This window comes from Aeromonas veronii bv. veronii (assembly GCF_000820225.1).
GTDB lineage: Bacteria > Pseudomonadota > Gammaproteobacteria > Enterobacterales > Aeromonadaceae > Aeromonas > Aeromonas veronii.
The window spans coordinates 57,427-168,596 of the sequence record NZ_CDDK01000043.1 but is presented as its reverse complement, the minus strand read 5'-3'; the positions used below and the strand labels follow the sequence as shown (position 1 = coordinate 168,596).

The window sequence follows — 111,170 nt, the reverse complement described above, 5'->3', positions numbered from 1 at the left end:
AGACGCAAGCATGTGGCCGGGATTGGCATGGGAGTGCGAGATGACTGGGCAGGTAAGGGGGTGGGCTCTACCCTGATGGCCGCGGCGCTGGATCTGGCCGATAACTGGCTCAACCTGCACCGGATTGAGCTGACCGTCTATACCGACAATGAGGCCGCACAGGCGCTTTATCGCAAGTTCGGTTTTACCGAGGAGGGGCGAGCCCGTGACTATGCCTTCCGCCAAGGGCGTTATGTGGATGCGCTCTATATGGCCAGAGTTGCGGGGAGCGTCAGTCGCTAACGGCATGGTCGACTATCAGGCCAGATTGCGCCCGGTGATCCGGGCGCTGGAGCAGAATCCCGATCTCTCCATTGAAACGCTGGCAAGCAGTGCCTGCTTGTCTTTCTACCATTTTCACCGGGTGTTTACGGCTGTGGCGGGGGAGACGCCCGGGGAGATGTGTCGTCGTCTGCGCATCCAGCGGGCTGCTTGGCAGCTCTGCTATTCCGATGCCAGTGTCACGGCCATTGCGTTGGGGGCGGGGCTCGCCAGCTCCCAGGCGTTTGCCAAGGTATTTCGCCGTTACTATGGTTGCACGCCGGGAGAGTTTCGCCGCGACAAGAGCAAGAATGGACACTTGATGAGCAAGGATGGACACGCACTTGTGCTGCCTAATCCTTATGCTGAGGGTCACTCATCAGCAAGGAGCAATACCATGAAAACCACCGAGATGGACGCCCGTACTCTGGCCTATATGCGTGTCACCGGCCCCTATGGCGAGGGGTATGATCCCGTCAGCCGCCAGCTGCATCAGTGGGCCAGCGCCCGCGGTCTGGAAGGTGGGGAGTGGATCTTCATCTATCACGATAACCCCGAGGTGACTCCGCCAGCCCAGTGTCGCACTGACATCGGGGTCACGGTGCCTGCGGGGACGGTGGGGATGGGAGCGGTCGAGATCCAGCTTATTCCCGCCGGTCGTTACGCCCAGTCCCGTTATCTTATTACCGACCGCAGTCAGTATGGCCCGCGTTGGCAGGAACATATCGGCGACATCGTTGCTGCCGGGCTGGAGTTTGGCAATGGTCCCTGCTTCGAGCTTTATCACAGCATGAGCGATGATCCTGTGCAGGACGATGTCAGCTTTTGCTCCAGCCTAAAGGGGTAGGACGCAGCAAGACGGAAGGGATGGTACAGAACGTCGCGCAGAAACGAGAGAGCCGGACAGTGTCCGGCTCTTTTGCATCTGGCGGTTGGGCGGCGGTTAGCGCTGGAACCCCTTCTGGGCGAACTTGGGTCTGGCATTCATGATCTGCTCCACCTGTTCGTCGCTCATCTTGCCGCGCGACAGTCCCAGCACCTTGTAGGTGAGCAGCGGTCGGGCGGGCAGGGCGATCATCAGGGCGCGGATCTGGTTCTCGTCATCCTTCTCCCGGGTCGGCTTGCCGTAGGCGTAGGTGAGGACGCCGGCATCCATCAGGTTTTTGACGGCGGGCTCGGTGATCGGCAAGTTTATGACGCTTTTACGCTGCAGCACGAATTCGCGCAGCACCGCCTTCTCGTTGAAGTCGAGGAAGCCGATCATCTGGGCCAGCTGGTCCTGCTGACGGCGCGCCTGCCACTCTTCGCACGCCCACTCCCAGGCGATCAGGAAGCCCTGACTGCAGAAGTAGGAGATGGCGATCAGCATGCCGACCCCCAGCCAGGCCGCATGATCCGCAGCCCACTGGCTGACGGCCCCTTTCATCAGCCCGGCCGGAAACAGCAGAATGATGCTGCAGCAGAGCAACAACCAGACCATCAGCCAATTGAGGCGGTTCAGTTGATAGAAATGTTGGATCCACCGTTTCATTGTTCATCCTTCCCAAACTGTTGTGGATAGTGAACTACCTACAGCAATCGGTGTGCCAACAGCGCAATGGCGGCGGGGAGGGGGCGCTGGCGAGGTTACATTCCCTTACAACTTATTGAATGAGTTGTCATTAATTTGCCTTGTGAGGCGGCGGTCGAGTTGCTAAAACGTCCCCTCAGTCATTGGGGAGTAGCAACCCGCCCGCATTCCGGGCCGGGCCCATGTCAACACTCTTGGATCCTCGTATCCATGGCATGGGCGGCGATAGGCACTATCGCTCTGCAAGACCTTTGGCCTCGATATGCACGCCAGCCGGGCGAGCCATGTCGGGTCCATCGGTTATTCTGCTCGCCTGGCGGTATCTATTATGTTGATTACCTTGCTGTTATTTCTCGTCTCTGCGGTCACCATCTACCTTGCCTGCGAATATTTCGTCAATGGCATCGAGTGGACCGGCCACCACTTCAAACTCTCCCAAAGCGCCACCGGCTCCCTGCTGGCGGCGCTGGGTACTGCCCTGCCCGAGTGCATCGTCACCCTGACCGCTCTGCTGATGGGCAACACGACCGCCCAGCAGGAGATCGGCATCGGTGCCGCCCTTGGCGGGCCGCTGGTGTTGGCCACCATCGGCTATGCAGCGGTCGGTCTTACCCTGCTGCTTTGCATGGGGCGTACCGAACGGGCCATCGATGGCGAGGTGCAGCGCGAGATTGGCCGGGATCAGCGCTGGTTTATGGGCATCTTTCTGGTGGCGACCGCGCTGGGGCTGGTCGCCTTCACCGGCAAGAGCTGGCTGGCTCTGCTGTTCGTGCTGGTCTACCTCGTTTATGTAAGGCGCGAGCTGAAACAGAGTGACAGCCACGAAGTCGAATTGCCGGAGCCCCTCAAGCTGGCCCCAGATGCCGGGATCCCGCCCCTTGGCAAGGTGTTGCTGCAGACGTTGGCTGCACTGGTGGTGGTGGCGCTGGCGGCCCAGCTGTTTGTCCATCAGCTGGAGAGCATGGGCGAGCTGTTTGGCCTCTCGCCGGTGCTGGCGGCCCTGCTGCTGAGTCCGGTGGCGACCGAAATGCCGGAGCTGATGAACGTGCTGATCTGGGTGCGGCAGGGCAAGAACCGGCTGGCGCTGGCCAATATCTCCGGGGCCATGATGATCCAGGGCTCCATCCCCAAGGCCTTCTGTCTGCTGTTTACCCCCTGGTTGCTGGATGGCGCCATGATGGCCTCCTCGCTGGTGACGCTGCTGGCAGTGGGCTTGCTCTGGTGGGGGTTCAGAAAGGGAACCATGACCGCCGGGCGGTTGGCGTTGGTCGGTCTGCTCTATCTCGGTTTTTGCAGCTGGTTGCTGGTGAGCTGAAGCGGGAATCGCGGATATGAAAAAGCCCCCTTGGCAGGGGGCTTTGTTGTATCGGTTGGGGCGGTGCTTACAGCGCGGCGATCTCGGCCTGCTGGGCTTCCAGCTTGGTCAGCTGGAGACGGTAATCTTCCAGCTTCTCGCGCTCTTTGGCGATGACCGCTTCCGGCGCCTTGGCGACGAAGGCTTCGTTGCCAAGCTTGCCTTCGATACGGCCGCACTCGCCCACCAGACGGGCAACCTCTTTGGCCAGACGGGCCAGTTCGGCGTCCTTGTCGATGAGACCGGCCATCGGGATCATCAGTTCGGTAGCACCGATCAGCTTCTTCACTGACAGCGGGGCGGTTTCACCGTCCGCCAGTACGCGAATGGATTCCAGACGGGCCAGGGACTTGAGGAAGGCCTCGTTGTCAGCGGCGCGCTGGGCATCCTTGGCATCGCACTGGAGCAGCACGTTGAGAGGCACGCTCGGCGCCACGTTCATCTCGGCACGGATGTTGCGGATACTGACGATGAACTCCTTCACCCACTCCTGATCCGCCATCGCGGCTTCGTCCACCTTGGCGGCGTCGAATTCCGGGAAGGCCTGAATCATGATGGTATCGGCGTGTACGCCAGCCAGCGGGGCGACCGATTTCCAGATGGTCTCGGTGATGAACGGGATGATCGGGTGCGCCAGACGCAGCAGGGTTTCCAGCACGGTCACGAGGGTGTGGCGGGCAGCGCGCTGCTCGGCCTCGGAGCCCTTGGTCAGCACCGGCTTGGTCAGCTCCAGATACCAGTCACAGAACTGGTTCCAGATAAATTCGTACAACACACCGGCTGCGATGTCGAAGCGGTAGGTATCGAGGGCGGTACGGAAGTCACGGATGGCCACTTGCAGCTGGGACTGGATCCAGCGATCCGCCAGACTGAACTGCATCTCGCCGCCGTTGAAGCCACAATCCTGATCTTCGGTGTTCATCAGCACATAGCGGGAGGCGTTCCACAACTTGTTGCAGAAGTTGTTGTAGCCATCCAGGCGCTTCATGTCCCAGTTGATGTCACGACCGGTAGAGGCCAGCGCTGCCAGAGTGAAGCGCAGGGCGTCGGTACCGTGGGCATCGATCCCTTCCGGGAACTGCTTGGCGGTACGCTTGGCGATCTTCTCGGCCATCTGCGGCTGCATCATGTTGCCGGTGCGCTTCTCCAGCAGATCTTCCAGCGAGATGCCGTCGATCATGTCGAGCGGGTCCAGCACGTTGCCCTTGGACTTGGACATTTTCTGGCCCTCTTCGTCACGGATAAGGCCGGTGATGTAGACGGTCTTGAACGGGACTTGCGGCTGGCCGTTTTCGTCCTTGATGAAGTGCATGGTCATCATGATCATCCGGGCAATCCAGAAGAAGATGATGTCGAAGCCGCTCATCAGCACGTCGGTCGGGTGGAAGGTCTTGAGTGCCTCGGTGTTGTTCGGCCAGCCCAGGGTGGAGAAGGTCCACAGGGCGGAGCTGAACCAGGTGTCGAGCACGTCTTCGTCCTGACGCAGGGTAGTCACGGACGGGATGCTGTGCTTGGCGCGCACTTCATCTTCGCTGCGGCCAACGTAGACGTTGCCGGCATCGTCATACCATGCCGGGATGCGGTGACCCCACCACAGCTGACGGGAGACGCACCAGTCCTGAATGTCGCGCATCCAGGAGAAGTACATGTTTTCGTACTGCTTCGGCACGAACTGGATGCGGCCATCTTCCACCGCCGCGATGGCGGTCTTGGCCATCGGTGCCACGCGCACGTACCACTGGTCGGTCAGCATCGGCTCGATGGGCACGCCACCGCGATCGCCGTAAGGCTGTTGCAGCACGTGATCCTTGATCTCGTCCAGCAGACCCAGCTCTTCCAGCTTGGCCAGAATCGCTTTACGGGCGGCGAAGCGCTCCAGACCGGCGAACTCGGCCGGCAGGGCCGCGTCATAGGCGGTGCTCGGGTTGCCGTTGGTATCGACCACTTCGGCCTCGGCACGCACGTGGGCGTCCAGAGTGAAGATGTTGATCATCGGCAGGCTGTGGCGCTTGCCCACTTCGTTATCGTTGAAGTCGTGGGCCGGGGTGATCTTCACGCAACCGGTGCCCTTCTCCATGTCGGCGTGTTCGTCGGCGACGATGGGGATCAGACGGTTCACCAGCGGCAGCAGGATGTGCTGGCCGATCAGCGCCTTGTAACGCGGGTCTTCCGGGTTCACGGCCACGGCGGTATCGCCCAGCATGGTCTCCGGACGGGTGGTGGCGACGATCAGGTAATCCTTGCCTTCGGCGGTCTTGGCGCCGTTGGCCAGCGGGTAGCGCAGGTGCCACATGTGGCCCTTGATCTCGCGGTTTTCAACTTCCAGATCGGAGATGGCGGTGTTGAGTTTCGGATCCCAGTTCACCAGACGCTTGCCGCGGTACATCAGGCCATCTTCGTAAAGACGAACGAACACTTCCTGCACGGCGGCGGAGAGACCCTCATCCATGGTGAAGCGCTCGCGCTCCCAATCCACGGAGTCGCCCAGACGGCGCATCTGGCGGGTGATGGTACCACCGGACTCTTCCTTCCACTGCCAAATCTTGTCGATGAAGGCATCACGGCCGTAATCGTGGCGAGTTTTGCCCTCTTCTGCGGCGATCTTGCGCTCAACTACCATCTGGGTGGCGATACCGGCGTGGTCGGTACCAGCCTGCCACAGGGTGTTCTTGCCCTGCATGCGGTTGTAGCGGATCAGGGTATCCATCAGGGTCTGCTGGAAGGCATGACCCATGTGCAGGCTGCCGGTGACGTTCGGCGGCGGGATCATGATGCAGAAGGAGTCTTTGCTGGTGTCGCCGTGGGGCTTGAAGTAGCCCTGAGCTTCCCAGTGCTGGTAGAGCGCCTGCTCGATGGCGTTGTGATTAAAAGTCTTTTCCATGGTCTCGCCGTAATCTGGATGGATGGATTCTGGTGTTTATTCGTCGTGGATCACTGGCGGCGCAGTCAGGGCTGCGCCGGATCCGGGGCGGCAAGGACGGGCTGATCCCTCATCTCGAGGGCATGGCCTGCCTGGCGATAGTGCTTGTAGCGCTCGCGGGCTTGCTGCTTTTGTGTTTCGTCAGTGGGGACAAAATCTACCACTTGAGCGAAGTGTCCTGCAAACAAAGGTGTCTGTTTGGCCAGATTGATGAGGCGGGCATAGCGCCGGCGTGGCGGCTGGTGGCCGATCTCCACCGGTGCCTGACCGCTTTCGCCCTGCAGCTGGTGCGGCACGAAGCGCTCCGGCGGCAGTTGCCACAACAACTCGTCCAGGCGCAGGGCCTGGGCCTCATCGTTGCAGAACAGGTAGATATGGCCCGCCCCCCACGACTCGGCAGCAAGAGTGCAGGCCAGTCGCTCGACCGCAGAGGCCTGCGCGTCATCCTGTTCGCTCATCAGGTAAAAGGTCACTTGGCTCATCAGGTTGATCCCGTTTTGCGGTGACGGACTGTTGACCGCCTCATGAGGCTGACGGGGCGTTTCCCGTCCGCAGCTCACTGATTCAAGAATGAAACAAGGAAGAGGCGGGCCTCTTCCTTGTGGTTCAGGGTAACGCCAACCCTTCCGATGCTGTCATCGGCAGGGGCCGGAGAGTTACTCTTTCTCTTCGATATCCACGCCAGCCCGGTTCAGCAGGAACTGGGTCAGCAGGGGCACCGGACGACCGGTGGAGCCTTTATCCTTGCCACTCTTCCAGGCGGTCCCGGCGATATCCAGGTGGGCCCAGTTGTACTTCTTGGTGAAGCGTGACAGGAAGGCGGCTGCGGTGATGGTGCCGGCCGGACGACCGCCGATGTTGGCCATGTCGGCGAACGGGCTGTCGATCTGTTCCTGATACTCGTCAAACAGCGGCAGACGCCAGGCACGATCACCCGCCTGCTCGGAGGCGTTGAGCAGCTCGTGGGCCAGCGGGTTGTGGTTGGCCAGCAGACCCGAGGTGTGGTGACCCAGCGCGATGACGCAGGCACCGGTCAGGGTCGCCACGTCGATCACGGTTTCCGGATCGAAGCGGTCCACATAGGTCAGCGCATCACACAGCACCAGACGACCTTCCGCATCGGTGTTGAGCACTTCGATGGTCTGGCCGGACATGGAGGTGAGGATGTCACCCGGGCGATAGGCGTTGCCACCAGGCATGTTTTCGCAGCCAGCCAGTACGCCGATGACGTTGATCGGCAGTTGCAGCTGGGCCAGCGCATGCATGGTACCGAGCACGGAGGCGGCGCCACCCATGTCGTACTTCATCTCGTCCATGCCGTCAGCAGGCTTGATGGAGATGCCGCCGGAGTCAAAGGTCAGCCCCTTGCCGACCAGCACGATGGGCTTGGCATCCGGATGACCCTTGTATTCGATGATGGCCATCATGGCTTCGTTGTCGGAGCCGCGGGCCACCGCCAGATAGGAGTTCATGCCGAGTTCGGCCATCTCCTGCTCGCCCACCACCTTGGTGGTGATGTTGTCGTAGGCATCGGCCAGACGACGGGCCTGGGAGGCCAGATAGGCCGGGTTGCAGACATTGGGCGGCATGTTCGCCACGTCGCGGCAGACCCGCACACCCTTGGCCACGGCCAGACCGTGAGCGATGGCTTTTTCACCAATGGTCAGTTCCCGACGCGTCGGCACGTTGAATACCAGCTTGCGCAGCGGGCGACGTGGCTCGGCCTTGTTGGTTTTGAACTGATCGAAGCTGTAGAGGCCCGCCTTGGTGGTTTCTACCGCCTGGCGCACCTTCCAATAGGTATCCCGACCCTTGACGTGCAGCTCGGTGAGGAAGCAGACCGCTTCCATGGAGCCGGTTTCGTTCAGGGTGGTGATGGTCTTGTTGATGATCTGCTTGTACTGGCGTTCGTCGAGTTCCCGCTCCTTGCCGCATCCGACCAGCAGTACGCGCTCGCTGAGCACGCCCGGTACTTGATGCAGCAGCAGCATCTGGCCTGGTTTCCCTTCCAGGTCGCCACGGCGCAGCAGCGAACTGATATAGCCATCGCTGATCTTGTCCAGTTGTTCGGCAACCGGAGAGAGGCGACGAGGCTCAAATACGCCGACTACGACGCAGGCGCTCCGTTGCTTCTCTGGACTGCCACTCTTTACACTGAACTCCATGGAATCTCCTACATCCTAAAGACAAAAGGCACCTTTTATTGAATAATGCGGTGCTTGTTGGGGTATCAGAGGCGGAGCGAACAGCCACAGGCTCCGCAGTTCAAACTGGTAAAAATCCAATATACGGCCCTATTTTTCAGGCATTCGACTAAAAACACAAGTTTACTTGGGAATGACTGTGATCGTTTTCCGATATTTGTTCAGGGAAACCCTGAAAACCCAGCTGGCAGTGTTATTCGTATTGCTGCTTATCTTTGTCAGCCAACAATTTATCAAGATCATCGGTGACGCCGCCGATGGCGAGGTGCCGACACGTCTGGTCTCCACCCTGCTGCTGCTCAACTTGCCCAATATGGCGCTGTTGATGCTGCCTATCAGCCTCTTTTTAGCCATTTTGTTTGCCCATGGTCGCCTCTACGCCGAAAGCGAGATGACGGTGATGCATGCGGTCGGCTTCAGCCACCGTTTCGTGATGCGCAGCGCCATGTTGCTGGCCTTGCTGACGGCGGTGGTCGCGGCGTTCAACACCGGCTGGATCGCCCCGCAAGCCAAGGAGCGCGAGTATCAGGTGATCGACGAGTTCAAGGCGGACCCGGGTATTTCCTTCCTGCAGGCGGGCCGCTTTATGGATCTCGATAAGGGGCGTCTGGTTGCCTATATCCAGGATTTGAACGACAACGGCTCAAAACTGCAAAAGATCTTCGTACTGCAGCGGGCGGAGGGGAACAATCCTCCCTCGGTGGTAGTGGCGACCGAAGGGGTGGTGACGGTCGACGAGAACGGTCTGCAGTGGCTGACCCTGATGGATGGTTCCCGCTACGAAGGGAACTTCTCCGGCAAGCAGTTCCAGATCTCCGATTTTCGCGAATATGGTCTGGTGATCCGCCAGCAAGAGATGGAGCGTTCCAACCGCAAGGCGGCGGCCAAGCCGACCATGGAACTGTTCGGTACCCAGGACAACGCCATGATGGCGGAATTGCAGTGGCGTATCTCGCTGCCCCTCTCCATTCCGGTGCTCACCCTGCTGGTGGTACCGCTGGCGCGGGTCAACCCCCGTCAGGGGCGCTACGCCAAGCTGTTGCCGGCCATCATGCTCTATCTCTCCTACTTCCTGCTGCTCAGCGCCGCCCGTTCGGCCATCGACAGCGGTCGGCTGCCCTACTGGCCGGGGATGTTCCTGGTGCCGCTCGGTTACCTGCTGTTTATCGGCCTGCCCCTCAATCTGCAGGGCACCAGCTGGTGGAACGGGGTGAAAGGGCGCTATTTCAACAGAAAATCAGCATGATGCTGCAACATAGGAACTTCTGCTGATGTTTGGCATTCTCGATAGATATATCGGTAGGGTCATCTTTATGTCGATCCTGCTGTGTGAAATCACGCTGGTTGGTCTGGCGGGGCTCATCAAATATGTGGAGCAGCTCAAGTCGGTCGGTGACGGCAACTACGACATGATCAATGCCCTCTACTATGTGCTGCTCTCCATGCCCAAGGAGGCGGTGCTCTTCTTCCCGCTGGCCGCGTTGCTGGGTGGCCTGATTGGTCTGGGTCAGCTGGCGACCAGCTCCGAGCTGGTGGTGATGCAGGCGGCGGGTCGCTCCAAGATCAGTATCGTGATGGCTGCGCTCAAGACGGCGATCCCGCTGATGATCATGGTGGGGTTGATGGGGGAATATGTGGCCCCCATCGCCAAGCGGATGGCAGATGACATCAAGGCGGGCGCGCTCTCCGAAGGTCGTCTGACTGTTTCCGCCTACGGGGTGTGGGCTCGCGATGGCAACAACTTCGTCAATATCAACGGGGTGCGTAACGATGGCGCCCTCACCGGCATCACCCTCTATCGCTTCACCCCCGAGCGCAAGCTGATCGACGTGGTGCAGGCGCAGGAGGGGGTGTTCGAGCGTCACCACTGGCTGCTCAAGCAGACCCAGGTTACCCGCTTCGACGACCCGGCGCAGATCCGCAGCGAACAGCATGACAAGATGGAGTGGAGCTCGGAGCTGACGCCCAAGCAGCTGGGGGTGGTGAGTATCGACCCCGAGAACCTCTCGGTCTCCGGTCTGCTCGACTACATCGGCTATCTCGATGCCAACAAGCAGGATGCCGGTCGCTACAAGCTGGAGATGTGGCGCAAACTGCTGTCACCGCTCTCGGTGGTGGCGATGATCCTGCTGGCCTCCTCCTTCATCTTTGGCCCGCTACGCTCGGTGAGCATGGGGGCTCGGATGCTGATGGGGATCATGACCGGCTTCGCCGTCTACGTGAGTGATCGGGTGTTTGGCCCCATCAGTCTGGTCTATGCGGTACCGCCCATTCTGGCGGCTATCGCGCCCAGCCTGCTGTTTGGCGGTATCTCCTTCTACATCCTCAGCCGCAAGCAGTAATCCGCACGAGGTTATGAGGAAATGCAAAGAGGGCACCTGTTGGTGCCCTCTTTCGTTATTGCATTGATCCGGGATTACTTGTTCAACAATTCCAGATTTGCCTCTTTGCTCAGCACGATCACTTCGCACTCGGCCCAGATATCCTGAAACGCCCGCGGGCGCTGGCGGTTGAACAGGCACATCAGGTTGCCCAGACCAAAGGCGGCAGTGGCGAGACGGATCAGCGCCTGGGTAACGCGGATGTGGCTGCCATCTTCGTTCTGAATGCGCAGCCGCCAGGCGCGCATGCCGACGGTCTGGCCAGCGCGGGTCCAGAACCAGGCGTAGAAACCACAGATGACGAAGGCGAGCCACAGGGTGTAGATCAGGCTCAGGTGGTGGCGGGTCAGCAACCAGACGGTATCTTCACCCGCCGGTACGCTGGCCATGCCGGTGACCAGCAACAGCTTGGCGACACCCATGCCGATAAAGCCGGCGATGATCAGCAGCGAAGTCACCACCAGCGCATCATAGATCAGGGCGCCGAGGCGACGCAGCAGACCCGCTGACGGGTATGGCTGAGTGGCGGGAGAGGGGGATTTTTGTTGGACTTTTTTAGGCTTGGCCATCGTTTTTATTCCATTAAGATGATGGCGGCATTCTATGTAACTGGCCCCGCATCGGCAAGACGTTGAATAAATGAACAAACGGGAGTGTTCAATCGAAAAACACCTTGCATGGCATCGCGCCATTCGTATAATCCCTCGCAGTTGCCCGGGTGGCGAAATCGGTAGACGCAGCGGATTCAAAATCCGCCGGTGAATAACCGTGTCGGTTCGAGTCCGACCCCGGGCACCATCAAATTCATGACAAAAGGCCATCAGCAATGATGGCCTTTTGTTTTTTGGCGTTCCTGCACATTGGAGCGTTACTATTGAGCTGGCAGTACTTCCCGTTACCTCTTGGTATCCCTTCTCTTTTCCCGCTCTCCGTTATTTCCTTTTCTTGATATAGCCGCTGACGGCATCACCGCCAGCGGTCTGTTTCTATTGCGGTTTTTTCCAAACCTTGCTGCATCAGAACATGGTTGCCGTGCTATCCCAGCAGGGCAAACAGCAGGGTACCGAGGCTGCCAGCGAGTGTCAGCGCGATGATGGCTCTGGGTGTGCCGTGCAGCTTGGTCCACATAAACAGGCTGGTGAGGGCGAGCAGCAACAGGGCCAGGGCGGCGATATCGCCAAACAGCTGCCAGCCGAGGCCGGTACCCATGCCGCGGTGCAGCCGGTTGAGGCTGGCGGCAAAGTTGGCCAGTTGCAGATCGGTACGTACCAGCAGGGTACCCTCAACATAGCTGGCGGCCACGCTCTGGCTGAGGGTAACGCCGCGCATTTCCCACTTGGCGGGCAGGGTGAGCGGGCCGTTCGGGGTGGGCAGGGTCTGGGCCGGGGTGATCATGGTTCGCCCGTCGGCAAAGGTATCGGGATAGCGCTGTTGCAGCAGGATTTTCAGCTGCTCCGGGCTGGCGAGCGGCGCCTTGAGCACTATCTCTTCACTCGATTTGTCGGTGTGGGGGCCGGGGATGGGCAACACGGCACGGTGTTGCAGCCAGAGACCGGTGATGCCGTACATCAGCATCAGGGCGAGGGTAAAAAAACCGGCCCAGGCATGGAGGCGGCGTACCCATTTGTTGTTGTGAAGGGGAACTCTTCTGCGTTTCATCGTGGTTGCTTCATAAAAAAACTGGCCAGCAAGGGCTGGCCAGTCGGGGTGGTTGTCACAGAGATCAGAAGCGGTAGGTTCCGGTCAGGCTCAGCTGACGGGGCGTACCCGGCATGATCTGGGTGGCACTGGTGGCGCTGACAAAGTACTCGTGGTCGGTCAGGTTTTCGGCGCTCAGCTCGGCTTCCCACTGCTGCCAGCGATAACCGGCGCGCGCATCGAAGCGAGCGTAACCGGGCAGAGTGGTGGTGTTGGCGTTGTCGGCAAAGCGATCGCCCACTGCCGTCACGCCGGTTTCGCCGAACCAGCCCTGCTCGCCACTCTTGTAGCCGAGATAGAGCTGGCCATTCTGACGGGAGACGTTCATCGGGCGCTTGCCCTGCAGATCCGTATCCGCCTTGACCTGCTCCGCATCCTGAATGGCGAAGCCACCACGCAGGTAGATCTCGTCGGTCAGCTCGGCGCGGGCGCTCAGCTCGACACCCTCGGTGCGCTGCAGGCCGGTGAGGATCACCTTGGTGGGATCCAGCGGATCCTTGGTGCGCTTGTTGTACATCTCCAGTCGATAGAGGGAGAGAGTGGTCGCCAGCTTGCCGTTCAGCCAGTCACTCTTCACGCCACCTTCGTAGAGGCGGGTGTGCTGGGGTTCCAGCCCGTTGTTTTTGTCGCCCGGGGTGATGCCGATCAGTTCGCCGCCCACCGGAGTGAAGGTCTTGCTGTAGGAGGTGTAGAAGGCGTGATCCTCGAGGGGATTCCACACCAGACCGAGGCGCGGGCTCAGGCTGTTGACCGAGACGCTTTCCTCCTTGTTGAGGTCGTAGCGGCGACTGGTGACGGTGAAGTCGTCACGGCGCAGCCCGCCCACCAGATGCCAGTCACCCAGGCTGAGCTGATCCTGCAGATAGAGGCCATTGCCGCGCACCTTGTGTTTGGCGTCGCTGGAGAGCTTCATGGCGCCATTGTAGGTAGGCAGTGAGCCCGGGTCGTAGAGGTTGCCGGACGGGATGGCGGTGGCGTTCTGGTAGAGCTTGGGTGTGCGCTCCTGCCAGTTCTGCTCGAAGCCGGCCAGCAGGCGATGTTCCACCGGGCCGGTCTGGAACAGACCCTCGGCCTCGGTGTTGCTGATCAGGTTCTTCGCTTTCAGATCCTGCTGCCAGCGGGAGCGGGTCACCTTATCCCCTTTGACGCTGGTGACATAGGTGTTGTCAAACTGGCTGTCGAGGGTGGAGTAACCGAGCTGCTGGCGCAACTGCCACTGATCGTTGATATCCCAGGAGAGGCGGGAGCGGGTGGATTGCGCCACGTCATCGATGAAGTCGCGGCTGGTATCGCTGTAGACATACTCTCGCGGCACATCGGCCGGACGGCCATTGACCCCGGGAATGCCGCGATCCGGGGTGCGGTCATGTTCGTTGCGCTCGTACTGTACCAGCCAGTTTAGGTTGTCGCTGATCTCCCAGTTGGCGGAAGGCGCCAGCAGGGTGCGCTTGCTCTTCACGCCGTTGCGGAAGCTATCTTTGTCCTCTTGCGCCATGTTGAGGCGCAGTTGCACCTGCTCACTCGCCTCACCATTGAGGTCGGCGGCCAGTCGCTGACTGTCAAAGCTGCCGACCCGGGCGGTGACGCTGGACTCCTGCCCTTTTTGCGGCTTCTTGCTGACCCGGTTGACGATGCCCCCCGTGCTACCGCGGCCGTAGAGCACGGCAGCCGGGCCCTTGAGCACTTCCACCCGCTCGATGTTGCCGAGATCCCGGGTGTACTGCATGTCGTCGCGGAATCCGTCGAGATAGAAGTCGTTGCTGGCGCTGAAGCCGCGGATATTGACCCCGTCGAAGCGGGTATCACCGCTGGCGTTGACCCCGGGAATGCCGCTCAGGGCTTCACTCAGCGTCGGTTGGCCGAAGGCGGTCAGCTCGCTGACCTTGACGCTGTCGATGGTCTGGGGCACCAGCTTGGCTGGCGTATTGGTCCGGGTAGCGGTGGCAACTTCCTGATGCTGGGAGCGCTTGCCAACCACAGTCATGGTTTCATCGGTGGCCTGGGCAGTGAAGCCGGTGCCCAGCAGTGCCAGCGAGACCAGCGTTCTGCGAAAGTGAGGGTGCTGCATATTCAATATTGACTCTTTGGATGTCGACCTGACGGCTCGAACATATTGATTTAATTATAATTAGCCTGACCCGCCAAAGCGGGATGCCAATGATATTGATTTTCATTTGTCTGGCAAGGTGAAAATGGATAGGGGCATTGGAGGAGGGTTGTGCGGTCGGGGGAGCTCGGCTGAAAAGCAGAGCCATTGCAGCAAACCGCGCGAACGAAGCAAGGGAAAAAGGGCGTAGCGGAAGAGAAAGGGACAAAACGTGAAGAGGCATCCGGCCCGATAGGACGGGCCGGATGGAGGGTTCAGTGGGTACGCAGCAGTCGATGGGCGAGTGGCAGGGCCGCCATCAGGCGATAGGCCAGCAGAGATGATCCCAGCAGCAGCGGCACCTTGGCGATCTCCCACAGGATGGATGCGCCCTGCGGGCCGAACACGAAGAGCCAGACCACCAGCATCATGTGCAGGCAGTAGATCCCGAGCACTTTGGGGGCCTGACGTTCAAGCCAGCTGCCCTTGCCCCACTCGGGGTTGGCCAGCAGCAGGCCAAACAGGCCGATAGTCCAGGGAAGGGAACCGAGCAGGAAGTCGTGGCGGGTGAGTGGCACCCCGGCGAAGTGCTGCAGCGCCCAGGCTTCACAGCCATAGAGCGCCACGCCCACCAGCAGCAGTTGCCAGCCGGTGCGGGCATCGGGTTGCCACTGACGCTGGCGCAGCAGGGCACCAAGCGCCACAAACAGCAGGGAGAAGAAGGGGCCGTTACGGGTGAGCAGTGGCCACTCGGCACCCAGCAGCGGCTTGGCATAGGAGCCCCCCAGCAGCGCCAGCAAGTAGAGGCCAAGACCCAGCCAGATGGCGAGCGATGGTCTGCCAAGCCGGTAACAGAGTGCCAGCAGGGCCACCGCCATGATCAGGGCAGGCAGGAACCAGAGGTGGATCATGCCGCCCACCAGCCAGCCATTGAGGGGGTCGCCGAGCTGGAATTGCCACTGCCCGCGCAGGGAGGCCAGATAGCCTTGCTGCACGGCATCCAGTGGATTGAACGGCACCAGCAGGTAGACCAGACTCCACACCAGCCAGAGCAGCAGCAAGGGGCGGCAGTAGCGCCAGGCCACGGTCAGCGGCGCCTCGCGACTCAGTCTCGGCTGCAGAAAATAACCGGCACAGAGGAAAAACAGCGGCACGGCAAAGCGGCATAACTGGTTGATGGTGCCGCTCAGCCAGAGCCAGGATCCACTTCCCCACAGGGCGGGATTGAACGGATTGGCGAAGGGGGATACGTGAATGGTCATCACGGCCAGAATAGCCAGTACCCGCCCGCACTCGATACTGGAAATACGCATGGTGGCTCGTCGTTACAGGGGTTGTGATGGCACGCTAAAATTCTCGCTGCCAGGTTACAACCAATTGATTCTATTAGTGTGAATCACGCTGTTGAGTAGTTACATTTTGTAACGGGATGGTGGAAGGTGTTACCTGTAACGGGAGCGGGCTCCCGTTTTTTGGGCGCGCTCATGCAGATAAAAAAAGCGAGGCGGGCGCCTCGCTTGGTTGGGGATCTCGAGCTTACTGGTGAGTCAGCATGCTGCTCTGGTTGGCGGCCAGGGTGGTTCTGCCCGAGCTCTCCAGCCATGTTTTGATCCGCTTGGCATCGGCGACCCGATCGTTGGTGGTTTCGGCATTGAGCAGCACCATGATCACCGGCTCACGATTGACCTTGGTACCCAGCACCAGACAGCGGCCCGCTTCGCGGATATAGCCGGTCTTGGAGAGGGTGAACTCCCATTGCCCTTCGCGGATCAGCCGGTTGGAGTTGAGGTAGTGCAGCTGACGCTTGTTGGTGCGCACATAACTCTGCTCGTCGGTGGAGTACTGGCGGATCAGCGGATAGGAGGCAGCTGCGGCGGCGAGTTTGGCGAGATCCTGCGCGGTGGAAACATTGCGCGGGTTGAGCCCGGTGCTGTCGGCGTAGCGGGTATTCCACATCCCCAGCATGCGGGCTTTGGCGTTCATCGCCTCGACAAAGGCACGCTGGCCGCCGGGATAGTGGCGGGCCAGCGCCGAGGCGGCGCGGTTTTCAGAGGACATCAGGGCGATATGGAGCATTTCGGCGCGACTGAGCCTGGAACCTATGGCCAGGCGCGAGCCGGTTCCCTTGATGCGGTCGATGTCGGCATTGGTCACCGTGAGCATTTCGTTGAGGCGCAGGTTGGCATCCAGCACCACCAGCGCCGTCATCAGCTTGGTGAGGGAGGCGATGGGCATTACCCGGTTGCCGTTGCGCTCGGAGATCACCTCGCCGGTTCTGTGGTTGGCCACCACGAAGGCAGCCGAGCTGAGGTTGGGCACATCCCGTCGCTCGAGAAAGCCGCTGCTGCTCTTGCTGCTGGCGGAAAAGGGGTTGGCATGGGCACTGTCCATAGTGGCCGGCAACATTACTGCGCCAAGCAACAGGGGAAGGAGGGAACGCATCATCATGATCAGCTCTACCGGACGAAATACAGGGATATCTCGCTAAGTTATATGTCGTGAACTGGCGCTTCACAATCATTCTCACCTTGATATTGATAATTTACGGCGTTGAGCGCGCTCTGACGGCGAGGAGAGCGTAAAAATGGTCTCTATAGAGTCTTTTTTGTGTTCAAACTATGGGCTGGCCGTGATGGTGAGCGGAAGCCGGCGCTAAAAAAATCGGGACCAGAACAGTCCCGATTGGCATGGAGCATTGCTTATCGTTTAGTGGGCATCTTCCTGCTTGATCTTGAAGCGCATGGCGATCACCACGAACAGCAGCGGGCCAATGATGGTCCAGACGCCGGTGGAGATATCGCCGGAGATAAAGGGGGCCACCACGGTAAAGACGTTGCCGAAGGCGACCAGGATCAGGCTGATGATGGTAGCCAGCAGCACCGAGCTCGAGCTCTTGAAGAAGATCAGATCCTTGCCCAGCGCCGGGTTGTTGCGATAGCGATACCAGGCGTAGATGAGGAACATGTAGGGCAGGGTCATGCCGACGTTGGTCATGGTGATGATCAGCTCATAGAGGGCGGCGGCCCCTTCCGGGTTGATCAGGGTAAAGATGGACTTGGCGGCAATGAACAGACAGACCACCCAAGCTTGCACCTTGAGGGCTTCAATGCGCACGCCATTCTCGTTCTCGCGCTGGAAACGCTCCGGCCAGAAGTAGCTCGGGGTGCCGGTGATGAACTGGCGCAGTGGCGCGTATGAGAGGGCGATAAAGGCGCCCAGATAGCTCAGGAACATGCCAAGGCCAGCAAAGCGCATGAACACCTGTCCCAGCCACTCGCCACCGAGATGGCGCCCCAGCTCCAGCATGATGATGAAGAGGGCGGAGAGAGAGGTGATCCCCTCGGCCGGGAAGTCGCTCCAGCGCATGATGGAGCCGACCGCCAGAAAGCCGATGATGTAACAGAGCACGATGAAGGCGCCGGAGAGGAAGATGCCGCGCTTGAGGTCGCGCTCGGGATCTTCCAGCTCGTCAGCCACCCCGGCCATCGCCTCGACCCCGCCGTAGGCGAAGATGGCGAACACCATAAAGCCGAGGAAGGGGATGATGTCGTTGAACGCGGCATTGGGAGACGCCGTCAGCGATGCCTGGGTGAAGGGCTCCTGCAGAGTCATGCCGCTCACCGCGAAGGTGAAGACGCCACCGACCAGCAGCAACACGTTGAGTGCCACCACGGAGAGACCGCCGATGGCCGCCACTTTAGCGAAGCGGGCGCTACCCAGGGTGATGAGCTTGGTGACGGTGGCAACCAGCGCTATGGCGACTACGCCCAGAATAAAGGGGCCGAAGTCGATGCCGGTGCCCAGGGTGACCGGGATGACGGTGATGTCGCGGCCAAACAGCATGAAGGAGAGGGGCACCCACATAGAGAGCGCCTTGCCAAACATCCAGATGACGTAGGAGGCGAACCACATGGTCAGACCGATAAAGGCGAATCGGGTCGAGACCGAGTGGCGCATCCAGGTAAAGATACCGCCCGCCTCTTTGCGAAAGCCGGTACCAAACTCAATCATCATCAAAATGAACGGGATGAAGAAAAACAGACCGCCGATCACGAACATCGGAATGGCGGCATATCCCATTCGGTAAAAACCGATCCCGATATTAGTGACGCCAAATACCGATGTTAATATCATCAATATAAAGGCGCCCAACTTCAGCTTTTTTGCCGACATATTAAAAACTCCCTGATGGTGCTGGATTTAAAATAATCAAAAATTAAACAGACGAAACCGGACCCATTAATAACGCGGTAGCGCCATTCCATCCTGCTGTGGCGGGCGCGATCAGGTCATCTCTGACCGGGCTGGCTTACCCGTCAGGCGGTCAATGAATGTATGGGCGGAGCGGCATGGTCTGTGCCATGCGCGGTATTGGTCAGCGTTGCCGAAAATTAACTGTGAACGATTTTATCATTAATGCTGCTGGGCAGGTAAGTTTCCCGAATGAAGCTGTGGTTGAAATAAACAGACCTGCCAGTTAATTGATACGTTGCGGATGTAAACATTTACGCCCGGGCCGACACTTATTTCCATTATTGGTATTCGGTATATTTGGCGGAGTGAATTACGCCATCCTGCCTGATAAATACGCACCAATGGCGACAGCGTTTATCCTCCCAGCCGGGTCAGCAGCACGCCGCCAGTGATAATGGCCGCCGCCGTCAGCCGCATGCGCCCGAGCGGCTCTTTCAGCAGCCAGACCGAGAGCAGCATGGCAAACAGCACACTGCTTTCGCGCAGAGCCGCGACCACGCCAATGGGGGCTTGGGTCATGGCCCAGATAACAATCCCGTAGGCGAGTAGTGACATGGCACCTCCGGTTGCGCCAACCAGTGCATATTGGCGGATCTGGCGCCATGCGTTGCGCTTTTGGTGGACGAGCAACACCAGCAGCATCGCCAGCCCGGTACAGGTAAAGAGCCAGAGGGTGTAGCGTACCGGTTCACCCCCTGCGCGGGCGCCGGCCCCATCCGAGAGGGTATAGGTCGCCGTGAACATGGCCGTGATCAGTGCCGCCCGAACCGCTTTGCTGTCAAGGCGCTGCTGCCCGCCTCGCCAGGCCATCAGCAAGACCCCCATGATCAGCACGCAGGCGCCGATGATGCCGCCGTAACCTGGGTAGTCCCCCAGCAGCAGGGCACTTAACACCATGGCAAGCAGCGGGGCACTGCCACGGGCCAGCGGATAGATCTGGCCAAAATCGCCCTGATTGTAGGCATGGCTGAGAAACAGGCAGTAACCGATATGGAGCAGGACTGAGAGGCCGAGCCAGGGCAGCTCGGCAGCAGAGGGAAGCCCCATGGGCAGCAGCGCCACGGCGGCGATAAGTCCTGAGAAGATCGCCACCAGTGACACGCCCACCAGCCGCTCTTCGCCAATCTTGACCAGCGCATTCCAGCTGGCGTGAAGCAGGGCGGCCAGCAGGACGGCAAAAAAGACGGTGGTGCTCATGGGAAAGGGCTCTCGGGAGATGGGGGTCAACAGCATACCCGCCCGGAGCCTGATTGGCCGAGATCTTTATCAAGGCTTCGGCTTTTCGGGGGTCGACTCCTGCGTGATGGCGTTACCCAGTTGCCCCAGTACCAGTTTGGGATGGGGATCGGTCTGCAGCGGTATATCTTGCAGCTCGGTTCCCTGCTGATGGCGATGGATGATCCCGGCGGCCATCTTGCCCAGCGCTTCGTAGCTGCTGATGGTGCCAACGCTGCAGCCGTGTTCGACGAACAGCTCGGCACTGCAGATGGTAGGGATGGCAGCTGCGTTGAGTGCATTCAGCAAACGGGGGGCGATGGAGAGCAGATAGCTGTCTGCGGCCAGAAAGACGATGTCGTTTTTGGCATCCTGTTGCAGCCGCTTCAGTTCGTTGTCCAGCCGCCGTGGGTCAGGGGCCATTCGCCAGGTGACCATCTGCCACTGATAGCGTTTCGCTTCATTGAGCAGCATATCGGCCACCAGCAGGGTGTTCTGCTCACGGGGGTTGAAGGGTAGCAGCAGCCGTTTTCCGGTGGCCAGATGCTCGCTGGCGTTGGCCAGTTGCAGTGCCATCGGCACCATGTTGCTTACCCCGGCTACCATGCTGTTCTGGGTTTTGTCTTCCGAGAGAATGTCTGCCCCGACCGGATCGGAGACCACATTGAAAATCAGAGGTTTGCGGTTGGCCACCAGACTCTTGGTCATGGTGGTGGCGGTGGTGCCAAAGGTGTAGATGTAGTCGTATTCGGCCAGTTTCGGCAGCATCTGCTGGCGCAGCATGGTTGCCAGCGCCGTACGATCCTGATCGGCGTTATAGGTGGTGATGGTGGCCTGATAGCCAAGGCGGGTCAGCTCTGCCCGAAAGCCCGCTTCGGCTGCGGTTTCACCGCGCCACAGCACCATGGCGATAGAGAGGGCGTGAGCGGGAAGAGCCAGCAGCAACAGCAGGACGAAAAGCAGCCTGACCATGATCATCTCTCCGGCGATACATCTACTGTTGAGCCTAGGCCACTTTCTCCGGTCGTGAGCGACGCCCAGCAAAAAGCGCGATGGCAAGCCATCGCGCTTTGGGGATCCGCAAAACCTCGATTAGAAGTCGTAGCGGGCAGCCAGCTGGAAGTCATCCTTGTTGGCAGTCGCTTTGCCGGCAACGCTGTCCAGATTGTTGATGCGGTACTCGCCAATCACCCGCAGGTTCTTGTTGAATTTGTACTGGGCACCCAGGGTGTAGTAGTCAATGGCATCGGTTTTCTTGCCGCCAGTGACTTCCTGCTCCTGTTTGTTCCACAGGGCCATCAGACCGAAGCCGTTTTCGAAGTTGTAGCCCAGCGCGGCTTCCCAGCCGGTATGGTCGGTGCCACTTTGGACAAAGTCAGAGCCATCGGCATAGCTCAGAGCCGCATAGGCCGCCTTGTTGTCGAACTTGGCAGAGATCAGCCACAGTTTGGCGTCTTCGGTATTCTTTTCCTGACGTTGGCCAACGTTGTAGGCGGTACCCAAAGACAGATTGAACGGGAAGGTGTAAGCCACGGCTGCACCATAGGCTGGGTCAGCTGCGGAGGTCTTGTTGCTGCTCTTGTCTTCTTCTTGGCCGCCATCAAATTTGTAGCTGGCATCAAACTGGAAGCCATTGAACAGGCCGGAATACTTCAACACGGAACCAGCGCGGTTGGTGGCGAAGGTGTCAGTCTTGGCGCCCAGCGCTTCGTTGCCGTAGCCGTCGGAGAGGGAAACATCAGTCCAGTCGGCCAGGAAGCCCGGGGCCCCTTTCTGGCGACCGAAAGTCACGGTGCCCCAGTCAGCGCCGACACCGGCAAAGGCCAGACGGGTGCGCAGGTTGTCTGTGCTTCCATCTTTACCCAAGGTCTTTTCGCTGTCGTTGATGTACATCTGCACTTCGTACTGGGCCAGCGCCTTCAGACCGCTCTGGATCTGGGTCTCGGCCTTGGCACCGAAGCGGACAAACTGGTTTGCCCCTTGCTTGGCGCTGTAATCCTTGGTGCCATTCGGATTGGCAGTATCGACGTTTTCTTTCTTGTCGCCGAAGAATTGGCCAGCGTAGATACGGCCATAGAGATCCAGCATGGAGGTGTCATTTTTGTACACTTCAACGGCTTGAGCCTGGAAGGCTGCGGTGAGAGCCAGTGCCACTACAGTCAGCTTTTTCATCTTAATCCCTTGTGGTGTTGCAAGCTTTTGTTTTGAAAACGGGGTCATGCTAGGCAGCAGGGATGACAGCGGGGTGACAGTTGGATGAAGAGTCGATGGCAATTGGGTTGCAATTGGATGAATTGGCTACATTCTTGCTCGCAGCGGCTACTTTTGTGCGCAAAGGTTTGCCCTTGTGGTAGAATGCCGCCCGTTTTCGAGCTCCATAGGTTGGATATGCGATGAGACGTGAACTGGCAATCGAGTTTTCCCGAGTGACGGAAGCGGCTGCACTGGCTGGCTACAAGTGGCTCGGACGTGGTGACAAGAATATCGCTGATGGGGCGGCCGTAGCGGCCATGCGCCACATTCTCAACCAGATCGAGATCGATGGTGAGATTGTGATCGGCGAAGGTGAAATTGATGAAGCGCCGATGCTCTATATCGGCGAGAAGGTTGGTACCGGACACGGCGACGCGGTGGATATCGCGGTCGATCCCATCGAGGGTACCCGCATGACCGCCATGGGTCAGGCCAACGCGCTGGCCGTGCTGGCGGTGGGCGACAAGGGTTCTTTCCTGAAAGCGCCCGACATGTACATGGAAAAGCTGATCGTCGGGCCCAAGGCCAAAGGCGCCATCGACCTGGATCAGGCTCTCGAGCTGAACCTGAAGTCCGTGGCCAAGGCGCTGGGCAAGCCGCTCTCCCGTCTGACCGTCATTACCCTGGCCAAGCCGCGTCATGACAAGGCAATCAAGGAGATGCAGGGTCTGGGCGTGCGGGTGTTCGCCATTCCTGATGGTGACGTTGCCGCCTCCATCCTCACCTGTCTGCCGGACAGCGAAGTCGACATGCTGTATGGCATCGGCGGCGCACCGGAAGGGGTGATCTCCGCGGCGGTGATCCGCGCGCTGGATGGTGACATGCAGGCCCGTTTGGTGCCGCGTCACCGCGTCAAGGGCGACAGCCCGGAAGTGCGTGCGCTGGGCGAGCAGGAAATTGCCCGCTGCGAAGCGCTGGGCATCGATGTCAACAAGGTGCTCAAGCTGGAAGACATGGCGAAGAATGACAACGTCATCTTCTCCGCCACCGGCATCACCAAGGGTGATCTGCTGGATGGCATCACCAGCGATGGCGTGATGGCGACCACCGAGACTCTGTTGATCCGTGGCAAGTCGCGCACCATTCGCCGTATCAAGTCGATCCATTACCTTGAACGCAAAGACAGCGTGGTACGCGATATCATCCTGTGATGATGGCTCGCTGAACCGGCTGTGTTGTCTGAAGCCCGATCGCCCGTGCGGTCGGGCTTTTTGTTGTGTGCCAGCTACGTTTGTGCCGCCGCTTCGGCTATGGTGGCTCAGACCATCCCAAAGGAGTGGAGTCTATGGAGTGTCGTAGCGGCTGCGCTGCCTGTTGCATCGCCCCCAGTATCAGCAGTGCCATTCCCGGTATGCCAGATGGCAAACCGGCTGGCGTCCCCTGTATCCAGCTCGATAGCGCCCTTGGCTGCAAGATCTTCGGTCAACCGGAGCGGCCGGCGGTGTGCGGCGGTTTTCGCCCCATGATGGATGTGTGCGGCAGCCACCGTGCCGAGGCCATCTGGCTGATCGGCGAGCTGGAGCGGCTCACCACCTGACGAGGGCAGGGCGAAGAGATAAAAAAAGAGGCCGCATAATGCGGCCTCTCGCGTTTCTGTTTGCCGGGGATCAGATCCCTGCCAGTTCCAGTGCCTGACGATAGTACTCGTTGGCCTTGTTGGTGAGGCGGCGTTTGTCCATCAGCTGGCCGAGAGCGTGATAGGCGGCGGCGCTCGGCGCCCGCTCCACCTCCTGCTCCAGCAGCTTCTGGGCATCGTCCAGCTGACCTGCCAGCAGATAGAGCTGGGCCAGTGCGGTGTCCACATCCGGTTGCCCCTGCTGTTTTTGCAGCAGCGCCAGCAGCGGCTGGTAGCTGTCGAGTTTCAGCTTGGGCAGACGAGCCAGCAACTGGGGCATCGGCTGTTTGCGCAGCGCCTCCTGCCACAGGGTGGCAGCCTCGCTGTCAGCACCCAGCTGGCGCAGCAGATCGCCGTAGCAGGCCAGTAGTTCTGGCTCAAGGCGCAGCTTGCGCGGCAGATCCTGCCATACCGCCTTGAGGGTCTCGAGGCTGCCGGCAGCCTGTTGCAGACGACCACACCAAGCCTGTTGCAGCAGATCTTCTTCCTGTTTCGGGGTCAGCTTGCCCACTTTGTGCAGCGCCGGGATCAGGTCGCACAGGGCGCTCCAGTCCTGACGGGCCAGATGTACCTGACGCAGCTGATCCAGCACCATGGGGTGGCGCGGGTTGAGGGCGTAGACCGACTCCAGCATCGCCAGCGCGGTATCGTACTGGCCCTGCTCGATCTGCAACTGGGTCTGGGTCAGGGTGAGCGCCAGCTCGGCTTTGGGATTCTCCTCCTGCGCTTTTTGCAGGTATTGATCCCGGCGGGCGTCGTCACCACGGGCCTGTGCCGCCTTGGCGGCGCTCAGGTAGTTGAGCAGCGGGGTGTCGCTGTTGCTGGCCCCCTTGATCATCAGCTTTTCAGCCTGACTGTAGTGCCCTTCGGCCATTGCCAGGGTGGCGGCGACGGTCTGTTGATTGGCCTTGCGGCGGCGGCGCGAGCCGTACCAGCCGAGGGTCTTGCGGCGCAGGCCGAATACCCGTCCCAGCAGCCACTCGACGATCAGCAGGGCGCCGTAGAACAGCACGGCCAGGATCACCGCGCTGGTGACGGAAGATTCGATGGTGTAATTGCCAAGGGCAATCAGCACATAGCCCTTGTTGCCGGAGGCTTGCGGGCCAAAGATCAGCCCTGCGACCATCACGGCGACCAGAATGATTATACGGATCATGGTGCCCTCCTCAGCTGCTGGCCAGAATGCGTTGCAGGCGTTCGGTCAGCACCTGCTCCAGCATCGCCTGGGTCTTGAACTGGGCCGGATAGTCGATCTGGATCTGCTCACCCTTGAGCTTGTCGATCTCGCCCTGCATGTAGCGGGTGGCGCTGTTGTCGGTGTCGAAATACTGGGTCAGCCAGCGCTGGGCCTTGTCCAGGCTGTCTTCGTAGAGCGCCTGCTGCTCGCGATAGACGGAGAGCTGGGCCTGCAACAGCTTGGTCTTGAGGTTTTCACGCAGGAAGATCTCCTGCTGCGGCGAGAGCAGCGCCTCGACCGCGCCATCGCGGCGACGGATGGTGACGAAGTTCTCGGTGAACTTGACCCAGTTCTTCTTCAGGTTGCTCTCCCACTCGTCGGGATTGGTGCTGACCGCCTGATCCGGCTCGGCCTTGGCTTCCGGCATGCTGACGGTGGAGAGGGGCAGCAGCTCGATCTGGTCGGACAGTGCAGCCAGCTTGAGGGTCAGCCCCTCGCGGTCGATGCGCGGCATCCCCTTGAGCTTGGCGATATCCTCGGCCAGCGCCTTGCGGATCGGCATCAGGCTGGGGTCGTTGAGGGCGGCGATCCGCTCGTCGGCATTGCCGAGCAGGGTGATGGCGGAGACGAGGTCATGCTCCAGCCACAGTTTGCGGCCCGCCATCCGTACCAGATACTCGGATTCGGCCAGCATCCAGTCGTTGGGGCGCTTGTCGTTGAGATCCAGTACCCGGTTCTGCAGACCCTGCATCTCCCCCTGCAGCCGCTGCTGGGTTTGATCCAGTGCGGCCAGCTGCTCGGCATCCTTGCTGCTGGTCTGGTCGATCTTGCTCAGGGCGCTCGCCAGCTGTTGCTTGAGCTGGGCCAGTTCGGCCTGCTGGGCTACCGCATTCTTGTGACCGTGCAGATAGAGACCGCCGGTCAGGCCAAGGGCCAGCAGGATGGCGACCCCTCCCAGTACGGCACCGGAGCGGCTCTTGCTGCCATTGACCGCAGCGGTCGGCTGGGGTTTGACCTGGGATTCTTGTTGTTCTGTCATTCCATCTTCCTCAGTTCCAGTGCGGCCGTCAGGGCCTGGTTGGATGCACCTTGGGCAATCGTGATATGGATAAAGCCCGCTGCGCTGGCCATCTCGGCCACGCGCGGGCTGGGGACCACCAGCAGGCGGTCAAAAAGCCAGGGCTGCTGGCTGGTGGGAACCAGCTCCAGCAGGCGTTGCAACAGTTCACCACTGGTAATGAGCAGGCTGTCCAGCCCCGCTGCCTGCCAGTGGCGGGTTAATGTGTCCCCGTCCAGCTCGGGGTAGTGGCGCTCATAGGCCGCACAATAGTGCACCAGAGCACCGCGTGAGGCCAGCGTGCTGGCGATGAGATCCCGCCCGCCATTGCCCCGCAGGATCAGTACCCGTTTGCCTGCTACCTGCTGCAGGGCGGGCAGGGCGAGCAGCCCTTCGCTGCGCGGGTCATCCGGGCAGCTTGCCGTGATGCCGATGGCGGCAAACGCATCTGCGCTGGCCTGACCCACCGCAAAGTACTCAATATGTGGCCAGGTCTGACCAGTTTGCAACAGAAAATCGTGTGCAAAATGAACGGCATGAATGCTGACGGCGATAACCGCGTCAGCACTGCGCAGCAGGTCGGGCAGGAGAGGGAGTTCGCTGCCCGCCACGGTTTCCAGCAGCGGGCAGCAGAGTGGTGCATGACCGTGCCGGCGCAGCAACTGCACCAGCTCGGTGGCCTGGGCGGCCGGACGCACCACCAGCGGTGTCATGCGCGGTAGACCTCGGCCAGGATCTCGTCGGCACCGGCGGCCAGCAGGCGCTGGGCCAACTGCTCGCCGAGGGCCTCACCATCGGCCAGCGGACCGCGGATCTCGTCGCGGATTACCTGGGTGCCATCCGGGCTACCCACCAGACCGCGCAGCCAGATCTGCTCGCCTTCGACCAGTGCGTAGGCACCGATAGGCACCTGACATCCCCCTTGCAGGGCGCGATTCATGGCGCGTTCGGTCAGCACCCGGGCGCGGGTCTCGGTGTGCTCCAGCGGCGCCAGCAGGGCGTGTAGCTCAACATCGTCGAGGCGGCATTCGATGCCGACAGCCCCCTGACCGTTGGCCGGCAGGCTCTGCTCCGGCTCGATAAAGGCGGTGATGCGGTGCGCCATCTCCAGTCGTTTCAGACCGGCGGCGGCGAGGATGATGGCGTCGTACTCACCGGCATCCAGCTTGGCGAGGCGGGTGTTGACGTTGCCACGCAGGTCGCGGATCACCAGATCCGGGCGGGCGGCGCGCAGCTGGCACTGGCGGCGCAGGCTGGAGGTGCCGACCACGGCCCCTTGCGGCAGTTCGGCAATGGCCTTGAAACGATTGGAGACGAAGGCATCGCGGGGATCTTCCCGCTCGCAGATGGTGTGCAGGCCGAGCCCCTCGGGGAACTCCACCGGCACATCTTTCATGGAGTGAACGGCGATATCGGCCCGCCCTTCCAGCATGGCGGTCTCCAGCTCCTTGACGAACAATCCCTTGCCGCCCACTTTGGCCAGCGGGGTATCGAGGATCTTGTCACCCTGAGTGCTCATGGGCACCAGTTCGACCTGCAACTGCGGGTGCAGGGCTTCGAGCCGGTCTTTGACAAAGTTGGCCTGCCACAGGGCCAGCGGGCTCTTGCGAGTGGCAATTTTCAGGGTTCGGGCTGCCATATCAATCAGTTGTTTCATTTTTAGAAGGAAATCGATATTACCACCCTTTGCCCGGGCTTTCATGGCGGAGCCGGCAAAAGCGGGGTCAAGCTCAAAAATGCATGCTGAAAATGATTTTCATTAAGCAAGTAGTGTTGATTAATTCATTGAATGTATTGGAATTTAATGATTTCCCCTGATACTTGATGTGGTCATACCAGAAATAATCTGACGTTTAGCTGAAGGCTTGTTTACCACCGCTGTTTGCATTGTTAACATGATCACACTTTTTTGACGTATCCCCCTTTTGGTGCGTCATTTTCACTTAGGTGATAGGCAGGGCATTGCAGGAACACATCGATACGCTGGTTGCGCGTTATGACGACATTACCCGTCTCAAGACGCAACGGGCGTTAGGCCTCATGAGTCGCTATGGGCAGCAGGTATTCCAACTGCTGCCTGTCATGCTGCACTTCAATCATCCCCTGCTGCCCGGTTATGTCTCCGGTGATGTCCCTCATGGCATCTGGAGCTTCAGCGCCACCGCCGAGCAGCAAGCCTTTATCGATGACCTCTGCCGCAACGCCAACTGTCAGAGCGGTCTGGCAACCCATGATCGAGCCATTCAGGGGCTCTACTCCATGGGCAGCACCTCCTCCATCGGTCAATGCTGTCACTCCGATCTCGATATCTGGGTCTGCCACGTGGCCGGTTTGTCGCAGGAACGGCTCGATCTGCTGGAGCTGAAATGCCAGCAACTCTCCAAGTGGGCCGAACAGCGCGGGGTCGATCTCAACTTCTTCCTGATCCCGGAAGACAAGTTCCGCCAGACCAACGATGCCCAGATGCAGGGGGAGAGCTGCGGCAGTGCCCAGCACCTGCTGCTGCTCGACGAGTTCTACCGCAGTGCCATGCGTATCGCGGGCAAACGCTTGATCTGGTATCTGGTGCCCACCGAATGTGATGATCACTACGATGCGTATGTGAACGAGCTGTTCGAGAGCGGCAAGCTCAGGCAGGATGACTGGCTCGATCTCGGCAGTTTTGACCGTATTCCGGCCGAAGAGTATTTCGGCTCCGCCCTGTGGCAGCTCTACAAGGGGATCGACTCCCCCTACAAGGCGGTGCTCAAGTCGGTGCTGATGGAAGCCTACTCCCACGAGTATCCCAATACCCGCCTGCTGTCGATGATTGGTCGCGACTGGTTCCAGCACAACGAGGGGATGCACTACCGGCTCGACAACTACTGTCTGATGCTGGACAAGGTGACCAACTACCTCAAGTCCATCGGCGACATGGCGCGGCTCGATCTGGTGCGCCGCTGCTTCTACCTCAAGGTGTGCGACGGTCTCAGCCATCCCAAGGATGACCACTCCCCCGAGTGGCGCCGTGAGCAGATGAGCCAGCTGGTCTCCTACTGGGGCTGGAGTCAGGACAAGCTCTATCAGCTCGATCATCGCCACGAGTGGAAGATCGAAGAGGTGAAGATCGCCCACGCCGAGCTGCTGGAAGCTCTGATGCAGAGCTACCGCAACCTGATCCAGTTCGCCCGTCGCAACAACATCAGCGAGTCGATCAACCCGGAAGATATCGGCATTCTGTCGCGCAAGCTCTACGCCGCGTTCGAGAGCCTGCCGGGCAAGGTGCAGCGCATCAACCTCAAGATCGCGCCGGATCTCAGCGAGCCGGATCTCAGCTTTGTGCAGGTGCCCCACGGTCGCCTCAACCGCGCCGGCTGGTATCTCTACAAACATTCGCTGGAGCCGGTGGACATCATTGGTCGCGCGCCGCTGGAGTTCAACGGCTACATCAGCAAGCTGGTCTCCTGGGCCTACTTCAACGATCTGCTGACACCCCAGTCGCGGGTGCACCTGTTCAATCAGGGGTCGGATCTGCACATCGACAATCTGCACCAGTTCTGCCGTGATCTCTCCGGCTGCTTCCCCGAGAAGTATCCGCTGGCCACCAACCTGGCCCTCAGCCGGCCGTGCGAGATCCGTCAGCTCTCCATCTTCCTCAATCTGGAGATGGACCCGACCAGCCACTGGGTCGGTCAGGTGATCGAGTTTGACGCCAACACCGTGGATGTCTTCTCGTTTGGTCGCAATCAGGAGTGTCTGGTGGGATCTGTGGATCTGGTCTACCGCAACTCCTGGAGCGAGATCCGCACCCTGCACTTCCAGGGGGATGAAGCCGTGGTCGATGCCCTCACCACTATCCTCGGCAAGATGCATCAGGATGCTGCCGCCCCCGAGATGATCGAGGTGTTCTGCTACAGCCAGCACTTCCGCTCTCTGGTGCGCTCCCGCTTTCAGACGCTGGTGGCGGAGTGTATCGACCTGCGCCTTGCCCGCGACAAGCAGCAGTTGGTCAAGACCATGGCCCTTGGCCGCGAGAAGTACGGCATCTTCTTCGAGCGGCGCGGTGTGTCGGTGAAGAAGCTGGAAAACGCCATCGATTTTTACCGTCACATCTCCCACAACAAGCTGGATCACCTGCCGCTGCGGCTCGACAAGACCCACAGCCAGCATCTGCCGAGCATCGTCGATGCCTACGCCAGCGAAGGATTGGTGCAGTTCTTCTTCGATACTCGGGATGCGGGCACCAACATCTATATCCTCGATGAGGCGAACCGGGTGGAGATCTACCAGCACTTTGCCGGCAACAAGGATGAGCTGGTGGCGGGGGTCAACCGCTTCTACACCTCCAATCACGAGCGGTTCAGCGATGATGGGCAGTTCATCAACTTCAACCTGCCGCAGTACTACGAGATAGTACAAGTGAATGGTGAGCTGGATGTGATCCCCTATCGCAGTCAGGGCACTCTACGCGAACAGGTGCCGCCCGCTCGAGAAGTGGGCTGACCCGTCAGTTGGTATCGCCATAAAAAACGGCCTGCAGATGCAGGCCGTTTGCTTTGCCGGAAGGGCTCACGCGCCGAGGCGGGCCAGCAGCCAGCTGCGAATGTCGCCGAGCTGCGGGCGGCAGATCTCGTGGCGCATCGGGTACTCGTGCCACTCGGGGGCGAGCCCGGCAGCTTCAAGCCGGTTCTTGGCATCCCAACCGAGCGACAGGCTCACCACATCGTCATAGATGCCGTGCATGTAGCAGATGGGCAGGGTGCGAGCAGCCTCGCTCATCTCGCCGAGCAGCTTGTCTGGGGCTGCCAGATAGGTGGACATGCAGAGCAGGCCCGCCAGCGTTGCCTGATAGCGCAGCGCGGTGAAGGAGGCAATCACCCCGCCCTGAGAGAAACCTGCCAGCACGATATGCTCGGGGGCAAACCCGTCGGCCACCAGCTGATCGAGCAATACGGCAATCTGGTTGGCTGATTCACGGACATGGGACTCCACGGCCCGCTCGGTGGGATCCTCGAAGCTCCTGATGTCGTACCAGCCGCGCATCTTGTAGCCCATGTTGATGGTGATGGGGCGCTCGGGGGCATCCGGCAGCAGGTGACGCACCGGTAGCTCGGCGGGTAGGTCCAGCGCATCCACCAGCGGGGCGAGACCGGCGCCGGAATCACCCAGCCCGTGCAGCCAGATCACCGCGTGACGGGCGCCCTGCGGGTGCAGGTCAATCATGGGAACACCACCTCTTCGCCCGCCTGGGCGGTGCAGGATTGGCTCAGCAGCGCCTTGAGCTCGTGGCCGAATCGGTTGTCGATCCAGGTGTCATCCTGCAGTTCGAAGTGGAAGCCGTTCTCGCGGGTGGCGACCCAAATCTGGTGCAGTGGCTCCTGCTTGTTGATGATGACCTTGGTCTTGTTCTCGAAAGAGAGGGTCAATACGCCGCCGTTGCGTTCGCAGTCGATATCCGGATACCCCTCGTCGAGCGTGTCTTCCACATATTGGAAAAAGGCGTCGGTCAGGGCGTGATACTCGTGATCCTTCATCGGTTTATCCTGTTGCTTTTAACAATGTGAGTGCGATTATAGAGGGCCAAAAATTTTTTCGCAGCGAACCATTATGATCACTCAGTTCACCAAGTGTCTGCTTGCCACTCTTCTGTCCCTCGGGTTGGCCGCGTGCGGTCTGAAGGGGCCGCTCTATATGCCGCCCCCCGAGCAGCCACAGAGCCAGAGTACACCGCAAGCAGCACCGCCTGCGACCTCCGAGGCTGCCACCGAGGCCGCGCCGCACTAATGCCGCACCCATTCTAGGAAGGAACCGCCCCCTTGGATCACTTTAACTACGACGCCGACGGCCAGCTTCAGGCCGAGCAAACCTCGCTGCAACAGCTTGCCGAGCAGTACGGTACCCCGCTTTACGTCTACTCCCGTGCGACCCTCGAGCGCCACTGGCACGCCTTCGACAAGGCCGCTGGCGATATTCCCCATCTGATTTGCTATGCGGTGAAGGCCAACTCGAACCTGGCGCTGCTCAACCTGCTGGCCCGTCTGGGCTCGGGGTTTGACATCGTCTCCGGTGGCGAGCTGTCGCGGGTACTGGCGGCGGGGGGGGATCCGGCCAAGGTGGTCTTCTCCGGGGTGGCCAAGAGCGAGGCCGAGATGCGCCTCGCGCTGGAAAAAGAGATCCTCTGTTTCAATCTGGAGTCGGAAGCCGAGCTGGAGCGCCTCAATCGGGTGGCGGGCAACATGGGCAAGAAAGCTCGCGTCTCGGTGCGGGTCAATCCGGATATCGATGCCGGTACTCACCCCTATATCTCCACTGGCCTCAAGCAAAACAAGTTCGGCATTCCCATTGAGCTGGCGCCAGCCATCTATCGCAAGGCGGCCGCGATGGCGAACATCGAGATCGTCGGGGTGGATTGCCATATCGGCTCGCAACTCACTGAATTGAATCCCTTTATGGAAGCGGCTGACAAGCTGCTGCGGCTGATCGACGGTCTGGCTGCAGAAGGCATTCATATCCACCATCTGGACGTGGGGGGCGGCCTTGGGGTCAACTATGGTTCCGAGCAGCCACCCCATCCGACCGAGTATGCCGAAGCGCTGAAGCAGAAGCTGGCGGGCCGGGATCTGACCCTGCTGTTCGAGCCGGGCCGAGCCATCGTCGCCAATGCCGGCGTGCTGCTGACCCGGGTCGAGTACCTGAAGCCGGGCGAGACCCGTAACTTCGCGCTGATCGATGCTGGCATGAACGACATGCTGCGCCCTTCGCTCTACGGCGCCTGGATGAACATCATCGAGGTGGATAGCCGTGCCGGCCATGCTCCCGCGATCTATGACGTGGTGGGCCCGGTGTGCGAGACCGGCGACTTCCTCGGCAAGGAGCGCACTCTGGCCATTGCCGAGGGTTCCCTGCTGGCAGTGCGCTCGGCCGGTGCCTACGGCTTTACCATGTCATCCAACTACAACACCCGTCCGCGCGCAGCTGAAGTGCTGGTGGATGGTGCCGAAGCACACCTGATCCGCGAGCGTGAGCAGTTGGCCGATCTCTGGCGCGGTGAGCACCTGCTGCCCTGATGGCGCAGTCTGGGACAATGATTTCATAACGGTTGACGGTGAGTTTTTACAGCCCTAACAGCACAGGAATGCACGATGTGGATAGATTGTTCCAGGATGCATGGGGCTTTGGACAACGACTTCATGGCGCTTGGCGACCCTTGGTTCGGTGAATTTTTACAGCCCTAACAGCACAGGAATGCACGATGTTGATAGATTTTTCCAAGATGCATGGCTTGGGCAACGACTTCATGGTGGTGGATGGCGTCACCCAGAAGGTATTTTTCAGCAATGACGTCATCAAGAAGCTGGCAGATCGCCACTTCGGGATCGGCTTTGACCAGCTGCTGCTGGTGGAGCCGCCCTATGACCCTGAACTCGACTTTCACTATCGCATTTTCAATGCCGATGGCAGCGAGGTGGAGCAGTGTGGCAACGGTGCCCGCTGTTTTGCCCGTTTCGTGCGTCTCAAGGGGCTGATCAACCGGGATCGCATCGCGGTCAGCACCGCCCGGGGTCGCATCGTGTTGCAGCTGGAGGGGGAGAATCAGGTCACGGTCAACATGGGGGTTCCCCAGTTTGAGCCGGGCAAGATCCCGTTCCGGGCCCAGAAGGCGGAAAAAACCTATCTGCTGCGGGCGCAGGAGCATACCGTGATGTGTGGCGTGGTCTCCATGGGCAATCCCCACTGCGTCATCGAGGTGCCTTCGGTCGCCGATGCGCCCGTCGAAACGCTCGGTGCCATCATGGAGCGCCACGAGCGTTTTCCCGAGCGGGTCAACGTCGGCTTCATGGAGATGGTCAATGCTACCGAGATCAAACTGCGTGTATTCGAGCGGGGCTGTGGCGAGACCCTGGCCTGCGGCACCGGTGCCTGTGCGGCGGCGGTGATTGGCATCAGTCAGGGCAAGCTCAAGGAGCGGGTCACCGTCAGTCTGCCGGGCGGCAAGCTGACCATCGCCTGGAAGGGGCCGGGCCAGCCGGTCTATATGACAGGTCCCGCCGAGCATGTGTTTGACGGCCAGATAGAGGTTTAGCCGATAAAGGTTCAGGTACGGGGGGCGTTGGCCCCCTTTGCCCATGATGTCGGGGCTGCTAGCCCCATTTCTCTGATGGATCAACCAATTTATGAGCGAACTCAAACGGCAGGAGCAATCGGTGGATGAAGCCACTGTGCTGGAGTACCTGGCCCGTTATCCCGAGTTTTTCCAACGCCATGCCGCCGTGCTGGACCGGATCCGCATTCCCCATGAACGCAAAGGGTCGGTCTCGCTGGTCGAGCGCCAGCTGGAGCGTCAGCGCGAGCGGATCGAACAGCTGGAGCAGGAGATCACCGAATTGATGGGGATCGCCAGCGAGAACGAGCGGATCTTCCGGGTCTATGCCGATCTCTACGGCGAGCTGTACGGCTGCCAGACCCTGTTCGAGGTGAGTGCCGTGATGGGCAAGGCCTTTGTCCAGCGGCTGCGCCTGACCGGGCTGCGGCTCTGGCTCAATCCCAAGAAGTTTGCCCTGAGCGGGCCCGAGCAGCGTTTTCTGGCACAGGGCAAGCAGCTCGAATCCCTGCTGGGTCAGCGTCTGCCGGGGCAGGATTACTACTTTGGCCGCCTGAGCCAGAGCGAGAAGCAGGCACTGTTTGGCCACGATGTGCTGGTCAACTCGGTGGCCCTGATGCGGCTCGGCGATCTCGGTGTGCTGGCCTTCGCCAGCTCGGATCCCGGCCACTTTACTCCCCATAACGACACCCTGCTGCTGGGCCAACTGGGGCGCCTGCTGCAACTGCGTCTGCCCGAGTTGACTCATGGCTAGAACACCGGCCAAGGCGCCTGCCAAAGCACCCGTCATCGCACCGCCACTGCCTGCGGCACTGGCTGACGAGCTGGCGGCCTTTATCGAATACCTGAGGGTCGAGCGTCAGCTCAGCCCTCATACCCGCAATAACTATCAAGCCCATCTGGAGGCGATGACCGCCGAGCTGGTGGCCCTCGGGCTCACTGACTGGGGTCGGCTCGAGGCGAGTCAGGTCCGAACTCTGGTGACCCGGATGCACAAGGCGGGCCTTGCTCCTCGTTCCCTTTCCACCAAGGTCTCTGCCCTGCGCAGCTTTTGCGACTGGCAGGTGCGGCAGGGGCGGCTGACCGCCAATCCGGCCCGTGGCATCGTCACCCCCAAACAGGGGCGGCCGCTGCCGAAAAACCTCGATGTGGACGAGATGCACCAGCTGCTCAACATCACCGACGAGCAGGATCCGCTGGCGGTGCGGGATCGCGCCATCATGGAGCTGATGTACTCCTCAGGGCTGCGTCTGGCCGAGCTGGTGGGGATCAATCTGGTGGATCTGAAGCTCGACGACCGCCAGCTTAAGGTGACCGGCAAGGGCTCACGGGAGCGGGTGCTGCCCATCGGCCGGATGGCGGTCGAGTGGCTGCAGAAATGGCTCAAGGTGCGCCCGCTGCTGGCCGGGGATGAGAGCGAGGCGCTGTTTGTCTCCAGCCGCAAGCAGCGGCTGTCGGCCCGCTCGGTGCAGGCCCGCCTCGATGGCTGGGGCAACAAGCAGGCGCTTAACGCCCATGTCCACCCCCACAAGCTGCGCCACAGCTTTGCCACCCATATGCTGGAGTCCTCCGGCGATCTGCGGGCGGTGCAGGAGCTGCTGGGACATGCCGACCTCTCTACCACCCAGATCTATACCCACCTCGACTTCCAGCATCTGGCCAAGGTCTACGACAGCGCTCACCCCAGGGCCAAGCGTGACCCGGATGCGCAGGACGATGAATAACGGGCCCTGAGCCCCGTTGCAGAGGAGAGTCCATGCACTTCTATCGCCGCTGGCAGCCGGTTGCTGCCATCTCGTTTGACCTCGATGACACCCTCTATGACAACGGCCCCGCCATCGTGCGGGCCGAGCAGTGGATGCTGAACCATCTGCGCAGCGAATATCTGGCGACAGCCATGCTCGACAAGCCGCGCTGGCTGGAACTCAAGCGCAGTGTGCTGAATGGTTCCCCCGAGCTGCGCCACGATGTCAGTCTGGCGCGCCAGCAGACCATCCGCGCTGCCATGGTCGAGGGGGGGATGGCCGACCAGCAGGCCAGCCGCGAGGCGGAGCAGGTGTTTGCTGCGTTTCTGGCAGAGCGCTCGAAGATCGAGGTGAGCGAGTCCACTCATCTGCTGCTGGCCAGACTGGCCGAACGCTATCCGCTGGTGGTCATCACCAACGGTAATCTGGATCTGGTTCAGGCCGGGCTGGATCGCTACTTCACGCTGGTCTGCAAGGCGGGGGCGGGCGCCAGGATGAAACCGGCGCCGGATATGTTTGAGCAGACCCGTAGTGCCCTCAAGCTGCCAGCAGAGCGGATCCTCCATGTGGGGGATCATCCCGAGACCGATGTGCTGGGTGCCCGTTTGCACGGCTTTCGCGCCGCCTGGCTCAACGAACGGCAGCAACCGTGGCAACAGCTGCAACTGTTGCCGGACGTGGAGCTGATGGCACTGGAGGAGCTGGCCGAGCTGCTGCTCTGATGGCGCTGGCGGGTGGCCCGGCTCAGGCGGTAATGGCTGTCATCGAATAGCGATATATGGCAAGGGGTTACGCCCGCTATTTGCGACAAACCAGCCCGAGCAGGGTGTAGCGGTCGCGCTGGTTGACGCGGCAGTAACTGATGCCGACGGGCAGCGCCTGCTGCAGGGTGATGGCGCTGTTCTGATAGCGGCAGATCAGATAGAGCGGGCGCAGGCTGCTATCGAGCTGGCTCCAGTAGTGGATCTCGTCGCTGTCGCCATTATCCGGTTTGAGTTGGGCCAGTTCGGCAGGATCTCCGTCGAACAGGGCCAGATTATCGAGTCGGTGGCTGAGGGTTTCGTCCGGTTTGCCATCGTCATTGCGGGTGAACGCCTGCCAGCCCTGCTGCGGGGTCAGCAGCTGCTGGCGAGTCTCGATGGTGGCGGGACAATCAAATTGCATGCTGGCGGCAAGGGCCAGGGTGGTCAGTAACATGGCTGCGGTTCTCTCTTCACGTCCTCAATACGATGCCATGCTACGTCATCTGCCACCGAACAGCTTCATCAGTTTATCAAGCAGATCAAGCTGTTGTGGTGGCTGTTTCATGGCTTCCGCCTCCCGCTCCAGCAGCGCCCGCTGCTCCTGCTGGCGGTCGCTCAGCACCCGGTAGAGGGGCTCGACCAGCGCCTCACGCTGCATCACCAGCTCCTGAAACATTGCCTGATTGATGCGATAGGTTTCGACGGTGGCCACCGCCCGTACCGTGAAGGAGCTGGGCTCGCCGGTGAGCAGGCTCAGTTCGCCAAAAAAGTCTCCCGCGTTGAGCGTACCGAGTTTCAGCTCTCGCCCTTCGACATTGACCACCATCTCGGCCTCCCCTTTGACCAGCACGAACAGCCAGCTGGAGACATCCCCCTGCTCCAGCATGATGTCGCCGCTGACGAAGGGGGCGAATTTCACCTGATCGGCCAGCTGGAGCAGCTCGTTCTCCTGCAACATGGCAAACAGCGGCAGCTTGCGCAGGGTATCGGTTCGTTCGGCGGTGTGGCGCTTGTGGCGGGCATCCAGATGCTGCTTCTCCTTGGCCATAAAGACGTTGAAGATCGGCGGGGTGAGGCGGCGATCGTTGCGGCGCAGGGCGGCATCGATAAGGCTGCGCACCATGGAGTCGGTCGGATCGTCGCGAGCCAGGTCGGTCAACCAGTAGCGCACTGCATAGCGGGCGATGCCACCTTCGACGTTCATCAGCAGGCAGTCCGGTTGCGGATGCTTGGCGACGCAGGGGAGCTTGGTCTCCCGCAGGGATTTCTCGATCAACGCGATGATCTGGGTCGGCAAGGTATCCAGGGTCAGATCGAACCAGACCCAGCGCCGCCACTGCAAGGGTTCGCCACGGCGGCGCCCGAGCACGGTGAAGCGCTGTTTGAGCAGGTGGCTGTTGGGGATGACGACTGTCTCCCAGTTGCGGGTCTCGATAGTGGTGGCACGCCAGTTGATCTCCACCACCCGGCCCTGGGTGGTATCCACTTGCAGCCAGTCACCGATGGCGATGGAGTTGTCGAGCTGAATGGAGACCCCGGCCAGCAGGTTGCCCAGGGTGTCCTGCATGGCGAAGGCGATGACCGCGGTGATCACCGCCGAGGTGGTGACTATCTCCCCGAGCGCCATACCGGAGGCGTAGAGGCGAAACAGACCCCAGCCGATATAGCCGATGGTGATGACGATATCGGCGATGATCCGCGGGATCCGCACATGGCAGAGGGGGAGCAGAAACTCGAACAGCAGGATCCCCCATATCTTGACCAGTATCAGGCCGGCCAAGAGGGTGGAGATCTCGATCAGCAATTGATGGGGCAGCGGCAGTTTGAACCAGCCCCCTTCCAGCTGGATCAGCAGGATCACCACCGCGCTAATCATCACGAAACTGAGCTCGGAGAGCAGCTCCCGTCGCTGTCCCGGACGGCGCCAGAAGTGGAGCAGCATCAGGGAGAGGGTGAGCAGGGTCCAGAACGGGTGTTCGCTAATCCAGATCAGCGTCGGTAGCGCGGTGAGGTTTTCGCCAGCCATAGCAGCACCTTATTGTGGTTTTATTTCCAGCATAGCTGCTGCGGCGCGGGGAAATGGTGCGTTGGGGCGGCAATTTATTTATCCTGTGCAGAACCGGGCAAAGGAGTGCGATTGAGTGAAATTTTCAAAGAAAATCATCTGTTTGATGGCTCTGTTGCCATTGGCGGGCTGCGACCTGCTGGCCGAGAAGTATCGGGTCGAATTCCGGGATGGCTCCTGGCGTGAAATAGCCATTACCCCCTTCTCCAGCGAGGCGCGCTGGCGCGAGGGGTGTGCCACCGGCGAGGTGCTGAGTGATATGAAGGTGCCCATCAAGCGGGGCGACACGGTCAATGGCCGCGAGCAGTTGCTGATTGGTGGCGAGAAGTTCGAGCTGGATGACAATAACCTCTACCGTAGCAACGGCATGGTGTTTGGTCATTCGCCTGACCATATCCAGCGCGGGCTCAAGGGGATGGATATCTGCCGCACCTTGCGCCCCGAGCGGGGCGGACTGCCCAAGCTCAAGGCGCGCGGGTTTGGCGACTGAATCGATGAGGGGTTAACTCGCTGCCATCAGTGCACAGCGCTGGCGGCAGGCATGGCCAAAGGCTTGAAAGATCTTGATGGAGTGGGGGTTTTCATTGGCTTTCCACTCCGGATGCCACTGCACTGCCAGCAAAAAGGGTGACAGTGCGGGGGCATGAAGTGCCTCGATCAGCCCATCTTCGGCGTGGGCCAACGGCTCCAGACCTTTCCCCAACCGGTTGATGCCCTGTCCATGCAGGGAGTTGACCGGAATCTGTTCTTCCCCCATCAGTTCGGCAAACCAGCTGCCGGGCAGCAGTTTGATCTGATGGCTCGGCCCATACTGCTCGTCGACCGGATCGTCTGCATCCTCCCGGTGATCGTCATAACCCGGCTCGTTATAGACCTTCTGATGAATGTCTCCCCCCAGCGCCACGTTGATCTCCTGCATTCCGCGGCAGATACCGAGGAGCGGCAAGCCACGGGCGAGCGCCCCCTTGATGAGGGGCAGATCGAACAGGTCGCGATCCCTGTCCTGCTGTTTCTCCGGCGTGAGGTTCTCCTGACCGTAGAGGGCCGGATCGATGTTGGAACCGGCGCCGCTCAGATAGACCCCATCGGCGAGATCCAGATACTGCTCCAGATCGGCGGTGCCGCAGCAGGTGGGTACCAGCAGCGGGACGCAGCCGCTTATCTCCACCAGCGGCATGATGTATTTGTGGGTCATCACCTGATAGGCGTGGCCGTTGCGGGGCTGGGCGCCCATGGTCATCAGCACGACAGGTTTACGGGTGGCGGGAGGCTGGGGATTTGGCATAGGGCACCTTGATTATCCTTGGCGTTGAAGTCTCATCCTGCGCCTTGGGCAGGCCCTTGCAAACCGCTAGGGCAAGGGCATGCCTCAAGGCATGGTCATGGGATCCCGCGTCGGGCCGGGTGACAGAATCGTTGGTCAGCCTGGGCAGCGACGGCATGGATCCTCTCTTCAGTCTGCCAAGGCCGTTCAATATGTCAAACAAAATGATGCCAAATTGTTAACGGATTTGTCTTTAACTGCTCTGAAGCTGCGATTTAACGGGGCTGTTGAGATGGGCCGTTATGGTTGGGGTAGCGAAGTGGTGGATATATTAAACGCTCAGGGATGGCGGGGGATGTGGAGAGGAAAAGGCATCAATAGAAGCACGCCTCCGCAAGGGGAGGCGTGTTTCGGGGGTCACAGCAGGTCTTCGATCTCGCCGCGCAGATACTGGTACATCTCGCGGTAGGCGACCGGCGGCTTGTTCAGCTCCCGCTCCTTGTTGGCGGAGCGGATCAGCTGGCGCAGCTTCTGGCGATCCAGCTCGTGGAACTGGGACATCAGCTCGTTGAGGGCGCTGTCACCTTCGGTGATCAGGCGCTCGCGCCACTGCTCCAGCCGATGCAGGCGGGCATTCACGGTGGAGTGACGGTTCTTGATGATGGAGAGCGCTTCGGCAATCGGCTCGATATCGCGGCTGCGCATCAGGCGGCCGATGAACTGCAGATGGCGACGGAAGGACTCATCCTTCTTCGGCTTGAGTTTGCGACCCAGCTCGACAGCTTCTGCAAGTTCTTCATCCAAAGGGATTTTTTCCAGCTCGCTGTGGCTGAGGGAGACGATCTCTTCCCCCATTTTCTGCAATGCTTCGGCATCGCGCTTGAGCTGGCTCTTGCTGGGGCCCCAGTCTTCGAACTCGTTGTCGTCTTGATATTGACTCATCGGTCTTTTGATTCCTGTCATTCACGTTTGGCGGATATGTTACCAGCTTCTCCCGCTGGGCGCAGGGGTCTGATATGCTTACCCCCCTTTCCTTCTTTCATACAGATGTGAGTTATGGATCAGCAAGACCAAATCCGCCAGGATCAAGCCCATCTCGAGGCCGTGGTTGCCGAAGCCCTGGAGATAGCCAAAGGACTGGGCGCCTCGCTGGCCGAAGTCTCCATCAGCAAGCAGACCGGGTTATCGGTGAACACCCGGGGTTGTGAACTGGAAAGCATTGAATTCAATAAGGATGGCGCCCTCGGCATCGCTGTCTATCGCGATGGTTGCAAGGGATCTTCCTCGACCACCGATCTGAGCAAACCCGCCATTCGTGCCGCCGTTGAAGCGGCTATCGAGATTGCTCGCCACACCTCGGCCGATGATTGCGCCGGTCTGGCGGACGCCGAGCTGCTGGCCTGGGATGCCCCCGATCTGCAACTGTGCCACCAAATCGAACTGGATCCCCAGCGCGGGATCGAACTGGCCATCGAGTGCGAACGACTCGCTCTGGGCCGCGATGCCCGTATCAAGCACTCCGACGGCGCCGGTTTCTCCAGCCATCTTGGCATCAAGGTCTATGGCAACAGCCATGGCTTCGTCAAAGGTTATGCGGCATCGCGCAACTCACTGAGCTGCGTGCTGATCGGCGAGCAGGATGGCGACATGCAACGGGATTACGGCTACTCCTCCAGCCGTACCCTCGACGGGCTCTGGAGCCCGCAGCGCATTGCCGACGAAGCCGTTGAGCGTACCGTCTCCCGCCTCGGCGCCCGCAAGATCTCTACCCGTCATGCGCCTGTGCTGTTCCACCCTGACACAGCCTCCGGTCTGTGGGGCCATCTGGTGATGGCCATCAGCGGCGGCAACCTCTATCGCAAGTCGAGCTTCCTGCTCGACAAATTGGGCAAGCAGATCCTGCCCGAGTGGCTCACCATTCAGGAGTTCCCACACCTGCTGGGCGGTCTCGCCAGTACCCCGTTTGATGGCGAAGGGGTGCGTACCCGCGACATGGATATCATCCGTAACGGCGAGCTGGTGAGCTGGCTGCTGACCTCCTACTCTGCACGCAAGCTGGGGTTGACCACCACGGGTCACGCCGGTGGCATCCACAACTGGCAGGTCTCCAATACCGGCCAGGATTTTCAGGGCATGCTGAAAGAGATGGGCACCGGTCTGCTGGTGACCGAGCTGATGGGGCAGGGGGTCAATATCGTCAACGGCGACTACTCCCGCGGCGCTGCCGGTTTCTGGGTCGAGAATGGCGAAATAGCCTATCCGGTCGAGGAGATCACCATCGCTGGCAATCTGGCCGAGATGTTCAGCCATATCGTGGCGGTGGGTCGTGACGAGGATGAGCGCTCCAGTCTCAAGACCGGCTCGGTGCTGGTAGAGAATATGAAGCTGGCGGGCCACTGATCCCGGTTTCAACAGAACCGAAACCATGAAAAAGGCCCCCTCGCCAACGCGAGGGGGCCTTTTTATCGGCCAGCGATCAGGGGGCAATCAGCCCTTGATGCGCTCGATGCGGCCACCCAGACCCTGCAGCTTCTGCTCGATGTCTTCGTAGCCACGGTCGATGTGATAGATACGGTCGACGATGGTGGAGCCTTCGGCCACGAAGCCAGCCAGCACCAGACTGGCGGAGGCGCGCAGATCGGTCGCCATCACCTGGGCACCCTTGAGTTGCTCGGTGTCACGGCAGATGGCTACGTTGCCCTGCAGTTCGATGTCTGCGCCCATCCGTACCAGTTCGGGAACGTGCATGAAGCGGTTCTCGAAGATGGTCTCGGTGACCATGCCGGTGCCTTTGGCGACGGCGTTCAGCACAGTGAACTGTGCCTGCATGTCGGTCGGGAAGGCCGGGTAGGGGGCAGTCTTGATGGTGACCGGTTTGAGGGTGCGGCCAGTCATGTCGAGGGTGATCCAGTCTTCACCCTTCTCAATCAGGGCGCCAGCCTCTTCCAGCTTGACCAGTACCGCTTCCAGCAGAGTCGGGTCGGTCTTGCGGCAGGTGATCTTGCCGCCGGTGACCGCTGCACCCACCAGGAAGGTACCGGTTTCGATGCGATCAGGCTGCACGCTGTAGTTGCCGCCGTGCAGACGCTCGACACCGTCAATGGTCAGGGTATCGGTGCCCGCGCCCTGGATCTTGGCGCCCAGAGTATTGAGGAAGTTGGCCAGATCGACTACTTCCGGCTCGCGCGCGGCGTTCTCGATCACGGTGCGGCCATCAGCCAGGGTCGCAGCCATCATCAGGTTTTCGGTACCGGTCACGGAGACCATATCCATCAGGATGTGGGCGCCTTTCAGGCGACCATCGACACGGGCCTTGATGTAACCATCTTCGATGGTGATCTTGGCACCCATCAGCTCCAGGCCGTGGACGTGCAGGTTGACCGGACGGGCACCGATGGCGCAGCCGCCTGGCAGGGAGACGTCAGCCGCGCCGAAACGGGCAGCCAGCGGGCCCAGCGCCAGAATGGAGGCGCGCATGGTCTTCACCAGCTCGTAGGGGGCGACATGGTTGTTCACCGCACCGGTCAGCACGGTGACGTTGCCGTTGACCTTGGTGGTCGCGCCCAGCATCTCCAGCAGCTTGATGGTGGTACCCACATCTTTCAGGCGCGGCACGTTGGAGAGGTGAACCTCTTCATCACAGAGCAGGGTTGCGAACAGGATCGGCAGCGCGGCGTTTTTGGCGCCGGAGATGGTCACTTCGCCGTTGAGAGTACAACGACCATCGATTTTGAATTTGTCCATTTTTACTTCGTTACCAAATCAGGAGGGCAATAGGAATTTACGTTCGCGTTTCCACTCGGCGTCGGTGAACGCCTTGATGGAGAGGGCGTGAATGGCGTTGCTGGCGATCTTGTCCATCAGCGGGGCATAGATGGCCTGCTGCTTCTTGACCCGGCTCATGCCGTCAAACATGTCACCGACGGCGATCACTTGGTAGTGACTACCGTCCCCTTTGACATGGACTTCGGACAATGGCAGAGCCTCAAGGAGTATCGCTTCAATTTCAGAGACTTGCATTATGCGTCCTCAGTTGTGAGCGGGGTTGACTGAAACAGCCCGGCCACCCCGTAGAGGTTGGCCAGGGTATAGAAATCACTGGAGGCGCCCACCAGTTGCGGTGTGGCGCCTCGCGCTAATACGGCTTTGGCCCATTTGACCAGCAGGGCCAGTCCGGCAGAGTCGAGGGTGGTGACGCCGCCGAGCTCGAGCTGGTCGTCCTGCCACCATTCGGCGCGGCGTTGCCACAGGTCATTGACCTGTGGCGCCAGCAGCTCACCGCTGAGGGTCATGGTTTGAGTACCAGCGGCTTGGCGTTATGCTCGCGCAACTGGGCGATCACCGCATCGATGCCGTTCTGGCGGATCAAACCGCCGAGCTCGCTTTGCTTGGCGGAGAGCAGGCTGATCCCCTCGGCCACCATGTCAAAGGCTTTCCACTCGCCAGTTTTGTTATTCTTGCGCAGTTTGAACTCGAGGAAGATGTCCGGCTTGCCGGCCTCTTTCACGCTGACGTTGACGGCGGTGATGTTGCCGCTGGGGGCTTTGCCCGGCTCGACCTTGACGGTTTGCTTGTCAAAATGGGCCAGCGCATCGGCGTAGGAGCTCACCATGTACTCGGTGAACACCTCGACGAAGGCATTGCGCTGCGCTTCGGTGGTCTCTTTAATCTGGTTGCCAAGCACCTTGTAGGCGGCGAAGCGGTTGTCCACATAGGGCAGCAGCTCTTCGCGGATGATCACCCGCAGGTGATCCGGATTGCTTTTCACCTGGGCCTGATCGGCTTTCAGGCGGGCAAAGGTCTGCTTGGCAGCCTGATCCACCAGCGCGTTGGGGTCGGTGGCATCGACGGCGGCCTGGGCAGACAGGGAAAAGAGCATGCTGGTCATCAGGCCCAGCAGCAGGGCGATTTTCTTGAACATGATTACTCCTTCTTGCTGTCTGATTTGCTGTCGGAGGATTGGCTGTAGAGGAACTTGCCAATCAGATCTTCCAGCACGATGGCGGACTTGGTGTCTTCAATCAGGTCGCCATCCTTGAGCATCTCGGTGCCCATCTCCTCATCGCTGAAGCCGGGGGCCAGACCGATGTACTGCTCGCCGAGCAGACCGGAGGTGAGGATGGAGAGGGAGCTGGTATCGGCAAACTGGCCAGCGCTCTTTTGCATCATCAGGGTCACTTCGGGCACCTGGGTTTGCGGGTCCAGTACGATGTCGCTGACCCGACCGACCACCACGCCGCCGACCTTGACCGGCGACCGGACTTTCAGGCCGCCGATATTATCGAAATGCGCGCGCAGGGTATAGGTTTCTCCTTCCGGTTTGAAGCTCAAACCGGCCACTTGCAGGGCCAGTGCCAGAATGGCACCGATGCCAGCCAGCATGAAGGTGCCGACCAGGAATTCTACTTTGCTGAACTTCATCTTTACCTTATCCAAACATGACTGCAGTGAGTATAAAATCCAGGCCGAGCACGGCGAGGGATGAGTGGACCACAGTTCGGGTCGTAGCCTGACTGATCCCGGCCGAGGTCGGCTTGGCATCATAGCCGTTAAAGAGCGCAATCCAGGTGACCACCAGGGCGAAAATCAGGCTCTTGATGGCGCCCTGCATGATGTCTTCATGCCAGTCGACGGAGGCCTGCATGGCAGACCAGAAGCCCCCTTCGTCCACGCCGAGCCAGTCCACACCGACCAGCTTGCCGCCGAAGATGCCGATAAGGCTGAACATAAAGGCCAGCAGCGGCATGCTGATGACGCCAGCCCAGAAGCGGGGGGCAACCACCCGGCGCAGTGGGTCGACCGCCATCATCTCGAGGCTTGAAAGCTGCTCGGTGGCCTTCATCAGGCCGATTTCAGCGGTCAGGGCCGAACCGGCACGGCCGGCAAACAGTAGCGCCGTGACTACAGGACCCAGCTCCCGCAGCAGGGAGAGGGAGACCAGCGGTCCCAGGCTCTGCTCGGCGCCGAAATCCTTCAAGACGTTGTAACCCTGCAGCGAGAGCACCATGCCGATGAACAGGCCGGAGACCAGAATGATGGCCACCGACTGTACGCCCACCACATACAACTGCTGGATCAGCAGCGGGAAGTGCTTGCGCGGCTCGGGTTTGCCCGCCAGCGCATGGAACAACATGATGGTGGCGCGACCGACGGAGCTGATAAACCGCACTCCGACCCGCCCCAGCTTGCTTATTTGACTTATCAACATCAGAGATCCTGTAGCAGATCGCCTGCCGGAAAATGAAACGGAACAGGACCATCGGGCAATCCTTTGAGGAACTGCTCGACTTCGGGATTGTGCTCCTCGCGCAGCTGATCCGGCGTGCCGTGCGCCACCACCTTGCGATTGGCAATGATGTAGGCGTAATCGGCGATGCTCAGCACCTCTTTCACATCGTGGGTGACGATGACGGAGGTGATGCCGAGGGCATCGTTCAGCTCCTTGATCAGCTTGACCAGCACCGCCATGGTGATGGGGTCCTGCCCGACGAACGGCTCGTCATACATGATGAGGTCAGGATCGAGCGCAATTGCCCGTGCCAGCGCCGCCCGGCGCGCCATGCCGCCGGAGAGCTCGGAGGGCATCAGTTTCGCCGCGCCGCGCAAGCCCACCGCCTGCAGCTTCATCATGACGATGGTGTGGATCAGCTCCTCCGGCAGGCCGGAGTGCTCCCGCAGCGGGAAGGCCACGTTGTCGTAGACCGTCATGCCGGTAAACAGGGCGCCGCTCTGGAACAGCATGCTCATCCGCTTGCGCACTTCATAGAGGCGCGAGCGGGAGAGGGTGGGGATATCTTCCCCGTCAAACAGAATGTGACCGGACTCCGGCTTGAGCTGGCCACCGATCAGCCGCAGCAGGGTGGTTTTACCGATGCCGCTCGGGCCCATGACGGCGGTCACCTTGCCACGAGGAATGGTCAGGTTGATCCCGTCATACAACAGCCGATCTCCGTGACTGAAAGTCAGATCGGAGATGGTGATCAGGTCATTGTTCAAACAATTGTCCATCCGGTGTAAATGAGGTGCGAATTTTATGGGGTAGTCTAGGTCTAAGCAACAGCAAGGAACAACTATTGAACAGGCTGCAAGCCCATTTGCACGACAGTTTTCTGTAACAAAGTGCGTCATTGAGAGCGGGAGTTGCCATCCGATTCGCTTATCCGGGCAGACTTTTTTATAATCCCGCAGCTAATTTCGGCCCGGAGCTGTGTCTTTATGTCTGTAAAGCCTGAGAAAGTGTCTGAACTGTTCGATTTTCGTCGCAGTGCCCGCGCGGTGCTGGACACAGAAAAGCAAGCCATTGATGGACTCTATCAGTATCTGAACGACGCCTTCGACAAGGCGTGCGAGATGGTGCTGCGCTGCGGTGGCAAGATAGTGGTCACCGGCATGGGCAAATCGGGCCATATCGGCAGCAAGATCGCCGCCACCCTCGCCAGCACCGGCACACCGGCCTTCTTCCTTCACCCGGGAGAAGCGAGTCACGGCGATCTGGGGATGATCTCCAGCGGCGATCTTATCATCGCCATCTCCAACTCCGGCGAGAGTGACGAAATCCTAGCCCTGCTGCCGGTACTCAAGCGCCGCGGCATTCCGCTCATCTGCATGACCGGCAATCCCGCCTCCACCATGGCCAAAGAGGCCAACGTGCATCTGTGCATCAAGGTGGAGAAAGAGGCTTGCCCGCTGGGTCTGGCACCCACTTCCAGCACCACGGCAACCTTAGTCATGGGCGATGCCCTGGCGGTCGCCCTGCTGGAAGCGCGCGGTTTTACCGCCGATGACTTCGCCCTCTCTCACCCGGGCGGTTCCCTTGGCAAGCGTCTGTTGCTGCGGGTCGGCGACCTGATGCACAGTGGCGATCTGTTGCCCCGGGTAGGGATAGATGCCACCATCAGCCAGGCGCTGCTGGAAGTGAGCCGCAAGGGGCTCGGCATGACGGCTGTGGTCGATGGCAATGGCCTGCTGGCCGGGCTCTTTACCGATGGCGACCTGCGCCGCATTCTTGACCAGCAGATCGATATCCATCACACCCCCATCAGCCGTGTGATGACGGCCAACTGTGTTACCGTAGGTCCAGAGATGATGGCTGCGGAAGCCGTCAAGCTGATGGAAACGAGAAAAATCAACGGATTACTGGTCGTGGATGAAGAGAAACGCCCGCTCGGCGCCTTCAACATGCACGACCTGCTGAAAGCCGGAGTCATTTGATGCAAAACGTACCGACCCTCTATGGTCCGGTGACGCGCAGCCAGTTTGAGAAGGCGGCGCAAATCCGCCTGCTGGTGTGCGATGTGGACGGGGTGCTCTCCAACGGCCTCATCTACATGGGAAACAACGGCGAAGAGCTGAAAACCTTCTGTACCCGCGATGGTGCGGGCATGCGAGCGCTGCTCAATGCCGGGATCGAGATCGCCATCATCACAGGGCGCAACTCCCGTATCGTCAGCGATCGGATGAAAAGCCTGGGTGTGGCTCATGTGGTGCAGGGGGCTGATAAAAAGCTGCCTCACTTCGAAGCGCTGCTGGCCAAGCTGGGGCTGGCTGCTGAACAGGCTGCCTATATGGGCGATGACACCATCGATCTGCCGGTGATGGCCGCCTGCGGCCTGGGTATCGCGGTGGCTGATGCCCATCCGCTGGTGCTGAGTCGTGCCGATATGGTGACCCGGCTTGGCGGTGGCATGGGCGCGGTGCGCGAGGTGTGTGACCTCATTTTGCAGGCGCAGGGCCACGACGATTATCAGCCCGAGGCCTCGGTATGAGCAGACAGACCCTGTTGTTTGCCCTGCTGTTTCTGGTCGCGCTGGTTGCCTGGCAGTTGGGTAAGGTTGAGCTGGTGCCTGAGAGCGCCGTCAAAATCGAAAACTATCAGCCGGATTTTGTCGCCAAAGATCTGGTGACCACCCGTTTTGATATCAATGGCAAGCGCACCGAGCGGTTGGAGTCGACCTACGCCGAGTATTATCAAATCCTCGAGCAGGCCACCTTCGACAAGCCGGTGGTCTACATGTATGACGATCAGGGTGCCGCCGAGTGGAAGGTGACCGCCGAAACCGGCGTGCTCAACACCGGCGACAACGTCATCCTGCGGGACAAGGTGCATCTGGATGGTCTGCTGCCCACCTCCTTTATCTCCACATTGGATACCCCTTATCTGGAGCTGGATCTGGTGACACAGGATGTGCGCAGCAACCGGGAAGTGAACATTCTGGGTCGGGATTTCCAGACCCAAGGGGTTGGCCTCAAGGGCCATCTGGACCGCAAATATTTTGAGTTACTGGATCAAGGCCATGCCATCTATTTCAATGAAAAACGCTAATCTGGCCCTCGCAGCCCTGTTGTTGTGTGGTGCGGTGACTGCCAAAGAGTCCGACTTTGCCGAGAAGGTCTACGTCGATGCCGTCAAACAGGTGGCCGAGATGCAGGACAACCGCATCACCTTCGAAGAGGATGTGACCATCAATCAGGGCACCATCCGGATCAAGGCTGACAAGGTGGTAGTGACCCGCTCCGGCGAGAAAGGGGCGGAGGTGATGACTGCCTACGGCAAACCCGCCACCTTCTTCCAGATCCTGGATAACGGCAAGCCGGTCAATGCCCACGGCAACACTATCCGCTACGAGCTGAAGAACCGGCTGGTGACCATCACCGGCAACGGTCAGCTCAAGCAGGAAGATAGCCAGGTCAATGGCGATCTGATCCGCTACGACATCGTCAAACAGAAGATGATTGCCGAGAGCAAGAGCCCGAGCCAGCGGGTCAAAACTGTATTCCTGCCGGATCAGGTAGAGAATTTCGACAAGCCCGCCGACCAGAAGAAGCAGGGAAAATAAGCCATGGCAGTGTTAAAAGCAGTGGGTCTGCAGAAGAGCTACAAGCGCCGCATGGTGGTGAGTGACGTCAGCCTTGAAGTGGGCACAGGCCAGATTGTCGGCCTGCTCGGCCCCAACGGGGCGGGCAAGACCACCTCCTTCTACATGATCGTGGGGCTGGTACAGCGCGATGCCGGTCTCATCACCATCGACGATCAGGACATCAGCTTGCAGCCCATGCATGTGCGGGCGCGTAACGGCATCGGTTACCTGCCGCAGGAGGCCTCCATCTTCCGTCGCCTGTCGGTGTTCGACAACCTGATGGGAGTGATGCAGACCCGCAAGGGGTTGAGCCGTGAGGAGCGTGAGGACAAGGTTCAGCAACTGCTGGAAGAGTTCAACATCACCCACATTCGCGACAACCTGGGTCAGAGCCTCTCCGGCGGTGAGCGCCGTCGGGTCGAGATTGCCCGTGCGCTGGCGGCCGAACCGCGTTTTATTCTGCTGGATGAACCCTTTGCAGGGGTTGACCCGATTTCTGTGATAGACATCAAGAAGATCATTCAGCATCTGAAAGATAGAGGCCTTGGCGTCTTGATTACCGACCACAACGTCAGAGAGACTCTGGACGTATGTGAGAAGGCCTATATCGTCAGCCACGGCAAGATGATTGCCGAAGGTGCACCGGCTGACATCCTTGCCGATGAGCAGGTCAAGCGCGTCTATTTGGGCGATCAATTCAGTCTATAGTAAGGGGGCATGCCTTCATTTCCTTTGACGAGTGCCTCGCTGAACATAAGGATATCCCGACGTAGATGAAGCCGACATTACAGTTGCGTCTCGGTCAGTCCCTGACCATGACGCCGCAATTACAACAAGCGATTCGTCTGCTCCAGCTCTCCACTCTGGAACTTCAGCAGGAAATTCAGCAAGCGCTCGAAAACAACCCTCTGCTGGAGCAGGAAGAGAGCGAGGCGCAAGAGACCAGTCCGGAAGCGCCGGTCGATGCCAGCCAGCTGGACTCCAGCGATGCCATGGCTCAGGAGCAGATGCCGGACGAGTTGCCGGTGGATACCACCTGGGACGAAGTTTACTCTGCCGGCACCGCACAGAGCGCGGGCCCCATCCATGATGGGGAAGATAGCGTCTATCAGGGTGAAACCACCGAAAACCTGCAGGATTATCTGCTGTGGCAGATGCGGCTCACACCGTTCAGCGATGTGGATGCCGCCATCGCGCTCGCCATCATCGATGCCATCGACGAATCCGGTTATCTGACCGTTGCGCTGGAGGATATCCAGGCTGCCGTCACCAGTGATGACGTAGAGGTGGAACTCGATGAGGTCGAGGCGGTACTCAAGCGGGTGCAGCACTTTGATCCGGTCGGCATTGCTGCCCGTTCTGTGCAGGAGTGTTTGCTGATCCAGCTGGATCAGTATGACCCGCAGACCCCCTGGCTCAACGAGGCCAAAGAGGTGATCCTCGAGCACATGGAGCTGCTCGGCAACCGGGATTACCGCACCCTCGCCCGCAAGACAAAACTCAAAGAGAGCGACCTCAAGGAGGTGCTGGATTTGATCCAGCTGCTGGAGCCGCGTCCCGGCAACGGCATCATCCAGAGCGACTCCCAGTACGTGATCCCCGACGTCTCCGTGGTCAAGAAGGGCAGCAAGTGGGTGGTCGAGCTCAATCCCGACTCCGCCCCCCGCATCCGGGTCAACGAGACCTATGCCGCCATGGCCCGCAACGCCCGCAGCAGCACCGACACCCAGTTTATCCGCTCCCATTTGCAGGAAGCCAAGTGGTTCATCAAGAGCCTGGAAAGTCGCAATGACACCCTGCTGAAAGTGGCCAGTTGCATTGTCGAGCAGCAACAGGGCTTTTTCGAGTATGGTGAAGAGGCGATGAAGCCCATGGTGCTCAATGACATCGCCGAAGCGGTAGAGATGCATGAGTCGACCATCTCCCGGGTGACGACCCAGAAGTACATGCATACCCCCCGTGGTATCTTCGAATTGAAGTTTTTTTTCTCCAGCCATGTGAACACCGAAGGAGGAGGAGAGTGCTCATCGACCGCAATTCGCGCGCTCATCAAGAAGCTGGTCACGGCAGAGAATCCTGCCAAGCCGTTAAGTGATAGCAAGATCGCGGATTTGCTGGCCGAACAGGGTATTATGGTGGCGAGACGCACGATCGCTAAGTATCGCGAATCCTTGTTTATCCCACCTTCCAATCAGCGCAAACGCCTGGTTTAGGCAAACAAAAGGATGATGTTATGCAAATTAACCTGACCGGACACCATGTCGAGATCACCGAAGCTCTGCGTGATTATGTGAATAACAAATTTGCCAAACTCGAGCGTCACTTCGACCACATCAACAATGTTCATGTGGTGCTTAGCGTGGAAAAACTGAACCAGATAGCGGAAGCCAAATTGCACGTCAGCGGTGGCGAAGTGTTTGCCAACTCTGAACATGCCGATATGTATGCTGCGATAGACACCTTGCTCGACAAGCTGGACAGGCAGATCATCAAGCACAAAGATAAGTTAAATAAAAAATAACCATGCAACTTGAACACATACTGAGTCGGGACTGCACCAAGAGTGCAGTCCCTTGTACCAGCAAGAAACGCGCCCTCGAAATCATCAGCGAGCTGGCCGCCGAACGCCTTGGCACCTCCCGTCAGGCGCTGTTTGAATGCTTGCTGGCCCGCGAAAAAATGGGTAGTACCGGGATCGGTGCCGGTATTGCGATCCCCCACGGTCGCATTGACGATGAGTTCCCGCCAACCGCGATCCTGATGACCTTTGCCGACCCTATTCCTTTCGACTCCATCGACAATCAACCGGTTGACCTGCTGTTTGCCTTGCTGGTGCCGGAAAGCGAGTGCAAGCAGCATCTCAAGACCCTTTCTCTGATGGCTTCCAAGCTGGGTGACAAGGCGGTTTGCCGCCAGTTGCGTCAGGCAACCAGCGACGAAGAGCTCTATCAGATCATGACCTCGGCCTGACAGCAGGCCAAGGATGAGACACCCGTTTTGGCGTGAGGGAACAAGATGCAGTTAATCGTGGTAAGTGGACGTTCGGGCTCCGGTAAAACGGTAGCCCTGCGAGTGCTGGAAGATCTGGGTTACTACTGTGTGGACAACCTGCCGGTCAATCTGTTGCCCCAGCTGATTGTCTCGGTGGAGAGCCAGTACGACAAGCTGGCGGTCAGTATCGATGTGCGCAACCTGCCGAGCGATCCGGAGAAACTGGAAAATCTGCTGGCTCAGGTGCGCAATGAGGGGCGGGTTGAGTTCTCCAGCTTCTTCTTCGACGCCGACAACGGCACCCTGCTCAAGCGCTATGGCGAGAGCCGCCGCCTGCACCCCCTCTCACGCAACAAGCTGTCGCTGGATGAGGCGATTCGGGAGGAGACCCACCTGCTGGCGCCCATCTCCTCGACCGCTGACCTGCGCATCGACACCACTACCCTCAGCATTCACGACCTGAGCGAGCTCATCAAGACTAGGGTGCTTGGGAAGAAAGAGAACGAGCTGGTGCTGGTGTTCGAGTCGTTCGGCTTCAAGTACGGCATTCCCAAGGATGCCGACTTCGTGTTCGATGCCCGCTTCCTGCCTAACCCGCACTGGATCCCCGAGCTCAAGCCCTTCACCGGCAAGGATGAGCCGGTCGCCAACTACCTCTCGGCGCAGGCTGACGTGATGCTGTTTACCCAGCAGATCGAAAATATGCTGGCGACCTGGTTGCCCCATCTGGAGCGCAACAATCGCAGCTACCTCACGGTCGGCATCGGTTGCACCGGCGGTCAGCACCGCTCGGTCTTTATTGCAGAGCGGCTGGCCAGTGCATTCCGTTTGCTTGGCAAGAACGTGCAGATCCGCCACCGCACTCTCGACAAGAGTGCCCCCCAATCCTGACGGACCAATAGGACGACCCGATGACTGTTTCCGCCTCGGTTGAAGTGAAAAACAAGCTGGGTATTCATGCCAGACCAGCCATGATGCTGTTCGAGCTGGTGCAGGGTTTCGATGCCCACGTGCTGCTGCGCAATGAAGATGGTGTGGAGGCCGATGCTGACAGCATCATCGGCCTGCTGATGCTGGATTCCGCGCAAGGGCGGCAGGTGGAAGTACAGGTTGAGGGGCCCGAAGAGGTCGAGGCCCTGGCAGCCGTGGTGGAGCTGTTCACCTCCGGCTTCAATGAGGAGTAGTCACTCCTCGTTATATGTTATGAACCGGTACGCGCCAGCGCTTTGAAGCTGGCAAAATCCCGACAAGCCAGCAGATTTCTGCTGGCTTTCTCGTTCATCAGTGCCAGAAACAGGTCGTAGAGACCCATCGCCTCCTCGTAATCGGCCTTGCTGATGGCCAGCACGAAGATGAGCGTCGCGATTTCTCCGTTGCCCCAGTCGATCCCCTGCGGGGCCAGTACGGTGTAAACCAGAGTGCGGCGCGCCAGCAGATCGAGGGAGTGGGGCAGGGCGATCCCTTCTCCCAGCATGGTGGAGACGATCCGCTCCCGCTCCTGCAGTGAGGCTCTGAAGCCGCTCTCCACCAGATCTTCCGCCTCCAGCTGATCACAGATACGGGCAAACAGTTCGGCCTGGGTGAGGGGCTCTTTGACCACCATGAAGTGGTCGGCATCGAAATATTTGTCGAGCATGTAGGGGCGGGTGCGGTCGATCAGCACCAGCTTGCCAAGCTGCTCCAGCTGATATTGGGTCGGGAAGGGGGCAACGAGTACCACGGGGGCGTTTTTTTCGTTCACCTTGACGGTACTGATGACAAAGTCCTGCGCGATTTGCGCCAGCCCTTCGTAATCCCGCACCGACTCCAGCATGGTCAGCTGCAACTGGGGATACTCCCGCTTGATGCGCGCCTCCAGCACCCGGAAGGTGGCGTTACCCGCATCGCACAGCAGCAATGCCTGCGGGCGTCTGGTATATCCGATGTCGTAATGGCGCTCCAGCCCGACCCCGATGTGGATCACCAGATAACCGATCTCGTGGTGGGTCAGTCGGTAGGGGGTCTGCTTGATCCACTCCGAAATGGCCGCCAACGTGATGTCATAGGCGAGCGGGTAGTACTGCTTGATGTGATCGGCCAGCGGGTTGTGGTTGCCAATCTGGTATTTGACCCGCAGCAGCATGGCGCTGATATGGGTTTGCAGGTCGGCCCGCAGCTGTTGGTCGCCTCGCAGGTCGTAAGGGTAGTGTTGATGAATGTAGGTCAGCAGATGCTCAACCAGCTGTTCGCTCTCGGCGGCCATTGCCGGGCTGAGCTGGGGAGTATCGGCAATCAGGCGCGCCTGGATCTGGATGGCGAGACCGGCGATCTCGTCCTCTACGGGGGGCGTCAGGGTGGGCAATACCGCATATATATCGCGAGATACTGCCAGCAGCGGCAGAGTCAGATCCTCGCTGGCGAAGTGGCGCAACTCGTGACCGGATGCCTGACGCAGCAGGGCAACGGCGCAGTAGATGGTGAGCTGCTGCAGGCTCTCGTCAGCGAGACGCAGCTGATGTCGGGCAAGCTGGGCATGGATGTGATTGCCCACTACCTCCATCGTCTTGCTGGGGCAGAGGTTGGGTAGCAGGGTTTGCAACTGGTTGTTGTGCAGCAACTCCTGATAGAGCAGTTGGGTCAGGCAGGCCCGGATCGCCGTCTCCTCCCCCTGAATGCGCATCCCCAGGCGGGGTTTGCTCTCAACGCTGAGCCTGAAGTGGCTGAGCTGCTCGCGGACTTCCGCCATATCCCCCTGCAGTGCCGCTCGGCTCAGATACCAGGTATCAGCCAGCTCATCGAGCTTGATCCCCTGCTCTGCCGTCAATAGCAGGATCTGCAGGTGCAGCACCCGCTCGCGGCTGGTGCGTGGCAGGCCGCTATCCTGACCCTGGGCGGCCAGCAGAGCCTCGAACAGTCCCTGATTGTAGATTTTCAGCTGGTAGCCGCTGCCACGCTGGTGGATCAGGTGAGCGCCGTGCGTGGCAATCAGTTCGTTGAGGGTCGCCACATCGGTGCGCACCGTGCGGGTGGAGACATTGAGGCGGCGAGCCAGCTCCTCCTGTGGCAGCGGTTCGGCGTGGAGCTGGATCAGCAGTTGATGGAGCCTGGGGTGTGGCAGCTTGATCATAGGGGGTATGCAAGACTCCTGTTGCGAGATAAAGGGTCGATGTTAACAAGTGGGTCATCAACAAGCCAGGCACCGGTCAGTGATTGAACCGGCGCCTGTGACTGCCATCAGGCCAACAGTCGTTTCACTATGGCCAGCAGAGTGCGAACATCCTCGGGGCGAGTGTGCCCGTTCGTGTTATCTATGATGGAACTGTAGACGTGCGGGATCACCTTCTCTACTCCGGCGTCCAGCGCAATCCGCACTATCTCCTCGAAGTTCTCCAGATCGATGCCGCCGGTGGGCTCCAGCCAGAAGTCGTGGCGGGCACAAGCCTCGGCCACAGCCTGATACTCGTCGCGGCAGGCCAGCCCGCCCATGGGGAAGAACTTGACCGAGCTGCCGCCCATATCCTTGAGCAGGGCGATGGCGGTATCGATGGGCACTATGCCATCCGGCTGCCCGGCGCTGAGTGGACCGGTGGAGATCCTCACCATGCCCGGCATGCCGGTGGGGGAGATCAGGCCGTTGACCAGCGTTTGTGACTGGCCGAGCAGCGCCCGGCTGGCGCCAACACCGGTGAACACCTGGTTGACGTGCTGGGGCTGCAGCTGGCAGGCCAGTTCGGCCACCATGGCGGATTGGCGCGGATCGCCGGCTCCCAGCCCGATGGAGAGGGCGTTGTCGATAAGCTTGGCGTACTCCTTCATATCGGCAACTGCGGAGGGAATATCTGGGTAGTTTTTGGAGAGCACACCGACCAGCACGTGGCCTTCGGCTGCGTCGTACACCTCTCCGGCATTCTCTTTGGAACCTGCCAGCACGTTGAGACAGACCCGATCACGGTAGTAGTTGGGGGTAAGGGACATCAGCGATTCTCCTGAACGAGGTTGGCAATGGCGGAGTGGATTTGGTCGAGCTGGGGCACGGTGACGCTGCGCACATCGATCTCGATGTGCCCCTCGTTGGCCTTGTAGCCACGACAGTAGATGGCAGGCGTGCCCTGTTGCAGACGGGTGACGACCTGCACTGTGGTCATGCCGATCTGTTGGTGGTCAAAGGCGATATCGGTGCGGGCGATGTCGCGCCCTGCGCTGTCCCATACCACCTTGGCGGTGACGCCGGGCAGCTGGTTGAGGCGCTCGATGAAGGGGCTCATCTTGGCGACCATGGCGGCGCCGCTCTCTTTCTCTTTGGCCAGATAGCGCTCGATGGCGTGGGTCAGGCCGAGGATACCCTCCTTGCCCACCTTCATGGCGCGACCGATGCCATTGGCCTGCTGTTTGACCCACTCCACGTACTGACGCTTGCCGAGCACCAGCCCGCTGGTGGGTCCTTCAATGGCCTTGGCTCCGCTGTAGATGACCAGGTCCGCACCCTGGTTGTAGTAGAGGCGCAGATCCTCTTCGGCAGCCGCATCGACGATGAGCGGGAGCCCGTGGGTCTTGGCCACCTCGGCGGCCTCTGCCACCGACAGAATGCTCTTCTGCACGCAGTGGTGGGATTTGATGTAGAGGATGGCTGCTGTGTTGGCATTGATGGCAGCGGCCAGCTGGGAAGGGGAGCACTCGTTGGCGTAACCGGCTTCCACTACTTTGCCGCCACCCAGATTGACCATGGTACCGACCGGGGCGCCGAAGTTGACGTTATGCCCCTTGGGCAGCACGATTTCACTCGGCACCTCATGGTGATGGGCATGCAGGTGCTCGAGGCGGTAGGGATCGCCGCGTACTATCATGGCGGCGACTGACTGGGCGATGCCGGCACTGGCGCAGGAGACCACCACCGCATCTTCCACATCCAGTAAACCAGCCAGATAGGCGCCGGTCTTGTTGACCAGATCCTTGATCTCGAAGTAGTGGCCCAGGCCAAAATTGACCGCATCGACCACCTCCTGCTCGGGGGTGGAGACGCCGAGAATGGTCATGCGCCCGGAGGCGTTGATCACCGGTTTGAGCTGATATTTCTCATAAACAGAAGGCATGGTGTGATTTCCCATAGTGAGTCAGAACCAGTTCGCCACCGACCAGGGCGGCGAGAGGCTGCAGTTGTTGGTCACCGCTGCGGGACTGGGCTTCGGTATCCATAAACAGGGTCGGGCCGCTGGCGACCTCGAACAGGGTCAGATCGGCATCGGCGCCCACCTCGAGCCGCCCCTTGCCGGAAAGGCGCAGGGCATCGGCGGCCTGATGGGTGACGCAGGCCAGTACTTGCTCCAGCGTCATGCCGATGGCGAGAAACTTCGACATCACGTGGGCCAGGCTGTAGACCGGCCCCTTGATGCGGTTCTTGCAGTAGATGTCGGAGCTGATGGTGTGCGGCAGGATCCCCTGAGCAATGGCCAGCTCTGCCACTTCAAAGCTGAAGCTGGCGCCGCCGTGGCCGATGTCGAGCAAGAGCCCCCGTTTCATCGCCTCGCGCACCGCGACCCGCAGCTCGCCAGCCGGGGTCAGGATGCGGTTCGGTTTGCCGTTGAAGCAGTGGGTCAGCAGATCGCCATCCCCCAGCAGGGCGACGATCTCGTCCAGATCCGGCGGTGTGTTACCCACGTGCACCATCAGCGGCAGCTGGCCGTGAGCCTGTTGCAGGGCCTTGGCCATGCGCAGCGGTTGCAGGCCGTTCTCACCTACCACGCTACCGCTCATCCGCGCCTTGATGCCAACGATAAAGTCGGGGTGGCGGCGAATGGCTGCCGAGGTGAGATCCATGTCGAGGTCCCGGTTGTCGGCCAGCTCGTTCTGGCGCAGCAGGCCGATTCGGGAGATGTTGAGCAGGGCGTGCACCCGGGTCTTGCAGCCAGCGGTGAGACGCTGGAAGTCATCCACGTCGTCGGCCCCGGTGCTGCCAGCGTCGATGACGGTGGTGACGCCGGACTCCACACCCACCTTGTCCGGCTCATCGTGATAGATGGGAGAGGCGGGGTAGCAGTGGGTGTGGCCGTCGATCCAGCCTGCGCTGACGTGGATCCTGCCTGCGAGATCTAGGATCTGCCGCGCCGTTGCCGTCTCCAGCAGGGAGCCGATGGCGGCGATTTTGCCCTCCCTGATGGCGATATCGACGAGCTGGCCATCTCCCTGGCGCCCGGCTCTGATGATCATGTCGTACATGCTGATAACCTCTGGCGAGCCACCCCGCAGGGCGGCTGATACTTACACAAGGGCGACCGGGAAGAAGGTACCCAGCAGCATGGCCCCCAGAATGGCACCGCCAGTGATGGGCTTGCCCCACACGTAGAACAGCAGGGCACCCAGCAGGGAACCGATGCCGATGGGGATGGACGCGCCCATGGCGGAGAGGATGATGAGGGGGCCGAGAAAGCGGCCAGAGCTGTTGCCAGCACCCATCATCACGTCAGCACCGTAAGTGGAGTTGCTCTGGTTGATGGTGAACTTGCGCGCCAGAATGATGACGTAGCCGATGGCCAGACCAATCCCCATGCCGGTTGCCAGCGAGGCGCCGAAGTTCTCCACCGGATAGACGATGCCGGCCCCCAGCAGCAGGGCTGGCACTCCGAGGCCAACCCCGGTCTGGATGGCACCGCCGATATCCAGGATCCCCACCAGGGAGCCCTCGATGATGCGGGCGAACAGGAAGCTGGCACCGAACGCGGCTACCGCGCCGTAGGCACCCGTGTCCATTCCGGCTTTCAGCATGGCGACGAAGGCTACCTCGTTGAAGGCTCCAACCCCGTACAGATAGAACATGTGGGTACCGGCAAAGACCCCGGCCGAGAGCAGGCCGACGAAGATGGGGAATGACCAGTCGGCGTACCAGAAGTTGTTTTTCAGTTTCTCATCCATGGTGTGACCCCTTATTTGCCGCTCAGCAGGTTATGGACACTTTCCAGCCACAGGGGGACACCCATATGGAAGGATTCAATCAGTTTCATGTCGAAGCCGCGGAAGAAGCCGCTCAGCACGAACAGCAGGACGATGGCCGCCATCATCACCTTGGTGACGTGGTTCCAGCCGCTCTCTTCCACGCCCTTGCCGATCAGGATGCCGAGCACCAGACCCGGTACCGCGTTGCCCATGATGAGCTGTGCCAGACCGCCGAAGATGGTGGCCCAGAAACCGGATTTCTTGCCCGCCTCGATGGCTGCCAGCCAGAAGATCACCGGCATGACGGTATTGACCAGCAGGTTGGCGGCCGGTACCAGCACCTTGACCGCAGTGACCTGCAATGCTGCAGGGACGGCTGCGGCCGTGCTGTTGAGGAAGGCGACCACGATGGCACCTATGATGCCGCCGGCGATGGCCATCTTTTTCGGGTCGTGCAGAGTGGTGGCGAGATCCCGATTTTTGAACAGCAGTGCCGCCGTGGCCCAGTGCGGGATGATGCGGTGATCCACATCCTGGGTGAAGGCGCCTGCCGCCACGGTCGAGGCCCAGGCGTTGAAGAAGAAGCCCAGACCAAACGAGAAGTGGGAAGCGGGATCCCCCTCGCAGGAGTTAAGTTCGCCCAGGGTGCGGAAGGCACCCATGCCCTGTACGGTCGGGGCGTGGAACATCCGCGCCGCGCCGGCCCCCACCCCGACGCCAACCAGGCCGCCAATGATGAGTGACTTGATAAAAATGATTAGAAACATCCAACGTATCCTTCTTGTGGGGTTGTGCCTGCGCAGGCATCACACCTGGGTGAATGTCACCTTGGCGACATCCAGACTGGTGACCTGAACCTTGATCTCCAGCTGGACGCGGTATTCGCGGCGCTGGCGCGGCAGGAAGAAGAACAGGAACTTCTCCACCCGGACTGACTCCTCGGCTTTGAGCACCTGTACATCGACCGGCTCAATACGCAGCAGTACCTGCTGGTTGTCCTTGAGCAGTGTGGGTTGCACCTGGCTGAGGGCGGAGGCAAACGCCTGCTGGCGGGTCGTCCCCTTGCCGTTGACGATGACCTGGGTGATGAAGTTCTCTTTCATCAGGCGCGTCCGTGCTTCTTGGCGAAGGCTTCGACCAGCTTCTGGCCCAGCTCTTCCTTGTCCATGAAACCGAAGCCCAGCACCACGCACCCTTCGTTGATGGCGGTGACGCCCTCTTCAACAGAGCGCATGCCGTAGCGGCACTTGTAGCCGTATTTGGTCTGGGCGGTGATCGCCCCTGCGCCGCCGCTGCCGCAGAAGGAGATGCCGAGATCCGCCTGCTCTTTGTTCATCACGTCGCCGAGCTTCATGTCAGCGGCCATGCCTGGGATGATGGTCACGTTGGCCCCGGCAGCTTCCGCGCCTGCGCCCACTTTCTGACCCTTGCCGAGACGGTCTCCAATCACGAGTTTGATGGCTGTCATATCGATTTCTCCTTGAGTTACGGGTTCTGCACCGAGCTGAGTTCGTTTTCTTTGGCGACTTCAAAATGGACGGACAAGAGGTGTGCCTCCTCATAAGCAAGCTGATCCAGCCAGCTGACGACCTGTTCGGCGAGACGAAGTGAGAGGGGGGAGATCTCTTCAAACAGGCTGAGGTCAACCTCCGGCAGGGGCTCGCCGCTGTGGGAGCGCCACACCATGGCTTTGACATGGGAGGCCAGCATCTGCCGTTGCACCTCGTTGGGGATGATGCCCTGTTCGGCCAGCAGGGGATAAATGCGCGCGAGGATATGATCGGTCTGGCGCAGCAACTCCGGGCTGTTCGGGGTCAGGGTCTGGTCGTGAGTCTCTGTTTGCAATGTCTGCTCTCCAAGGCTGGCAGAAGGTATGGCGTTACCCTAAGCCTGCGCGTCGATGTGGAGGAGGCAGCGTTTTTCCGATTCGAAGCGGAAATTCCTGAGGAAATGGCCCCGAAGTGATCGTTTGGATACTGAAAAGGCAAAAAGAGTGCTTATTGAAGCTGGTTTTGTGTGATCGGTAGCGCACTAATCAGGGGGCGGGGAGAGGGCAAGCGTTGTGGGAAACTGTGAGTCATCTCACGGTAAGCGACGTTGTCGAGGGGGCAGATATGGAAAAGGGCGGTTTCCCGCCCTTCTCATAAAAAGGAGTGACGCTAGCTGGCCTATGCGGCGCTCGAGCTGGCCGTTCTCTGCTGATAGCGCAGGTCTTCCTCTATGGTGACCACCACTTCCAGCGGCTTGCCGGAGCGGAATACCGAAATGGTCAGCTTGGTGCCGGGGCGGCTCTCGACAATCTTGTCCATGGCGCCGCGTACGCCACTGATGGCCTCTCCGTTGATCTTGAGCAGCACATCCCCTCGCTGGAGGCCGCCTTTGGCCGCCGGACCGTTGGGATCCAGACTCTCCACCACCAGACCACGCAGGTCGCCGAGGTTCATCATCCGCGCGACTATGGGGTTGATCTCGACACTGGAGATCCCGAGGTAGCCGCGGATCACCCGGCCGTTGGCGATCAGCTCATCCATGATCCGTTTTGCCAGCCGGTAGGGGATGGCGAAGCTGATGCCGTAGCTCTCCTGATTGCCGTTGAGGTGATAGGTGGCGGTGTTGATACCCACCAGATCGCCACGGCCGTTGACCAGCGCGCCACCCGAGTTGCCTTCGTTGATGGCGGCATCGGTCTGCAGCAGATCCTGACGGCCATTGCTGTCAGGTCCCATGCTGGAGAGGCCGGTACGGCCGGTCGCACTGATGATGCCCTGGGTGATGGTCTGGCCGACGTTGTAGGGGTTGCCGATGGCGAGCACCACATCCCCCACTTCTGGCAGTCGCTCCGGATCCTGCGGGATCACCGGCAGGTTGTCTGACTCGATATAGAGCACGGCGAGGTCGGTGAGCTGATCGGTACCGACCAGCTCGGCGCTGAAGACGCGGCCATCCTGCAATGCGACTATGATCTGGTCGGCATCGGCGATGACGTGGTAGTTGGTCAGTACATAGCCGCGCTGGTTCATGATGACGCCGGAACCCAGCCCTTGCGGGCGCAGTTCCCCCTGATTGCCCTGATTGGGGGCAAAGCTGCGGGTATAGATGTTGACGACAGCAGGGCCTGCCCGATGGGCGGCATAGGAGAAACTCAGTTCACGGGCATTGGTGATGATGCCGGGCAGTTGGGCACCACCGCGAAAATGGGGAAACAGCAGCAACAGCAGCGCCGCGACGGTCAATCCAAAACCGACAGACTTGCCCAAGTAACTGACTAAAGGGGGGATTTTCATGTCATTCTCATCCGTACAGGCTGCGCGCAGAGAATAACACTATCGATGGATAAAAATCACCCGCGGTGAAGGCCGCGGGTGATGGAGGGAGTGGCGAACAACCCGGGTGTTAGCGGATCACCAGATAGAGCGAGGAGTCGCCGCGCTGGATGTTGAGCGCCAGCACGTCAGGCTTGTTCTTGAGCGCCTTGGTCAGCTCGCCCAGGGTGTTGATGCGCAGGCGGTTGACCCCGATGATGATGTCACCCTTCTGCAGGCCGGAAGCGGCTGCCGGAGAGCGAGGATCAATGTCGGCCACCGCGACGCCGGAGACCGGGTCGGTAGTGGTGCTCAGCTTGGCCCCTTCCAGTGCCGGATGCAGCGCACTGGCGCGTACTTCGCTGTCATCGGCCTGCTTCAGGGTTACCTTGGCAGTTTGTGACTTGCCATCGCGGATCAGCCCCAGTTCGACCTGCTTGCCAGCGCCCATGGTGGCGATCTTGGCACGCAGCTCGCCGAAGGAGCGAACCGGTTTGCCATCGATGCTGACGATGATATCGCCGGCCTTGATGCCCGCCTTGTCGGCCGCCGAATCAGGCATGACCTGATTGACGAAGGCACCATCCTTCTTGTTGTAACCGAAGGTTTTGGCGATGTCGGAGGTGAGCTCGGTGCCGGTAATACCCAGCTGGCCGCGACGCACTTCACCGTACTTGACGATCTGCTCGGTCAGATCCCGCACCATGTTGGAGGGGATAGCAAAGCCGATGCCGATGTTGCCACCGTTCGGGCCCAGAATCGCGGTGTTGATACCGATCAGCTCGCCACGCAGGTTGAGCAGGGCGCCGCCGGAGTTACCGGAGTTGATGGCCGCATCGGTCTGGATGAAGTTCTCCAGATTCTCAATGTTGAGGCCGCTGCGGCCCAGCGCGCTGACAATACCGGAGGTGACGGTCTGACCCAGACCAAACGGGTTGCCGATGGCCAGCGCATAGTCACCCACCCGCAGCTCGTCGGAGTCGGCAAACTTGATCTGCACCAGATCCTCGGCCTTGATTTGCAGCAGAGCGATGTCGGACTGCTTGTCTTCACCGATCTTCTTGGCCGCGTACTCACGACCATCCTTCAGATTGACCTTGATCTCGTCCGCCTCGTGAACCACATGGGCGTTGGTGATCACGTAACCCTTCTTGGCATCGACGATGACACCGGAGCCGAGCGCCTGGAACGGCTGCTCGCTCACCTGTTCATCGGGCATGTTGGGGCCGAAGAAGAACTTGAACTGTTCCGGCAGACGCTGACGGGTAATTTTTTTGCCAGAAACCGAGATATTGACCACCGCCGGGGTGACCTGTTCGAGAACAGGCGCCAGGCTTGGCATCTCCTGATTTGAACCTAACAGGGAAGGCAGTGCAGCCTGAGCAGGGGCCGCAGACATGGCGATACCGACACTGAGGGCTAGCACACTGAGCATGGAAAGAGGTTTACGCATATGAAAAACAGCTCCCAGAAAAAGTTGCATTGCAATCGTCAAGGTCAGACCACGGGACTGGCCAATTAGTTCCGCGAGGAACTAGTTTGGTTGCTTGAGCAGTCCGGAAGAGGCGCCAGCATAGTCGCGAGGCGGAACGCCCGGCTCTTCTGCCACATTGGCAGGGGCTTCTTCTACCAATGACTCGCGGAACAGCGGTTCCTGCGCCTTGGCCAGGAATTTGCTCTGCTCGGCCATGTGGCGATAGAGGGTCTGATACTGCTCGGCCAGTTGCTCCATCAGGGCGGCACTGTCGGCGAAGTGGGTGTTGATCTGGCCCTGATAACTCTCGAGCTCCTTGTGGGCCTTCTTCAGTTCCTGTTCCAGACGGCCAGCATCGCGGCTACGTACCGAAAAACGGCCGAGAACGACACCGATAATCAAGGCCGCGACAGCCAGCAGGATCCCAGTTAACAGACTCATAGATGCTCCTTGTTACAGCTAAAACAGAGTGGGTTTATGCGGTCGTTATAACCGCCATGCCTTGATGGCACTATACCGTGCGTCCTGAGGCCGTGATACCATTTTGTCCTCGATTCAGGGACTTGGAGAGGCGCTCAAGGATGACACCGCAGCAAAAATACCAGCAGGATCTGCTGCGCCCCGGCTTTGTGGCCGACCCCGCACAGGGGATGGCCATTAGCAGGCTGGAGCGACTGTATCAGGATTTGCTACGGCGCCCGACTCCGACCAGATCTCGAGGGCTGCTGGGTTGGCTGCAAAAGCCCAAGCCGCCGGAGCCCGTCCTGGGTATCTATATGTGGGGCGGAGTGGGCCGAGGCAAGACCTGGCTGATGGATACTTTTTTCGACAGCCTGCCGGGGACGCGCAAGATGCGCAGCCATTTCCACCGCTTCATGCACCGCATTCACGATGAACTGCAGGGGCTGAGCGGGCAGTCCGATCCCCTCAAGCTGGTGGCCAGCAAGCTTGCCAGCGAGACAGATATCATCTGTTTCGATGAATTTTTCGTCTCCGATATTACCGATGCCATGTTGCTGGGCACGCTGTTTCAGGAGCTGTTTGGTCACGGTGTTGTGCTGGTCGCCACTTCAAATATTCCGCCGCAGGATCTTTATCGCAACGGGCTGCAGCGAGCCCGTTTTCTGCCAGCTATCGAGCTAATCGAGCGTCATTGCGAGGTACTTAACGTAGATGGCGGTATCGACTATCGTCTGCGTACGCTGGAACAAGCCGAGATTTATCACTGCCCGCTGGATTTGCAGGCAAAAGCCAATCTTGACCACTATTTTCAGCAATTAAGCGGTGGGCACACGGCTTGCGAGGGGGCGTTTGAGGTCAATCATCGTCAGCTGGCGTCGCTCGGGGTGGGGGAAGGGGTGCTCTATATGGAATTTGAGCAACTTTGTTGTACTCCCCGCTCCCAGAACGACTATATCGAGCTGGCCAGGCTGTTCCATACCGTTCTGCTGGCCAATGTGCAACCAATGGGCACAGGCACGGATGACGCGGCTCGCCGCTTCATTGCCATGGTTGATGAGTTCTACGAACGGCACGTCAAACTCATCATGTCGGCGGCGGTTCCCATGACAGAACTCTACGGCGAAGGGCTGCTGAATTTCGAATTCAAACGCTGTCTTTCGCGGCTTCAGGAAATGCAATCGCACGAATACCTTGCCAGAGTGCACCTTCCTTAGTCACAATACCGCGCCTGCCAGTCGGATGGGCATCTGCGGCAGGTAGGGCCGGGCGACATTTGCTGGTTTCATGGCAGTGAAATTAGCAGGTGATATTTAAGGCAACTTCACTTATAATCGCCCGGCCCACGTTACAGCTGTCGATAAGACAGCAACACTTTAAGCTTTACTTGTATTCGAAGGGGTACAGGTAGGCCATCGTTTGTTGTTTGTGGGAGAGCCCCCATAAGCAATTGGGTCTGTAACAGGTAATTGGGTTTAACTTAATGAAAACTTTCGTTGCCAAGCCAGAAACCGTAAAACGTGACTGGTACATTGTGGACGCAGAAGGTAAAACTCTGGGTCGTATCGCAACCGAGATCGCTGCTCGTCTGCGTGGTAAGCACAAAGCTGAGTACACTCCGCACGTTGACACCGGTGATTACATCATCGTTGTAAACGCTGAGAAGGTACACGTAACCGGTAAGAAATTTACCGACAAAATGTACCACGCTCACTCCGGTTTCCCGGGTGGTATCAAGTCAATCAGCTTCGACAAGCTGATTCAGCGTAAACCGGAAATGGTAATCGAAGCAGCCGTCAAAGGCATGCTGCCGAAAGGTCCTCTGGGCCGTGCCATGTTCCGTAAACTGAAAGTTTACGCAGGCGCCGAGCATGCTCATGCTGCTCAGCAACCTCAAGTACTGGATATCTAATCGGGAACTGGCAACATGGCAGAAAATCAATACTACGGTACCGGCCGTCGCAAAAGCTCCACTGCTCGCGTATTTATCAAAGCGGGTAGCGGCAAGATCGTAATCAACCAGCGCTCCCTGGAGCAGTACTTCGGCCGTCCGACTGCCCGCATGGTAGTTCGTCAGCCGCTGGAACTGGTTGAGATGACCGAGAAACTGGACCTGTACATCACCGTTAACGGTGGTGGCATCTCCGGTCAAGCTGGTGCGATCCGCCACGGTATCACTCGTGCTCTGATGCAGTACGACGAAACCCTGCGTTCCGAACTGCGTAAAGCTGGCTTTGTTACTCGTGATGCCCGTAAGGTTGAGCGTAAGAAAGTTGGTCTGCACAAAGCTCGTAAGCGTCCGCAGTACTCCAAGCGTTAATTCGCTTTTGGTACTCACTCTTTCGAGTGTCAAAAAAGCCTGGCGGTTGCCAGGCTTTTTTTATTGGTAATATTACCGACATCAATGCTAACCACGCGTCACAAAAGACAAAAAATTGTTTCTTTATTGTTTTCATTGCTCACCGCTCTTTCTTGTCAAGTTGTTATCTTTTCTTTAAAATTTCCCCTGTTTTCTGTGGCAATTGTAAATCCAGCTTCCGCCGCTGTTGTCACGGGAAAAATGGGGAACAGGGACACTATAAGAATGTGCGGAGTCCACATGGGAGAGTTTTTGGATGAGCAATGCGCCAGTTGATACCGGTCGCCGCAGATTTCTTACCTGGTCAACGGTTGCCGTTGGTGGGGTAGGAGCTGCGTTTACCGCAGTGCCGTTTATAAAGTCATGGAATCCGAGCGCCAAGGCCAAAGCAGCCGGTGCGCCGGTTGAAGTCGATATCAGCAAGTTGGAACCGGGTCAGCTCATCCGTGTCGAGTGGCGAGGCAAGCCTGTCTGGGTGGTGAAACGCACCAAACAGACGCTGGATGCCTTGGCTGCACATGATGACAAGCTGCGGGATCCCTCATCTGAAGAGCCGCAGCAGCCTGACTATGCCCATAACGGGTACAGATCGATCAAGCCCGAAATTTTTGTCGCGGTCGGTATTTGCACCCACTTGGGGTGTTCACCTTCCTATCTGCCTGATAGCTTTGGCGAGCAGGTGCAGGGCGTTACGTCCGGCTTCTTCTGCCCGTGTCATGGCTCCAAGTTCGACATGGCCGGCCGTGTGTTCCAGGGGGTGCCTGCACCGCTGAACCTGGTCATTCCGCCCTATCAATTCATTAATGACACCACCATCCAGGTCGGTGCCGATGGCAAGGAGGCCTGACCATGTTGAGTAAACTGATGGGCTGGATCGATTATCGATTCCCGCTCACGGCCATGTACAACGACCACATGGCCAAGTATCCGGCACCGAAGAACCTGAACTTCTGGTACTTCTTCGGCTCGCTGGCCATGCTGGTGCTGGTCAACCAGATCATCACCGGTATCTGGCTGACCATGAACTACAACCCCTCCGCGGAAGGTGCGTTTGCCTCCGTGGAGTACATCATGCGCGATGTGGAGTACGGCTGGCTGCTGCGTTACATGCACTCAACCGGTGCGTCTGCATTCTTCATCGTGGTCTACATGCACATGTTCCGCGGCATGATCTATGGCTCTTATCAGAAGCCTCGTGAACTGCTGTGGATTTTCGGCATGCTGATCTTCCTGGTGCTGATGGCAGAAGCCTTTATGGGCTACTTGTTGCCCTGGGGCCAGATGTCATTCTGGGGTGCTCAGGTCATCATCTCGCTGTTTGGCGCCATTCCGGTCATCGGTGACGATCTGACCCTGTGGATCCGCGGTGACTACGTGATCTCCGGTGCGACCCTGAACCGCTTCTTCGCGTTGCACGTCATCGCGTTGCCGCTGGTGCTGGTGATGCTGGTTGCCATGCACATTCTGGCGCTGCACGAAGTGGGTTCCAACAACCCGGATGGTATCGACATCAAGAAGCACAAGGACGAGAACGGCTGGCCGCTGGATGCGGTGGCGTTCCACCCTTACTTCACCGTCAAGGATATGATCGGTGTGGCTGGCTTCCTGTTCTTCTTCTGCGCCATCATCTTCTTCAAGCCGGATATGTGGGGTTACTTCCTCGAGAAACCGAACTTTGAAGTGGCTAACGGTCTGAAAACTCCGGAGCACATTGCGCCTGTGTGGTACTTCACGCCGTTTTACGCCATTTTGCGGGCGGTGCCGGACAAGCTGCTTGGCGTCATCATGATGGGTCTCTCCATCGTGGTACTGTTCCTGCTGCCGTGGCTGGATCGCTGCAAGGTGCGCTCAGTGCGTTATCGCAGCATGCTGCACAAGCTGAACATTGCCCAGTTTGTGGTCTGCTTCATCATCTTGGGGGTGTTGGGGGTGCTGCCATCGACGCCGACGTTGACGCTGGTTGCCCAGATCTGTTCACTGGGATATTTCGGGTTCTTCGTCCTGCTGTTCTTCTATAGCAAGAATGAAAGCACCAAGCCGCTGCCGGAGAGGGTGACATTTAAATGAAAAGAATAATATTTGCAGTGCTGACCCTGCTGCCATCTCTGGTATTTGCAAGTGGCGGAGCTGTTCATCTGGACAAAGCCAATTACGATCTGAGTGATAAGGCATCGCTGCAACGCGGCGCTGCCACCTTCATGAACTATTGCGCCGGATGCCACTCTACCCAGTATCAGCGTTATAACCGGGTTGCAGAAGATCTCGGGATCCCCGAAGATTTGATGAAAGAGAACCTGATTTTCACCGGCGCAAAGGTCGGTGACCTGATGAAGAGCGCCATGTCAGAGAAGGATGCCGCCAAGTGGTTTGGTGCGCCGCCCCCCGATCTGACTCTGGTTGCCCGGGTGCGCGGTGCAGACTGGATCTACACCTATCTGCGTTCCTTCTACGTGGATGAGACCCGTCCGTTCGGGGTGAACAACGCCGTGTTCCCGTCCGTGGGCATGCCCCATGTGCTGGAGCCGTTGCAGGGAACCCCCCGTGCAGAGTTCGCTACTCACACGGTTGACGGAGTGGAAACCCAACAGGTTGTCAGCATCAAATCTGACGGTAATGGTGAAATGGATGACGAAGAGTATGATCAGACGGTACTGGATCTGGTAAACTTCTTGGTCTACTCGGCTGAACCGGTACAACAGGAGCGTGAACGCATGGGCTTCTGGGTGCTTGGTTTCATCGTGATCTTCTTCATCTTCACTGTGCTGTTGAAGAAGGAATTCTGGCGCGACGTTCACTAAGCGACCAGATACGGGTAATATAATGCACGGCAATGAAGACCAAGATGCTTCATTGCCGTTTCTGCTTTTTAATGACGGGAGGGTTCAATGGCTGTAGCTGCCAATAAGCGTTCGGTAATGACGCTGTTTTCCGGTGCCAACGATATGTTCAGCCATCAGGTGCGTATTGTCCTGGCGGAGAAGGGTGTTAGCGTAGATATCTGCCAGGTTGATCCAGCCAATCTGCCGGATGAGCTGGCCGAGCTGAACCCGTACAACTCTGTACCGACCCTGGTTGATCGTGAGCTGGCACTCTACACCTCGCGCATCATCATGGAGTATCTGGACGAGCGCTTCCCGCATCCGCCCCTGATGCCTGTTTACCCGGTTGCCCGCGGTAACAGCCGTCTGATGATGCACCGCATCGAGCTGGACTGGTACTCCCTGGCCGACAAGATCATGGCCGGTACCGATGCTGAAGCGGCACGCAACGAACTGCGTGACAACCTGCTTGCCATCGCGCCGATCTTCGGTGAAATGCCCTATTTCATGAGCGAAGAGTTCGGTCTGGTGGATTGCTACATGGCACCGCTGCTGTGGCGTCTGCCGAGCCTTGGCATCGACCTGACCGGTCGTGGCGCCAAAGAGCTGAAGGCTTACATGGTTCGTCTGTTCGAGCGTGAGTCCTTCCAGGCTTCCCTGACCGAAGCCGAACGCGAGATCCGTGCTGGCGTATGAGCATGGAACCGACAATGACACCGAGCCGCCCGTACTTGTTACGGGCGTTCTTTGACTGGTTGCTGGACAACGATCTGACCCCTCATCTGGTGGTCAATGTCAACATTCCCCATGTGATGGTGCCGATGCAGTTTGCTCAGGACGGGCAAATTGTACTGAATATCGCACCCCGAGCCGTGATGCAATTTCACATGGATAACGAGGCTATCAGCTTCAGTGCCCGCTTTGGCGGGGTCTCCCAGCAGGTCTATATCCCGATGGCAGCCGTACTGGCTATCCATGCCCGGGAGAACGGCGTGGGCACCATGTTCCCGCCCGAGCCGGGTTACGATATCTGGCTGGAGCAGGCTGAAGCGCCGGTGGAGCCTGAGCCGGAACCGCCGCGTCCAAGCGGTCGTCCGACCCTGAAGGTGATCAAATAAAAAAACGCAGCCGATTGGCTGCGTTTTTTTATGTGCGGTCGAGCTTAGTTCTGGGCGAATTCGAAGGCCTTGATCACGCGCTTCACGCCGGTGACATGGCGGGCGATGTTGACTGCCTGCTCTCCCTCCTGGCGAGTCACCAGACCAATCAGGAATACCTCGCCGTTCTCGGTGACCACCTTGACCTTGGTGCTGTCGAAGTTCTTGGTGCCGAACATGTCGGCTTTCACCTTGGAGGTGATCCAGGAGTCATTGCTGCGAGTGGTGAAACTGGCAGGTTGGCCGATGCGCAATTCGTTGTAGACGTGGCGAACCCCTTCGATGCGACTGACAATTTTGCCCGCCTCAATCTTGTAAACGTCAGAAGGTGTCTGTCCGACCAGCAGGACGCGGCCATTGTTGCTGTAGACGCTGATCTTGCTGGCTGCGCTGAGCGGCTTGTTGTCGGCCAGCAGATTGGCCGCTTTCAACTCGATGGTCTGGTCATCCCATTGCGCGCCCAGCGTTCGGCGATCGCCAGAGGCCTTGGCAGTCCCTGCGGCGCCGCCAACAACCAGAGCTGCGCAGCCTTGCAGCAGCAGGGTGCTAACCAGCAGACCGAGCAGGATAGTATGCTTTTTCATGGTTTCAATCTTCCTGTTGCGGGAAAAGAGTCTGGTCGATGAGATCACACAGGCAGTGCAGGGTCAACAGGTTCACTTCCAGAATGCGAGGGCGACGGGCGGAGGGAACACGGATCTCCACATCGTTCGGGCCGAGCAGACCTGCCATTTCGCCACCGTCACCCCCGCTCAGCACCACTATGGTCATGTCGCGGGAGAGGGCAGCCTCGGCGGCCTTGATCAGGCTGCGGCTGTGGCCGGAGGTGGTGATGACCACCAGAATGTCGCCAGGCTGGCCCAGCGCGCGGATCTGCTTGGCGTAGACCTCTTCAAAACCGTGATCGGTGGCGATGGCGCTGATGGTCGCCATGTCCGGGGTCAGGGCCATGCCGGGCAGGGAGGGGCGCTGGGTCTCGTAGCAGTTGACCAGCTCGGAGATGAACAGTTGCGCCAGTGCGGCAGAAGGACCGTTACCGCATGCCAGCACCTTGTGGCCATTGAGCAGGCAGATGGTGATCATCTGGGCTGCAGTATGGATGGCATCCGGCAGCGCCTCGGCGGCGGCTATCTTGGTCTGGATGCTTTCGGTGTAGTTCTCTTTGATGCGGTCAGTCATAGGGTCCTCTTAAAATGCGTTCTGGATCCAGGCTGGCTGGTCGCCCTCGAACGCAATCACATCGAATCGGCAGGCCTGATTGGCCTCGTTGATGGCATGTTGCTTCAAATAGTGGCGCGCTGCCAGCATGATCTTGTGCTGTTTGCTGCGGGTGACCGAGCTGGCGGCCCCGCCATGGCTGCCGGTGGCCCGGTAGCGCACCTCAACAAACACCAGGGTCTGGCCCTGGTGCATGATGAGATCTATTTCACCGCCACGACAGCGGTAGTTGCGAGCTACCGGTTGCAGGCCCCTAGCCTGCAACCAGCGTTCAGCGACTTGTTCAAAGTGCTGTCCCTTGCTCGTTGGTGAGGGGAACAGGCTCGGCAACTGCTGGCGCATCCGTTTCCATAGTTCCTTCATTGGAGGGCTCCTCCAGTTGCTGAACGGCGTTCTCGTCGACCAGTTTGCCGTTCTGGTAAGTACCCCAGCTCAGCATCCGCACGATATTGCCCTGGGCATCCACGCTCAGCTGACCGCTCATGCCGGCCTGCTGCATGCCACCCACCTTGCGCATCTGCTGCAGGTTCTCAGCCAGGCTGACGGCATCGTAGCCCATGGCAAACAGACGCAGCAGGTCACCCTGGGTCTGCGGCCAGAGTAGGGCGATCTGCTCGCGCTGTTTCTCGTAGCCACCCAGCAGCAGCGGCATATCGGCGATATGCATGCCGTTGAGCTCGGAGGCGACCTCGGTGGCTGCGCTGTCGTAGCCACGGGAGCTGGTATAGATGGGCAGGCTTCCCATCGGATTGACCGAGACATCCACGTAGGGCTTGATCATCCGGGTTTCCAGGCTGTTGGCCACCACATAAACGGCATCGATGCTGCGCGGTGCGGCATCAGAGAGTTGCACTACCTCGCCAGCACGGGCGGTAGAGCGGCCGCTCAGGGCATTCTTGACCATCCCCTGTACTTCGTTGCGGGCACCGAAGGTGGCAACGACCGGCTTATCCTGGCTCAGGGTAGCCCAGCTCTGCTCGAACGCCTTGATACTGCTGTAACCGATCCGACCCTGGGCGGCGATCAGCAGCGGTTTGCGGTAGCCCTGGGTGTAGAGGTATTGGGCTGCCTGCGCGGCATCTGCGGCTGCAGAGAGGGAGAAGTAGTAGGTGGTGTCGTTGACGACCGGCTTGTCCAGCTCGTTGAGCGCCAGTACCGGTACGGTCGGATTGGCCTTGAGCAGCTCCTCGACCCGATCTTTCAGCAGCGGGCCGATGATCATGTCTGCCCCTTCCTGAATCGCCTGCTTATAAAGATCGCCGGTCGACTTGCTCTGGGTGTCGTAGAAGTTCAGGGTGAATTGCCCCTGATTTTCCTTATAAGACATCAGCATACCGTTACGGATGGCAGCGCCCTGCGGCTCCAGATTACCGGAGAGGGGCAGCAGCACAGCGATCTGTTGCACCGAGGTGCTGGCAGTTGCGGCGAGATCACCCAATCCTGCCGGCATATCTTTCTGGGCCGGATGGTTGGGGAAGTCGCGCTTCCAGCCTGCCAGCTGGCGGGCCAGCAGGTTCGGCTGGGCGCCAAACTCGTTGACCAGTGCCGCCAGTCGCAACCAGCCGGTGGTCACATCAGGGGCAGGTGCCTCTTCCAGCGCTTGCAGGGTGGAAGGGGTCATGCTTTTGAGCAACGACCAGATTTGCTGATGGTTGGTCGCCTGCTCGCTCTGATTGAGGTAGGGCTCCAGTGCAATCAACGACTTGGCTGCGCCAAACTTGTTGTTGATGTCGAGCTGCAGCACGACGCGCTGGCGATACCAATCCTTTTGGGTATCGGCATCCAGCACCACCTCGGGTTTGCCTTCCAGCAGGATCAGCGCCTGATTGGCGTGGCCTTGCGCCAGCAACAGATGGGCTTGCAGCAGTTGCAACTGCGCCTTCTGAACGGGATCCTTGGCCTGCTTCTGCAATTGCTGGAACAGTGCCGAGGCCGGTTTGGCCTGGCCCAGCGCCAGATAGCTGCGTGCCGCCAGCATCTGCCAAGTAAAGGCTTCGGCCGGCTTGGCCGGGTCCACCTGCTCAAGATACCACTGGGCATTCTTGGTCAGATTGGAGAACGCTGAGGGCATGCCTGACTGCCCTGACGGTTGATTGGGCTCCGACGCACAGGCGGCGAGCAGTACTGCCGCGAGTATGATGCCGAAGAGTCGTGATACACTTAGCTGCTTTGTAACCCGGTTCAAGTTCATTCCCCGACCAGTGTTGAAGTTCCCCATAGTGTAAACGGGCCAATATGGCGACACAATTGTCGGGGCACTCGGAGATCCCATGAGTGACATCCCAACCCTGTATATAGTCCCCACTCCGATCGGCAATCTGACGGACATCACCCAGCGTGCATTGGACATTTTACGCAGTGTCGATCTGGTGGCAGCCGAAGATACCCGTCATACCGGTATCCTGCTCAGCCACTACCAAATCTCGGTGCCGACCTTCGCCCTGCACGATCACAACGAGCAGCAGAAAGCCGATGTGCTGATCGGCCGGATCAAAGAGGGCAAGAGTGTTGCGCTGGTCTCCGATGCCGGCACCCCGCTCATCAGCGACCCCGGTTATCACTTGGTCACCCGCTGTCGTGAAGCCGGGGTCAAGGTGGTGCCGCTGCCCGGTCCCTGTGCCGCCATCACCGCCCTGAGCGCGGCCGGTCTGCCCACCGATCGCTTTGCCTTTGAGGGCTTCCTGCCCGCCAAGAGCAAGGGACGTGACGATCGCCTGCAAGCCGTTATTGAAGACACCCGCTCGCTGGTGTTCTACGAATCCCCGCGCCGTGTGCAGGATACAGTGGAAGCGATTGCTCGCATTCTCGGTGAGCGTCAGGTGGTGGTGTGCCGCGAGCTGACCAAGACCTTCGAGTCGATCCACGGTCTGCCAGCGTCCGAAATGCTGACCTGGCTTGGTGAGGATGACAACCGCTGCCGCGGCGAGATCGTGCTGGTCGTGGCTGGCGCCGCCAAAGAAGAAGAGGATCTGCCAGCCGAGGCGATCCGTACTCTGGGTCTGCTGGTGGCCGAGTTGCCACTGAAAAAAGCGGCCGCCCTGACCGCCGAGATCCACGGTGTGAAGAAGAATGCCCTCTACAAATACGGTCTCGAGCACTATTGAGCCGATGAAATAGGCCAGTAGACTTTTTTCTGACCTGTGCAATCCCCCGAACCGGCGAGCATTCAGTCTGTAAACGATGGCCAAAGCGCGATAAATGGCTGTAAACGGGAATTGCCGGTTTACCCCGTGCGTATCGCAAGGCTATAATCCGCGCCTCGGAGTTGGCTGGGCAATCGCTGCTTCGTCGTTGTGTCCCTCGGGACAGACGGGCGGAGGGGAGGAAAGTCCGGGCTTCACAGGGCAGGGTGCCAGGTAACGCCTGGGGGGCGTGAGCCTACGACCAGTGCAACAGAGAGCAGACCGCCGATGGCCCGCAAGGGATCAGGTAAGGGTGAAAGGGTGCGGTAAGAGCGCACCGCGCGACTGGCAACAGTTCGTGGCACGGTAAACTCCACCCGAAGCAAGACCAAATAGGCCCCTATTGGCGCGGCCCGCGTTGGGGGCGGGTAGGTTGCTTGAGCCAGCGAGCGATTGCTGGCCTAGAGGAATGATTGCTACCCGGGGCAACCCGGTACAGAACCCGGCTTACAGGCCGACTCCGACCTCATTCCGAAGAGCCCCGCGATTTATCGCGGGGCTCTTTTTTATGCATGAGAAAATATGGCTTCGTTGGCAGGATATTCTCGGCCTTGTCATTTTGAATGAAATTATATGTTTTAAATCAATCGAATAGTTTCGTATTTGGCACGATGGCAGCGATAGATGGTGATAGAACCCGGGATGGTTGTTCGCACCCGCATATTGTGTGTGTTCTCAGTTCATTCACTTATTTCAATTAATCACCAGAGTTTAACGCCAAATAACTTGTGGAAAATCAACCTACTCAATCCGCAGCATGCAATTGCTGCGTCAATATGTTCCCTCTGTCCCATCTCCTTGCTTGAAAAGCCCCCTGCACGTCCTTAAACTTCAAGGTGGGGAAAAGTGGATCAAAGTGGTTTTTAGAGGGGCAATCTGCCTGCTCACTCACCTTCAGGGACTGCAATTTGTTGCGTGGCGCTCATGCCATCAGCCTGGACAGTAAAGGGCGGCTGGCAATTCCGACCAAATTCCGTGATTGGCTGCGCGATGAAAGCGACGGCCAGCTGGTCTGCACCATCGATATTGCCCATCCCTGTTTGCTGCTTTATCCCCTGAATGAATGGGAAGAGGTCGAGCGCAAGCTCAAGACTCTCTCCAGCATGAATCCGCAAGAGCGCCGCTTGCAGCGACTGCTGCTGGGACATGCAACCGAATGCGAGCTGGATGGCAATGGCCGTCTGCTGCTCAGCCAGCCACTGCGCAACCATGCGGGGCTGGACAAGAAAATCATGCTGGTGGGCCAGCTCAACAAGTTTGAGCTGTGGGATGAAGCCCGCTGGCAACAACAGGTCAATGACGACATCTTGGGTCTGCCCGGGGACGATTGGGCAAGCTCACCACGACTACAGGATTTCTCTTTATAAATGACCCAAGCCGCTGAACACATCACAGTGCTGCTGCACGAAGCCGTTGAAGGTCTGGCCATCAAGCCGGACGGTGTCTACGTCGACGGTACTTTTGGCCGTGGTGGTCATTCTCGTCTGATCCTGCAGCACCTTGGCCCCAATGGCCGCCTGATCGCCATCGACCGCGATCCCCAGGCGATCGCCGAAGCGGCCAAGATCCAGGATCCCCGCTTCGAAATCGTGCACGGCCCCTTCTCCGGCATCGCCTCCTATCTGGATGAGCGCGGTTTGCTGGGCAAGGTGGATGGCTTCCTGCTGGATCTGGGGGTCTCTTCACCCCAGCTGGATGATGCCGAGCGCGGCTTCAGCTTTATGAAAGATGGTCCGCTCGATATGCGGATGGACCCCACCTCCGGTCAGAGCGCCGCCGAGTGGCTGGCCAAGGCCGATGTGGATGACATCGCCTGGGTGCTGAAGACCTTCGGTGAGGAGCGTTTTGCCAAGAAGATCGCCCGCGCCATCGTGCATGACCGTGTGACCGAGCCTTATGTGCGTACCCGTCAACTGGCGGAGATGATTGCCCGGGTCAATCCGAGCAAGGAGAAGGGCAAGCATGCGGCAACCCGCAGTTTCCAGGCCATTCGCATCTATATCAACAGCGAGCTGGACGAGATCGAAACCGCACTCAACGGTGCGCTGGAGGTGCTGGCACCACATGGCCGTCTGTCAGTGATCAGCTTCCATTCGCTGGAAGACCGCTTGGTAAAGCATTTCATCCGCAAGCACGAGAAGGGGCCGGAAGTGCCTTACGGCATTCCGTTGACCGAGGCCCAGCTGGCTGGCGGTCGCAAATTGAAGTCGGTCGGCAAGGCACTCAAGCCTTCTGATCATGAAGTATCTGAAAACAGCCGGTCACGCAGCTCGGTGCTGCGGGTTGCCGAACGGTTGGCGGAGTAAGCGATGAGCGAAGTGCGTGTTCATCTGGCCAAGGAGATCGTTGCCGATCTCTGGCGGCACAAGCTGCAGATTTTTCTGTCGGTCGCCGTGCTGGTGACCGCGTTTGCCGTGATCCTGGTGACCAACATGACCCGTGGTCTGACGGCCAAGCAGAACGATCTGATGGCAGAAGAGGATCGCCTCAATATCGAATGGCGCCACCTGCTGCTGGAGCAGGGCACCCTGGCTGAACACTCCCGGGTAGCGAGTCTGGCGATGGACAAGTTGCAGATGGGTCGTCCGCTGGTGACCACCGAGAAGGTAATTACCCAACCATGAAACGCAAGGCTACAGCCAAAGCTGCCAAAGCGAATGTCAAAGCGCCATCGATCTATCCGTGGCGCTTTCGCACGCTTGCGGTGTTTATCGGCATCGCGTTTGTGGGTCTGATCCTGCGTCTGGCCTGGATCCAGGTGATCAATCCGGATCGTCTGCGTCAGGAAGGGGATATGCGTTCCCTGCGTACCACCTCTACCCAGGCGGTGCGCGGCATGATCACCGATCGCAACGGCGAGCAGCTGGCGGTTTCTGTGCCGGTCGAAGCTGTCTGGGCCGATCCCAAGACGGTGCATGAATCTGGTGCCATCAATAATGAGCGCGCCTGGCTGGCGCTCTCCGCCGTGCTCAAGCTCGACATCAATACCCTCAAACACCGCATCGCCAACCCCAGCAAACGCTTCGTCTATCTGCAGCGTCAGGTTACTCCTGCGGTGGCGGAATATATCAAGGGGCTCAAGCTGGGGGGCGTCTACCTGCGCCCCGAAGCACGCCGCTTCTACCCGACCGGCGAGATCAGCGCCCATCTGGTGGGGGTAACCAACATCGATGGCAGCGGTATTGAAGGGATCGAGCGCAGCTACAACGAGTGGCTGACGGCGACACCCGGCGAAATGCGGGTGCGCAAGGATCGTCAGGGGCGCGTCATCGAGCGGCTTGGCATCGTCAAAGAGGGCAAGAACGCCAACGATCTGCAGCTCAGTATCGATCAGCGGGTGCAGGCTCTGGCCTACCGAGCCCTCAAGCGGGCAACCGACGAGAACAAGGCGACCTCCGGCTCCATGGTGATGCTGGATATCAAGACCGGTGAAGTGCTCGCCATGGTCAACACCCCCTCCTATAACCCGAACAACCGCGGCCAGTATCAGAGCTTCCGGGTACGCAACCGGGTGGTGACTGATACCTACGAGCCGGGTTCGACCGTCAAGCCATTGATTTTGCTCAGCGCCTTGCAGGCAGGTGTCACCAGCTGGAAAGATTTCATTCCCGGTGGTCCGCTCTTTATCGGTGCCAAGCAGATCAAGGACGTTAGTATCCACAAGGCGACCAACCTCTACGATATCCTGCGTTACTCCTCCAACATCGGTATGTCGCGTATCGCGCTGCGGATGCCGGCGCAGGAGATGATCAATACCCTCAGCATGTTCGGTTTCGGCATGGATACCGGCAGCGGGCTGATGGGCGAGAGCAGCGGCATGCTGCCCCAGCGTCGTCGCTGGTCCGATATCGAGCGAGCAACCCTCTCGTTCGGTTATGGTCTGCGAGTCACCCCGCTGCAGCTGGCTTCCGCCTACGCCACCCTGGCCAACAAGGGCAAACGGGTGCCGCTCTCCATCGTCAAGGTGACTACGCCGCCCAAGGGTGAGCAGGTTATCGATCACAACAACGCCGCTGCCATGTTGCAGGCGCTGGAGTATGTGGTCGACAACGCCATTCCAAAAGCCAAGATCCCGGGCTATCGGGTCGGTGGCAAGAGTGGTACCGCCAAGGTCGCCGTCGCCGGTGGCTATGGCAAGGATTACATGGCCTGGTTTGCCGGTTTCGCACCCGCCAGTGATCCCCGTTTCGTCATGGTGGTGGTGATCAACGAGCCAAAAGGCAGCGCCTATTATGGCGGCGCCGTGGCGACCCCACCGTTTGCAGAGGCCATGGGCGGGGTGCTGCAGCTCTTCAATATTCGTCCCGATGCGGTGCCGCCAGCGGTGCCCACCAAACTTGCCCGTACGGAGGCTTCTCTTGTCCCGCGCACTTGATGCATTACTGCGCCCCTTCGGTATCCAGGCGCCGGCGCTCACCCTGACCGATATCCAGCTGGATAGTCGGCGGGTTGGCCCCGGCTCGCTTTTCGTGGCCATTCGTGGTCATCAGGTGGATGGCAGACGGTTTATCGAACAGGCGGTGGCTCAGGGAGCGACCGCTGTTGTGTTTGAGGAGGATGGTGAATTTATCCCGCCATCGACTCCGGTTCCCTGTATCGGGATGCGGGATCTGCCCGCTCACCTCTCTGCTCTTGCGGGCTATTTCTACGATCAGCCAGCCCAAAAATTGGATCTGGTCGGGATCACCGGCACCAACGGCAAGAGCACTACAGCACTGCTGGTCGCCAACTGGCGCACCCTGCTGGGTGGCAAGGCGGGTGTGATGGGCACCATCGGCAACGGCCTGTTTGGCAATTTGATCGAAGCGGAAAATACCACCGGCAGTGCCGTTCAGGTGCAAGCCAATCTGGCTGCGCTGCAAGCGCAGGGGGCGGATCTGGTGGCTATGGAGGTCTCCAGCCATGGTCTGGTGCAGCATCGTGTTGCCGCACTGCCGTTTGCCGCTGCCGTTTTCACCAACCTGAGCCGGGATCACCTCGACTACCACGGCACCATGGAAGCCTATGGCGCGGCCAAAGAGCAGTTGCTGCAACTGGTCGATGAGTCGAATGCAGTGATCAACCGCGATGACGAGCTGGGTGCCAAGTGGCTCGAAAAGTACCCGGCAGCGGTGGCGTTCAGCGTTAATGGCCCGATTGAACACCATTCTGGCCGTCAATTAACGGCGCAGCAGCTTGATTTTCACCAGCAAGGTTTTCGCGCGCAGATTAACTCAAGCTGGGGGAATGGTGTATTATCCGCCCCCTTGCTCGGGCGCTTCAACGTCAGCAATGTGCTGGCCGCGATGGGCGTGATGCTGGTGCTTGGTTACGACTTCAACGAGCTGCTGGCAACTGCCCCGAAATTGCAGCCAGTGACCGGTCGCATGGAGTGTTTCGGCGGTGGCGATACGCCGCTGGCGGTGGTCGATTACGCCCACACCCCGGATGCGCTGGAGAAGGCATTGCAGGCCCTGCGGGTGCACTGCACAGGCCAGCTCTGGTGCCTGATCGGTTGTGGTGGCGACCGCGATCGCGGCAAGCGCCCCATGATGGCCGCCATGGCCGAGCAGTATGCGGATCGCGTGATCCTGACCGACGACAATCCCCGTACCGAGGAGCCGGCCCGGATCATGGCCGACATGGTGGCGGGTCTTCGCGATCCTGCTGCGGTGCAGGTGGAGCATGACCGGGTCAAGGCGATTGCGCTGGCCATCGGTCAGGCGAGCAAACAGGACATCATCCTGGTGGCCGGTAAGGGTCACGAGGATTATCAGATCATTGGAACCGACAAGCGGCACTACAGCGACCGGGAAACCGTTGCGGCCGCCTTGCACACATTATTGGAGTCATTCAAATGATGACCCTCAGGCTTGCCGAGCTGGCTCAGGTACTCGATGCCCGTCTGATTGGTGACGACGGCGAGATCACCGTCGTCAGTACCGACACCCGCACTCTGGGCGCGGGTGCCCTGTTCGTTGCTCTGCGCGGCGAGCGCTTCGATGCCCACGATTTTTGCGAGCAGGCCGTTCAGGCAGGGGCCTCTGCCCTGCTGGTCGAGCGTGAGCTGCCGCTGGCCATCCCCCAGCTGGTGGTGACCGACAGTCTGAAAGGACTGGGCCGACTCGGCAAGCTGGTACGCGAGCGCATCAACCCGAAAGTGCTGGCCATTACCGGCAGCTGCGGCAAGACCACGGTGAAGGAGATGGCAACCGCCATCCTGCGCAACGAAGGGGAAGTGCTGGCCACCGCTGGCAACTTCAACAACGAGGTGGGCGTGCCGCTCACCCTGCTGCGCCTCGAACCGCAACACAAGTTTGCGGTGATGGAGCTGGGTGCCAACCATCCGGGCGAAATCGCCTGGACTACTTCACTGGCCAAACCCGATGCCGCCATCATCAACAACGTGGCGGCGGCCCATCTGGAGGGCTTCGGCTCGCTGGAAGGGGTGTTCCACGCCAAGAGCGAAATCTTTGAGGGGCTGAGCGAGGGTGGCACCGCCATCGTCAACGCCGACAATGAATTCTGGCCGAAGTGGCGGGAACGCGGCATTCAGTGCGCCTTCTCCATCGAAGGTCAGAGCCAACCGTTCCATGCGCGCAACCTTGTGCTCAACGAGCGAGGCTGCGCCGAGTTCGTGATGGTGACCCCGCAGGGCGAGCTGAGCCTGACTCTGGCGATCCCGGGTCGCCACAACGTGGCCAACGCACTGGCTGCTGCCGCGGGCTGCCTGGCCCTCGGCGCATCCCTCGGCTCCGTCAAGGCGGGGCTGGAACAGATGGCACCGGTCAAGGGGCGCTTCTGCGTCCAGCGCTGGGGTGGTCTGACTCTGGTGGATGATACCTACAATGCCAGTGTGGAGTCCGTGCTGGCGGGCATCGATGCCCTGACCGCCATGGGCGGCTTCAAGGTGCTGGTGTTCGGTGATATGCGGGAACTGGGTGAGGAGTCTGCCGAGCAACACGCCCGGGTTGGCCGTCATGCCCGCGAGCGCGGTCTGGATGCCGTGCTGACAGTGGGGGAAGAGAGTCGCCACACCGCAGATGCCGCGGCTGGCCGACATTTCGATAACAAGGCGTCGTTGTTTGAAGTGCTTGCGCAAATGATAAATACACATCAGGAAATTTCGATTCTGGTCAAGGGGGCCCGTGGCTCCCGCATGGAAGATATCGTCGAGATGGTCAAAGGCCATCAGGAGTCAGCCACATGCTAGTCTGGCTGGCCGAACTGCTCACCCCGCACTTCACCTTCTTCAACGTCTTCTCCTACCTGACGTTTCGCGCCATCCTGTCGATCATCACCGGACTGGGGGTTGCCCTCTGGATGGGGCCACGCCTGATACGTCGCCTGCAGATCCTGAAGTTTGGTCAGGTGATCCGCAACGACGGTCCCGAGTCCCACCTCAGCAAGCGGGGCACCCCGACCATGGGTGGCCTGATGATTATTGCTGCGATTTTCACGTCTGTGCTGCTCTGGTGCCGCCTCGACAACCCCTATGTCTGGCTGGTGCTGTTTGTGCTGGGAGCCTATGGCGCCATCGGCTTTGCCGATGACTACCTCAAGGTGGTGCGCAAGAACACCGACGGCCTGATCGCACGCTGGAAGTATTTCTGGCAATCCGCGGTAGCGCTGGCGGTGGCGGTGTTCCTCTATGCGACCGCAACCCATGAGGGGCAGACCCAGCTGGTGGTGCCTTTCCTCAAGGATGTGATGCCGCAGCTTGGCCTGATGTTTATCGTGCTGACCTACTTTGTCATCGTCGGTACCTCCAATGCGGTCAACCTGACCGACGGTCTCGATGGCCTGGCCATCATGCCGACCGTGATGGTGGCGGGGGGCTTTGCCCTGATCGCCTGGGCTACCGGTAACGTCAACTTTGCCAGCTACCTGCACATTCCCTACGTGCCCTATACCTCCGAGCTGGTGATCGTCTGTACCGCCATTGTCGGGGCGGGTCTGGGTTTCCTCTGGTTCAATACCTATCCGGCGCAGGTCTTTATGGGGGACGTTGGTTCCCTGGCGCTGGGCGGCGCGCTCGGCACCATCGCCGTGTTGGTCCGTCAGGAGTTCCTGCTGGTGATCATGGGCGGCGTCTTCGTGATGGAGACCGTCTCGGTGATCCTGCAGGTGGGTTCATACAAGCTGCGCGGCGTGCGGATCTTCCGCATGGCGCCGATCCATCACCACTACGAGAAGAAGGGCTGGCCGGAGCCGCGCGTCATCGTGCGCTTCTGGATCATCACCCTCGTGCTGGTGCTGCTGGGTCTTGCCACCCTGAAGGTGAGGTAAGGCCATGGTCATCATCATCGGATTGGGCAAAACCGGACTCTCCTGTGTCGATTACTTCCTCGGCCGTGGCGTGACGCCATTGGTGATGGATACCCGTGCCAACCCGCCCGGCAAGGATCAACTGCCGCCTGAGGTAGAGCTCATTCACGGGCTCGACGAGGCGCTGCTCAAGCAGGCGCACATGATCGTCGCGAGCCCGGGTATCGCGCTGGCGACCCCCGAACTGAAAGCGGCTGCCGAGTGTGGCGTGCAGATCGTCGGTGATATCGAGCTGTTTGTGCGCGAAACCCAGACTCCGGTCATCGCCATCACCGGCTCGAACGGCAAGAGCACCGTCACCACCCTGGTGGGCGAGATGATTGCCGAAGCCGGTCTCAATGTCGGCGTGGGCGGCAATATCGGCACGCCTGCGCTGGAGCTGCTCAAGCAGCCGATGGATCTCTGCGTGCTGGAGCTCTCCAGCTTCCAGCTGGAAACTACTCACAGTTTGCGTGCTGCCGCCTCCGTGGTGCTGAACCTCTCAGAAGATCACATGGATCGTTATCAGGGCATGGCCGACTATCGCGCCGCCAAGATGGAGATCCATCAGCACTCCAAACACATTCTGGTCAATCGTGACGATGCCCAGACCCTGCCTGATGTGGGTCAGGTGTGGCAGAGCTTTGGTCTCGACTGCAATGGCTATGGCCGTTGCCTGCTGGATGGCCGCCACTGGTTGACCCTGCACGGTGAACCACTGCTGGCGGTAGACGAGATGAAGATCGTCGGTGCCCATAATCAGGCCAACGCGCTGGCCGCCATGGCGCTGTGCGATGCGGTCGGCATTCCCCGTGCGGCTCAGCTTACCGTGCTGCGTCGTTTCGAGGGCTTGCCCCATCGTGCCCGTTTCGTGCGCGAGGTGAACGGGGTGCGCTGGATCAACGACTCCAAGGCCACCAACGTGGGAGCCACACTGGCTGCCGTTGCCGGTGTGCGCGAGTCGGTCAAGGGGCGCCTGCTGTTGCTGGCCGGTGGTCAGGGCAAGGGGCAGGATTTTGGCCCGATCCAGGCGCTGCTGGGCAACCAGATCGATCACATGTACTGCTTCGGTCAGGATGCCGAGGTGCTGCTGGCACTGGGCGAGCAGACCGAACGGGTGGCCGACCTGGCCGCTGCGGTTGCCAACGCGGCGGTCGATGCCAAGCCCGGTGACTGGGTGCTGCTGGCGCCAGCCTGTGCCAGCCTAGATCAGTTCAAGTCGTTCGAGGTGCGCGGCGATCGTTTCACCGAGATGGTGCTGGCACTATGAACGCCCTTCGCGCAGCAGCAGGTCTGTTCCAGCGCTGGTTGTTACCGGCGCGTCCTGCCGGTCTCTACGATCGGCAGCTGGTACTGCTGGCGCTCTCCCTGATGGCGGTCGGGGTGGTCATCGTGGCCTCGGCGTCGATCCCCGAAGGGATTGCGCTGGGGGATGACCCCTTCATGTTTGTGAAGCGTCACGCCCTGTTTCTGGTGATGGCGCTCGGTATCTCCTGGTTTGTGTTGCAGGTGCCGATGGCGCGCTGGCAACAGCACAACGGCCCCATGCTGCTGCTGGCGATCTTGATGCTGGTGCTGGTGCTGCTGGTGGGCCGAAACGTCAACGGTGCGGTGCGCTGGTTGCCGCTCGGCCCCTTCAACCTGCAGCCTGCCGAGTTTGGCAAGCTGGCGCTGTTTGTCTATCTGGCCGGTTATCTGGTGCGGCGCCAGAGCGAAGTGCGTGAAGCCTGGATCGGCTTCCTGAAACCGCTGGCGGTGTTCGGGGTGCTGGCGGTCTTGCTGCTGTTGCAGCCTGACCTGGGTTCCACCGTGGTGATGTTCGTTACTTCGTTTGGCATGCTGTTTCTGGCCGGAGCCCGACTGGGACAGTTTTTGACCCTGATCGGCGCGGGTCTCGGCTCTGTGGTGATGCTGATCATCGTCGAGCCCTACCGGATGCGGCGGGTGACCTCCTTTATGGATCCCTGGGCCGATCCGTTCGGCAGCGGCTACCAGTTGACCCAGTCGCTGATGGCGTTTGGCCGTGGCAGCTGGTTTGGCGAAGGGCTTGGCAACTCCATCCAGAAGATGGAGTACCTGCCGGAAGCGCACACCGACTTCGTGTTTGCGATCCTCGGTGAAGAGCTGGGTTACGTCGGGGTGCTGGGCGCCCTGTTCCTGATTTTTGCGTTGGCGGTCAAGGCGCTCAAGCTGGGGCATCGCGCGCTGGTGGCCGAGCGGCTCTATGACGGTTATCTGGCCATCGGCATTGGCATCTGGTTCAGCTTCCAGACCTTCGTCAACGTTGGCGCGGCCAGCGGTATGATGCCGACCAAGGGCTTGACCCTGCCGCTGGTCAGTTACGGTGGTTCCAGTCTCATCATCATGTCGGTGGCGGTGAGCATGTTGATTCGAATCGATTTTGAGTTGCGTCAGGCGACAGCCCAGGCGCGCGTGCGGGAGGTTTAGTGAGCAAGACTCTGTTGGTGATGGCAGGTGGTACCGGTGGGCATGTGTTCCCCGGTCTGGCCGTGGCCGATCGCCTGAAGGCCCAGGGCTGGACTGTCCACTGGCTCGGCACTGCCGACCGGATGGAGGCGGAACTGGTACCCGCCCACGGTTATCCCATCTCCTTCATCGATATTCAGGGAGTACGTGGCAACGGCATCAAACGACTGCTGGTGGCGCCCTATCGCATCGTCAAATCGATCCTGCAGGCGCGTCAGGTGCTCAAGACCGTTCGTCCTGATGTGGTGCTCGGCATGGGCGGTTTTGCCTCCGGCCCGGGTGGCGTGGCGGCCTGGTTCTCCGGCATCCCGCTGCTGCTCCATGAGCAGAATGCTGCTGCCGGCATGACCAACAAGCTGCTGGCCCGTATCGCCAGGCGGGTCTTGATGGCATTTCCGGGCGCCTTCGCGCCGAGCCGTCGTACCGCCGTGGTGGGCAATCCGGTGCGTCCCGAAGTGGTCGCCCTGCCGGATCCACAACTGCGCAGCGGAGCCGAGCCGTTGCACCTTCTGATAGTGGGCGGAAGTCTGGGGGCGCGGGTGCTCAACGAGCAGGTACCTGCTGCGGTGGCGGCATCCGGCGTGCCCATTGAAGTGCGTCACCAGTGTGGCAAGGGCAATGCCGAGACTGTCTCTGCTGCCTATGCCCAGCACGGCATCACTGCCGAGGTGAGCGAATTTATCAAGGATATGGCCAGCGCCTACGCCTGGGCCGACCTGGTGGTCTGCCGTGCCGGTGCCCTGACTGTTTCCGAAGTGGCTGCAGCAGGTGTGGCTGCCATTTTCGTGCCGCTGCCCCATGCGGTGGATGATCACCAGACCCGTAACGCCCTGACACTGGTCGACGGCGGAGCGGCCGAGTTTCTGCCCCAGTCCGAGCTGAACACAGCCTCACTGGCGGCTCGCCTGACCTGGCTGGCAGGTCGCCGGGAGACCCTGTTTAACATGGCGAAAGCGGCTCGCCGCGTCGCCATCACGGATGCGGCCGAGCGGGTTGCGGATGAGTGCAAACAGCTCGCAACCGGGCAGCGTGGTAAAGATTGATGAGCAAGGTTGCAGCGGTGACACCGTGCAGCCTTGTACCTGTATGTATTGATGCCGCTGTGCAGCTGCGCTTTGACGGCACATGGCCTGCGGCAGACTAAAGAGACGATTATGACCAAGGTTGAACTGGCAAAACTGCGTACTGTGATCCCCGAAATGCGCCGCGTGCGTCGCATCCACTTTATCGGCATCGGTGGTGCCGGTATGGGCGGGATCGCCGAAGTGCTTGCCAACGAAGGGTATCAGGTAACGGGTTCTGATCTGACTCGCAACGCCGTGACCGAGCGGTTGGCCGGACTGGGCGCGCACATCTTCGTCGGCCACAGTGCCGAGCATGTCGAGGGTGCCAGTGTGGTGGTGGTCTCTACCGCCATCAAGCAGGACAACCCGGAGCTGCTGGCTGCCCGTGAACTGCGGATCCCGGTGGTGCGCCGCGCCGAGATGCTGGCCGAGCTGATGCGTTTCCGCCACGGTATCGCCATCGCCGGTACCCACGGCAAGACCACCACCACCAGTCTGGTGGCGAGCATCTATGCCGAAGCCGACCGCGACCCGACCTTCGTCATCGGTGGCCTGCTCAACAGTGCCGGTACCAATGCCCGGCTGGGCAGCAGCCGCTACCTGATTGCCGAGGCGGACGAGAGCGACGCCTCTTTCCTGCATCTGCAGCCGATGGTCTCTATCGTGACCAACATCGAAGCGGATCACATGGACACCTACGGCGGTGACTTCTCCAAGCTGAAGGCCACCTTCATCGAGTTTCTGCACAATCTGCCCTTCTACGGACTGGCGGTGGTCTGCATCGATGATCCGGTGATCCGTGGCATGTTGCCCGAGATTGCCCGTCCGACCTTGACCTACGGTCTCTCTGACGATGCCGATGTGCAGGTGCTGGATTTTGTCCAGACCACCAACCACAGCTGCTTCCGTGTTCGCCGCAAAGAGGCGGGTGAGCTGCTGGTGACCCTCAATTTGCCGGGTATTCACAACGCATTGAACGCCGCAGCGGCGATAGCTGTCGCGACAGAGGACGGTGTCAGCGACGAGGCCATCATCTCTGCACTGGCCAAATTTGAAGGGGTCGGTCGTCGCTTCCAGCAGTATGGCGAGTTTGAAACCGGTCGCGGCAAGGCGATGCTGGTGGACGATTACGGTCACCACCCGAGCGAAGTGAAGGTCACCATCAACGCCGCCCGTGCCGGTTGGCCCGAGAAGCGTCTGGTGATGGTGTTCCAGCCGCACCGTTATACCCGCACCCGCGACCTCTACGAGGACTTCGCCGATGTGCTCTCCAAGGTAGACGTGCTGGTGATGCTGGAGGTTTATGCTGCCGGTGAGGAGCCGATCCCGGGCGCTGATGGACGGGCACTGTGCCGCTCCATTCGCTCGCGTGGCAACCTGGAACCCATCTTCGTCGCTACACCGGATGACGTGCCAGCCGTGCTGGCCGACCTGATCGGCGAGGGGGATTTGGTGCTGACTCAAGGCGCCGGGAACGTCGGGGCACTGGCCCGTCGTCTCGGAGAGATGAAATTGAGCATAGATAGCATGAAATCTGGCGCCTGAGGGCCCAATGAGTATTTTGACCGCCAAGCCGGGGCCTATATAATGGCGAACCGGTCTGTCAAAGGCCGGTTTAGCGCGTTACACGGGGATCGATTGGGTGGAGGCAAGGGCACAGGGGCGCACCAAGGGTGGCTTCATCGCAGGGGTAGCGTTTTTCCTGCTGGTGATATGGGGCTGCTACCGGACGGCGCTGGATGTTAAAGGTTGGCTGACAGATGCCAACCGGTTGCCCATGAGCGAGCTGTTGCTGCAGGGGCAACACCAGTATTTGCAAACCGAAGAGCTGCGGATGGCCGTGCTGGATGGCGCCGAGCTGCGCAACTTCTTCGAATTGGACGTCAACGAATTGCAGGCACGGCTCAATGCCCTGCCATGGGTGGCCTCGGTCTCGGTACGAAAGAAGTGGCCGAACAAGATCAAGATCTACCTCACGGAACAAGATGTGGCGGCGCGCTGGAATGGCAACCGCTTCGTCAACACCAAGGGCAAGGTATTCAGTGCCCCGGATCGGGTCAAGACGCCGCTGTTGCAGCTGTCAGGGCCGGATGACCAGGCCGCCCGGGTGTTGAAAGAGAGTCGGCAGTACGAGTCGCAACTGGCTGCCAAGGGATACAAGTTGCTGGGGGTGAATCTGACCCCCCGCCATGCCTGGGAACTGACCCTGGATGGCAATATCAAGCTGTTCCTGGGACGCAATGACATTGCGCTCCGGCTGCAGCGGTTTATCGATGCCTTCCCGGTTATCGAACCCCGTGCGCAAGTCGCCTACGTGGATCTTCGATATGACACCGGAATGGCAGTTGGCTGGAAGAAGAGCGAAGAGAAAGTGCATGACCAACACCGCAGATAGGAATTTGATTGTCGGACTGGATATCGGCACAACCAAGGTGGCGGTTCTGGTCGGGGAAGTATTGCCGGACGGTGAACTGAACGTCATCGGTATGGGCAGTCACGCTTCTCGCGGAATGGAGAAGGGCGGGGTCAATGACCTCGACTCCGTGGTCAAGTCACTGCGCCGCGCGGTGGAAGAGGCCGAGATGATGGCAGATTGCCAGATCAGCTCGGTCTATCTGGGGTTGTCCGGCAAGCATATCGACTGCCGCAACGAGACCGGTATGGTGCCCATCTCCGATGAAGAGGTGACCCAGGAGGATGTGGACAACGTGATCCACACCGCCAAGTCGGTTCGCCTCTCCGATGAGCTGCGAGTGCTGCATGTGCTGCCTCAGGAGTTTGCCATCGATTATCAGGAAGGGATCAAGAATCCGGTTGGCCTCTCCGGTGTGCGGATGGCAGCCAAGGTTCACCTGATCACCTGCCACAACGACATGGCTCGCAACATTGAGAAATGTGTGGAGAAGGTCGGCTTGCGCGTGGATCAACTGATCTTCTCCGCGCTGGCCTCCAGTTATGCCGTGTTGACCGAAGACGAGAAAGAGCTGGGTGTCTGCGTGGTGGACATAGGTGGCGGCACCATGGATATGTCGCTGTTTACCGGCGGTGCCCTGCGCCACACCAAGGTGATCCCGTACGCTGGCAGCACTGTGACCAGCGACATCGCCTACGCCTTCGGCACGCCGCCGCTCGACGCGGAAGCGATCAAGGTGCGCTACGGTTGCGCCCTCGGTCGTCTGGTCAGCAAGGAAGACAATATTGAAGTACCCAGTGTCGGCGGTCGTCCGGCGCGCAGCCTGCAACGGCAGACACTGGCTGAAGTGATTGAGCCCCGTTACACCGAGTTGCTCTCCATGGTGAATGATGAGCTGGTGCGGGTACAAAGCGAGTTGAAAGCGCAGGGGGTCAAGCATCAGCTGGCAGCCGGTGTGGTCTTGACCGGCGGCGCTGCCCAGATTGAAGGCATTGTGGAGTGTGCAGAGCAGATCTTCCAGAGCCAGGTCCGGGTGGGAGAGCCCATGAACATACGTGGTTTGAGTGATTACGTGCAGGCACCGGTGTACTCGACTGCGGTCGGGTTGCTGCAATATGGCCGCACCCATCAAGCCACAGGTAGCAACAAAGAATATGCCGCCAAGGCAAGCGTCGGTGGCCTGGTCAAACGGGTTAGCAACTGGCTGCGTGGCGAGTTCTAAGAATTTTGCTGAGTCAGGCAAATAAAGCGGAGAGACAACATGTTTGAATTTATGGATAGCCACACTGACGAAGCCGTCATTAAAGTGATCGGTGTAGGTGGCGGCGGCGGTAACGCTGTCGAACACATGGTTCGTCAAAATATTGAGGGTGTTGAGTTTATTACCGTCAACACCGATGCCCAGGCACTGCGTAACTCCAGCGCCAACACTACCCTGCAGATCGGCGGTGGCATCACCAAGGGTCTGGGTGCCGGAGCCAATCCGGAAGTGGGTCGTGATGCGGCCATGGAAGATCGCGAAGCGCTGCGTGAGCTGCTGACCGGTTCCGACATGGTGTTCATCGCCGCCGGTATGGGTGGTGGTACCGGTACCGGTGCTGCGCCGATCGTGGCCGAAGTGGCGCGCGAGATGGGCATCCTGACCGTTGCTGTGGTGACCAAGCCGTTCTCCTTCGAAGGGAAGAAGCGGATGGGCTTTGCCGCCCACGGTATTGAGGAGCTCTCCAAGAACGTCGACTCCCTGATCACCATCCCCAACGACAAGTTGCTGAAGGTGCTGGGTCGCGGTATCTCCCTGCTGGATGCCTTCAAGGCGGCCAACGATGTACTGCTTGGCGCGGTACAGGGCATTGCCGAGCTGATCACCCGTCCGGGCTTGATCAACGTCGACTTCGCGGACGTGCGTACTGTGATGCGTGAAATGGGTACCGCCATGATGGGTACCGGTTCCGCCTCCGGCGATGACCGTGCCGAAGAAGCGGCCGAGAAAGCCATCTCCAGCCCGCTGCTGGAAGATGTGGATCTGGCTGGTGCCCGTGGCATCCTGGTCAACATCACTGCCGGTATGGACATGACCATCGAAGAGTTCGAAACCGTGGGTAACGCGGTCAAGGCCTTCGCTTCCGAGAACGCCACTGTAGTAGTGGGTACCGTAATCGATCCGGAAATGCACGACGAACTGCGTGTGACCGTGGTTGCTACCGGTATCGGTGCCGAGCGCAAGCCGGACATCACTTTGGTCAAGAGCAGCCAGGTGCAAGAGCGCCCGGTGCGTCAGCCGCTGGTTAGCGACATGATGCAAGGCCGCGTGATGGACGAAGCCCCGGCCAAGGTGGTCAACGCCGAGCCGCAAGCTCGTCGTGAACCGGATTACCTGGATATTCCGGCGTTCCTGCGCAAGCAAGCTGACTGAGTCTCTTATGGCTCTCGTTTGTTTGTTGTTCAAGGAATATGCTAAGATGGCCTGCCAACGACCATCTGGTCCGGATTTTAAGCTGTTTAGGGTACACCCATGATTAGACAAAGAACCTTGAAAACGAGTGTACAGGCGACTGGTGTCGGCCTGCATTCGGGCCGGAAAGTCACCATGACGTTCCGTCCGGCGCCTGTGAACACAGGAATCGTTTACTTGCGTACCGACCTGAATCCTGTGGTGGAGCTGCCAGCCAATGCCGATCAGGTGCGCGATACCGTGCTCTGTACCGCTCTGGTCAACGAAGCCGGTGTCCGTGTCTCTACCATTGAGCACCTCTCCGCCGCGCTGGCCGGGATGGGGATCGACAACCTCTATGTCGAGGTTGACGCGCCCGAGATCCCGGTGATGGACGGCAGTGCGCATCCCTTTATCTACCTGCTGCAGGAAGTCGGGATCCGTGAGCAGAATGCTGCCAAGCAGTTTGTGCGGATCAAGAAGAGCATCCGGGTTGAAGACGGCGACAAGTGGGCGGAATTCCACCCCTATCGCAACGGCTTCAAGATGGATCTCGAGATCGATTTCCAGCATCCGGTTTTTGAAGGGCGCAATCAGCGTTGCGTACTGGACTTCTCCGGTGCCTCCTTCGTGAAAGAGATCAGCCGTGCCCGTACCTTCGGGTTCATGCGTGATATCGAGTACCTGCGTTCCCAGAACCTGGCGCTGGGCGGAAGCTTGGAAAACGCCGTGGTACTGGACGACTATCGGGTGCTGAACGAAGACGGTTTGCGTTATGAGGACGAGTTCGTCAAGCACAAGATGCTGGACGCGATCGGTGACCTCTATATGTGTAACCGCAGCATCATCGGTGAGTTCCGTGCCTACAAGACCGGACATGCCCTGAACAACAAGCTGCTGCGTGCCTTGCTGGCCGAGCAGGAGGCTTGGGAACTGGTGACCTTCGAGGGTGAGGGCGACAAAGCGCCTATCGCTTACTACGATAACGGTCTGGTTCTGGCCTGATAGCTGTGCAACGGAACGTCGGTCCTCTCTCCGCACCGACGTTCCGTCATTTGTTTACTCCATCCTTTAATACCGATTATCTCCCGGTTTTATTTCCCGTGCAGGCTCCTGGCCGCACCTGACCGAGCAGACTGATTTCTATGAGCATTACCCTGATCCTCCACGGCAAGCAGCGACGCAAGTTGCACCTGCCCAAACAACGTCTGGCCTGGGTCGGCGGTATTCTCTTCTCCCTGTTGGCCCTTGGTGGTGGTTGGCTCTGGCAGAGCTGGCACCAGAAAATGGAGGCGCTGGAAGTGGCGCTTGCCGTTGCCGAGCAACAGTCCGTTGACCAGAGTGGTGACGAAGCCCGTGAACAGTTGGCGATGCTGGCTGCTCAGGTGGGCACCATGCAGGGCCAGCTTGGCCGTCTCAATGCCCTCGGCGAACGATTGACCGAGCAGGCCGATCTCGATCCCGACGAGTTCAATTTCAAAGAGCTGCCCCCCATGGGCGGCCCTTCTTATGATGAAGAGCTGGAAGTGAGCCTCAACGAGCTGCAAGCCTCGATGAAACACCTCAGCCAGCAGCTCAGCAGCCGCGAAGAGCAGCTGTCGGTACTTGAATCTTTCATCATGAATCACCATATCACCGATGCCGGTTTCATTTCCGGCACGCCAGTCAAACAGGAGCGAGTTTGGGTCTCGTCCGGGTTTGGTGGACGGGTCGATCCGTTCAACGGGCGTGCCAAGATGCACAAAGGGGTCGATTTCCGTGGCAAACCCGGAACCCCGATTCTGGCCACCGGGCCCGGCATTGTCAGCTGGGCGGGCCGTCATCCGGAATTTGGCAATATGGTGGAGATTAATCACGGCAATGGCCTGGTCACCCGCTATGCCCACAACTCCAAGTTGCTGGTCGAGGTGGGCACTCTGGTTGATCAGGGTCAGAAGATTGCCTTGATGGGACGCACCGGTCGCGCGACTGGGGTCCATCTGCATTACGAAGTGTTGAAAGATGGTCGTCAGGTCAACCCCGCACGCTTTCTCAGTGCCAGACGGGGTTAGGTTTTTTTCTTCAGGTTCCAGTGACGGAACGCTTTTATAACCAGAAATAGTTGGTACCCATGATTAGCACACTGCTTACCAAGATTATCGGCAGCCGGAACGACAGAACGCTCAAGGCTTTGCGCAAAATTGTAAAACAGATCAATGCCATGGAGCCGCAGTTCGAGGCTCTGTCCGATGCCGAGTTGCAGGCCAAAACGGCTGAATATCGTCAGCGTATCGAGCAGGGTGAGACCCTGGAGCAGTTGCTGCCGGAAGCGTTCGCGACCGTGCGTGAAGCCTCCAAGCGGGTGTTTGGCATGCGCCACTTCGATGTGCAACTGATCGGCGGCATGGTGCTGAACTCCAACCGCATCGCGGAAATGAAGACTGGTGAAGGTAAGACCCTGACCGCCACTCTGCCAGCTTACCTGAACGCCCTGAGCGGCCGTGGTGTGCACGTGGTAACTGTGAACGACTATCTGGCCAAGCGTGATGCGGAGGCGAACCGCCCGCTGTTCGCCTTCCTCGGCATGACCGTCGACTGCAACGTGCCCGGTATGGATGCGTCCCAGAAGCGTGACGCCTACGCCGCCGACATCACCTACGGTACCAACAACGAATTCGGTTTCGACTACCTGCGCGACAACATGGCGTTCTCGCCGGAGCAGCGCGTACAGCGCCCGCTCAACTACGCGCTGGTGGATGAGGTGGACTCGGTGCTTATCGATGAAGCCCGGACTCCGCTCATCATCTCCGGTCCGGCCGAAGACAGCTCCGAGCTCTATATTCGCGTCAACAAGCTGATCCCGCTGCTGGTCAAGCAGGACAAGGAAGACACCGAAGAGTACACCGGCGACGGTCACTACACGGTGGACGAGAAGAACCGTCAGGCCCTGCTGACCGAAAACGGTCAGATCTTCGTGGAAGAGCTGCTCAAGAAAGAGGGGCTGCTGGACGAGAACGACTCCCTGTTCTCCGCCTCCAACATCAGCCTGCTGCACCACGTCAATGCAGGTCTGCGTGCTCACACCCTGTTCGAGCGCAACGTGGACTACATCGTCCAGAAAGACGAGATCGTCATCGTCGACGAGCACACCGGCCGTACCATGCCGGGTCGTCGCTGGTCCGATGGTCTGCATCAGGCCGTTGAAGCGAAGGAAGGGGTGAAGATCCAGAACGAGAACCAGACGCTGGCATCCATCACCTTCCAGAACTACTTCCGTCTCTACAACAAGCTGGCGGGGATGACAGGTACTGCGGATACCGAAGCCTTTGAATTCCAGCAGATTTATGGCCTGGATACCGTGGTTATCCCGACCAACAAGCCGATGGTGCGCAAGGACATGGGCGATCTGGTCTACCTGACCGCCAATGAGAAGTATGCCGCCATCATCGAAGATATCCGTCAGTGTGTGGCCAAGGGCCAGCCTGTACTGGTTGGTACTGTCTCTATCGAGAACTCCGAGCTGCTCTCCGGCATCCTGACCAAGGAGAAGATCCCGCACAAGGTGCTGAACGCCAAGTTCCACGCCATGGAAGCGGAGATCGTCGCCCAGGCCGGTCAGACTGGCGCGGTGACCATCGCCACCAACATGGCCGGTCGTGGTACCGACATCGTGTTGGGCGGCAACTGGCAGGCAGAGATTGCCAAGCTGGAGAACCCGACCAGCGAGCAGATTGCTGAGCTGAAAGCCGCCTGGCAGGTGCGTCACGATGCGGTGCTGGCCGCCGGTGGTCTGCACATTATCGGCACCGAGCGTCACGAATCCCGTCGTATCGATAACCAGCTGCGCGGCCGTTCCGGTCGTCAGGGTGACCCGGGCTCCTCCCGTTTCTACCTCTCCATGGAAGATACCCTGATGCGGATCTTCGCCTCCGATCGCGTGACCGGCATGATGAAGAAGCTGGGCATGGAAGAGGGCGAAGCCATCGAGCATCCGTGGGTCACCAAGGCGATCGAAAACGCCCAACGCAAGGTGGAAGGTCGCAACTTCGACATCCGCAAGAGTTTGCTGGAGTTTGATGACGTTGCCAACGACCAGCGCAAGGTGGTCTACGAGCAGCGCAACGAGCTGCTGGATACCAACGACATTTCCGAGACCATCCACGTTATCCGTGACGACGTCTACGGCGCGGTGATCGACGAGTACATCCCGCCCCAGTCTCTGGAAGAGATGTGGGACGTGCCGGGCCTGGAAGCGCGCCTGAAGGCGGACTTCGCGCTGGATCTGCCGCTGCAGCAGTGGCTGGCGGAAGATGACAAGCTGTATGAAGAGAAGCTGCGCGAGCGCATTCTGGACGAAGCCACCAAGCTCTATGCCCACAAGGAAGAGCTGGTCGGCAAAGAGGTGCTGCGCAACTTCGAGAAAGCGGTGATGCTACAAACTCTGGATGGTCTGTGGAAAGAGCATCTGGCCGCCATGGATCACCTGCGTCAGGGTATCCATCTGCGCGGCTACGCCCAGAAGAACCCCAAGCAGGAGTACAAGCGCGAATCCTTCGATCTGTTCACCCAGATGCTGGAAACCCTCAAGCGCGACGTGGTCAGCATCCTGAGCCGTGTTCAGGTGCAGGAGCGCGATGTGGAAGCGATGGAAGAGCAGCAGCGCCAGCAGGCGGAAGCCGCTCCCCGTACCTATACCCACGCCGCTGCCGAGAGCCAGCTGGCCGATGAACAGGCCGCAGGCGAAGAGGGCCACACCACCTTCGTACGCGATGAGCAGAAGGTCGGTCGCAACGATCCCTGCCCGTGCGGTTCCGGCAAGAAGTACAAGCACTGCCACGGTCAGTTGACCTGATCGACGCTATGCCATAACAGGCGGGCCAAGTGCCCGCCTTGTTATTGGTGGCAACAAGCGAACAGAGGTAATTGATGGAACAGAAAAAACGGATCTGGGTGGCGGTTGGCGTCATCGAGAATGAACGGGGCGATATCTTCATCGCCAGACGCTCCTCCGATCGCCATCAGGGGGATCGCTGGGAGTTTCCCGGTGGCAAGGTAGAGTCGGGCGAGGATCTGCTTACCGCGCTGGATCGGGAGCTGTGGGAAGAGATCGGCATCCGGGTATTGGATTGTGCCCCCTTCATGGAGCTGCATCACGACTACCCCGAGAAGCAGGTATTGCTGGATATCTGGAAGGTGACCCGTTTCAGCGGCGAGCCGTTCGGCAAGGAGGGGCAGGAGTGCCTGTGGGTGCCGGTGGCCGAGCTGAACAACTACCACTTCCCCGATGCCAATGGCCCGATTGTAGCGCGGCTACAGGGTCTGCAGGCTTGAGCCGGTAGCAATCAACAAGCATCAAAAAAGGGCCAATCGGCCCTTTTTTGATATTGCAGAGGTGAGTGACCAGGGGCTTATAGCCACTGATCGCCCTCTTCCGGCTCCGGCAGCAGATCCGGGTTGATCTCCCCCGGGATCCGCTTCTCTTCATCGGCCCACTCGCCAAGATCGATCAGTTGGCAGCGCTTGCTGCAGAAGGGGCGAAACGGGCTCTGCGGGCCCCATTCCACTTCGCTCTGGCAGGTCGGACACTTTACCTTGGTGACCATAAGCCCTCCTTAGCAGCAGGCGAGCTGGAACGGCACGTCGCCAATCGGCTGTTCTGCGGTGGGCAGAAAGCGCAGGGCGAAGCGGTTCTTGTGGCCGCTCAGGGTTGGGTAGCAGAACAGATTGCCCGGCAGCTTGATGCGGATCAGCTCGGCGCTCTCGGCGGTGTCCTGGAAGAAACCGTTGCTGGCAACCTGCTCACTGAAGCTGCCTGATTCGCGCCACAGGCGCAGCAGCAGAGTGATGGCATTCATCAGCAGATTGATATCGCTCAGCCAGCCTTGCATCTGCTGGTGACGGGCAATGGCCGGTGTGCCGAGCCAGTGGTGCAGCTGTGGCACATCGAAGGCACACAGACCACCCGGGATGGAGAAGCGCTGGCGGATGGAGCCGAGCAGACGATCCTCTTTCAGGCGGGCACCTGGGCGTGGCGAGTTGAGCAGGTTGCGAGAGAGCTGGCTGCTCTCTTGCTGCATCAGTTTGATCTGCTCCAGATCGACATCGGGCAGGCTGGCCCAGTGGCTCAGACGCTGGCCGAGGCGCTCCAGATCCTTGATGAGGTCGGCGCGCAGGTCACCACGCTCCAGCAACTCCTGCAGATCGAACAGCCCCTTGAAGAAGGCGATATGTGCCCAGGATTGTTCACTTTCCAGATTGTCGCGGATCTGGGAAAACAGGGACTCCAGACGAAGATAGGTCCGGCTTTTTTCATTGAGGGGGAAATCGTAAATCATGCCTAATCCTGGCCAGCCATAAACCGGCCTAGTGTACTCACACTTGGCGGCCTTGTTGAGAGGCAATTGCCAGATATGTCTCGTGCAGCGCCAAAATCCGCGTTTTAATCGCCATTTCGCTGCCATTGTGGTTTTCGATGACATCATCCGCCGCAGCGAGGCGTTCCACCCGACTCGCTTGTGCGGCGATGATGGCGCGGGCCTGCTCGGCCGATACCCCATCACGGCGACAGGTGCGCTCAATCTGGGTGGCTTCATCCACATCGATCACCAGCACCCGGTTGGCGAGGCCGGTGAGTTTGTTCTCCACCAGCAGCGGCACCACCAGCAGGCAGTAAGGAGAACTGGCCGCGGCGCACTGGCGCAGCATTTCGCTGCGAATGAGCGGATGGAGCAGGGCATTGAGCCACCCCTTGGCCTGCGGGTCGCTGAAGACCCGCTCGCGCAGGGCACGACGGTCGAGTTGACCGCTAGGTTCAATCACATCAGGGCCAAAATGGTCGGCGATGGCGGCAAGGGCCGGGGTGCCCGGCTCGACCACTTCGCGGGCGATCACATCGGCATCCACCACCTCGATACCCAGCGCGGCAAACTGATTGGCGATAGTGGTCTTGCCGCTGCCGATACCACCTGTGATAGCAACTACATACATGGGGGCCTCTTGCTCAAAGCAGGGTAGAGAGATACCAGCGGGTGATGGTATCGCCCCATAGCAGCGCAATCCAGCCGGCGATGGCGAGGTAGGGGCCGAAGGGGATGGGCTTGCCCTGATGATGTTTTTGCAAGGCGATCAGGCTGATGCCGATCACGGCGCCGACCAGAGATGAGAGGAGCAGAATTATGGGCAGCGCCTGCCAACCGAGCCAGGCGCCCAGCGCCGCCAGCAGCTTGAAGTCGCCATAGCCCATCCCCTCCTTACTAGTGAGCAGCTTGAAAGCCCAGTAGAGGCTCCAGAGCACCAGATAGCCCGCCATGGCGCCGATCACGGCATCTGCCAGCGGTACGAAGCCACTTGCCAGGTTGAACAGCAGCCCGCCCCACAGCAGTGGCAGGGTGAGCTGGTCGGGCAGCAACATCTTGTCGAGATCGATAAAGGTGAGGGCCACCAATACCCAGGTCAGCAGCAGGGCGGCAAGGGCACCCCAACCCGGTGAGATCACCATGGCAACGGCCACCGAGAGCAGGGCGGTCAGCAGCTCTACCAGCGGATAGCGGGCCGAGATGGGGGCCTGACAGTCGCGGCAACGCCCTTTGAGCCAGAGCCAGCTCAACAGCGGGATGTTCTCAAGCGCAGTGATGGCGTGGCCACAGTGAGGGCATGCGGAGCGCGGCACCATCAGGTTGTAGCGCTCTGGCGCAGTGGCCTCCTCATCGGGGGAAAAGTAGCCGCGATACTCGGCCTGCCACTCCCGCTCCAGCATGATGGGCAAGCGGTGGATGACCACGTTAAGGAAGCTGCCGATCATCAGGGAGAAGAGAAAAACCAGCGAGAAGTAGAGCCAGGGCAAGCTGTGAGCCAGCTCGAGAAGAAGTGTCATAACCAACCGTCAGTTATTGAAATGGGGGGAGGGCATGGTTGTGGTGCCATGCCCTGATGAATCAGCCTACCACGTCGCCAAGCTTGAAGATGGGCAGGTACATGGCAATAACCATGCCGCCGACCAGTACCCCTAGCACCACCATGATGAGGGGTTCCAGCAGGCTGGTGAGGCCATCGACCAAGTCATCCACCTCCTGTTCGAAGATGGTGGCGACCTTGGAGAGCATATCATCGATGGCGCCGGACTCCTCACCGATCATCACCATCTGGATCACCATGTCGGGGAAGAGATCGACGGTGCGCATTGCCACGTTGATCTGCATACCGGCCACCACCTCGTTGCGAATGGCCATGACCGCGGTGCGATAGACATAGTTACCCGAGGCCCCAGCCGCCGAAATCAGCGCATCCACCAGCGGAATACCGGCGGAGAAGGTGGTCGACAGGGTGCGAGCAAAGCGAGCCATCGCCGCCTTGTGCAGGATCATCCCGACCACCGGAATGGTGAGGACGAACTTGTCGGTATTGTCTTTCACCTTCTGGGAGGCCCGCCAGGCTCGCACGTAAAGGAAGATGCCAAGGGCCGTGCCACCAAAGAAGACATACCACCAGTTCTGCATAAAGCGGGAGATGCCGATAACAAACTGGGTGAACACCGGTAGCTCGGCGCCGAAGCTCTTGAAGATATCCTCGAACTGCGGAATGACGAACAGCAGCAGGATGGAGGTCACCACGATAGCGACCAGAATGACCATGGTGGGGTAGAACATCGCCTTCTTGATCTTCGACTTGAGCGCTTCCGACTTTTCCCGGTAAGTGGCGATACGGTCGTAGATGGTTTCCAGCGCCCCGGATTGCTCACCGGCTTCCACCAGATCGCAGTAGAGATCGTCAAAGTAGAGGGGATGGCGACGCAGCGCTTCCGACATGGGGGTGCCAGTCTCCACATCGGCGGCAATCTGCCCCATCAGCTCGCGCATCGAGGCTTTCTCGTGACTGCGGGCGATGATCTGCAGGCTCTGCACCAGCGGTACACCGGCGGAGAGCATGGTGGTGATCTGGCGTGAGACGATGGCGATATCCATCGGCTTGATCTTGGCGCCGCCCTTGGAGAAGAGCCCCTGGGATTTCTTGGCTACCTTGGTGACGTTGACTCCCTGCTTGCGCAGTTCTGTCTTGACGGTGTTGATGCTGTCGGCCTGCAGCTCGCCGGAGACCTTCTGCCCCTTGCGATTAACCCCGTGCCAGCGGAAGGCGAAGACTTTCTTGGGGGCATTGTTCTTTTTCGTTAGGGTTGCCATCTTTGCATCCTGCAATGGGGTTGGTTGTCAGAGCCTGGCTCTGCGCGTCACCAACCTGGTCAAGGTGCCCGACTGGCTTGATGCCTGCGGGGTACTGATAGGGTGGGTGGTGCCTTCTTGGCGCCAGCCCGGTCACTTTAATACCTGATTATTCTGTCGCTCGGGTTGTCATCCATAGCGAGTTTGTGGGTGAATGATGCTTTGTGCCAACCAAACCGGCGGGTCGTTCCGCCACATGGATCAGTTGGTGGTGACCCGATTGACCTCGGCCAGACTGGTGACCCCGAGCCGGGCCTTCTCCAGCCCCGAGGTACGCAGGGTACGCATCCCCTCTTTCTGCGCGATAGCGGCGATTTGCAGGGAGTTGGCGCCCTGCATGATCAATTTGGCGATATTCTCCGACATCAACATGATTTCGTAGATGCCGACCCGTCCCTTGTAGCCGCCGGAACACTCCTTGCAACCGACCGGTTTGAACAGTCGCAGCCCGGCTGCCAGCTGCTGCGGCGTAAAGCCCAGCTCCAGCAGTTCGGCTTCCGGTACCACTTCCGGCGCCTTGCAGTGGTCGCACAGTTTACGGGCCAACCGCTGGGCCATGATCAGGGTCACCGAGGAGGCGATGTTGAAGGCCGGAACCCCCATGTTCATCATCCGGGTCAGGGTCTCAGCGGCGGAGTTGGTATGCAGGGTGGAGAGCACCAGGTGGCCGGTCTGGGCCGCCTTGATGGCGATCTCGGCGGTTTCGAGATCGCGAATTTCCCCCACCATCACCACATCCGGGTCTTGCCGCAAGAAGGAGCGCAGGGCGCTGGCGAAGGTGAGCCCCGCCTTGGGGTTGACCTGCACCTGGTTGACGCCGGGCAGGTTGATCTCCACCGGATCTTCGGCGGTAGAGATATTTACCTCGGTGGTGTTGAGAATATTGAGGCCGGTATAGAGCGAGACCGTTTTGCCCGAGCCGGTGGGGCCGGTCACCAGGATCATCCCCTGTGGCTTGGAGAGGGCGCGCAGGTACTGCGCCTTCTGCCGGTCATCAAAGCCGAGTTGCTCGATATTGAGGCGTGCCGCCGAGGAGTCGAGCAGACGGATAACGATCTTCTCCCCCCACATGGTGGGCAGGGTATTGACCCGCATATCCATCGACTTATTGCGCGACAACTTCAACTTGATGCGGCCATCCTGCGGCAACCGCCGCTCGGCAATATCGAGTCGCGCCATCACCTTGAGGCGAGCGGAGAAGCGGTTGGAGAGGTTGACCGGCGGAGTGGCAATTTCATGCAGAATGCCATCGATGCGAAAGCGAACCCGATACTTGAACTCATAGGGCTCGAAGTGCAGGTCTGAGGCTCCGCGCTTGATGGCATCCATCAGGATCTTGTTGATGTACTTGACGATGGGGGCATCGTCATCGGCGGTATTGACGCTTTCGTCCAGCCGGCTGTTTTCGTCGGAGACTTCGAGATCCGAAATTTCGGATTCGTCGATATCCTCCATGCCGAGGGCGTCGTTTTCACTCTCCAGCAGCTTGCCGATGGCGGCGGTGAGCTTGTTCTCCTCTACCAGCAGCGCTTCGGTATGAAGGCCGAAGCTGAAGCCAAAGTCCTCCAATGCCGAGACATTGGTCGGATCCGACATGGCAATATAGAGGGTGTGGCCCTGGGTGTAGATGGGCAGGACGTGGTGTTTCTCAATCAGCTTCTGATTGAGGTATTTCTGCGGGATCTCGGCCAAATCAAAGGCGGCAAGATCCAGCAGAGGTACCCCATACTCCAGCTCGCAAAAATCGGCGAGCGCCTTGCTGTCGAGGATGTCGTTCTCTATCAGAAATGTCACAAAGGGTTTGCGCTGGGCCTTGGCCTGGCTCAGATAGCGCTGGGAGTCCTCTTCACTGATCAGTGAAGAGGCGGCCAGGCTTAACGCCAGGCCGCTATTGGGGCTAGAGGTCATGCCTTAGCATTTGCCATCAGTCTTACATGAACCGGAGACTGTCCACCTAACTTGCTGACCAGCTGCTGTAAGAGCATTAGATATGAGAACATAGGTTGAGTTGCCAACATCAGAGCCACCACTACCAGTAATAGTTATGGTGTTTGTACCACTTGCAACGGAAACGCCAGATAAGACATTTGAGGTTGTAAAAGCTCCAGATGTTGCATTAGTTCCTGCAGTGACACAATCAGCAAGTGTTAGTGTACTGGCCCCTTGAACGCAAACTTCAACGGCAGTTTTTGCTGGACCTGTGGCTGCGATTACTTCAGTAAACTTTGCTCTCTGTGTGTAGCTTTGATAAGCAGGCAGTGCTACCGCCGCCAGAATCGCGACGATCGCGACCACGATCATCAGTTCAATAAGGGTAAAACCCGATTGTTTCTTCATTTGAAATATCCTTTTATCCTTGGTTCCTGGGAAGTGTCGGTAGAAAACCATCCGAACGTCAGTATCTTATCCGAGCTGTCAGGGGTGGCAACAGAGATTGCTTCCTTTGTTAACCACTTTCATGTCATTTACCAAAAACTTGATGCGAGTCATAAAATAAGTGGCTTCTTATGACTCTTTGTTACGGGTGAAAGCGGGTCCGTCATTACACTCCTTTGCTGAGGGATCCTGCATAAAGAAAAGGCGCCCATGGCGCCTTTTGCAAGTTGTTTATCCGGTTAGCTCGAGTATTTGCTCAGGCCTGCGGGGTGAATCTCACTGCTGGATAAAGCGCATGGAGAGATCGAGCGCCCGCACATGCTTGGTCAGCGCCCCGACCGAGATAAAATCGACGCCGGTGGCGGCAAACTCGGCCAGAGTATCGAGGGTGACATTGCCGGAGACTTCGAGCTTGGCGCGGCCCTGATTGATGGCGACCGCTTCCCGCATCATGGTCACGTCGAAGTTGTCCAGCATCACGATATCGGCCTTTGCCGCCAGCGCCTGTTCCAGCTCTGCCAGTGATTCCACTTCTACTTCCACCGGTTTGCCCGGATTGAGATGACGAGCCTCATTAATCGCCTCGGCAATGCCGCCACAGGCGAGGATATGGTTCTCTTTGATGAGATAGGCGTCGTAGAGGCCGATGCGGTGATTCTTGCCGCCGCCGCAGGTGACAGCGTATTTCTGTGCAGTGCGCAGCCCGGGGATGGTCTTGCGGGTGTCGAGCAGACGGCAGTCGGTGCCCTCCAGCTCTGCCACATAGCGGGCGGTGAGGGTAGCGACGCCGGATAGGGTCTGGACAAAGTTCAGCGCATTGCGCTCGCCGGTCAGCAGCAGGCGGGCAGGGCCATGGAGGCGAAACAGCTCCTGATTGGGGGAGAGCACTTCGCCATCCTGCACCAGCCATTCCACCTTCACTTCGCCACCGAGCTGGGCCTTCAGTTGCAGGAAGACTTCATCCACCCAAGGCTGGCCGCAGAACACTCCGGCCTCGCGGGTGATGACCCGGGCGCTGGCCATCCGATCGGCCGGGATCAGCTGGGCGGTGATATCGGCGCTGGCGTCCGGTTGGTCCAGCGTGGTGAGGGCATCGCCCAGATCTTCGAGTAGTGCGGCGCGCACGGCGCGGCTGACATCCTGTTGAAACATGCCTTATTCCTGCAAGGGTCTGAGCAGCAGTTGCCGCTCCTTTTGAACCAGCTCCAGCCGACCGAGGGCGTTCATGCCAACCAGCACTTCGTCACCGTCTGCCGCCGGATTGATAAAGATGGCCAGATCGTACAAGGTCAATGGCCCCATCGCCAGCGTTTCGATGGTGCCGTTGCCAACCCGGATCTGCCCTGCGGCGGTATTGACCTGGCTGCTGCCATAAGCGGTCAGGCCGAGCCGCTCGGCAACCTGCTGCGGGATGGTGATCCGGGTGGCGCCGGTATCGAGCAACAGTTGCACCGGCTGGCCGTTGATGGCACCCTCCAGACGATAGTGGCCGCTCTGGTCGGCCCGCAGCAACAGCTCGCCGCTGGCGGTGACGCTCGGTTGGTTGCGGGAGTGAAAATAGAGGGTCAGCAGGCCCATCAAAGAGAGCCAGGTCAGTAACCACATCCAGCGTGCCGTGTGCTGCATACCCTATCCATATCGAGCGGAAGATGACTCAGCCTAACATACCATTTCCCGTTGATTCAGTGAGTTGGTGGCGGGTTGCCTATCAGGTCTCTTCGTTTTCTCGCCATTTATCAGCCAACTCGAGTAGCCGATGATTCAACTCGCTTCGCAACCTTGTTTCTCTATCGATGCCGCTGGCTGGTGCCAGCAGGCGCGCCGAGTGCCTTCTCCCCATCACAACGAACGGGCCTCGCCGGATGATATCTCCCTGCTGGTGGTACATGGCATCAGTCTGCCGCCGGGGGAGTTTGGTGGCCCCTTTATCGACGATCTCTTTATGGGGCGACTCGACCCGGAGGCTCACCCCTATTTTGCCGGTATCCATCAGCTGCGGGTTTCGGCTCATTGCCTGATCCGCCGTGATGGCGAGTTGGTGCAGTATGTACCGTTTGGCGCTCGCGCCTGGCATGCAGGTGTCTCGAGCTGGCAGGGGAGGGAGGCATGTAATGACTTCTCCATTGGCATCGAGCTGGAAGGGACTGACGAAACCCCCTATACCGAGGCTCAGTACCGGGCGCTGGCGGGGCTCACCCGAGCCATCTCAGAGCGCTATCCGGCGATTACCCACGAAAAAATTGTCGGCCATTGCGATATCGCACCAGGGCGCAAGACGGATCCCGGAGCCAGTTTTCAGTGGGATTACTACCGGCAATTACTAAACAGCTAAAGTAAATATTCAAATTTAGTTTGGATTTTAAAATCAATGGCTTGCCTATCTGGCAGGCCATTTTTGTCTATGGTTGCGCAAATGTTATTTGTGAGCGCGGTCAAGAATATTGGTCAGACCATTTTCTATGAGCTAAATCATGTTTCCCCTGCTTTACCTCTTAAGTGGTGGGGCTGATTCTTGACTCAGATCATCTTTTGAGTGGACTTTTCAAAAGGCCTCTGCTAATTTTCGCCCCATCCATAAAATTGGTAATACCAATTTAACAAAGTAGCCTCATGCCCTATCGCAAGATTACGCAACCCAAGTTGGCCGACTCCATTGTCGCCGAGCTGGAACAGATGATTCTGGAAGGCAGCCTGCAGCCGGGGCAGAAATTGCCTCCCGAGCGGGAACTCGCCATCCAGTTTCAGGTATCGCGCCCCTCCTTGCGCGAAGCCATCCAGCGACTGGAAGCGCGCGGATTGCTTTATCGCCGTCAGGGCGGCGGCACTTATGTGCAGAATGCCCTGAGCAAGGGGATCGCGGATCCTCTGTTCGAACTGCTCAGTACCCACCCGGAAGCCCAGTATGACCTGCTGGAGTTTCGCCACGCGCTGGAGGGCATCTGTGCCTACTACGCGGCCTTGCGGGGAACCGGGTCTGATTTCGAGCGTATTCGTCAGGTGCAAACCACCATCGAAGAGGCGGGCCAGCTGGGCTCGCTGGTGGCCGAATCGGCAGCCGTCACCCAGTTCTATCTGGCGGTGGCCGAGGCGTCCCACAACGTGGTGCTGCTGCACCTGCTGAGGGCCATGAGCCCGATGCTCGAACAGAACATTCTGCAGAATAACGAGATTTTGAATCGCCGCCCGGGAGTGGTAGCCAAGATACGTCGCCATCGCGCGAATCTGATCGAGGCTATTCTTTCGGGGGCTCCGGAGCGGGCCAGAACAGCTTGTCATGAGCATCTGGCCTTTATCGAGGACACCTTGTTGGATATGCAGAGGGAAGACAGCCGGATCCAGCGATCCATGCGTCGGATCCGTCAGCAGGAAAACTAATCCCACAAGGCTTTATTGTCGAATGCTTGCGCCCTTCGCCGTGCAATGCCGTGCAATCACAACAACATAGGAACCAGCCATGTCTGATATCCTGAAGAACGATGTGGACCCGATAGAAACGCTGGAGTGGCTTGCCTCTCTGGAATCCCTGCTGCGTGAAGAGGGTCCGCAACGCGCTCAGTTCATCCTTGAACAGTTGGCCGAGAAAGCCCGCGTAAGCGGTGTGGACGTGGCTGCCAAGGCAAATCGCGATTACATCAACACCATCCCGTCCAGCGACGAGCCGGATTACCCGGGTGACCTGGAGATGGAACGCCGCATTCGTGCCATCATCCGCTGGAACGCCATGATGATCGTGCTGCGCGCGTCCAAGAAAGACCTGGACCTGGGTGGTCACATGTCTTCCTTCGCTTCTTCTGCGACCATCTATGATGTCTGCTTCAACCACTTCTTCCGTGCTCGCAACGAGAAGGATGGTGGCGATCTGGTTTACTTCCAGGGTCACATCTCCCCGGGCATCTATGCTCGTGCCTTTGCTGAAGGTCGTCTGACCGAAGAGCAGCTGGACAACTTCCGTCAGGAAGTGGACGGCAAGGGTATCCCTTCCTATCCGCACCCGAAACTGATGCCGGACTTCTGGCAGTTCCCGACCGTATCCATGGGTCTGGGCCCCATCGCCGCCATCTATCAGGCTCGCTTCCTGAAGTACCTGACCGACCGTGGCATCAAGGATTGCTCCGAGCAGACCGTTTACGCCTTCCTGGGGGACGGCGAGATGGACGAGCCGGAAGCCAAGGGTGCCCTGACCGTTGCCGTGCGTGAAAAGCTCGACAACCTGGTGTTTGTGGTTAACTGCAACCTGCAGCGTCTGGATGGTCCGGTTGTCGGTAACGGCAAGGTCATCAACGAGCTGGAAGGCCTGTTCGCTGGCGCCGGTTGGGATGTCACCAAGGTTATCTGGGGTCGCAAGTGGGATGAGCTGCTGAAGAAAGACACTTCCGGCAAGCTGATCCAGCTGATGAACGAGACTGTGGACGGTGACTACCAGACCATGAAGTCCCGCGACGGTGGCTACATCCGCGAGCACTTCTTCAACCGTTATCCGGAAACTGCCGCGCTGGTCAAAGACATGACCGACGAGGAGATCTTCGCCCTGAACCGCGGTGGTCACGATCCTCGCAAACTGTTCGCCGCGTTCAACAAGGCGACCCAGACCAAGGGCAAGCCGACCGTTATTCTGGCCAAGACCATCAAGGGTTACGGCATGGGTGAAGCGGCCGAAGGCAAGAACATCGCTCACCAGGTCAAGAAGATGGAGCTGGACTCCGTGCGTCACCTGCGTGACCGCTTCAACCTGCCGGTGGCCGACGAGCAGCTGGCCGATCTGCCTTACCTGAAGATCGAAGCCGGTTCTGCCGAGCACAAATACCTGCACGACCGTCGCACAGCACTGAAAGGCTATGTGCCGACCCGTCTGCGCGAAAGCACCACCAAGCTGGAAATCCCGGCGCTGGATGCCTTCGGTCCGCTGCTGGGCGAGCAGGCGCGCGAAATCTCCACCACCATGGCGTTCGTGCGTTCCCTGAACGTGATGCTGAAAGACAAGTCCATCGGCAAGCGCATCGTGCCGATCCTGGCTGACGAAGCCCGTACCTTTGGTATGGAAGGTCTGTTCCGCCAGATCGGTATCTACAGCCCGCACGGTCAGCAATACACCCCGCAAGACCGCGACATCGTCTCCTACTACAAGGAAGACAAGCAGGGTCAGGTTCTGCAAGACGGTATCAACGAGCTGGGCGCCATGTCCTCCTGGCTGGCTGCTGCGACCTCTTACAGCACCAACGATTGCCCGATGATCCCGTTCTACATCTACTACTCCATGTTCGGCTTCCAGCGGATCGGCGACATGGCGTGGGCAGCCGGTGACCAGCAAGCCCGTGGCTTCCTGCTGGGTGCGACCTCCGGTCGTACTACCCTGAACGGCGAAGGTCTGCAGCACGAAGATGGTCACAGCCACATCCTGGCGAACACCATCCCGAACTGCATCTCCTACGACCCGTCCTACGCCTATGAAGTGGCGGTGATCGTACAGGACGGCCTGCGCCGCATGTACGGTGAGAACCCGGAGAACGTGTTCTACTACATCACCACCCTGAACGAGAACTATGCCATGCCGGCCATGCCGGAAGGCGCCGAGGAAGGCATCCGCAAGGGTATCTACAAGCTGGAATCCGTAGCCGGTGCCAAGGCGAAAGTTCAGCTGCTGGGTTGTGGTTCTATCCTGGGTCACGTGCGCAAGGCTGCCCAGATCCTGGCCAGCGAGTACGGCATCGGTTCCGATGTGTTCAGCGTCACCTCCTTCAACGAGCTGGCTCGTGACGGTCAGGACGCGGATCGCTGGAACATGCTGCACCCGACTGCCGAAGCTCGCGTACCGTACATCGCTCAGGTACTGGGTTCCGAAGCCACCATCGCTGCGACCGACTACATGAAGTCCTTCGCCGATCAGGTTCGCGCCTTCGTTCCGACCGAGAACTACCGCGTGCTGGGTACCGACGGTTACGGCCGTTCCGACAGCCGTGCCAACCTGCGTCGTCACTTCGAAGTGAACGAGTTCTACGTGGTGGTTGCTGCTCTGACCGAACTGGCCAAGCGCGGCGAGGTAGACAAGCAGGTTGTGGCCGACGCCATCGCCAAGTACGGCATCGATGCCGACAAGGTCAACCCGCTGTACGCGTAAGTGGATCAAGGGGCGCGCCGTCATACGGCGCGACCCTGCCAGGATTTAAAACGGTTAACGCGAGATGTGCGTGGCGGCATCAGCCAGCCACGCGGATCGACGCAAGAGGATAAAGCACAATGTCCAAACAGATTATGGTGCCGGATATCGGCGCCGATGAAGTTGAAGTCACCGAGATCATGGTGGCCGTGGGTGACAAGGTCGAGCTGGACCAGTCCATCATCGCGGTAGAAGGCGACAAGGCCTCCATGGAAGTACCGGCCCCGTCCGCCGGTATCGTCAAAGAGATCCTGATCAAGGTGGGCGACAAGGTTGCCACCGGTTCCCAGATCATGATCTTCGAAGCCGAAGGCGCTGCCGCCCCTGCTGAAGTGGCTGCACCGGTTGCTGCTGCTCCGGCCGCCGCACCTGCCGCTGCCGTGCGCAAAGATGTGCACGTGCCGGACATCGGTGACGACGAAGTGGACGTGACTGAAATCATGGTTGCCGTGGGCGACATGGTTGAAGCTGACCAGTCCATCATTGCCGTGGAAGGTGACAAGGCCTCCATGGAAGTACCGGCTCCGTTCGCAGGCCGCGTAGTCGAGATCAAGGTTGCCGCTGGCGCCAAGGTCTCTACCGGTTCTCTGGTGATGGTCTTTGAAGTGGCTGGCGCTGCGCCTGCTGCCGTTGCTGCTCCGGCTCAAGCTGCCGCGCCCGTGGCTGCTGCCCCGGTTGCCGCTGCTGCCAAAGAGGTCAACGTACCGGATATCGGTGGCGACGAAGTGGAAGTCACCGAGATCATGGTTGCGGTGGGTGACAAGGTTGAAGCCGATCAGTCCCTGATCGCCGTGGAAGGTGACAAGGCCTCCATGGAAGTGCCTGCGCCGTTCGCCGGTGTGGTCAAAGAGATCAAGGTGAAGGCGGGTGACAAGGTCTCCACCGGTTCCCTGATCATGGTATTCGAAGTGGCTGGCGCTGCTCCTGCTGCCGCGCCGGTTGCTCAAGCTGCCGCTCCGGTCGCTGCAGCCCCTGTTGCCGCTGCTCCGGCTCCGGTTGCCCAGGCTACTGCCGCTGCGACCGATTTCGTTGCCAACGACGCTTACGTGCACGCCTCTCC

Annotated in this window: 112 protein-coding genes, 1 tRNA gene, 1 other RNA gene and 1 riboswitch (2 of these 115 only partly in view); of the genes, 59 read left to right on the top strand and 55 right to left on the bottom strand. The window is 59.6% G+C overall.

From position 1 onward, the window contains the following. Nucleotides 1-282: the 3' portion of a GNAT family N-acetyltransferase gene (locus BN1139_RS19040; protein WP_005355225.1), read on the top strand. Its footprint begins 216 nt before the window's first position; 282 of the gene's 498 nt are visible here — the last part of the coding sequence; its start codon lies off the left edge, out of view; it ends in the stop codon at nt 280-282. A gap of 4 nt (nt 283-286) precedes the next feature. Continuing rightward, entirely contained in the window at nt 287-1,147 is an 861-nt protein-coding gene (locus BN1139_RS19035; RefSeq protein WP_013723390.1) for an AraC family transcriptional regulator, read from the top strand. 96 nt (nt 1,148-1,243) lie between these two features. Here BN1139_RS19035 and BN1139_RS19030 read toward each other — a convergent pair whose 3' ends face one another. Then, nucleotides 1,244-1,831 carry a superinfection exclusion B family protein gene (locus BN1139_RS19030; RefSeq protein WP_005336432.1) on the bottom strand — a complete coding sequence of 196 codons (588 nt, stop codon included), beginning with the start codon at nt 1,829-1,831 and terminating at the stop codon, nt 1,244-1,246. Between the two features lie 172 nt (nt 1,832-2,003). After that, nucleotides 2,004-2,111, top strand: a riboswitch (yybP-ykoY riboswitch). 87 nt (nt 2,112-2,198) lie between these two features. On the opposite strand from BN1139_RS19030, the gene BN1139_RS19025 reads away from it, so the two are divergent. Then, a complete protein-coding gene (locus tag BN1139_RS19025; RefSeq protein ID WP_013723391.1) occupies nt 2,199-3,185 on the top strand; it encodes a sodium:calcium antiporter in 987 nt (328 codons plus the stop codon). Between the two features lie 67 nt (nt 3,186-3,252). On the opposite strand, the gene BN1139_RS19020 is transcribed toward BN1139_RS19025, so the two are convergent. The 3 genes from BN1139_RS19020 to pepA form a co-directional block, all read right to left on the bottom strand. Further along, a complete protein-coding gene (locus BN1139_RS19020) occupies nt 3,253-6,105 on the bottom strand; it encodes a valine--tRNA ligase (protein WP_005355221.1) in 2,853 nt (950 codons plus the stop codon). Nucleotides 6,106-6,170: 65 nt separating this feature from the next. After that, nucleotides 6,171-6,626 carry a DNA polymerase III subunit chi gene (locus BN1139_RS19015; protein ID WP_005355220.1) on the bottom strand — a complete coding sequence of 152 codons (456 nt, stop codon included), beginning with the start codon at nt 6,624-6,626 and terminating at the stop codon, nt 6,171-6,173. Between the two features lie 174 nt (nt 6,627-6,800). Continuing rightward, entirely contained in the window at nt 6,801-8,309 is a 1,509-nt protein-coding gene (gene pepA / locus BN1139_RS19010) for a leucyl aminopeptidase (RefSeq protein ID WP_005336423.1), read from the bottom strand. Nucleotides 8,310-8,481: 172 nt separating this feature from the next. On the opposite strand from pepA, the gene lptF reads away from it, so the two are divergent. Both lptF and lptG read left to right on the top strand, forming a co-directional pair. Then, a complete protein-coding gene (lptF, locus tag BN1139_RS19005; RefSeq protein WP_005355218.1) occupies nt 8,482-9,594 on the top strand; it encodes an LPS export ABC transporter permease LptF in 1,113 nt (370 codons plus the stop codon). A 25-nt stretch (nt 9,595-9,619) separates the two neighbouring features. After that, nucleotides 9,620-10,690 (top strand): LPS export ABC transporter permease LptG, encoded by a 1,071-nt coding sequence (gene lptG / locus BN1139_RS19000; RefSeq protein WP_005355217.1) that lies wholly within the window; start codon nt 9,620-9,622, stop codon nt 10,688-10,690. 74 nt (nt 10,691-10,764) lie between these two features. Here the strand turns inward: lptG and BN1139_RS18995 are convergent, their stop codons facing one another. Continuing rightward, nucleotides 10,765-11,298, bottom strand: a complete 534-nt coding sequence (locus BN1139_RS18995; RefSeq protein ID WP_005355215.1) for an RDD family protein — start codon at nt 11,296-11,298, stop codon at nt 10,765-10,767. Between the two features lie 143 nt (nt 11,299-11,441). On the opposite strand from BN1139_RS18995, the gene BN1139_RS18990 reads away from it, so the two are divergent. Continuing rightward, nucleotides 11,442-11,527, top strand: a tRNA-Leu gene (locus BN1139_RS18990). 237 nt (nt 11,528-11,764) lie between these two features. On the opposite strand, the gene BN1139_RS18985 is transcribed toward BN1139_RS18990, so the two are convergent. The 8 genes from BN1139_RS18985 to BN1139_RS18950 all read right to left on the bottom strand — a co-directional run bounded on the left by BN1139_RS18985 (nt 11,765) and on the right by BN1139_RS18950 (nt 22,154). After that, nucleotides 11,765-12,388, bottom strand: coding sequence for a PepSY-associated TM helix domain-containing protein (locus tag BN1139_RS18985; RefSeq protein ID WP_005355213.1), 624 nt, complete (start codon nt 12,386-12,388; stop codon nt 11,765-11,767). Between the two features lie 64 nt (nt 12,389-12,452). After that, complete coding sequence (locus tag BN1139_RS18980) at nt 12,453-14,495, bottom strand: TonB-dependent receptor (protein ID WP_005355211.1); 2,043 nt, start codon at nt 14,493-14,495, stop codon at nt 12,453-12,455. A 293-nt stretch (nt 14,496-14,788) separates the two neighbouring features. Continuing rightward, nucleotides 14,789-15,826: an acyltransferase gene (locus BN1139_RS18975; RefSeq protein ID WP_005355208.1), complete on the bottom strand. Its 1,038-nt coding sequence runs from the start codon at nt 15,824-15,826 to the stop codon at nt 14,789-14,791. A 223-nt stretch (nt 15,827-16,049) separates the two neighbouring features. Next, a complete protein-coding gene (gene pbpG / locus BN1139_RS18970; protein ID WP_005336410.1) occupies nt 16,050-16,961 on the bottom strand; it encodes a D-alanyl-D-alanine endopeptidase in 912 nt (303 codons plus the stop codon). A gap of 258 nt (nt 16,962-17,219) precedes the next feature. Continuing rightward, nucleotides 17,220-18,686 carry a glutamate/gamma-aminobutyrate family transporter YjeM gene (yjeM, locus tag BN1139_RS18965; protein WP_005355206.1) on the bottom strand — a complete coding sequence of 489 codons (1,467 nt, stop codon included), beginning with the start codon at nt 18,684-18,686 and terminating at the stop codon, nt 17,220-17,222. 435 nt (nt 18,687-19,121) lie between these two features. After that, on the bottom strand, nt 19,122-20,000 hold the full coding sequence (locus tag BN1139_RS18960; protein WP_005355199.1) for a DMT family transporter: 879 nt from the start codon (nt 19,998-20,000) through the stop codon (nt 19,122-19,124). Nucleotides 20,001-20,033: 33 nt separating this feature from the next. After that, on the bottom strand, nt 20,034-20,954 hold the full coding sequence (locus BN1139_RS18955; protein WP_005355197.1) for an ABC transporter substrate-binding protein: 921 nt from the start codon (nt 20,952-20,954) through the stop codon (nt 20,034-20,036). A 120-nt stretch (nt 20,955-21,074) separates the two neighbouring features. After that, nucleotides 21,075-22,154: a porin gene (locus BN1139_RS18950; protein ID WP_005355196.1), complete on the bottom strand. Its 1,080-nt coding sequence runs from the start codon at nt 22,152-22,154 to the stop codon at nt 21,075-21,077. A gap of 221 nt (nt 22,155-22,375) precedes the next feature. Between BN1139_RS18950 and glpX the strand changes: the two genes are divergently transcribed. Both glpX and BN1139_RS18940 read left to right on the top strand, forming a co-directional pair. Next, the gene (glpX, locus tag BN1139_RS18945) at nt 22,376-23,386 is read left to right on the top strand and encodes a class II fructose-bisphosphatase (protein WP_005336386.1); all 1,011 of its coding nucleotides are present in this window, start codon (nt 22,376-22,378) and stop codon (nt 23,384-23,386) included. Between the two features lie 134 nt (nt 23,387-23,520). Continuing rightward, nucleotides 23,521-23,772: a YkgJ family cysteine cluster protein gene (locus BN1139_RS18940; RefSeq protein ID WP_005336384.1), complete on the top strand. Its 252-nt coding sequence runs from the start codon at nt 23,521-23,523 to the stop codon at nt 23,770-23,772. 70 nt (nt 23,773-23,842) lie between these two features. Here BN1139_RS18940 and BN1139_RS18935 read toward each other — a convergent pair whose 3' ends face one another. The 4 genes from BN1139_RS18935 to hemC are packed head-to-tail and all read right to left on the bottom strand — an operon-like array spanning nt 23,843 to nt 27,723. Next, nucleotides 23,843-25,006 (bottom strand): heme biosynthesis HemY N-terminal domain-containing protein, encoded by a 1,164-nt coding sequence (locus BN1139_RS18935; protein ID WP_013723395.1) that lies wholly within the window; start codon nt 25,004-25,006, stop codon nt 23,843-23,845. A gap of 10 nt (nt 25,007-25,016) precedes the next feature. Beyond that, complete coding sequence (locus BN1139_RS18930; protein ID WP_005336380.1) at nt 25,017-26,066, bottom strand: uroporphyrinogen-III C-methyltransferase; 1,050 nt, start codon at nt 26,064-26,066, stop codon at nt 25,017-25,019. Beyond that, entirely contained in the window at nt 26,063-26,797 is a 735-nt protein-coding gene (locus BN1139_RS18925; RefSeq protein ID WP_013723396.1) for a uroporphyrinogen-III synthase, read from the bottom strand. The genes BN1139_RS18930 and BN1139_RS18925 overlap by 4 nt, the downstream gene beginning before the upstream one ends. Beyond that, complete coding sequence (gene hemC / locus BN1139_RS18920; RefSeq protein ID WP_143231929.1) at nt 26,794-27,723, bottom strand: hydroxymethylbilane synthase; 930 nt, start codon at nt 27,721-27,723, stop codon at nt 26,794-26,796. The genes BN1139_RS18925 and hemC overlap by 4 nt, the downstream gene beginning before the upstream one ends. A 323-nt stretch (nt 27,724-28,046) precedes the next feature. On the opposite strand from hemC, the gene BN1139_RS18915 reads away from it, so the two are divergent. Then, nucleotides 28,047-30,566, top strand: a complete 2,520-nt coding sequence (locus BN1139_RS18915; protein WP_041915401.1) for a class I adenylate cyclase — start codon at nt 28,047-28,049, stop codon at nt 30,564-30,566. Between the two features lie 66 nt (nt 30,567-30,632). On the opposite strand, the gene BN1139_RS18910 is transcribed toward BN1139_RS18915, so the two are convergent. Further along, complete coding sequence (locus BN1139_RS18910) at nt 30,633-31,286, bottom strand: alpha/beta hydrolase (protein ID WP_013723399.1); 654 nt, start codon at nt 31,284-31,286, stop codon at nt 30,633-30,635. Continuing rightward, nucleotides 31,283-31,597, bottom strand: a complete 315-nt coding sequence (cyaY, locus tag BN1139_RS18905; protein ID WP_005355181.1) for an iron donor protein CyaY — start codon at nt 31,595-31,597, stop codon at nt 31,283-31,285. The genes BN1139_RS18910 and cyaY overlap by 4 nt, the downstream gene beginning before the upstream one ends. Nucleotides 31,598-31,670: 73 nt before the next feature. Here cyaY and lptM point away from each other — a divergent pair, with 73 nt between their 5' ends. The 6 genes from lptM to BN1139_RS18880 all read left to right on the top strand — a co-directional run bounded on the left by lptM (nt 31,671) and on the right by BN1139_RS18880 (nt 36,631). Then, nucleotides 31,671-31,847: an LPS translocon maturation chaperone LptM gene (gene lptM / locus BN1139_RS21175; protein WP_074045189.1), complete on the top strand. Its 177-nt coding sequence runs from the start codon at nt 31,671-31,673 to the stop codon at nt 31,845-31,847. Nucleotides 31,848-31,879: 32 nt separating this feature from the next. Beyond that, a complete protein-coding gene (lysA, locus tag BN1139_RS18900; RefSeq protein ID WP_005355179.1) occupies nt 31,880-33,130 on the top strand; it encodes a diaminopimelate decarboxylase in 1,251 nt (416 codons plus the stop codon). A gap of 185 nt (nt 33,131-33,315) precedes the next feature. Continuing rightward, nucleotides 33,316-34,146 carry a diaminopimelate epimerase gene (gene dapF, locus BN1139_RS18895; RefSeq protein ID WP_005336371.1) on the top strand — a complete coding sequence of 277 codons (831 nt, stop codon included), beginning with the start codon at nt 33,316-33,318 and terminating at the stop codon, nt 34,144-34,146. 91 nt (nt 34,147-34,237) lie between these two features. Further along, nucleotides 34,238-34,918: a DUF484 family protein gene (locus BN1139_RS18890; protein ID WP_005336370.1), complete on the top strand. Its 681-nt coding sequence runs from the start codon at nt 34,238-34,240 to the stop codon at nt 34,916-34,918. After that, the gene (gene xerC, locus BN1139_RS18885; protein WP_005355177.1) at nt 34,911-35,888 is read left to right on the top strand and encodes a tyrosine recombinase XerC; all 978 of its coding nucleotides are present in this window, start codon (nt 34,911-34,913) and stop codon (nt 35,886-35,888) included. The genes BN1139_RS18890 and xerC overlap by 8 nt, the downstream gene beginning before the upstream one ends. Before the next feature lie 32 nt (nt 35,889-35,920). Further along, nucleotides 35,921-36,631: an HAD-IA family hydrolase gene (locus BN1139_RS18880; RefSeq protein WP_005355175.1), complete on the top strand. Its 711-nt coding sequence runs from the start codon at nt 35,921-35,923 to the stop codon at nt 36,629-36,631. A 76-nt stretch (nt 36,632-36,707) separates the two neighbouring features. Here BN1139_RS18880 and BN1139_RS18875 read toward each other — a convergent pair whose 3' ends face one another. Both BN1139_RS18875 and BN1139_RS18870 read right to left on the bottom strand, forming a co-directional pair. Then, nucleotides 36,708-37,106, bottom strand: a complete 399-nt coding sequence (locus BN1139_RS18875) for an STY0301 family protein (protein ID WP_005355173.1) — start codon at nt 37,104-37,106, stop codon at nt 36,708-36,710. A 45-nt stretch (nt 37,107-37,151) separates the two neighbouring features. Beyond that, nucleotides 37,152-38,678, bottom strand: coding sequence for a mechanosensitive ion channel family protein (locus BN1139_RS18870; protein WP_005355171.1), 1,527 nt, complete (start codon nt 38,676-38,678; stop codon nt 37,152-37,154). A 145-nt stretch (nt 38,679-38,823) separates the two neighbouring features. Between BN1139_RS18870 and BN1139_RS18865 the strand changes: the two genes are divergently transcribed. Further along, nucleotides 38,824-39,207 (top strand): hypothetical protein, encoded by a 384-nt coding sequence (locus BN1139_RS18865; protein ID WP_040069030.1) that lies wholly within the window; start codon nt 38,824-38,826, stop codon nt 39,205-39,207. Between the two features lie 12 nt (nt 39,208-39,219). Here BN1139_RS18865 and BN1139_RS18860 read toward each other — a convergent pair whose 3' ends face one another. Both BN1139_RS18860 and yjgA read right to left on the bottom strand, forming a co-directional pair. Further along, nucleotides 39,220-40,002 (bottom strand): gamma-glutamyl-gamma-aminobutyrate hydrolase family protein, encoded by a 783-nt coding sequence (locus BN1139_RS18860; RefSeq protein ID WP_005355167.1) that lies wholly within the window; start codon nt 40,000-40,002, stop codon nt 39,220-39,222. 396 nt (nt 40,003-40,398) lie between these two features. Continuing rightward, nucleotides 40,399-40,923, bottom strand: a complete 525-nt coding sequence (gene yjgA, locus BN1139_RS18855) for a ribosome biogenesis factor YjgA (protein WP_005336359.1) — start codon at nt 40,921-40,923, stop codon at nt 40,399-40,401. A gap of 114 nt (nt 40,924-41,037) precedes the next feature. Between yjgA and pmbA the strand changes: the two genes are divergently transcribed. After that, entirely contained in the window at nt 41,038-42,381 is a 1,344-nt protein-coding gene (gene pmbA / locus BN1139_RS18850) for a metalloprotease PmbA (protein ID WP_005355164.1), read from the top strand. Nucleotides 42,382-42,468: 87 nt separating this feature from the next. Here the strand turns inward: pmbA and murA are convergent, their stop codons facing one another. From murA to mlaF, 7 genes are read right to left on the bottom strand one after another with little or no spacing between them, the layout of a single operon-like run. Next, the gene (murA, locus tag BN1139_RS18845; RefSeq protein ID WP_005336355.1) at nt 42,469-43,725 is read right to left on the bottom strand and encodes a UDP-N-acetylglucosamine 1-carboxyvinyltransferase; all 1,257 of its coding nucleotides are present in this window, start codon (nt 43,723-43,725) and stop codon (nt 42,469-42,471) included. Between the two features lie 18 nt (nt 43,726-43,743). Further along, nucleotides 43,744-44,001 carry a BolA family iron metabolism protein IbaG gene (gene ibaG, locus BN1139_RS18840; protein ID WP_005306001.1) on the bottom strand — a complete coding sequence of 86 codons (258 nt, stop codon included), beginning with the start codon at nt 43,999-44,001 and terminating at the stop codon, nt 43,744-43,746. Beyond that, nucleotides 44,001-44,273: an STAS domain-containing protein gene (locus BN1139_RS18835; protein ID WP_005355162.1), complete on the bottom strand. Its 273-nt coding sequence runs from the start codon at nt 44,271-44,273 to the stop codon at nt 44,001-44,003. The genes ibaG and BN1139_RS18835 overlap by 1 nt, the downstream gene beginning before the upstream one ends. After that, entirely contained in the window at nt 44,270-44,902 is a 633-nt protein-coding gene (locus BN1139_RS18830; protein ID WP_005336350.1) for an MlaC/ttg2D family ABC transporter substrate-binding protein, read from the bottom strand. Before BN1139_RS18830 ends, BN1139_RS18835 begins: the two co-directional genes overlap by 4 nt. A gap of 2 nt (nt 44,903-44,904) precedes the next feature. After that, nucleotides 44,905-45,402: an outer membrane lipid asymmetry maintenance protein MlaD gene (mlaD, locus tag BN1139_RS18825; protein WP_005355161.1), complete on the bottom strand. Its 498-nt coding sequence runs from the start codon at nt 45,400-45,402 to the stop codon at nt 44,905-44,907. Between the two features lie 7 nt (nt 45,403-45,409). Continuing rightward, a complete protein-coding gene (gene mlaE / locus BN1139_RS18820; RefSeq protein ID WP_005355158.1) occupies nt 45,410-46,189 on the bottom strand; it encodes a lipid asymmetry maintenance ABC transporter permease subunit MlaE in 780 nt (259 codons plus the stop codon). Beyond that, nucleotides 46,189-46,989: a phospholipid ABC transporter ATP-binding protein MlaF gene (gene mlaF / locus BN1139_RS18815; RefSeq protein ID WP_005336343.1), complete on the bottom strand. Its 801-nt coding sequence runs from the start codon at nt 46,987-46,989 to the stop codon at nt 46,189-46,191. The genes mlaE and mlaF overlap by 1 nt, the downstream gene beginning before the upstream one ends. 207 nt (nt 46,990-47,196) lie before the next feature. Between mlaF and BN1139_RS18810 the strand changes: the two genes are divergently transcribed. The 10 genes from BN1139_RS18810 (at nt 47,197) to npr (ending at nt 54,013) form a co-directional block, all read left to right on the top strand. After that, nucleotides 47,197-48,192: a KpsF/GutQ family sugar-phosphate isomerase gene (locus tag BN1139_RS18810; protein ID WP_005336342.1), complete on the top strand. Its 996-nt coding sequence runs from the start codon at nt 47,197-47,199 to the stop codon at nt 48,190-48,192. Beyond that, nucleotides 48,192-48,746 carry a 3-deoxy-manno-octulosonate-8-phosphatase KdsC gene (kdsC, locus tag BN1139_RS18805; RefSeq protein ID WP_005355156.1) on the top strand — a complete coding sequence of 185 codons (555 nt, stop codon included), beginning with the start codon at nt 48,192-48,194 and terminating at the stop codon, nt 48,744-48,746. The genes BN1139_RS18810 and kdsC overlap by 1 nt, the downstream gene beginning before the upstream one ends. After that, entirely contained in the window at nt 48,743-49,303 is a 561-nt protein-coding gene (gene lptC, locus BN1139_RS18800; RefSeq protein ID WP_005336338.1) for an LPS export ABC transporter periplasmic protein LptC, read from the top strand. Before kdsC ends, lptC begins: the two co-directional genes overlap by 4 nt. Next, the gene (gene lptA, locus BN1139_RS18795; protein WP_040068817.1) at nt 49,290-49,817 is read left to right on the top strand and encodes a lipopolysaccharide transport periplasmic protein LptA; all 528 of its coding nucleotides are present in this window, start codon (nt 49,290-49,292) and stop codon (nt 49,815-49,817) included. Before lptC ends, lptA begins: the two co-directional genes overlap by 14 nt. Nucleotides 49,818-49,820: 3 nt before the next feature. Next, nucleotides 49,821-50,546, top strand: a complete 726-nt coding sequence (lptB, locus tag BN1139_RS18790) for an LPS export ABC transporter ATP-binding protein (protein WP_005336333.1) — start codon at nt 49,821-49,823, stop codon at nt 50,544-50,546. 65 nt (nt 50,547-50,611) lie between these two features. Further along, nucleotides 50,612-52,051, top strand: coding sequence for an RNA polymerase factor sigma-54 (locus BN1139_RS18785; RefSeq protein WP_005336331.1), 1,440 nt, complete (start codon nt 50,612-50,614; stop codon nt 52,049-52,051). Nucleotides 52,052-52,071: 20 nt separating this feature from the next. Next, complete coding sequence (hpf, locus tag BN1139_RS18780) at nt 52,072-52,359, top strand: ribosome hibernation promoting factor (RefSeq protein WP_005336323.1); 288 nt, start codon at nt 52,072-52,074, stop codon at nt 52,357-52,359. A gap of 2 nt (nt 52,360-52,361) precedes the next feature. Further along, the gene (ptsN, locus tag BN1139_RS18775) at nt 52,362-52,808 is read left to right on the top strand and encodes a PTS IIA-like nitrogen regulatory protein PtsN (protein WP_005336322.1); all 447 of its coding nucleotides are present in this window, start codon (nt 52,362-52,364) and stop codon (nt 52,806-52,808) included. 45 nt (nt 52,809-52,853) lie between these two features. Continuing rightward, on the top strand, nt 52,854-53,720 hold the full coding sequence (rapZ, locus tag BN1139_RS18770) for an RNase adapter RapZ (protein WP_005336320.1): 867 nt from the start codon (nt 52,854-52,856) through the stop codon (nt 53,718-53,720). A 20-nt stretch (nt 53,721-53,740) separates the two neighbouring features. Further along, nucleotides 53,741-54,013 (top strand): PTS phosphocarrier protein NPr, encoded by a 273-nt coding sequence (gene npr, locus BN1139_RS18765; protein WP_005336318.1) that lies wholly within the window; start codon nt 53,741-53,743, stop codon nt 54,011-54,013. Between the two features lie 17 nt (nt 54,014-54,030). Here npr and BN1139_RS18760 read toward each other — a convergent pair whose 3' ends face one another. From BN1139_RS18760 to BN1139_RS18705, 12 genes are all read right to left on the bottom strand, one after another. Next, a complete protein-coding gene (locus tag BN1139_RS18760; RefSeq protein WP_005355149.1) occupies nt 54,031-55,935 on the bottom strand; it encodes a BglG family transcription antiterminator in 1,905 nt (634 codons plus the stop codon). Between the two features lie 107 nt (nt 55,936-56,042). Then, nucleotides 56,043-56,783 (bottom strand): 2-dehydro-3-deoxy-phosphogluconate aldolase, encoded by a 741-nt coding sequence (dagF, locus tag BN1139_RS18755; protein WP_005355147.1) that lies wholly within the window; start codon nt 56,781-56,783, stop codon nt 56,043-56,045. After that, nucleotides 56,783-57,898, bottom strand: a complete 1,116-nt coding sequence (locus tag BN1139_RS18750; protein WP_005355146.1) for a DgaE family pyridoxal phosphate-dependent ammonia lyase — start codon at nt 57,896-57,898, stop codon at nt 56,783-56,785. The genes dagF and BN1139_RS18750 overlap by 1 nt, the downstream gene beginning before the upstream one ends. Further along, entirely contained in the window at nt 57,882-59,021 is a 1,140-nt protein-coding gene (locus BN1139_RS18745; protein ID WP_005355145.1) for an amidohydrolase/deacetylase family metallohydrolase, read from the bottom strand. The genes BN1139_RS18750 and BN1139_RS18745 overlap by 17 nt, the downstream gene beginning before the upstream one ends. Nucleotides 59,022-59,063: 42 nt before the next feature. Next, nucleotides 59,064-59,714 (bottom strand): DUF4310 family protein, encoded by a 651-nt coding sequence (locus tag BN1139_RS18740; RefSeq protein WP_005355144.1) that lies wholly within the window; start codon nt 59,712-59,714, stop codon nt 59,064-59,066. A gap of 11 nt (nt 59,715-59,725) precedes the next feature. Continuing rightward, nucleotides 59,726-60,502 carry a DUF4311 domain-containing protein gene (locus tag BN1139_RS18735; protein WP_005355143.1) on the bottom strand — a complete coding sequence of 259 codons (777 nt, stop codon included), beginning with the start codon at nt 60,500-60,502 and terminating at the stop codon, nt 59,726-59,728. Nucleotides 60,503-60,541: 39 nt separating this feature from the next. Further along, entirely contained in the window at nt 60,542-60,838 is a 297-nt protein-coding gene (locus BN1139_RS18730) for a DUF4312 family protein (protein ID WP_005355142.1), read from the bottom strand. Beyond that, nucleotides 60,838-61,203, bottom strand: coding sequence for an SFCGS family glycine-rich protein (locus tag BN1139_RS18725; RefSeq protein WP_005355141.1), 366 nt, complete (start codon nt 61,201-61,203; stop codon nt 60,838-60,840). The genes BN1139_RS18730 and BN1139_RS18725 overlap by 1 nt, the downstream gene beginning before the upstream one ends. Nucleotides 61,204-61,220: 17 nt before the next feature. Next, nucleotides 61,221-61,580, bottom strand: a complete 360-nt coding sequence (locus BN1139_RS18720; protein WP_005355140.1) for a transcriptional regulator — start codon at nt 61,578-61,580, stop codon at nt 61,221-61,223. A gap of 323 nt (nt 61,581-61,903) precedes the next feature. Further along, complete coding sequence (degS, locus tag BN1139_RS18715) at nt 61,904-63,019, bottom strand: outer membrane-stress sensor serine endopeptidase DegS (RefSeq protein ID WP_005355139.1); 1,116 nt, start codon at nt 63,017-63,019, stop codon at nt 61,904-61,906. Between the two features lie 109 nt (nt 63,020-63,128). Then, nucleotides 63,129-64,490 carry a Do family serine endopeptidase gene (locus BN1139_RS18710; protein ID WP_005336295.1) on the bottom strand — a complete coding sequence of 454 codons (1,362 nt, stop codon included), beginning with the start codon at nt 64,488-64,490 and terminating at the stop codon, nt 63,129-63,131. A gap of 81 nt (nt 64,491-64,571) precedes the next feature. Further along, a complete protein-coding gene (locus BN1139_RS18705; protein ID WP_005355138.1) occupies nt 64,572-64,952 on the bottom strand; it encodes a Z-ring associated ZapG family protein in 381 nt (126 codons plus the stop codon). A 140-nt stretch (nt 64,953-65,092) separates the two neighbouring features. Between BN1139_RS18705 and zapE the strand changes: the two genes are divergently transcribed. The 8 genes from zapE to BN1139_RS18665 all read left to right on the top strand — a co-directional run bounded on the left by zapE (nt 65,093) and on the right by BN1139_RS18665 (nt 71,266). Next, entirely contained in the window at nt 65,093-66,187 is a 1,095-nt protein-coding gene (gene zapE, locus BN1139_RS18700; protein ID WP_005355128.1) for a cell division protein ZapE, read from the top strand. Between the two features lie 266 nt (nt 66,188-66,453). Next, entirely contained in the window at nt 66,454-66,882 is a 429-nt protein-coding gene (gene rplM / locus BN1139_RS18695; protein ID WP_005336289.1) for a 50S ribosomal protein L13, read from the top strand. Nucleotides 66,883-66,897: 15 nt separating this feature from the next. Next, the gene (gene rpsI, locus BN1139_RS18690) at nt 66,898-67,290 is read left to right on the top strand and encodes a 30S ribosomal protein S9 (RefSeq protein ID WP_005336286.1); all 393 of its coding nucleotides are present in this window, start codon (nt 66,898-66,900) and stop codon (nt 67,288-67,290) included. A 295-nt stretch (nt 67,291-67,585) separates the two neighbouring features. Beyond that, a complete protein-coding gene (gene petA, locus BN1139_RS18685) occupies nt 67,586-68,176 on the top strand; it encodes a ubiquinol-cytochrome c reductase iron-sulfur subunit (protein WP_005336284.1) in 591 nt (196 codons plus the stop codon). Between the two features lie 2 nt (nt 68,177-68,178). Then, complete coding sequence (locus BN1139_RS18680; protein WP_005336282.1) at nt 68,179-69,396, top strand: cytochrome b; 1,218 nt, start codon at nt 68,179-68,181, stop codon at nt 69,394-69,396. After that, nucleotides 69,393-70,127 carry a cytochrome c1 gene (locus BN1139_RS18675; protein WP_005336280.1) on the top strand — a complete coding sequence of 245 codons (735 nt, stop codon included), beginning with the start codon at nt 69,393-69,395 and terminating at the stop codon, nt 70,125-70,127. The genes BN1139_RS18680 and BN1139_RS18675 overlap by 4 nt, the downstream gene beginning before the upstream one ends. Nucleotides 70,128-70,214: 87 nt before the next feature. Then, entirely contained in the window at nt 70,215-70,844 is a 630-nt protein-coding gene (gene sspA / locus BN1139_RS18670) for a stringent starvation protein SspA (protein WP_005336279.1), read from the top strand. Next, a complete protein-coding gene (locus BN1139_RS18665) occupies nt 70,841-71,266 on the top strand; it encodes a ClpXP protease specificity-enhancing factor (protein ID WP_005336278.1) in 426 nt (141 codons plus the stop codon). Before sspA ends, BN1139_RS18665 begins: the two co-directional genes overlap by 4 nt. Before the next feature lie 44 nt (nt 71,267-71,310). On the opposite strand, the gene dolP is transcribed toward BN1139_RS18665, so the two are convergent. The 4 genes from dolP to BN1139_RS18645 are packed head-to-tail and all read right to left on the bottom strand — an operon-like array spanning nt 71,311 to nt 74,594. Further along, the gene (gene dolP / locus BN1139_RS18660) at nt 71,311-71,889 is read right to left on the bottom strand and encodes a division/outer membrane stress-associated lipid-binding lipoprotein (protein ID WP_005336277.1); all 579 of its coding nucleotides are present in this window, start codon (nt 71,887-71,889) and stop codon (nt 71,311-71,313) included. 4 nt (nt 71,890-71,893) lie between these two features. Beyond that, nucleotides 71,894-72,484: a D-sedoheptulose-7-phosphate isomerase gene (locus tag BN1139_RS18655; RefSeq protein ID WP_005336275.1), complete on the bottom strand. Its 591-nt coding sequence runs from the start codon at nt 72,482-72,484 to the stop codon at nt 71,894-71,896. 9 nt (nt 72,485-72,493) lie between these two features. Then, nucleotides 72,494-72,865, bottom strand: a complete 372-nt coding sequence (locus tag BN1139_RS18650; protein WP_005355127.1) for a YraN family protein — start codon at nt 72,863-72,865, stop codon at nt 72,494-72,496. Further along, the gene (locus tag BN1139_RS18645; RefSeq protein ID WP_005355126.1) at nt 72,807-74,594 is read right to left on the bottom strand and encodes a penicillin-binding protein activator; all 1,788 of its coding nucleotides are present in this window, start codon (nt 74,592-74,594) and stop codon (nt 72,807-72,809) included. Before BN1139_RS18645 ends, BN1139_RS18650 begins: the two co-directional genes overlap by 59 nt. Before the next feature lie 199 nt (nt 74,595-74,793). On the opposite strand from BN1139_RS18645, the gene rsmI reads away from it, so the two are divergent. The 20 genes from rsmI (at nt 74,794) to mutT (ending at nt 97,696) form a co-directional block, all read left to right on the top strand. Continuing rightward, a complete protein-coding gene (rsmI, locus tag BN1139_RS18640; protein ID WP_005355125.1) occupies nt 74,794-75,627 on the top strand; it encodes a 16S rRNA (cytidine(1402)-2'-O)-methyltransferase in 834 nt (277 codons plus the stop codon). A 157-nt stretch (nt 75,628-75,784) separates the two neighbouring features. Further along, nucleotides 75,785-76,171: RNase P RNA component class A (gene rnpB, locus BN1139_RS20660), an RNA gene on the top strand. A 442-nt stretch (nt 76,172-76,613) separates the two neighbouring features. Beyond that, complete coding sequence (gene mraZ, locus BN1139_RS18635; RefSeq protein ID WP_013723406.1) at nt 76,614-77,072, top strand: division/cell wall cluster transcriptional repressor MraZ; 459 nt, start codon at nt 76,614-76,616, stop codon at nt 77,070-77,072. Continuing rightward, entirely contained in the window at nt 77,073-78,011 is a 939-nt protein-coding gene (gene rsmH / locus BN1139_RS18630; protein ID WP_005336168.1) for a 16S rRNA (cytosine(1402)-N(4))-methyltransferase RsmH, read from the top strand. A 3-nt stretch (nt 78,012-78,014) separates the two neighbouring features. After that, a complete protein-coding gene (gene ftsL, locus BN1139_RS18625; protein ID WP_005336166.1) occupies nt 78,015-78,329 on the top strand; it encodes a cell division protein FtsL in 315 nt (104 codons plus the stop codon). Continuing rightward, nucleotides 78,326-80,080 (top strand): peptidoglycan glycosyltransferase FtsI, encoded by a 1,755-nt coding sequence (locus tag BN1139_RS18620; protein ID WP_005336163.1) that lies wholly within the window; start codon nt 78,326-78,328, stop codon nt 80,078-80,080. The genes ftsL and BN1139_RS18620 overlap by 4 nt, the downstream gene beginning before the upstream one ends. Continuing rightward, nucleotides 80,013-81,545 carry a UDP-N-acetylmuramoyl-L-alanyl-D-glutamate--2,6-diaminopimelate ligase gene (murE, locus tag BN1139_RS18615; RefSeq protein ID WP_041980836.1) on the top strand — a complete coding sequence of 511 codons (1,533 nt, stop codon included), beginning with the start codon at nt 80,013-80,015 and terminating at the stop codon, nt 81,543-81,545. The genes BN1139_RS18620 and murE overlap by 68 nt, the downstream gene beginning before the upstream one ends. Continuing rightward, entirely contained in the window at nt 81,542-82,897 is a 1,356-nt protein-coding gene (locus tag BN1139_RS18610) for a UDP-N-acetylmuramoyl-tripeptide--D-alanyl-D-alanine ligase (protein WP_013723408.1), read from the top strand. The genes murE and BN1139_RS18610 overlap by 4 nt, the downstream gene beginning before the upstream one ends. Then, nucleotides 82,891-83,973, top strand: coding sequence for a phospho-N-acetylmuramoyl-pentapeptide-transferase (gene mraY / locus BN1139_RS18605; RefSeq protein WP_005356635.1), 1,083 nt, complete (start codon nt 82,891-82,893; stop codon nt 83,971-83,973). The genes BN1139_RS18610 and mraY overlap by 7 nt, the downstream gene beginning before the upstream one ends. Before the next feature lie 4 nt (nt 83,974-83,977). Then, a complete protein-coding gene (gene murD, locus BN1139_RS18600) occupies nt 83,978-85,261 on the top strand; it encodes a UDP-N-acetylmuramoyl-L-alanine--D-glutamate ligase (RefSeq protein ID WP_013723409.1) in 1,284 nt (427 codons plus the stop codon). Further along, nucleotides 85,258-86,439, top strand: a complete 1,182-nt coding sequence (gene ftsW, locus BN1139_RS18595; protein WP_005336154.1) for a cell division protein FtsW — start codon at nt 85,258-85,260, stop codon at nt 86,437-86,439. Before murD ends, ftsW begins: the two co-directional genes overlap by 4 nt. Then, complete coding sequence (gene murG, locus BN1139_RS18590; protein ID WP_013723410.1) at nt 86,439-87,521, top strand: undecaprenyldiphospho-muramoylpentapeptide beta-N-acetylglucosaminyltransferase; 1,083 nt, start codon at nt 86,439-86,441, stop codon at nt 87,519-87,521. Before ftsW ends, murG begins: the two co-directional genes overlap by 1 nt. Before the next feature lie 111 nt (nt 87,522-87,632). Next, nucleotides 87,633-89,087 (top strand): UDP-N-acetylmuramate--L-alanine ligase, encoded by a 1,455-nt coding sequence (gene murC, locus BN1139_RS18585; RefSeq protein ID WP_005355108.1) that lies wholly within the window; start codon nt 87,633-87,635, stop codon nt 89,085-89,087. A gap of 97 nt (nt 89,088-89,184) precedes the next feature. Continuing rightward, nucleotides 89,185-89,937, top strand: a complete 753-nt coding sequence (locus BN1139_RS18580) for a cell division protein FtsQ/DivIB (protein ID WP_005336149.1) — start codon at nt 89,185-89,187, stop codon at nt 89,935-89,937. Beyond that, nucleotides 89,918-91,177 carry a cell division protein FtsA gene (gene ftsA / locus BN1139_RS18575; protein ID WP_005336148.1) on the top strand — a complete coding sequence of 420 codons (1,260 nt, stop codon included), beginning with the start codon at nt 89,918-89,920 and terminating at the stop codon, nt 91,175-91,177. Before BN1139_RS18580 ends, ftsA begins: the two co-directional genes overlap by 20 nt. 39 nt (nt 91,178-91,216) lie before the next feature. Then, nucleotides 91,217-92,368 (top strand): cell division protein FtsZ, encoded by a 1,152-nt coding sequence (gene ftsZ, locus BN1139_RS18570; protein WP_005336147.1) that lies wholly within the window; start codon nt 91,217-91,219, stop codon nt 92,366-92,368. 99 nt (nt 92,369-92,467) lie between these two features. Further along, complete coding sequence (gene lpxC / locus BN1139_RS18565) at nt 92,468-93,391, top strand: UDP-3-O-acyl-N-acetylglucosamine deacetylase (protein ID WP_005336146.1); 924 nt, start codon at nt 92,468-92,470, stop codon at nt 93,389-93,391. A gap of 140 nt (nt 93,392-93,531) precedes the next feature. After that, nucleotides 93,532-94,437, top strand: a complete 906-nt coding sequence (locus tag BN1139_RS18560) for a M23 family metallopeptidase (protein WP_005355107.1) — start codon at nt 93,532-93,534, stop codon at nt 94,435-94,437. Between the two features lie 59 nt (nt 94,438-94,496). Further along, nucleotides 94,497-97,217: a preprotein translocase subunit SecA gene (gene secA, locus BN1139_RS18555; protein ID WP_005336144.1), complete on the top strand. Its 2,721-nt coding sequence runs from the start codon at nt 94,497-94,499 to the stop codon at nt 97,215-97,217. A gap of 74 nt (nt 97,218-97,291) precedes the next feature. Then, entirely contained in the window at nt 97,292-97,696 is a 405-nt protein-coding gene (gene mutT / locus BN1139_RS18550; protein ID WP_005355106.1) for an 8-oxo-dGTP diphosphatase MutT, read from the top strand. A 77-nt stretch (nt 97,697-97,773) separates the two neighbouring features. Here the strand turns inward: mutT and yacG are convergent, their stop codons facing one another. The 9 genes from yacG to BN1139_RS18505 form a co-directional block, all read right to left on the bottom strand. After that, the gene (gene yacG, locus BN1139_RS18545; protein WP_005336142.1) at nt 97,774-97,968 is read right to left on the bottom strand and encodes a DNA gyrase inhibitor YacG; all 195 of its coding nucleotides are present in this window, start codon (nt 97,966-97,968) and stop codon (nt 97,774-97,776) included. Between the two features lie 9 nt (nt 97,969-97,977). Further along, nucleotides 97,978-98,700, bottom strand: a complete 723-nt coding sequence (gene zapD / locus BN1139_RS18540; protein WP_005355104.1) for a cell division protein ZapD — start codon at nt 98,698-98,700, stop codon at nt 97,978-97,980. A gap of 37 nt (nt 98,701-98,737) precedes the next feature. After that, nucleotides 98,738-99,352, bottom strand: coding sequence for a dephospho-CoA kinase (gene coaE / locus BN1139_RS18535; RefSeq protein WP_005355102.1), 615 nt, complete (start codon nt 99,350-99,352; stop codon nt 98,738-98,740). A gap of 13 nt (nt 99,353-99,365) precedes the next feature. Continuing rightward, on the bottom strand, nt 99,366-100,238 hold the full coding sequence (locus BN1139_RS18530; RefSeq protein WP_013723412.1) for a prepilin peptidase: 873 nt from the start codon (nt 100,236-100,238) through the stop codon (nt 99,366-99,368). A 61-nt stretch (nt 100,239-100,299) separates the two neighbouring features. After that, complete coding sequence (locus tag BN1139_RS18525) at nt 100,300-101,541, bottom strand: type II secretion system F family protein (protein ID WP_005336136.1); 1,242 nt, start codon at nt 101,539-101,541, stop codon at nt 100,300-100,302. Nucleotides 101,542-101,781: 240 nt separating this feature from the next. Then, nucleotides 101,782-103,488: a PilB family type IVa pilus assembly ATPase TapB gene (gene tapB, locus BN1139_RS18520; RefSeq protein ID WP_013723413.1), complete on the bottom strand. Its 1,707-nt coding sequence runs from the start codon at nt 103,486-103,488 to the stop codon at nt 101,782-101,784. 3 nt (nt 103,489-103,491) lie between these two features. Next, entirely contained in the window at nt 103,492-103,917 is a 426-nt protein-coding gene (locus BN1139_RS21170; protein WP_041915402.1) for a pilin, read from the bottom strand. 315 nt (nt 103,918-104,232) lie between these two features. Further along, the gene (gene nadC, locus BN1139_RS18510; protein WP_013723414.1) at nt 104,233-105,108 is read right to left on the bottom strand and encodes a carboxylating nicotinate-nucleotide diphosphorylase; all 876 of its coding nucleotides are present in this window, start codon (nt 105,106-105,108) and stop codon (nt 104,233-104,235) included. A 3-nt stretch (nt 105,109-105,111) separates the two neighbouring features. Beyond that, the gene (locus tag BN1139_RS18505; protein ID WP_005355088.1) at nt 105,112-105,582 is read right to left on the bottom strand and encodes a retropepsin-like aspartic protease family protein; all 471 of its coding nucleotides are present in this window, start codon (nt 105,580-105,582) and stop codon (nt 105,112-105,114) included. Between the two features lie 130 nt (nt 105,583-105,712). Between BN1139_RS18505 and ampD the strand changes: the two genes are divergently transcribed. From ampD to aceF, 4 genes are all read left to right on the top strand, one after another. After that, nucleotides 105,713-106,288: a 1,6-anhydro-N-acetylmuramyl-L-alanine amidase AmpD gene (ampD, locus tag BN1139_RS18500; protein WP_005355087.1), complete on the top strand. Its 576-nt coding sequence runs from the start codon at nt 105,713-105,715 to the stop codon at nt 106,286-106,288. 278 nt (nt 106,289-106,566) lie between these two features. Then, a complete protein-coding gene (gene pdhR, locus BN1139_RS18495; RefSeq protein ID WP_005336127.1) occupies nt 106,567-107,331 on the top strand; it encodes a pyruvate dehydrogenase complex transcriptional repressor PdhR in 765 nt (254 codons plus the stop codon). A 79-nt stretch (nt 107,332-107,410) separates the two neighbouring features. Beyond that, nucleotides 107,411-110,071: a pyruvate dehydrogenase (acetyl-transferring), homodimeric type gene (aceE, locus tag BN1139_RS18490; protein WP_005355086.1), complete on the top strand. Its 2,661-nt coding sequence runs from the start codon at nt 107,411-107,413 to the stop codon at nt 110,069-110,071. Between the two features lie 119 nt (nt 110,072-110,190). Next, nucleotides 110,191-111,170, top strand: partial view of a pyruvate dehydrogenase complex dihydrolipoyllysine-residue acetyltransferase gene (gene aceF, locus BN1139_RS18485; RefSeq protein ID WP_005355085.1) — the 5' portion only. It continues 910 nt past the right edge of the window; 980 of the gene's 1,890 nt are visible here — the first part of the coding sequence; the start codon lies at nt 110,191-110,193; the stop codon falls past the right edge of the window.

What these genes read in the sequence shown, in the direction of transcription:
- rapZ (WP_005336320.1), top strand. Translation starts at nt 52,854, where the DNA reads ATGCAGTTAATCGTGGTAAGTGGACGTTCGGGCTCCGGTAAAACGGTA.
- hemC (WP_143231929.1), bottom strand. Translation starts at nt 27,723, where the DNA reads ATGGCAGCCCGAACCCTGAAAATTGCCACTCGCAAGAGCCCGCTGGCC.
- BN1139_RS18745 (WP_005355145.1), bottom strand. Translation starts at nt 59,021, where the DNA reads ATGTACGACATGATCATCAGAGCCGGGCGCCAGGGAGATGGCCAGCTC.
- pdhR (WP_005336127.1), top strand. Translation starts at nt 106,567, where the DNA reads ATGCCCTATCGCAAGATTACGCAACCCAAGTTGGCCGACTCCATTGTC.
- ftsL (WP_005336166.1), top strand. Translation starts at nt 78,015, where the DNA reads ATGAGCGAAGTGCGTGTTCATCTGGCCAAGGAGATCGTTGCCGATCTC.
- hpf (WP_005336323.1), top strand. Translation starts at nt 52,072, where the DNA reads ATGCAAATTAACCTGACCGGACACCATGTCGAGATCACCGAAGCTCTG.
- BN1139_RS18935 (WP_013723395.1), bottom strand. Translation starts at nt 25,006, where the DNA reads ATGATCCGTATAATCATTCTGGTCGCCGTGATGGTCGCAGGGCTGATC.
- BN1139_RS18960 (WP_005355199.1), bottom strand. Translation starts at nt 20,000, where the DNA reads ATGCTGTTGACCCCCATCTCCCGAGAGCCCTTTCCCATGAGCACCACC.
- BN1139_RS18875 (WP_005355173.1), bottom strand. Translation starts at nt 37,106, where the DNA reads ATGTTACTGACCACCCTGGCCCTTGCCGCCAGCATGCAATTTGATTGT.
- BN1139_RS18930 (WP_005336380.1), bottom strand. Translation starts at nt 26,066, where the DNA reads ATGACAGAACAACAAGAATCCCAGGTCAAACCCCAGCCGACCGCTGCG.
- BN1139_RS18985 (WP_005355213.1), bottom strand. Translation starts at nt 12,388, where the DNA reads ATGAAACGCAGAAGAGTTCCCCTTCACAACAACAAATGGGTACGCCGC.
- BN1139_RS18620 (WP_005336163.1), top strand. Translation starts at nt 78,326, where the DNA reads ATGAAACGCAAGGCTACAGCCAAAGCTGCCAAAGCGAATGTCAAAGCG.
- aceE (WP_005355086.1), top strand. Translation starts at nt 107,411, where the DNA reads ATGTCTGATATCCTGAAGAACGATGTGGACCCGATAGAAACGCTGGAG.
- BN1139_RS18940 (WP_005336384.1), top strand. Translation starts at nt 23,521, where the DNA reads ATGGAGTGTCGTAGCGGCTGCGCTGCCTGTTGCATCGCCCCCAGTATC.
- mlaF (WP_005336343.1), bottom strand. Translation starts at nt 46,989, where the DNA reads ATGGACAATTGTTTGAACAATGACCTGATCACCATCTCCGATCTGACT.
- ftsA (WP_005336148.1), top strand. Translation starts at nt 89,918, where the DNA reads ATGACCAACACCGCAGATAGGAATTTGATTGTCGGACTGGATATCGGC.
- dolP (WP_005336277.1), bottom strand. Translation starts at nt 71,889, where the DNA reads ATGAAAAAGCATACTATCCTGCTCGGTCTGCTGGTTAGCACCCTGCTG.
- murD (WP_013723409.1), top strand. Translation starts at nt 83,978, where the DNA reads ATGGTCATCATCATCGGATTGGGCAAAACCGGACTCTCCTGTGTCGAT.
- zapD (WP_005355104.1), bottom strand. Translation starts at nt 98,700, where the DNA reads ATGATTTACGATTTCCCCCTCAATGAAAAAAGCCGGACCTATCTTCGT.
- secA (WP_005336144.1), top strand. Translation starts at nt 94,497, where the DNA reads ATGATTAGCACACTGCTTACCAAGATTATCGGCAGCCGGAACGACAGA.
- sspA (WP_005336279.1), top strand. Translation starts at nt 70,215, where the DNA reads ATGGCTGTAGCTGCCAATAAGCGTTCGGTAATGACGCTGTTTTCCGGT.
- BN1139_RS18680 (WP_005336282.1), top strand. Translation starts at nt 68,179, where the DNA reads ATGTTGAGTAAACTGATGGGCTGGATCGATTATCGATTCCCGCTCACG.
- ptsN (WP_005336322.1), top strand. Translation starts at nt 52,362, where the DNA reads ATGCAACTTGAACACATACTGAGTCGGGACTGCACCAAGAGTGCAGTC.
- murA (WP_005336355.1), bottom strand. Translation starts at nt 43,725, where the DNA reads ATGGACAAATTCAAAATCGATGGTCGTTGTACTCTCAACGGCGAAGTG.
- BN1139_RS18860 (WP_005355167.1), bottom strand. Translation starts at nt 40,002, where the DNA reads ATGCCAAATCCCCAGCCTCCCGCCACCCGTAAACCTGTCGTGCTGATG.
- BN1139_RS18675 (WP_005336280.1), top strand. Translation starts at nt 69,393, where the DNA reads ATGAAAAGAATAATATTTGCAGTGCTGACCCTGCTGCCATCTCTGGTA.
- BN1139_RS18750 (WP_005355146.1), bottom strand. Translation starts at nt 57,898, where the DNA reads ATGCCTTCTGTTTATGAGAAATATCAGCTCAAACCGGTGATCAACGCC.
- glpX (WP_005336386.1), top strand. Translation starts at nt 22,376, where the DNA reads ATGAGACGTGAACTGGCAATCGAGTTTTCCCGAGTGACGGAAGCGGCT.
- pbpG (WP_005336410.1), bottom strand. Translation starts at nt 16,961, where the DNA reads ATGATGATGCGTTCCCTCCTTCCCCTGTTGCTTGGCGCAGTAATGTTG.
- dagF (WP_005355147.1), bottom strand. Translation starts at nt 56,783, where the DNA reads ATGTCCCTTACCCCCAACTACTACCGTGATCGGGTCTGTCTCAACGTG.
- kdsC (WP_005355156.1), top strand. Translation starts at nt 48,192, where the DNA reads ATGCAAAACGTACCGACCCTCTATGGTCCGGTGACGCGCAGCCAGTTT.
- lptF (WP_005355218.1), top strand. Translation starts at nt 8,482, where the DNA reads ATGACTGTGATCGTTTTCCGATATTTGTTCAGGGAAACCCTGAAAACC.
- BN1139_RS18645 (WP_005355126.1), bottom strand. Translation starts at nt 74,594, where the DNA reads ATGCCCTCAGCGTTCTCCAATCTGACCAAGAATGCCCAGTGGTATCTT.
- ftsW (WP_005336154.1), top strand. Translation starts at nt 85,258, where the DNA reads ATGAACGCCCTTCGCGCAGCAGCAGGTCTGTTCCAGCGCTGGTTGTTA.
- ibaG (WP_005306001.1), bottom strand. Translation starts at nt 44,001, where the DNA reads ATGCAAGTCTCTGAAATTGAAGCGATACTCCTTGAGGCTCTGCCATTG.
- BN1139_RS18975 (WP_005355208.1), bottom strand. Translation starts at nt 15,826, where the DNA reads ATGCGTATTTCCAGTATCGAGTGCGGGCGGGTACTGGCTATTCTGGCC.
- BN1139_RS18870 (WP_005355171.1), bottom strand. Translation starts at nt 38,678, where the DNA reads ATGGCTGGCGAAAACCTCACCGCGCTACCGACGCTGATCTGGATTAGC.
- yjeM (WP_005355206.1), bottom strand. Translation starts at nt 18,686, where the DNA reads ATGTCGGCAAAAAAGCTGAAGTTGGGCGCCTTTATATTGATGATATTA.
- BN1139_RS19035 (WP_013723390.1), top strand. Translation starts at nt 287, where the DNA reads ATGGTCGACTATCAGGCCAGATTGCGCCCGGTGATCCGGGCGCTGGAG.
- ftsZ (WP_005336147.1), top strand. Translation starts at nt 91,217, where the DNA reads ATGTTTGAATTTATGGATAGCCACACTGACGAAGCCGTCATTAAAGTG.
- BN1139_RS18925 (WP_013723396.1), bottom strand. Translation starts at nt 26,797, where the DNA reads ATGACACCGCTGGTGGTGCGTCCGGCCGCCCAGGCCACCGAGCTGGTG.
- mraY (WP_005356635.1), top strand. Translation starts at nt 82,891, where the DNA reads ATGCTAGTCTGGCTGGCCGAACTGCTCACCCCGCACTTCACCTTCTTC.
- lptA (WP_040068817.1), top strand. Translation starts at nt 49,290, where the DNA reads ATGAAAAACGCTAATCTGGCCCTCGCAGCCCTGTTGTTGTGTGGTGCG.
- tapB (WP_013723413.1), bottom strand. Translation starts at nt 103,488, where the DNA reads ATGACCTCTAGCCCCAATAGCGGCCTGGCGTTAAGCCTGGCCGCCTCT.
- degS (WP_005355139.1), bottom strand. Translation starts at nt 63,019, where the DNA reads ATGAAAATCCCCCCTTTAGTCAGTTACTTGGGCAAGTCTGTCGGTTTT.
- dapF (WP_005336371.1), top strand. Translation starts at nt 33,316, where the DNA reads ATGTTGATAGATTTTTCCAAGATGCATGGCTTGGGCAACGACTTCATG.
- BN1139_RS18650 (WP_005355127.1), bottom strand. Translation starts at nt 72,865, where the DNA reads ATGCGCCAGCAGTTGCCGAGCCTGTTCCCCTCACCAACGAGCAAGGGA.
- BN1139_RS18505 (WP_005355088.1), bottom strand. Translation starts at nt 105,582, where the DNA reads ATGCAGCACACGGCACGCTGGATGTGGTTACTGACCTGGCTCTCTTTG.
- BN1139_RS18655 (WP_005336275.1), bottom strand. Translation starts at nt 72,484, where the DNA reads ATGACTGACCGCATCAAAGAGAACTACACCGAAAGCATCCAGACCAAG.
- BN1139_RS18890 (WP_005336370.1), top strand. Translation starts at nt 34,238, where the DNA reads ATGAGCGAACTCAAACGGCAGGAGCAATCGGTGGATGAAGCCACTGTG.
- pepA (WP_005336423.1), bottom strand. Translation starts at nt 8,309, where the DNA reads ATGGAGTTCAGTGTAAAGAGTGGCAGTCCAGAGAAGCAACGGAGCGCC.
- BN1139_RS18880 (WP_005355175.1), top strand. Translation starts at nt 35,921, where the DNA reads ATGCACTTCTATCGCCGCTGGCAGCCGGTTGCTGCCATCTCGTTTGAC.
- ampD (WP_005355087.1), top strand. Translation starts at nt 105,713, where the DNA reads ATGATTCAACTCGCTTCGCAACCTTGTTTCTCTATCGATGCCGCTGGC.
- xerC (WP_005355177.1), top strand. Translation starts at nt 34,911, where the DNA reads ATGGCTAGAACACCGGCCAAGGCGCCTGCCAAAGCACCCGTCATCGCA.
- BN1139_RS18560 (WP_005355107.1), top strand. Translation starts at nt 93,532, where the DNA reads ATGAGCATTACCCTGATCCTCCACGGCAAGCAGCGACGCAAGTTGCAC.
- mlaD (WP_005355161.1), bottom strand. Translation starts at nt 45,402, where the DNA reads ATGAAGTTCAGCAAAGTAGAATTCCTGGTCGGCACCTTCATGCTGGCT.
- cyaY (WP_005355181.1), bottom strand. Translation starts at nt 31,597, where the DNA reads ATGAAGGATCACGAGTATCACGCCCTGACCGACGCCTTTTTCCAATAT.
- BN1139_RS18735 (WP_005355143.1), bottom strand. Translation starts at nt 60,502, where the DNA reads ATGTTTCTAATCATTTTTATCAAGTCACTCATCATTGGCGGCCTGGTT.
- lptB (WP_005336333.1), top strand. Translation starts at nt 49,821, where the DNA reads ATGGCAGTGTTAAAAGCAGTGGGTCTGCAGAAGAGCTACAAGCGCCGC.
- BN1139_RS18530 (WP_013723412.1), bottom strand. Translation starts at nt 100,238, where the DNA reads ATGACACTTCTTCTCGAGCTGGCTCACAGCTTGCCCTGGCTCTACTTC.
- BN1139_RS19015 (WP_005355220.1), bottom strand. Translation starts at nt 6,626, where the DNA reads ATGAGCCAAGTGACCTTTTACCTGATGAGCGAACAGGATGACGCGCAG.
- BN1139_RS18980 (WP_005355211.1), bottom strand. Translation starts at nt 14,495, where the DNA reads ATGCAGCACCCTCACTTTCGCAGAACGCTGGTCTCGCTGGCACTGCTG.
- BN1139_RS18785 (WP_005336331.1), top strand. Translation starts at nt 50,612, where the DNA reads ATGAAGCCGACATTACAGTTGCGTCTCGGTCAGTCCCTGACCATGACG.
- yacG (WP_005336142.1), bottom strand. Translation starts at nt 97,968, where the DNA reads ATGGTCACCAAGGTAAAGTGTCCGACCTGCCAGAGCGAAGTGGAATGG.
- mlaE (WP_005355158.1), bottom strand. Translation starts at nt 46,189, where the DNA reads ATGTTGATAAGTCAAATAAGCAAGCTGGGGCGGGTCGGAGTGCGGTTT.
- BN1139_RS18705 (WP_005355138.1), bottom strand. Translation starts at nt 64,952, where the DNA reads ATGAGTCTGTTAACTGGGATCCTGCTGGCTGTCGCGGCCTTGATTATC.
- BN1139_RS18525 (WP_005336136.1), bottom strand. Translation starts at nt 101,541, where the DNA reads ATGGCAACCCTAACGAAAAAGAACAATGCCCCCAAGAAAGTCTTCGCC.
- BN1139_RS18810 (WP_005336342.1), top strand. Translation starts at nt 47,197, where the DNA reads ATGTCTGTAAAGCCTGAGAAAGTGTCTGAACTGTTCGATTTTCGTCGC.
- BN1139_RS18710 (WP_005336295.1), bottom strand. Translation starts at nt 64,490, where the DNA reads ATGCGTAAACCTCTTTCCATGCTCAGTGTGCTAGCCCTCAGTGTCGGT.
- BN1139_RS19020 (WP_005355221.1), bottom strand. Translation starts at nt 6,105, where the DNA reads ATGGAAAAGACTTTTAATCACAACGCCATCGAGCAGGCGCTCTACCAG.
- rsmI (WP_005355125.1), top strand. Translation starts at nt 74,794, where the DNA reads ATGAGTGACATCCCAACCCTGTATATAGTCCCCACTCCGATCGGCAAT.
- zapE (WP_005355128.1), top strand. Translation starts at nt 65,093, where the DNA reads ATGACACCGCAGCAAAAATACCAGCAGGATCTGCTGCGCCCCGGCTTT.
- BN1139_RS18610 (WP_013723408.1), top strand. Translation starts at nt 81,542, where the DNA reads ATGATGACCCTCAGGCTTGCCGAGCTGGCTCAGGTACTCGATGCCCGT.
- murE (WP_041980836.1), top strand. Translation starts at nt 80,013, where the DNA reads ATGCGGTGCCGCCAGCGGTGCCCACCAAACTTGCCCGTACGGAGGCTT.
- lptC (WP_005336338.1), top strand. Translation starts at nt 48,743, where the DNA reads ATGAGCAGACAGACCCTGTTGTTTGCCCTGCTGTTTCTGGTCGCGCTG.
- lpxC (WP_005336146.1), top strand. Translation starts at nt 92,468, where the DNA reads ATGATTAGACAAAGAACCTTGAAAACGAGTGTACAGGCGACTGGTGTC.
- rplM (WP_005336289.1), top strand. Translation starts at nt 66,454, where the DNA reads ATGAAAACTTTCGTTGCCAAGCCAGAAACCGTAAAACGTGACTGGTAC.
- BN1139_RS18910 (WP_013723399.1), bottom strand. Translation starts at nt 31,286, where the DNA reads ATGATTGACCTGCACCCGCAGGGCGCCCGTCACGCGGTGATCTGGCTG.
- BN1139_RS18865 (WP_040069030.1), top strand. Translation starts at nt 38,824, where the DNA reads ATGGCTCTGTTGCCATTGGCGGGCTGCGACCTGCTGGCCGAGAAGTAT.
- mutT (WP_005355106.1), top strand. Translation starts at nt 97,292, where the DNA reads ATGGAACAGAAAAAACGGATCTGGGTGGCGGTTGGCGTCATCGAGAAT.
- nadC (WP_013723414.1), bottom strand. Translation starts at nt 105,108, where the DNA reads ATGTTTCAACAGGATGTCAGCCGCGCCGTGCGCGCCGCACTACTCGAA.
- rpsI (WP_005336286.1), top strand. Translation starts at nt 66,898, where the DNA reads ATGGCAGAAAATCAATACTACGGTACCGGCCGTCGCAAAAGCTCCACT.
- BN1139_RS18955 (WP_005355197.1), bottom strand. Translation starts at nt 20,954, where the DNA reads ATGGTCAGGCTGCTTTTCGTCCTGCTGTTGCTGCTGGCTCTTCCCGCT.
- pmbA (WP_005355164.1), top strand. Translation starts at nt 41,038, where the DNA reads ATGGATCAGCAAGACCAAATCCGCCAGGATCAAGCCCATCTCGAGGCC.
- rsmH (WP_005336168.1), top strand. Translation starts at nt 77,073, where the DNA reads ATGACCCAAGCCGCTGAACACATCACAGTGCTGCTGCACGAAGCCGTT.
- BN1139_RS18725 (WP_005355141.1), bottom strand. Translation starts at nt 61,203, where the DNA reads ATGACAGCCATCAAACTCGTGATTGGAGACCGTCTCGGCAAGGGTCAG.
- coaE (WP_005355102.1), bottom strand. Translation starts at nt 99,352, where the DNA reads ATGTATGTAGTTGCTATCACAGGTGGTATCGGCAGCGGCAAGACCACT.
- BN1139_RS19025 (WP_013723391.1), top strand. Translation starts at nt 2,199, where the DNA reads ATGTTGATTACCTTGCTGTTATTTCTCGTCTCTGCGGTCACCATCTAC.
- petA (WP_005336284.1), top strand. Translation starts at nt 67,586, where the DNA reads ATGAGCAATGCGCCAGTTGATACCGGTCGCCGCAGATTTCTTACCTGG.
- BN1139_RS18730 (WP_005355142.1), bottom strand. Translation starts at nt 60,838, where the DNA reads ATGAAAGAGAACTTCATCACCCAGGTCATCGTCAACGGCAAGGGGACG.
- npr (WP_005336318.1), top strand. Translation starts at nt 53,741, where the DNA reads ATGACTGTTTCCGCCTCGGTTGAAGTGAAAAACAAGCTGGGTATTCAT.
- BN1139_RS18830 (WP_005336350.1), bottom strand. Translation starts at nt 44,902, where the DNA reads ATGTTCAAGAAAATCGCCCTGCTGCTGGGCCTGATGACCAGCATGCTC.
- BN1139_RS18665 (WP_005336278.1), top strand. Translation starts at nt 70,841, where the DNA reads ATGAGCATGGAACCGACAATGACACCGAGCCGCCCGTACTTGTTACGG.
- BN1139_RS19030 (WP_005336432.1), bottom strand. Translation starts at nt 1,831, where the DNA reads ATGAAACGGTGGATCCAACATTTCTATCAACTGAACCGCCTCAATTGG.
- lptM (WP_074045189.1), top strand. Translation starts at nt 31,671, where the DNA reads ATGATCACTCAGTTCACCAAGTGTCTGCTTGCCACTCTTCTGTCCCTC.
- murC (WP_005355108.1), top strand. Translation starts at nt 87,633, where the DNA reads ATGACCAAGGTTGAACTGGCAAAACTGCGTACTGTGATCCCCGAAATG.
- BN1139_RS21170 (WP_041915402.1), bottom strand. Translation starts at nt 103,917, where the DNA reads ATGAAGAAACAATCGGGTTTTACCCTTATTGAACTGATGATCGTGGTC.
- lptG (WP_005355217.1), top strand. Translation starts at nt 9,620, where the DNA reads ATGTTTGGCATTCTCGATAGATATATCGGTAGGGTCATCTTTATGTCG.
- BN1139_RS18950 (WP_005355196.1), bottom strand. Translation starts at nt 22,154, where the DNA reads ATGAAAAAGCTGACTGTAGTGGCACTGGCTCTCACCGCAGCCTTCCAG.
- BN1139_RS18835 (WP_005355162.1), bottom strand. Translation starts at nt 44,273, where the DNA reads ATGACCCTCAGCGGTGAGCTGCTGGCGCCACAGGTCAATGACCTGTGG.
- BN1139_RS18760 (WP_005355149.1), bottom strand. Translation starts at nt 55,935, where the DNA reads ATGATCAAGCTGCCACACCCCAGGCTCCATCAACTGCTGATCCAGCTC.
- BN1139_RS18740 (WP_005355144.1), bottom strand. Translation starts at nt 59,714, where the DNA reads ATGGATGAGAAACTGAAAAACAACTTCTGGTACGCCGACTGGTCATTC.
- BN1139_RS18995 (WP_005355215.1), bottom strand. Translation starts at nt 11,298, where the DNA reads ATGGCCAAGCCTAAAAAAGTCCAACAAAAATCCCCCTCTCCCGCCACT.
- yjgA (WP_005336359.1), bottom strand. Translation starts at nt 40,923, where the DNA reads ATGAGTCAATATCAAGACGACAACGAGTTCGAAGACTGGGGCCCCAGC.